Source organism: Devosia sp. FJ2-5-3 (assembly GCF_029201545.1).
In the GTDB taxonomy this organism is placed as follows: Bacteria; Pseudomonadota; Alphaproteobacteria; order Rhizobiales; family Devosiaceae; genus Devosia.
This window is the reverse complement of sequence record NZ_CP104007.1, coordinates 3,041,121-3,156,463: the sequence shown is the minus strand read 5'-3', so window position 1 is coordinate 3,156,463 and position 115,343 is coordinate 3,041,121. Positions and strand designations below refer to the sequence as shown.

General features: G+C 61.8%; 97 protein-coding genes, 1 tRNA gene and 1 riboswitch (2 of these 99 cut by a window edge). Of the genes, 49 read left to right on the top strand and 49 right to left on the bottom strand.

Features of this window, described 5'->3' with window-relative positions:
- The 10 genes from cysS to N0P34_RS15130 form a co-directional block, all read left to right on the top strand.
- Positions 1-1,288: the 3' portion of a cysteine--tRNA ligase gene (gene cysS, locus N0P34_RS15175; protein ID WP_275604062.1), read on the top strand. Its footprint begins 128 nt before the window's first position; only the last 1,288 of its 1,416 coding nucleotides appear in the window; its start codon lies beyond the left edge, outside the window; the stop codon is at positions 1,286-1,288.
- 206 nt (positions 1,289-1,494) lie between these two features.
- Positions 1,495-1,935: a DUF559 domain-containing protein gene (locus N0P34_RS15170; RefSeq protein ID WP_275604061.1), complete on the top strand. Its 441-nt coding sequence runs from the start codon at positions 1,495-1,497 to the stop codon at positions 1,933-1,935.
- A complete protein-coding gene (locus N0P34_RS15165; RefSeq protein WP_275604060.1) occupies positions 1,928-2,311 on the top strand; it encodes a VOC family protein in 384 nt (127 codons plus the stop codon). The genes N0P34_RS15170 and N0P34_RS15165 overlap by 8 nt, the downstream gene beginning before the upstream one ends.
- A complete protein-coding gene (locus N0P34_RS15160) occupies positions 2,298-2,774 on the top strand; it encodes a GFA family protein (protein WP_275604059.1) in 477 nt (158 codons plus the stop codon). The genes N0P34_RS15165 and N0P34_RS15160 overlap by 14 nt, the downstream gene beginning before the upstream one ends.
- Positions 2,771-3,271, top strand: coding sequence for a GFA family protein (locus N0P34_RS15155; protein ID WP_275604058.1), 501 nt, complete (start codon positions 2,771-2,773; stop codon positions 3,269-3,271). Before N0P34_RS15160 ends, N0P34_RS15155 begins: the two co-directional genes overlap by 4 nt.
- 17 nt (positions 3,272-3,288) lie before the next feature.
- Complete coding sequence (gene cimA / locus N0P34_RS15150) at positions 3,289-4,929, top strand: citramalate synthase (RefSeq protein ID WP_275604057.1); 1,641 nt, start codon at positions 3,289-3,291, stop codon at positions 4,927-4,929.
- A gap of 101 nt (positions 4,930-5,030) precedes the next feature.
- The gene (locus N0P34_RS15145; RefSeq protein ID WP_275604056.1) at positions 5,031-7,037 is read left to right on the top strand and encodes a LysM peptidoglycan-binding domain-containing protein; all 2,007 of its coding nucleotides are present in this window, start codon (positions 5,031-5,033) and stop codon (positions 7,035-7,037) included.
- Positions 6,931-7,479 carry a metalloregulator ArsR/SmtB family transcription factor gene (locus N0P34_RS20160; RefSeq protein WP_345774436.1) on the top strand — a complete coding sequence of 183 codons (549 nt, stop codon included), beginning with the start codon at positions 6,931-6,933 and terminating at the stop codon, positions 7,477-7,479. The genes N0P34_RS15145 and N0P34_RS20160 overlap by 107 nt, the downstream gene beginning before the upstream one ends.
- Positions 7,479-9,374 (top strand): ABC transporter ATP-binding protein/permease, encoded by a 1,896-nt coding sequence (locus tag N0P34_RS15135; protein ID WP_275604054.1) that lies wholly within the window; start codon positions 7,479-7,481, stop codon positions 9,372-9,374. The genes N0P34_RS20160 and N0P34_RS15135 overlap by 1 nt, the downstream gene beginning before the upstream one ends.
- A 274-nt stretch (positions 9,375-9,648) precedes the next feature.
- Entirely contained in the window at positions 9,649-10,122 is a 474-nt protein-coding gene (locus N0P34_RS15130; protein WP_275604053.1) for a GNAT family N-acetyltransferase, read from the top strand.
- A 55-nt stretch (positions 10,123-10,177) separates the two neighbouring features.
- Here the strand turns inward: N0P34_RS15130 and N0P34_RS15125 are convergent, their stop codons facing one another.
- The 14 genes from N0P34_RS15125 to N0P34_RS15060 all read right to left on the bottom strand — a co-directional run bounded on the left by N0P34_RS15125 (position 10,178) and on the right by N0P34_RS15060 (position 28,039).
- Complete coding sequence (locus tag N0P34_RS15125) at positions 10,178-13,519, bottom strand: efflux RND transporter permease subunit (protein WP_275604052.1); 3,342 nt, start codon at positions 13,517-13,519, stop codon at positions 10,178-10,180.
- 11 nt (positions 13,520-13,530) lie between these two features.
- Positions 13,531-14,796: an efflux RND transporter periplasmic adaptor subunit gene (locus N0P34_RS15120; RefSeq protein WP_275604051.1), complete on the bottom strand. Its 1,266-nt coding sequence runs from the start codon at positions 14,794-14,796 to the stop codon at positions 13,531-13,533.
- A 15-nt stretch (positions 14,797-14,811) separates the two neighbouring features.
- Positions 14,812-15,360, bottom strand: coding sequence for a PadR family transcriptional regulator (locus N0P34_RS15115; protein ID WP_275604050.1), 549 nt, complete (start codon positions 15,358-15,360; stop codon positions 14,812-14,814).
- Positions 15,361-15,479: 119 nt separating this feature from the next.
- Positions 15,480-16,307, bottom strand: a complete 828-nt coding sequence (gene cysQ / locus N0P34_RS15110) for a 3'(2'),5'-bisphosphate nucleotidase CysQ (protein ID WP_275604049.1) — start codon at positions 16,305-16,307, stop codon at positions 15,480-15,482.
- Positions 16,304-17,173, bottom strand: coding sequence for a carboxylating nicotinate-nucleotide diphosphorylase (gene nadC / locus N0P34_RS15105; protein WP_275604048.1), 870 nt, complete (start codon positions 17,171-17,173; stop codon positions 16,304-16,306). The genes cysQ and nadC overlap by 4 nt, the downstream gene beginning before the upstream one ends.
- A gap of 71 nt (positions 17,174-17,244) precedes the next feature.
- Positions 17,245-18,030: an SDR family NAD(P)-dependent oxidoreductase gene (locus N0P34_RS15100; protein WP_275604047.1), complete on the bottom strand. Its 786-nt coding sequence runs from the start codon at positions 18,028-18,030 to the stop codon at positions 17,245-17,247.
- Positions 18,031-18,108: 78 nt separating this feature from the next.
- On the bottom strand, positions 18,109-19,383 hold the full coding sequence (locus tag N0P34_RS15095; protein ID WP_275604046.1) for an AGE family epimerase/isomerase: 1,275 nt from the start codon (positions 19,381-19,383) through the stop codon (positions 18,109-18,111).
- Between the two features lie 244 nt (positions 19,384-19,627).
- Positions 19,628-20,584, bottom strand: coding sequence for a class 1 fructose-bisphosphatase (locus N0P34_RS15090; RefSeq protein WP_275604045.1), 957 nt, complete (start codon positions 20,582-20,584; stop codon positions 19,628-19,630).
- Between the two features lie 94 nt (positions 20,585-20,678).
- Positions 20,679-20,966 carry a type II toxin-antitoxin system RelE/ParE family toxin gene (locus N0P34_RS15085; protein ID WP_275604044.1) on the bottom strand — a complete coding sequence of 96 codons (288 nt, stop codon included), beginning with the start codon at positions 20,964-20,966 and terminating at the stop codon, positions 20,679-20,681.
- Positions 20,966-21,202 (bottom strand): transcriptional regulator, encoded by a 237-nt coding sequence (locus N0P34_RS15080; protein ID WP_275604043.1) that lies wholly within the window; start codon positions 21,200-21,202, stop codon positions 20,966-20,968. Before N0P34_RS15080 ends, N0P34_RS15085 begins: the two co-directional genes overlap by 1 nt.
- 48 nt (positions 21,203-21,250) lie before the next feature.
- Entirely contained in the window at positions 21,251-25,930 is a 4,680-nt protein-coding gene (locus N0P34_RS15075; RefSeq protein ID WP_275604042.1) for an NAD-glutamate dehydrogenase, read from the bottom strand.
- 400 nt (positions 25,931-26,330) lie between these two features.
- A complete protein-coding gene (locus N0P34_RS15070; RefSeq protein WP_275604041.1) occupies positions 26,331-26,609 on the bottom strand; it encodes a hypothetical protein in 279 nt (92 codons plus the stop codon).
- 120 nt (positions 26,610-26,729) lie between these two features.
- Complete coding sequence (locus N0P34_RS15065; RefSeq protein ID WP_275606997.1) at positions 26,730-27,281, bottom strand: flavin reductase family protein; 552 nt, start codon at positions 27,279-27,281, stop codon at positions 26,730-26,732.
- A 155-nt stretch (positions 27,282-27,436) separates the two neighbouring features.
- Positions 27,437-28,039 carry a superoxide dismutase gene (locus tag N0P34_RS15060; protein ID WP_275604040.1) on the bottom strand — a complete coding sequence of 201 codons (603 nt, stop codon included), beginning with the start codon at positions 28,037-28,039 and terminating at the stop codon, positions 27,437-27,439.
- A gap of 169 nt (positions 28,040-28,208) precedes the next feature.
- On the opposite strand from N0P34_RS15060, the gene N0P34_RS15055 reads away from it, so the two are divergent.
- Positions 28,209-28,814, top strand: coding sequence for a metalloregulator ArsR/SmtB family transcription factor (locus N0P34_RS15055; protein WP_275604039.1), 606 nt, complete (start codon positions 28,209-28,211; stop codon positions 28,812-28,814).
- Entirely contained in the window at positions 28,811-29,305 is a 495-nt protein-coding gene (locus N0P34_RS15050; RefSeq protein WP_275604038.1) for a group III truncated hemoglobin, read from the top strand. Before N0P34_RS15055 ends, N0P34_RS15050 begins: the two co-directional genes overlap by 4 nt.
- On the opposite strand, the gene N0P34_RS15045 is transcribed toward N0P34_RS15050, so the two are convergent.
- From N0P34_RS15045 to N0P34_RS15000, 10 genes are all read right to left on the bottom strand, one after another.
- Complete coding sequence (locus N0P34_RS15045) at positions 29,302-30,252, bottom strand: family 43 glycosylhydrolase (protein ID WP_275604037.1); 951 nt, start codon at positions 30,250-30,252, stop codon at positions 29,302-29,304. The genes N0P34_RS15050 and N0P34_RS15045 overlap by 4 nt on opposite strands.
- 230 nt (positions 30,253-30,482) lie before the next feature.
- Positions 30,483-31,403: an ABC transporter ATP-binding protein gene (locus tag N0P34_RS15040; protein ID WP_275604036.1), complete on the bottom strand. Its 921-nt coding sequence runs from the start codon at positions 31,401-31,403 to the stop codon at positions 30,483-30,485.
- Complete coding sequence (locus tag N0P34_RS15035; RefSeq protein ID WP_275604035.1) at positions 31,400-32,440, bottom strand: ABC transporter ATP-binding protein; 1,041 nt, start codon at positions 32,438-32,440, stop codon at positions 31,400-31,402. Before N0P34_RS15035 ends, N0P34_RS15040 begins: the two co-directional genes overlap by 4 nt.
- 94 nt (positions 32,441-32,534) lie before the next feature.
- Positions 32,535-33,392 carry an ABC transporter permease gene (locus tag N0P34_RS15030; protein WP_275604034.1) on the bottom strand — a complete coding sequence of 286 codons (858 nt, stop codon included), beginning with the start codon at positions 33,390-33,392 and terminating at the stop codon, positions 32,535-32,537.
- Positions 33,393-33,395: 3 nt separating this feature from the next.
- Positions 33,396-34,400 carry an ABC transporter permease gene (locus N0P34_RS15025; protein WP_275604033.1) on the bottom strand — a complete coding sequence of 335 codons (1,005 nt, stop codon included), beginning with the start codon at positions 34,398-34,400 and terminating at the stop codon, positions 33,396-33,398.
- Positions 34,401-34,616: 216 nt separating this feature from the next.
- Entirely contained in the window at positions 34,617-36,536 is a 1,920-nt protein-coding gene (locus N0P34_RS15020) for an ABC transporter substrate-binding protein (protein ID WP_275604032.1), read from the bottom strand.
- A 351-nt stretch (positions 36,537-36,887) separates the two neighbouring features.
- The gene (locus tag N0P34_RS15015; protein WP_275604031.1) at positions 36,888-38,399 is read right to left on the bottom strand and encodes an alpha-N-arabinofuranosidase; all 1,512 of its coding nucleotides are present in this window, start codon (positions 38,397-38,399) and stop codon (positions 36,888-36,890) included.
- Between the two features lie 348 nt (positions 38,400-38,747).
- Positions 38,748-39,677: a helix-turn-helix domain-containing protein gene (locus N0P34_RS15010; RefSeq protein WP_275604030.1), complete on the bottom strand. Its 930-nt coding sequence runs from the start codon at positions 39,675-39,677 to the stop codon at positions 38,748-38,750.
- 167 nt (positions 39,678-39,844) lie between these two features.
- The gene (locus tag N0P34_RS15005; protein ID WP_275604029.1) at positions 39,845-42,391 is read right to left on the bottom strand and encodes an FtsX-like permease family protein; all 2,547 of its coding nucleotides are present in this window, start codon (positions 42,389-42,391) and stop codon (positions 39,845-39,847) included.
- Complete coding sequence (locus N0P34_RS15000) at positions 42,391-43,071, bottom strand: ABC transporter ATP-binding protein (RefSeq protein ID WP_275604028.1); 681 nt, start codon at positions 43,069-43,071, stop codon at positions 42,391-42,393. Before N0P34_RS15000 ends, N0P34_RS15005 begins: the two co-directional genes overlap by 1 nt.
- Positions 43,072-43,334: 263 nt before the next feature.
- Between N0P34_RS15000 and N0P34_RS14995 the strand changes: the two genes are divergently transcribed.
- Positions 43,335-43,838 (top strand): heme-binding beta-barrel domain-containing protein, encoded by a 504-nt coding sequence (locus N0P34_RS14995; RefSeq protein WP_275604027.1) that lies wholly within the window; start codon positions 43,335-43,337, stop codon positions 43,836-43,838.
- A gap of 3 nt (positions 43,839-43,841) precedes the next feature.
- Here the strand turns inward: N0P34_RS14995 and N0P34_RS14990 are convergent, their stop codons facing one another.
- Positions 43,842-44,597, bottom strand: a complete 756-nt coding sequence (locus tag N0P34_RS14990; RefSeq protein WP_275604026.1) for a sugar transferase — start codon at positions 44,595-44,597, stop codon at positions 43,842-43,844.
- 297 nt (positions 44,598-44,894) lie between these two features.
- Here N0P34_RS14990 and N0P34_RS14985 point away from each other — a divergent pair, with 297 nt between their 5' ends.
- The 13 genes from N0P34_RS14985 (at position 44,895) to N0P34_RS14925 (ending at position 61,487) form a co-directional block, all read left to right on the top strand.
- On the top strand, positions 44,895-47,045 hold the full coding sequence (locus N0P34_RS14985; protein WP_275604025.1) for a polysaccharide biosynthesis tyrosine autokinase: 2,151 nt from the start codon (positions 44,895-44,897) through the stop codon (positions 47,043-47,045).
- Positions 47,046-47,124: 79 nt separating this feature from the next.
- Positions 47,125-47,339: riboswitch (cobalamin riboswitch) on the top strand.
- 105 nt (positions 47,340-47,444) lie between these two features.
- Positions 47,445-48,287, top strand: coding sequence for an ABC transporter ATP-binding protein (locus N0P34_RS14980; RefSeq protein WP_275604024.1), 843 nt, complete (start codon positions 47,445-47,447; stop codon positions 48,285-48,287).
- Complete coding sequence (locus N0P34_RS14975) at positions 48,287-49,231, top strand: ABC transporter substrate-binding protein (RefSeq protein ID WP_275606996.1); 945 nt, start codon at positions 48,287-48,289, stop codon at positions 49,229-49,231. The genes N0P34_RS14980 and N0P34_RS14975 overlap by 1 nt, the downstream gene beginning before the upstream one ends.
- Positions 49,232-49,268: 37 nt before the next feature.
- Entirely contained in the window at positions 49,269-50,327 is a 1,059-nt protein-coding gene (locus N0P34_RS14970; RefSeq protein ID WP_275604023.1) for an iron ABC transporter permease, read from the top strand.
- 203 nt (positions 50,328-50,530) lie between these two features.
- Complete coding sequence (locus N0P34_RS14965) at positions 50,531-51,712, top strand: enolase C-terminal domain-like protein (RefSeq protein WP_275604022.1); 1,182 nt, start codon at positions 50,531-50,533, stop codon at positions 51,710-51,712.
- Between the two features lie 10 nt (positions 51,713-51,722).
- The gene (locus N0P34_RS14960) at positions 51,723-52,907 is read left to right on the top strand and encodes an enolase C-terminal domain-like protein (RefSeq protein ID WP_275604021.1); all 1,185 of its coding nucleotides are present in this window, start codon (positions 51,723-51,725) and stop codon (positions 52,905-52,907) included.
- Between the two features lie 52 nt (positions 52,908-52,959).
- Positions 52,960-54,534 carry an ABC transporter substrate-binding protein gene (locus N0P34_RS14955; protein ID WP_275604020.1) on the top strand — a complete coding sequence of 525 codons (1,575 nt, stop codon included), beginning with the start codon at positions 52,960-52,962 and terminating at the stop codon, positions 54,532-54,534.
- A 64-nt stretch (positions 54,535-54,598) separates the two neighbouring features.
- On the top strand, positions 54,599-55,531 hold the full coding sequence (locus tag N0P34_RS14950; RefSeq protein WP_275604019.1) for an ABC transporter permease: 933 nt from the start codon (positions 54,599-54,601) through the stop codon (positions 55,529-55,531).
- Positions 55,531-56,343: an ABC transporter permease gene (locus N0P34_RS14945; RefSeq protein WP_275604018.1), complete on the top strand. Its 813-nt coding sequence runs from the start codon at positions 55,531-55,533 to the stop codon at positions 56,341-56,343. Before N0P34_RS14950 ends, N0P34_RS14945 begins: the two co-directional genes overlap by 1 nt.
- Positions 56,340-57,329 carry an ABC transporter ATP-binding protein gene (locus N0P34_RS14940; RefSeq protein WP_275604017.1) on the top strand — a complete coding sequence of 330 codons (990 nt, stop codon included), beginning with the start codon at positions 56,340-56,342 and terminating at the stop codon, positions 57,327-57,329. The genes N0P34_RS14945 and N0P34_RS14940 overlap by 4 nt, the downstream gene beginning before the upstream one ends.
- Positions 57,313-58,323: an oligopeptide/dipeptide ABC transporter ATP-binding protein gene (locus N0P34_RS14935; protein ID WP_275604016.1), complete on the top strand. Its 1,011-nt coding sequence runs from the start codon at positions 57,313-57,315 to the stop codon at positions 58,321-58,323. The genes N0P34_RS14940 and N0P34_RS14935 overlap by 17 nt, the downstream gene beginning before the upstream one ends.
- A 282-nt stretch (positions 58,324-58,605) precedes the next feature.
- Positions 58,606-59,649, top strand: coding sequence for a Gfo/Idh/MocA family oxidoreductase (locus N0P34_RS14930; protein WP_275604015.1), 1,044 nt, complete (start codon positions 58,606-58,608; stop codon positions 59,647-59,649).
- Between the two features lie 290 nt (positions 59,650-59,939).
- On the top strand, positions 59,940-61,487 hold the full coding sequence (locus N0P34_RS14925) for an ABC transporter substrate-binding protein (protein WP_275604014.1): 1,548 nt from the start codon (positions 59,940-59,942) through the stop codon (positions 61,485-61,487).
- Between the two features lie 69 nt (positions 61,488-61,556).
- On the opposite strand, the gene N0P34_RS14920 is transcribed toward N0P34_RS14925, so the two are convergent.
- The gene (locus N0P34_RS14920) at positions 61,557-63,233 is read right to left on the bottom strand and encodes a M14 family metallopeptidase (RefSeq protein WP_275604013.1); all 1,677 of its coding nucleotides are present in this window, start codon (positions 63,231-63,233) and stop codon (positions 61,557-61,559) included.
- A 1,163-nt stretch (positions 63,234-64,396) separates the two neighbouring features.
- On the opposite strand from N0P34_RS14920, the gene N0P34_RS14915 reads away from it, so the two are divergent.
- From N0P34_RS14915 to N0P34_RS14900, 4 genes are all read left to right on the top strand, one after another.
- Entirely contained in the window at positions 64,397-67,837 is a 3,441-nt protein-coding gene (locus N0P34_RS14915) for a serine/threonine-protein kinase (RefSeq protein WP_275604012.1), read from the top strand.
- The gene (locus N0P34_RS14910; RefSeq protein WP_275604011.1) at positions 67,827-69,266 is read left to right on the top strand and encodes a hypothetical protein; all 1,440 of its coding nucleotides are present in this window, start codon (positions 67,827-67,829) and stop codon (positions 69,264-69,266) included. Before N0P34_RS14915 ends, N0P34_RS14910 begins: the two co-directional genes overlap by 11 nt.
- Positions 69,267-69,273: 7 nt before the next feature.
- A complete protein-coding gene (locus N0P34_RS14905) occupies positions 69,274-70,002 on the top strand; it encodes a protein phosphatase 2C domain-containing protein (RefSeq protein ID WP_275604010.1) in 729 nt (242 codons plus the stop codon).
- 304 nt (positions 70,003-70,306) lie between these two features.
- The gene (locus N0P34_RS14900; protein ID WP_275604009.1) at positions 70,307-70,585 is read left to right on the top strand and encodes a hypothetical protein; all 279 of its coding nucleotides are present in this window, start codon (positions 70,307-70,309) and stop codon (positions 70,583-70,585) included.
- 463 nt (positions 70,586-71,048) lie between these two features.
- Here N0P34_RS14900 and N0P34_RS14895 read toward each other — a convergent pair whose 3' ends face one another.
- Positions 71,049-71,408 (bottom strand): hypothetical protein, encoded by a 360-nt coding sequence (locus N0P34_RS14895; RefSeq protein ID WP_275604008.1) that lies wholly within the window; start codon positions 71,406-71,408, stop codon positions 71,049-71,051.
- Here N0P34_RS14895 and N0P34_RS14890 point away from each other — a divergent pair.
- The 5 genes from N0P34_RS14890 to dcm all read left to right on the top strand — a co-directional run bounded on the left by N0P34_RS14890 (position 71,407) and on the right by dcm (position 77,039).
- A complete protein-coding gene (locus tag N0P34_RS14890; RefSeq protein WP_275604007.1) occupies positions 71,407-71,682 on the top strand; it encodes a hypothetical protein in 276 nt (91 codons plus the stop codon). The two genes, N0P34_RS14895 and N0P34_RS14890, sit on opposite strands and share 2 nt — an antisense overlap.
- A 38-nt stretch (positions 71,683-71,720) precedes the next feature.
- Positions 71,721-72,350, top strand: a complete 630-nt coding sequence (locus N0P34_RS14885) for a hypothetical protein (RefSeq protein WP_275604006.1) — start codon at positions 71,721-71,723, stop codon at positions 72,348-72,350.
- Positions 72,351-73,385: 1,035 nt separating this feature from the next.
- Positions 73,386-74,528 carry a hypothetical protein gene (locus tag N0P34_RS14880; protein WP_275604005.1) on the top strand — a complete coding sequence of 381 codons (1,143 nt, stop codon included), beginning with the start codon at positions 73,386-73,388 and terminating at the stop codon, positions 74,526-74,528.
- A gap of 26 nt (positions 74,529-74,554) precedes the next feature.
- On the top strand, positions 74,555-75,136 hold the full coding sequence (locus N0P34_RS14875; protein WP_275604004.1) for a recombinase family protein: 582 nt from the start codon (positions 74,555-74,557) through the stop codon (positions 75,134-75,136).
- A gap of 277 nt (positions 75,137-75,413) precedes the next feature.
- Positions 75,414-77,039 (top strand): DNA (cytosine-5-)-methyltransferase, encoded by a 1,626-nt coding sequence (gene dcm, locus N0P34_RS14870; RefSeq protein ID WP_275604003.1) that lies wholly within the window; start codon positions 75,414-75,416, stop codon positions 77,037-77,039.
- Here dcm and N0P34_RS14865 read toward each other — a convergent pair whose 3' ends face one another.
- The 6 genes from N0P34_RS14865 to N0P34_RS14840 all read right to left on the bottom strand — a co-directional run bounded on the left by N0P34_RS14865 (position 77,040) and on the right by N0P34_RS14840 (position 83,545).
- Positions 77,040-77,897, bottom strand: a complete 858-nt coding sequence (locus N0P34_RS14865; RefSeq protein WP_275604002.1) for a DUF3883 domain-containing protein — start codon at positions 77,895-77,897, stop codon at positions 77,040-77,042. It abuts the gene before it with no gap.
- Positions 77,897-79,759, bottom strand: coding sequence for a DEAD/DEAH box helicase (locus N0P34_RS14860; protein WP_275604001.1), 1,863 nt, complete (start codon positions 79,757-79,759; stop codon positions 77,897-77,899). The genes N0P34_RS14865 and N0P34_RS14860 overlap by 1 nt, the downstream gene beginning before the upstream one ends.
- Entirely contained in the window at positions 79,719-81,026 is a 1,308-nt protein-coding gene (locus N0P34_RS14855) for a hypothetical protein (RefSeq protein WP_275604000.1), read from the bottom strand. Before N0P34_RS14855 ends, N0P34_RS14860 begins: the two co-directional genes overlap by 41 nt.
- A 2-nt stretch (positions 81,027-81,028) precedes the next feature.
- Positions 81,029-81,484, bottom strand: a complete 456-nt coding sequence (locus tag N0P34_RS14850) for a BglII/BstYI family type II restriction endonuclease (RefSeq protein WP_275603999.1) — start codon at positions 81,482-81,484, stop codon at positions 81,029-81,031.
- A gap of 74 nt (positions 81,485-81,558) precedes the next feature.
- Positions 81,559-83,364: a site-specific integrase gene (locus N0P34_RS14845; protein ID WP_275603998.1), complete on the bottom strand. Its 1,806-nt coding sequence runs from the start codon at positions 83,362-83,364 to the stop codon at positions 81,559-81,561.
- A gap of 107 nt (positions 83,365-83,471) precedes the next feature.
- A tRNA-Gln gene (locus N0P34_RS14840) sits at positions 83,472-83,545 on the bottom strand.
- A gap of 239 nt (positions 83,546-83,784) precedes the next feature.
- Here N0P34_RS14840 and N0P34_RS14835 point away from each other — a divergent pair.
- Positions 83,785-84,966 (top strand): Ppx/GppA phosphatase family protein, encoded by a 1,182-nt coding sequence (locus N0P34_RS14835; protein WP_275603997.1) that lies wholly within the window; start codon positions 83,785-83,787, stop codon positions 84,964-84,966.
- A complete protein-coding gene (locus tag N0P34_RS14830; protein WP_275603996.1) occupies positions 84,956-85,684 on the top strand; it encodes an RlmE family RNA methyltransferase in 729 nt (242 codons plus the stop codon). The genes N0P34_RS14835 and N0P34_RS14830 overlap by 11 nt, the downstream gene beginning before the upstream one ends.
- A gap of 144 nt (positions 85,685-85,828) precedes the next feature.
- Here the strand turns inward: N0P34_RS14830 and N0P34_RS14825 are convergent, their stop codons facing one another.
- The gene (locus N0P34_RS14825; RefSeq protein ID WP_275603995.1) at positions 85,829-87,214 is read right to left on the bottom strand and encodes an MDR family MFS transporter; all 1,386 of its coding nucleotides are present in this window, start codon (positions 87,212-87,214) and stop codon (positions 85,829-85,831) included.
- 27 nt (positions 87,215-87,241) lie between these two features.
- Positions 87,242-88,612 (bottom strand): MFS transporter, encoded by a 1,371-nt coding sequence (locus N0P34_RS14820; RefSeq protein ID WP_275606995.1) that lies wholly within the window; start codon positions 88,610-88,612, stop codon positions 87,242-87,244.
- A 324-nt stretch (positions 88,613-88,936) separates the two neighbouring features.
- Here N0P34_RS14820 and guaB point away from each other — a divergent pair, with 324 nt between their 5' ends.
- The 5 genes from guaB (at position 88,937) to guaA (ending at position 94,458) form a co-directional block, all read left to right on the top strand.
- Positions 88,937-90,439 (top strand): IMP dehydrogenase, encoded by a 1,503-nt coding sequence (gene guaB, locus N0P34_RS14815; RefSeq protein WP_275603994.1) that lies wholly within the window; start codon positions 88,937-88,939, stop codon positions 90,437-90,439.
- A gap of 29 nt (positions 90,440-90,468) precedes the next feature.
- Complete coding sequence (locus tag N0P34_RS14810) at positions 90,469-90,840, top strand: hypothetical protein (protein ID WP_275603993.1); 372 nt, start codon at positions 90,469-90,471, stop codon at positions 90,838-90,840.
- A gap of 193 nt (positions 90,841-91,033) precedes the next feature.
- Positions 91,034-91,468 (top strand): MAPEG family protein, encoded by a 435-nt coding sequence (locus N0P34_RS14805; protein WP_275603992.1) that lies wholly within the window; start codon positions 91,034-91,036, stop codon positions 91,466-91,468.
- Between the two features lie 3 nt (positions 91,469-91,471).
- A complete protein-coding gene (locus N0P34_RS14800) occupies positions 91,472-92,761 on the top strand; it encodes an RsmB/NOP family class I SAM-dependent RNA methyltransferase (protein WP_275603991.1) in 1,290 nt (429 codons plus the stop codon).
- 125 nt (positions 92,762-92,886) lie between these two features.
- A complete protein-coding gene (gene guaA / locus N0P34_RS14795; RefSeq protein ID WP_275603990.1) occupies positions 92,887-94,458 on the top strand; it encodes a glutamine-hydrolyzing GMP synthase in 1,572 nt (523 codons plus the stop codon).
- 94 nt (positions 94,459-94,552) lie between these two features.
- On the opposite strand, the gene N0P34_RS14790 is transcribed toward guaA, so the two are convergent.
- A complete protein-coding gene (locus tag N0P34_RS14790) occupies positions 94,553-94,783 on the bottom strand; it encodes a hypothetical protein (RefSeq protein WP_275603989.1) in 231 nt (76 codons plus the stop codon).
- Positions 94,784-95,187: 404 nt separating this feature from the next.
- Between N0P34_RS14790 and N0P34_RS14785 the strand changes: the two genes are divergently transcribed.
- The 3 genes from N0P34_RS14785 (at position 95,188) to N0P34_RS14775 (ending at position 98,872) form a co-directional block, all read left to right on the top strand.
- Positions 95,188-95,901, top strand: coding sequence for a tetratricopeptide repeat protein (locus N0P34_RS14785; RefSeq protein ID WP_275603988.1), 714 nt, complete (start codon positions 95,188-95,190; stop codon positions 95,899-95,901).
- A 23-nt stretch (positions 95,902-95,924) separates the two neighbouring features.
- Positions 95,925-97,379: a ribosome biogenesis GTPase Der gene (der, locus tag N0P34_RS14780; protein ID WP_275603987.1), complete on the top strand. Its 1,455-nt coding sequence runs from the start codon at positions 95,925-95,927 to the stop codon at positions 97,377-97,379.
- 209 nt (positions 97,380-97,588) lie between these two features.
- Complete coding sequence (locus N0P34_RS14775; RefSeq protein WP_275603986.1) at positions 97,589-98,872, top strand: hemolysin family protein; 1,284 nt, start codon at positions 97,589-97,591, stop codon at positions 98,870-98,872.
- A 34-nt stretch (positions 98,873-98,906) separates the two neighbouring features.
- Here N0P34_RS14775 and N0P34_RS14770 read toward each other — a convergent pair whose 3' ends face one another.
- The 13 genes from N0P34_RS14770 to N0P34_RS14710 all read right to left on the bottom strand — a co-directional run bounded on the left by N0P34_RS14770 (position 98,907) and on the right by N0P34_RS14710 (position 111,847).
- Positions 98,907-100,043: a GGDEF domain-containing protein gene (locus N0P34_RS14770; protein ID WP_275603985.1), complete on the bottom strand. Its 1,137-nt coding sequence runs from the start codon at positions 100,041-100,043 to the stop codon at positions 98,907-98,909.
- Positions 100,044-100,175: 132 nt separating this feature from the next.
- A complete protein-coding gene (locus N0P34_RS14765) occupies positions 100,176-100,775 on the bottom strand; it encodes a GNAT family N-acetyltransferase (RefSeq protein ID WP_275603984.1) in 600 nt (199 codons plus the stop codon).
- 3 nt (positions 100,776-100,778) lie between these two features.
- A complete protein-coding gene (locus N0P34_RS14760) occupies positions 100,779-101,513 on the bottom strand; it encodes an SDR family NAD(P)-dependent oxidoreductase (RefSeq protein WP_275603983.1) in 735 nt (244 codons plus the stop codon).
- Positions 101,513-103,015, bottom strand: a complete 1,503-nt coding sequence (purF, locus tag N0P34_RS14755; protein ID WP_275603982.1) for an amidophosphoribosyltransferase — start codon at positions 103,013-103,015, stop codon at positions 101,513-101,515. The genes N0P34_RS14760 and purF overlap by 1 nt, the downstream gene beginning before the upstream one ends.
- Before the next feature lie 143 nt (positions 103,016-103,158).
- On the bottom strand, positions 103,159-103,779 hold the full coding sequence (locus N0P34_RS14750; RefSeq protein WP_275603981.1) for a CvpA family protein: 621 nt from the start codon (positions 103,777-103,779) through the stop codon (positions 103,159-103,161).
- Between the two features lie 174 nt (positions 103,780-103,953).
- Positions 103,954-105,354, bottom strand: coding sequence for a DNA repair protein RadA (gene radA, locus N0P34_RS14745; protein ID WP_275603980.1), 1,401 nt, complete (start codon positions 105,352-105,354; stop codon positions 103,954-103,956).
- A complete protein-coding gene (locus N0P34_RS14740; RefSeq protein WP_275603979.1) occupies positions 105,355-105,906 on the bottom strand; it encodes a DUF1697 domain-containing protein in 552 nt (183 codons plus the stop codon).
- Between the two features lie 67 nt (positions 105,907-105,973).
- Entirely contained in the window at positions 105,974-107,101 is a 1,128-nt protein-coding gene (gene alr / locus N0P34_RS14735) for an alanine racemase (RefSeq protein WP_275603978.1), read from the bottom strand.
- Positions 107,102-107,103: 2 nt separating this feature from the next.
- Positions 107,104-108,588 carry a replicative DNA helicase gene (locus tag N0P34_RS14730; protein ID WP_275603977.1) on the bottom strand — a complete coding sequence of 495 codons (1,485 nt, stop codon included), beginning with the start codon at positions 108,586-108,588 and terminating at the stop codon, positions 107,104-107,106.
- 287 nt (positions 108,589-108,875) lie between these two features.
- Positions 108,876-109,442 carry a 50S ribosomal protein L9 gene (gene rplI / locus N0P34_RS14725; protein ID WP_275603976.1) on the bottom strand — a complete coding sequence of 189 codons (567 nt, stop codon included), beginning with the start codon at positions 109,440-109,442 and terminating at the stop codon, positions 108,876-108,878.
- A 91-nt stretch (positions 109,443-109,533) separates the two neighbouring features.
- Positions 109,534-109,782, bottom strand: coding sequence for a 30S ribosomal protein S18 (rpsR, locus tag N0P34_RS14720; protein ID WP_275606994.1), 249 nt, complete (start codon positions 109,780-109,782; stop codon positions 109,534-109,536).
- Between the two features lie 24 nt (positions 109,783-109,806).
- Positions 109,807-110,205 (bottom strand): 30S ribosomal protein S6, encoded by a 399-nt coding sequence (gene rpsF / locus N0P34_RS14715; protein ID WP_275603975.1) that lies wholly within the window; start codon positions 110,203-110,205, stop codon positions 109,807-109,809.
- Between the two features lie 229 nt (positions 110,206-110,434).
- Positions 110,435-111,847 carry a GGDEF domain-containing protein gene (locus tag N0P34_RS14710; protein ID WP_275603974.1) on the bottom strand — a complete coding sequence of 471 codons (1,413 nt, stop codon included), beginning with the start codon at positions 111,845-111,847 and terminating at the stop codon, positions 110,435-110,437.
- Positions 111,848-112,038: 191 nt separating this feature from the next.
- Here N0P34_RS14710 and fabD point away from each other — a divergent pair, with 191 nt between their 5' ends.
- The 4 genes from fabD to fabF all read left to right on the top strand — a co-directional run.
- A complete protein-coding gene (fabD, locus tag N0P34_RS14705) occupies positions 112,039-112,995 on the top strand; it encodes an ACP S-malonyltransferase (RefSeq protein ID WP_275603973.1) in 957 nt (318 codons plus the stop codon).
- Between the two features lie 40 nt (positions 112,996-113,035).
- On the top strand, positions 113,036-113,773 hold the full coding sequence (gene fabG, locus N0P34_RS14700; RefSeq protein ID WP_275603972.1) for a 3-oxoacyl-[acyl-carrier-protein] reductase: 738 nt from the start codon (positions 113,036-113,038) through the stop codon (positions 113,771-113,773).
- A 212-nt stretch (positions 113,774-113,985) separates the two neighbouring features.
- The gene (locus N0P34_RS14695; RefSeq protein ID WP_169196701.1) at positions 113,986-114,222 is read left to right on the top strand and encodes an acyl carrier protein; all 237 of its coding nucleotides are present in this window, start codon (positions 113,986-113,988) and stop codon (positions 114,220-114,222) included.
- Positions 114,223-114,244: 22 nt separating this feature from the next.
- Positions 114,245-115,343: the 5' portion of a beta-ketoacyl-ACP synthase II gene (gene fabF, locus N0P34_RS14690; protein WP_275603971.1), read on the top strand. The gene runs 170 nt beyond the window's last position; the window shows 1,099 of its 1,269 coding nt (coding positions 1-1,099); it begins with the start codon at positions 114,245-114,247; its stop codon lies off the right edge, out of view.

Below are 115,343 nucleotides of genomic sequence, written 5' to 3'. Positions count from 1 at the left end.
TATCGGCAATGCGCGCCCGGTCATCGTCTTCGATCTGCTGTTCCGCCTGCTGCGCCATGTCTATGGCGAGAGCCATGTCACCTATGTGCGCAACATCACCGACGTCGATGACAAGATCAACGCGCGCGCCCTGCGCGATTTCCCCGATCTGCCGCTCAACGACGCCATCCGCAAGGTCACCGAAAAGACCGAGACGCAGTTTCTCGCCGACGTGAAGGCGCTGGGCACGCTCGATCCCACCCATCAGCCTCGCGCCACCGAGAACATCGTCGAGATGCAGGTCCTGATTTCGGCCCTGCTCGAGCGCGGCCACGCCTATGCAACCTCGGGCGAAGTCCTGTTCGACACCCAGTCCATGCCTGATTACGGCCAGCTTTCCGGGCGTAATCTCGAGGACAATTTGGCCGGCGCGCGCATCGCCGTCGAGGCTCACAAGAAAAACCCTGCCGATTTCGTGCTCTGGAAACTCTCCTCCGACAATGAGCCGGGCTGGGACAGCCCCTGGGGCCGTGGCCGTCCCGGCTGGCACATCGAATGCTCGGCCATGTCCGAGCGCTATCTCGGCAAGACCTTTGATATCCACGGCGGCGGGCTCGACCTTATCTTCCCGCACCACGAAAACGAGATCGCCCAGTCCCGTTGCGCCCATGGCAGCCACTCCATGGCCAATGTTTGGATGCACAACGGGTTCCTGCAGGTCGAAGGTCAGAAAATGTCCAAGAGCCTGGGCAATTTCGTCACCATCAACGATCTGCTCCAGACCGGTGCCCTTGGCGGCCACGCCTGGCCCGGCGAAGTCCTGCGCCTCGCCATGCTGATGACCCATTACCGCGAGCCCATCGACTTCTCGTCCCGTCGTCTGGAGGAAGCCGAAGCCAAGCTGCGCGACTGGCAGCGCGCCGCCCGCAATGCGGACGCCCCGGCCTCCGAACCCGACGCCGACGTGATCACCGCGCTCGCCGACGATCTCGGTTTTCACCGCGCCAGCGTCGCGCTCGATGCTCTCGCCCGCCGTGCCAATCGCGGCGAGGCCGATGCCGCTGGGGCGCTCTCGGCGTCCCTCGTTTTCCTCGGCTTCACCCTCGATTCCGTCATCGGCTCCGATGAGAGTTGGGAGCCGCCCCAGCACATCGCCACCGCCATCGCCGAACGCCTTGACGCCCTCAACGCCAAGGATTTCTCCCGCGCCGACGCCATCCGCACCGACCTCGCCGCCCAGGGCATTGCCCTGCTCGATTACAAGGACGAAGCTGGCCAGCGCCAGACAAAGTGGGAAGTGAAGCGGTAATGACACCTGCCTCCACCCCTCACCCGTCTTGGCCTCCGGCCAATCCGCCCTCTCCCTCAAGGGGAGAGGGAAAGACGGTGCGTGGTGTGCATGCAGTGCTCCCTTCTCACTATGCTGCAAAAAATCGTAGTGTCCTCGCCACACACTCGGTGCCCCCTTCTCCCCTCGAGGGAGAAGGTGCCCGAAGGGCGGATGAGGGGGCTCTTATGGCTGATCGTAATCCATTCCGAACGCCAAAAACAAACGTGCTTCGCAAGTTCGCCAAGAGCATGCGCCATGCCCCAACGGAAGCTGAGGCCAGACTATGGTCCCTTCTCAGAGGCCGCCGATTTGCCAGCTACAAGTTCCGCCGGCAGATGCCATGTGGCCCCTACATAGCCGACTTCGTCTGCCTCTCTGCCAAGCTGATCATTGAAGCCGATGGCAGTCAGCACGCAGACGATGTCCGCGATCTGACCCGCGATGGCTATTTCAAGACCCAAGGTTTTCGGGTCCTCCGTTGCTGGAACAACGACATCCTCGCCCAGCCAGATCCGGTTATGGAGACGATCTGGGCCGCACTGCAGAACCCAAGCCTCCTGACAACTCCTGACGCTTCGGCAAACTCCTGTGGTGCTTCCATCACCAGAGGAGACCACCATGCTTGATCACGTCGGAATTCTTGTCGCGGACTGGAACAAGGCCAAGGCCTTTTACGATGCGGCCTTGGCCCCGCTGGGCGTCACCCTGCTCAATCAGGTGCCGGAGGAATATACCGGCGGCCTCAAGGTCGGAGGCTATGGCCGGGACAAGCCCGATTTCTGGCTGACCGAGAGCCGTGAGCCCGGCCCCGGTCGCCACTATGCCTTCTCTGCCAAGACCCGCGCCGAAGTCGACGCCTTCTATGCCGCTGCCATGGCCAATGGCGGGCGCGACAATGGCGGCCCGGGCCTGCGCCCCGACTACCATCCCAATTACTACGCGGCCTTCGTGATCGACCCCGATGGAAACAATGTGGAGGCGGTGTGCCATGCCCCAGGCTGAGGAGCATACAGGCGGCTGCCAATGCGGCGCCGTGCGTTTCAGGGTGACCCGTCTGGGTCGCCCGTCCATCTGCCATTGCCGCATGTGCCAGAAGGCATTCGGCGGCTTTTTCGGCCCGCTGGTCACCGCCCACAACGCCACATGGACCCGCGGCCAGCCCAAATGGTTCCAGAGCTCAAACGCTGCCCGCCGCGCCTTCTGCGGAGAATGCGGCACGCCGCTCGCCTATGAAACGCGTTTCGGGCTGGAACTGGCCATCGGCACGTTCGATGACCCCACCGTCGCTGCGCCGGAAATCCAGGTGAACCCCACCGACAAGCTGCCCTTTTTCGACAGCCTCACCAGCCTGCCTGTCCGGACCGAGGTCGGCGACGAGTGGCGCGATTTCATGGCCGGCATTCACTCCAACCAGCATCCGGACCACGACACCGAGGACTGGCCGCCGCGCGAGGAGCATCAATGAGACGCTATGCCATCGAGGTCAGCGGCGGCTGCCAGTGCGGCGCCGTGCGCTACCACGCCACCGAAATGCTCGACAATGCCCACATCTGCCACTGCCGAATGTGCCAGAAGGCGGTGGGCAACATCTTTGCCGCCCTCGTTGCCGCCCCCCGCGAGGCCATCAGTTGGACCCGCGGCGAGCCCGCCCGTTTCCGCAGTTCCGACCATGTCGATCGCGGCTTTTGCCGGGATTGCGGCACGCCGCTCTTTTACGAAGACCTCTCCGGCGACCGGGTCAATTTCACCATCGGCTCGCTCGACCACCCGGAAAACTTCCCGCCCGGCGCCAACACGGGCAATGAGGCGCGCGTGCCTTGGTTCTCGACGCTCCTGAGCATCGAGGATGGCGGGATCACCGAACAGCCCGACGACCGGGATTGGTGGAGCGCCATCCAGTCCACCAACAACCAGCATCCGGACCACGACACCACTGTCTGGCCCCCGCACAAGCAAGACTAGACCGACAAGGCCCGAAAATGTCCCGAGAACGCCTCTATCTTTTCGACACGACCCTGCGCGACGGTGCGCAGACGGCCGGCATCGAATTCTCGCTCGAGGACAAGATCGCCATTATTGACCTGCTCGAACAATTGGGCGTCGACTATATCGAAGGCGGCTATCCCGGCGCCAATCCGGTCGATACCGCCTTCTTTGAAAGCCGCCGCACCCGCAAGGCGACCTTCACCGCTTTTGGCATGACCAAGCGGGCAGGGCGCTCCGCCGCCAATGACCCGGGCGTGCAGGGCCTCGTCAACTCCGCCGCCGACGCCACCTGCTTTGTGGCCAAGGCCTGGGACTATCAGGTCGAGCTCGCGCTTGGCTCCACCACCGAAGAGCATATCGAGGGCATCGCCGATACCGTCCGCACTGCCGCCGCCGCCGGCAAGGAGGTCCTGATCGACCTCGAGCATTTCTTCGACGGGTTCAAGGCCAATCCCGAATATGCGCTGACCTGCATCACCACGGCCCTCGACGCCGGTGCCCGCTGGGTCGTGCTCTGCGACACCAATGGGGGCACCATGCCCTCCGAAGTCCGCGAGATCGTCGGGAAAGTGCTCAAATTCGCCCCCGGCGACCGCCTCGGCATCCACCCGCATGACGATACCGGCCAGGCTGTCGCCAATGCACTCGCCGCCATCGAGGCAGGCGTCCGCCAGGTCCAGGGCACGCTCAATGGTCTCGGCGAACGCTGCGGCAATGCCAATCTCATCACCCTGATCCCGACGCTGGCCTTAAAACCCTTCTATGCCGAGCGTTTCGAAACCGGCATCACCGCTGACCATCTCGAGCGCCTCACCCATATTTCTCGCGCTTTCGACGATCGCCTCAACCGCGCTCCCGCCCGCCAGGCGCCCTATGTCGGCGCCTCGGCCTTCGCCACCAAGGCGGGCATCCACGCCTCGGCGCTGCTCAAGGATTTTTCCACCTATGAGCATGTGCCGCCGGAAAGCGTCGGCAATGAACGCTCCATCATGGTCAGCCAGCAGGCCGGCAAGTCCAATCTGCTGACGGCCCTGGCCCGCCACAACATCGCCCTCGAAAAGGACGATCCGCGCCTCGAAAAGCTCCTCGCCACCGTCAAGGAACGCGAAGCCCGCGGCTATTCCTATGATGGCGCCGATGCGTCCTTCGCCGTTCTGGCCCGCCGCGTCCTCGGCACGCTGCCGAGCTTTTTCGACGTCGAGCATTATCGCGCCATGGTCGAGCGCCGCCACAATGCCCAGGGCGAGGAAGTCACCGTCACCGAGGCGGTCGTAAAACTCCGCGTCCAGGGCGAGCTGCTCATGTCCGTGGCCGAAGGCAATGGCCCGGTCAACGCGCTCGATCTCGCCTTGCGGAAGGATCTGGGCGTCTATTCCGCGCGCATCGAGGATCTCGAACTGGTCGATTTCAAGGTGCGTATCCTGGACGGCGGCACGGGCGCGGTCACCCGTGTACTGGTTGAAAGTCGCGATGGCAGCGGCGAACGCTGGGTCACCATCGGCGTTTCGCCCAATATCATTGATGCCTCCTTTGAAGCTCTGTATGAATCAATCACATACAAGCTGTTGAAGACTGATGCGGCGCAGGATTCGACACGAGGGGAACTGCATCAGCCGGCGCGGATAGCCGGCTGACAAAAGTCCGGGAGGACAAACTGGCCGAAACCACTCCGAAGCGACCTCTTGCTCTGACGATCGGGGCAGCAGCTGTCACTATTATTGCCGTCGTCGGCGTGTTGACCGGTCCCACGGTCATCAATTGCTTTTCGAGCGCCGACGGGTTTGGCCAGTGCGTCCAGACCCGCCTCGCCGATGCTGGCCTGTTGCCGCGCCCCGCAACCCCGCCTGTTGTTGCCGGCAGCGAAGAGGCAGTCGCCGCCATTTCGGAGGAAGCGGCCGAACCGGAAGAGGCCATTGCCGAGCCGGCGCTGGACGTGACCCCGGCCGAAGAGCCGATCGCCGTCCCCGACAATCTGATCGCCGCGACCTTCGGCCTTCTCCGTGCCGAGCCCGATGGCTCTGTGGTCATCGCGGGCAGCGGCACGCCCGGCAGCGAGATCGAAGTCTACGCCAATGGCTCGCTCCTTGGTCGCGCCACGGTCGAAACCAGCGGCGACTGGGTCCTCGTGCCCGACGCGCCGCTGCCGCCGGGTCCGCTCGAAATCACCCTTGGTGAAAAGGGCAAGACTGGCCAGGCCGGGCAGTCTTTCGTCGTCGTCATCAACGAAGACAAGAAGAGCCAGCCGCTGGTCGTCGCCAGCACGCCGGGAGAGGCCAGCGATATCCTACAGGGTCTCGAACGCCCGCAGGTCGCCGAAGTGGCGCAAGTCCCGGCTACCGACCCGGTCCAGCCGCCTTCTACAGCGGTTCCCTCCACCCAACCGCAGCCGCCTGCAGAAACCACGGTCCCGGCCGAGGCTCCGGCCGCTGCAATAGCTGAAACACCGCAGGCGGAAGCACCCGCAAGCGCCGCGCCGTCTTCGGCACCCGCCGCTCCGGACAGCACGCCGACCCCCGCGGAAACGGCTGCTACGCCGCAAGCCACTGTCCCGGCAACACCGGCAGCGCCGGACGCCCCTGTCGCCACCGCCCAGACGACGGAGCCGGCCGCCGCCATTGAGGCCCCGGCCGCACCGGTCGAAACGGCGCAGCCTGAAATTTCTCCCCCGGCCGAGCCGGTCACGCGCCCCGAGCTGCCTGCCGCAACGGCACCGGCGACGGAAGAAACCGCCATCGGCGACGAACCCCAACCCGGCACTGAACAATTGGCGGCCCCTGAACCGCAGACCCAGATCGCGGCCGTCGAACAGCCGTCCGAGCCCAGCACAGCCCCATCGCAGCCCTCGGCCCCGGCCAGCATTCCGCCCACTATCGACGCCATCGAGATCGAAGGCGGCAAGACTTTCTTTGCCGGTGCCGGACCCGATGGCGCCACCGTTCGGCTCTATGTCGACAACAGCTTCGTTGCCGACACCCAGGTCGAGGGCGGCCGCTGGCTGGTCGAAGCGGGTTCGGTGCTGAGCAAGCCAAGCCAGCGCATTCGCGTCGATCTGCTCCAGCCCGGCTCGGCCACTGTCATTGGCCGCGCCGAGGTCGATTTCCTGGTCGAGCTACCCCCGGGCGAGGAGCAGACGGCCATTGCCACGGCAGAACCCGCGCCCCAGGCAATTCAGCCTGAGGCGAGCCCGGAAACCGCATCCCCGGCAGCAGAGCCGGCGCTGCCCGCTACCGCCCAGGTCACTCCCCCGGCTGCAACGGCACCATCGGCTCAGCCCGCTGCGCCGGCGGACAATACCGCGCCCAACCCGGCGCCCGCAGCGCCGGCGGGGTCCACCTCCACTGCCGTCACCGAGACCCCCGCGGCCCCGGCCGCACAACCGGCAACAGCCGATGCTCCGGTCGCCCAAACCCCGGGCAACCAGCCCGCGCAGGCGGTGCCGTCCGCCGCAACGGCAAATGCCGCAATGCCGGAAACCCCGGCTGTGGCGCAGGCTCCGGCCACCAGCGCCGAAGCCACGCCGGACATCCCCACCATGGTGGCCGTCTCCATCGGTGGCGCCGATGCCCAGCGCTTTGCCGCCGGCAAGGCCATCATCCGGCGCGGCGACAACCTCTGGACCATTGCCCGCCGCGTCTATGGCACGGGCATCAAGTTCTCGACCATCTACGAGGCCAATGCCGGCCAGATCCGCGATCCGGATCGCATCTATCCCGGTCAGGTCTTCAACCTGCCCACCCAATAGCGGAAAATCTCTGCAAAACGGCGCCGCAAGGCGCCGTTTTCGTCTAGGGAGGGTGTTGGGGATTGACCTCGGCGGCGATCCTCACCATGTTCATCGCAATTCACCGATTAATTGTTCTGGCCCCATGCGCGACGACGACATAGCGACAATCATGAGAGCCATGGGCCATCCGGTCCGGCTCAACATTCTGCGCATCCTTGCGGCCCAGCAGGGTAACTGCTGCTGTGGCGATGTCACGGAATCACTGCCGCTCGCTCAGTCGACCGTGTCCCAACACATCAAGGTTCTGCTCGACGCAGGCCTTATCGAGCGCAAGCCGTACGGAACGCGAAATCGCTACACCATCCGGCACGACCGCCTGTCTGAAGTCGGTGATGCCTTCGGAGGACTTTTGGGCTGCCTCGCGCCTGTCCCCGTCCAACAGGAAACGGAACTGGCCTGATGCCCCCTGTAACCAATGAAAAGAAGCCGTCCGTTAGCGCGGACGAAGGTTCTGTCTTTGCCACCGTTCGCAATTTGTGGGCCTATATGTGGCCCGCCAATCGCCCCGATCTGCGCCTGCGCGTCATTCTGGCCATCGGCGCCCTGCTGCTGAGCAAGGTGGCCACCACGCTCATTCCCTTCGCCTACAAGGGCATTATCGATAGCCTCGATGGCAATACGCCCGACACCACCCTGGTGTTGGGGCTCGCCATTCCGGTCGTGCTGGTCATCGCCTATGCGCTGGGCAACGTCATCGATGCCGGCTTCCAGCAATTGCGCGACGTGCTGTTTGCCAGCGTCGGCCAGAACGCGGTGCGCAAGCTGGCGCTCGAAACTTTCCACCACATGCATGCGCTCTCGCTGCGCTTTCATCTGGCGCGTCGCACCGGCGGGCTCAGCCGCGTCATCGAGCGCGGCACCAAGGGCATCGAGACGGTCGTCCGTTTCGCCATGCTCAATATTGCCCCCACCATCGTCGAATTCGTCGTGGTGGCTATCATCTTCGTCTGGCTGTTCGGGCTGAGCTATCTCGGCGTGCTGGTGGTGATGATCTGGGGCTATCTCTATTTCACCATCAAGGCTTCCAACTGGCGCATCACCATTCGCCGTCAGATGAATGACAGCGACACCGATGCCAATGGCAAGGCCATCGACAGCCTGCTCAATTATGAGACGGTGAAATATTTCGCCAATGAGCAGATGGAAGCCGAGCGCTTCGACCGCTCCATGGCCGGCTATGAGCGCTCCGCCATCCGCATCTGGACCTCGCTGGGTTTCCTCAACTTCGGCCAGGCAGTCATCTTCTATGCCGGCTTCCTGATCATCTCGATCATGGCCATTCTCGGCGTCATGGATGGCACGCTGACGCTGGGCGATTTCGTCCTCCTCAACACCTTCCTGATGCAGATCTATCGTCCGCTCAACTTTATCGGCTTCGTCTATCGCGAGCTGCGCCAGGGCCTCACCGATATCGAGGAGATGTTCAAGCTCCTCGACAAGGACCCGGAAATCACTGACAAGCCCGACGCCAAGCCGCTTGCCGTCACCGGTCCGACCCTGCGCTTCGAGGATGTCACCTTCCACTACGATGCCGATCGTCCGATCCTCAAGGGCGTCAGCTTCGAGGTGCCCGCCGGCAAGACCGTCGCCATTGTCGGCCCCACCGGCGCTGGCAAATCCACCATTTCCCGGCTGCTCTACCGTTTTTATGACGTCACCGGCGGCCGCATCACCATCGATGGGCAGGATCTGCGCGACGTCACCCAGAAGAGCCTGCGGTCCACCATCGGCATGGTCCCGCAGGACACGGTGCTGTTCAACGACACCATCGGCTACAACATCGAATATGGCCGCCCCGGCGCGAGCCGCGCGGAAGTCGAAGAAGCCGCTCGCATGGCCCAGGTCGGCGCTTTCATCGCCTCCCTTCCCAAAGGCTACGACACCCCTGTCGGCGAACGCGGCCTGAAGCTTTCCGGCGGCGAAAAGCAGCGCGTGGCCATTGCCCGCACCATTTTGAAGGCCCCGTCCATCCTCATTCTTGATGAGGCGACCTCCGCCCTCGATACCAAGACCGAGCGCGACATCCAGGCCGCCCTCGACGTCGTCTCGCGCAACCGCACCACCGTCGTCATCGCCCACCGCCTCTCCACCGTGGTCAATGCCGACGAGATCCTCGTGCTCCGCGAGGGCCAGGTCGCCGAACGCGGCAACCACGCCGCGCTCCTCGCCCAGAACGGCCTCTACGCCCAGATGTGGAACCGCCAGCGCGAAGCCACCGAGGCCGAGGAAGCACTGGCCCGAACCCAGGAAGACCCAGACGGCTTCGTCAAACGCGGCATGCCTGCGGCAGAGTAAAGTCTCGCCAGACGCACCTCTTCTCCTCCCCCTTTCCAGGGGGAGGCCGGGTGGGGGGCGAGAGCCCCGATTTCACGCGCTTCCCTCGGCCCAAACCCAAGGGGAAGCTCCGCGCCTAGCACCAAGCCGCACCCAATCACCGGCCCACTGCTCCCCCTTTCCAGGGGGAGGCCGGGTGGGGGTACGCGAGCCCCGATATCCGGCCCTGATGCGACTATAACTCTCCCGGACGTCAGTAGGCTGCACAAACCCCTGTTGGCCGCTATGCTCCGGCATGACCCAAATCCACCTCGTCCCCGCAACGCCATCGCAAAAGCCGGTCATCGCCAATCTGATCCAGCTTTACCTGCACGACATGACCGAGTTCATGCCGTTCCCGGTCGGCGCCGACGGCCGGTTCAAATACGATTTCCTCGACCGCTTCTGGCGCCATCCCTATCTCATCCTGTCGGGCGAAGAGATCGCCGGTTTCGCGCTGGTCATCGACGAATGCCCGCTGACCGGTACGCAGCCGTGCTGGTTCATGGCGGAGTTCTTTGTGCTCAAAGCCCACCGGGGCAGGGGAGCGGGACGCGCCGCGCTCGACCTGGCACTCGCGGCCCACCCCGGCCCTTGGCACATCGGCGTTCCCCACGCCAATAGCGCCGCTCAGGCGTTCTGGTCGACTTCCCTCGCCACCCGCTCTCCCCAGGTCCGCGACCTCCATTTCGATGGCGACGACTGGCGGCTCCACTCATTCAGTGCCTGAACGGATAAAAAAGGCCCGCATTGCTGCGGGCCTGTTGCTTTCGCTCGGGACTGACCTATTCCGCCGCATCCCTGCGGCTGACGACCGTAACGCCATTTGACTCGTGCTCGACCAGCCCCGCCTCCTTAGAGACGATGAACCGCTTGGCGCCGTCGGCATCCTCGGGGATTTCGACGGCCATGCCGTCAAATCCGGCTGGAGCCGCGACTGACGCCTTCGGACGGAAAGGCGAGGCAATCGCCTGGCCGACACTGGCCACCCAGGCGCCGACGCCCTTGATCTGCTTCCACATCACGCTCGGGGCCGTCACCATCACCGGCACCATCACCAGGGTGAGTGCGGTGGAGAAGAACAGGCCCGAGACCAGCGCTGCCGACAGGTGGATGAACCACGACCCAGCCAGCCCGCCGATGACGATCTCGCGGCGGATGAAGTCGAACTCGACATTCGCCCACATCGGGATCACGCCCAGCGCGGTGAGGAACGCGGTCAGCAACACCGGTCGCACACGCTGGCTGACGGTCAGCAGCATGGCCTTGACCGGTTCGACACCCTGGTGGCGGTTATAGTCATTATAGGTGTCGATCAGCACGATGCCGTTCTTCACCACAATGCCCGCCAGCGCCACGATCCCGAGCCCGGTCATGATCGCCGAGAAACTCATCCCCGTCGCCAGCATGCCGAGCAGCACGCCGGCCACCGACATGATCACCGTCGAGAGCGTCACCATCACCTGGTAGAAGCTGTTATATTCGAGCAGGAGGATGAAGAAGATCAGCGCCATCGCCATGCCGAAGGCCTGGACGATGAAGGCATTGGCGTCGCCCATCTGCTCTTCCGCACCGCCAAAGGCCACGGTGACCCGGTCAGGGAAGCCCTGCTGGTCGATCCAGCTCTGCAGCTCCCGCACCTTGTCGGCGGTGTAGACGCCCTCTGGCATGTTGGAGAGGCCGGCGGCCACGTTCATCGCATAGACCTGGTTGCGCCGCTGGATATTGGCGACCTTGGGAACCGGGGTCCGCTCGATGAAATTGGCCACTGGGACCATGCCCTGTGCGGTGGCGATCCGCATCGAGTCGAGCGCATCGAATGTACGTTCCTCCTGCGGCAGCCGCACGCGGATATCGAGTTCATCACCCGTTTCCGCATCGCGATAGGTACCCAGCTTCACCCCGGAGGTGATGAGCTGCACATAGGGCACCAGTTCGCGCACGCCGATCCCGTATTTGCCGGCCTCGGCGCGGTCCACAGTGATCTGCCAGTCAATGCCCGGCGAGGGCCGGCCGTCTTCGAGATCCACCACTTCCGGCCAGCTGGCCAGATGGTCGCGGATCGCCGTTACGGTGGGCACCAGATCGTCATAGTCGCTGCTTTCGACCCGCAGATTGATGTCCTTGCCCGCTGGCGGCCCGTTTTCCGCAGCCAGGACCTGAATATCCAGTCCGGCAATATTGCCGACGCGCTGGCGGATTTCGCCGAAGATTTCCTCGGCGGGAACGCGGTTGTTCCAGTTGACCAGCTGCAGCTGGAAATTGCCGATCGTGTCGGGGGGCATGGTGCCGAAGGCGCCGGTCGTGCCGAACTGCATGACCACGTCCTGGATGCCGCGCACCTCGAGCAGCTGGTCCTCGACCTCGATCAGCATGTCGCGGATTTCTTCAGGGGAGTAATTGCCCTTCCCGACGACGGCCACGGTGGCATATTCCGGCTCCGATGCCGGGAAGGCCTCGGTGCCCGTCGGGTTCATCGCATAGGTCACGAAAATGGTCGCGATGATGCCGAAGCCAACCGCCAGCGTCGGCAGGGGCCAGTGCAGCAGATGCTCCATCGTGCGGACATAGACCCCGGTGATCCCGCCGACCTTTTTGGGGTCGAACTTGTCGGGGTACATGACGATGTCGGCTTTTTCCTTTTCCTTCTCGTCCACATGGGTGGAGGCGATCACCGAGCCGATCACCGGCATGAAGATCAGGGCGGAAATCAGCGAGGCGATCATGACGATGATCACGATCGTGGGCAGATAGCTCATGAACTTGCCGATAATGCCCGGCCAGAACAGCAGCGGCACGAAGGCGCCCAGCGTGGTGAAGGTCGCGCCCAGCACCGGCACGAACATCTTGCGCACGGCCAGGATGAAGGCTTCCTTCTTGGAAACCCCTTCCTGCAGCTTTCGCTCGGCATATTCGACGACCACCACCGGGTCGTCCACCAAGACGCCCACGGCGATCACCAGCCCGAACATCACCATCATGTTGATGGTCATGCCCAGCATTTCGGCGACGAGGAACGCCATCATGAACGACAGCGGAATGGAGAGCCCGATCATGAGGGCAGGGCGCACGCCCAGCGTGGCGATACAGGTGATGAGCACCAGCGCCACGGCGGTCAGAACCGCCGCTTCCAGCGAGCGGAAAAGGCTTGTCGTCGTCTCGGCCTGGTCGAGGAAGAAGCTATAGCTCACCCCGCCCGGCCAGTCCTTGGCGGCCTCTTCCGTCACCGCCCGGACCTTGTCCGAAACGTCGATGATATTGGTGCCCAGCTTCTTGGAAACGCCGAGGATCAGCGCGGGCGATCCATTGACCTGGGTATATTCGGTGGCGTCCGCCAGCGTGCGGGTGATGGTCGCGACTTCGCCGAAGGTGACTACAGTGTTGCCGTCGGTCTTGATCGGCAGGCTGTAGACGTCCTCGGCGGTCGTGATCAGGCCGGGCACTTCGATGTTGAACGAGCCCTGTCCGGTGTTGAGCGTGCCGCCCGGAACCACCATATTGTTGCGCGACAGCGCATCGAACAGCTGGCTGGCGGTCAGCCCATAGGCTTCGAGACGCAGCAGGTCGATGCGAACTTCGAGCTGCTCCTTGCGGGCGCCCGAGAGCTTGGCTTCGCGCACCTCGCCGATGCCTTCGATGGCGTCCTGCAGCAGCTCGGCGCGGCGGACCAGTTCCTTTTCCGGCGCCGTGCCATAGACAGCGACCGAGATGATCGGCTGGCCGACAATGTCGATTTCGTTGACGGTCGGGTCCGTTGCGTCATCGGGCAGCTTGGACTTGATGGCGTCGATCTTGGCCCGCGTGTCCGAAAGCGCCTGGTCCTTGTCCGTGTTGATGTCGAACTCGAGGAAGACCGAGGCGTGGCCCGTGGTGGAGGTGGAGCTGATATTGATCAGCCCCGGTAAATTCGCCAGTTCTTCCTCGGCCGGCTTGGCCAGGAGGTTTTCCGCGTCGCGCGGAGAAACGCCCGTCTGCGATATCGAGACGTAGAGATAGGGCACGTCGATCGCCGGAAAGCTCTCCTTGGGCATGGAGAGATAGGCGCCGGTGCCTGCCACCAGCACGATGGCCATGACGGTGAGGACGACCCGCGGCATCCTCAGCACTTTTTCGATGAAGTCGAGCATGTGAGCTGTCCTCAGCTGGCTTGCGCTTGGGCCGGCACGTCGGCCGGGCTGGCTTTAACAGCTTGTCCGGCGGTCACACTTTCCTGGCCAACGGTGATCACGTTGGAAACCAGCGGTAGCCCGGTCACCCAGACACCCTGGCGGGTATCGCTGACGATGGTGACGGGGTGGAAGGCCACGACGCCGTCTTCGACGGTGCGCACCCCCAGCATGCCATCGTCGTCCAGCGTCAGGACAGATTGTGGCAGCAGATGCCCCGGTGCCGTCCCCAGATTGACGACGGCTTCGGCGGTCACGCCGTCACGTATGGCGTAATCGCTATTGGCGATCTCGATCTCGACGGGGAAGGCGCGGGTGGCGTTGTCGGCGCGCGAGGCGATATAGGTCACCTTGCCTTCCGTGCTCTGGCCGGTCACGGTCTTGATCGTCGCCTCGAGCCCGAGCTTGGCAAGCCCGATATGGGCTTCGGGAACCATGCCGGTGAAGACGATGGGGTCGAGCTGGATAATGGTCGCGCATGGGCTGCCCGCAGCCAGCATCGAGCCGGCCTGGGCCAGCGGATCCTGGACGAGGCCCGGCACCTTGGCCCGGATTTCCGTGCGCGCCAGTTCCGCCTTGGCATTGTCGACGGCCGCCTGCGACGAGGTCACCGCAGCCTTTGCCCCGCTCAGCGCCACCTCGACCGCATTGGCGGTATTGGCTGCAGCCACGCCACGCGAGCGCAAATCGATATTGGTGTCATAGTTGAGCTGTGCCTGGGCAAGGCCGGCCTCGGCCTGTGCCAGCCCGGCTTCGGCCTGGGTCACCGCAGCGGCGCGCGTGCCCTGGTCGAGCGTGCACAATTGATCGCCGATCTCGACGCGCTGACCCTTGCTGACATGCACCTGGTCGACAGTGCCTGCAGTCTCTGCCACGGCGGTGACGGCGGCCTTGGCCTGGGTGCGCCCGCGCAACGGCACTTCGAGCGGCATCGGCTGGGCGGTGAAGGTCTGGACGCGGACATTGGGCAGGGGCGCATTGGCGCCGGTCGTCGACACATTGCGTTCGGCGATGGAAAGCTTCGGATCGGTCGCCGGTTCGGGGTGCTCGGCCAGCACGCCGGCGTCCGCCAGCGCATTGTGCAGCGGCCCATGGTCCTCGCCCTCGATGACGGAGATGATGGGCTTTTCACCATTGCCCGGGCCATTCCCGCCCACAACGAGCGTTCCGGTTGCCAGCCAGGCGCCCGCGCCGGCGAGGATCAGAAAGGCAAGGCCATAGGATAACAGTGCACGCATCGAGTAGTCGCCCCTCTATTCCGCCGCATCTTTGCGCGGATCGGCTTTCGCTAGTTTTGTTAGTTCGTGCATATGGGTGCGCAAATAGTCCTCTGCAACGCCCAATACTGCACGTCCGTAATTGATTACCCATTGGTCTGCTGGGCTGCAGCTGCCTTCACCGGCCAGGTCCGTCAATTTTCGAGTGCTGGCGGACAGGCGCTCCAGATGTTCCTTGGCCCGCTGTTCCACCAGTTCTGCCGGCAAGATCCTGGCGAACCGGGCCAGAAGCAGGAATGGGCTTCGGAAAACGTCATCGCCCAGCGGCCCCAGCAATTCTTCGGCGAAGGCGTCGCGTCCGGCATCGGTGATGGAATAGACTTTTCGGGCCGGCTTGCCCGCCTGGGGAACGGTGCGGCTCGTCACCAGCCCGTCCACCTCGAGCTTTGCCAGGGCAGGGTAGATCGAGCCAAAGCTGGCTTCGACGAAATAGGCAAACTCGCCCTCGACGCTCAGGCGGCGTATGTCATATCCCGTAGCCTCGCCCTCGTAGAGGATCGACAGGCACAGCGTCCTGACATTCATTGCGCTTATCCCGGCATATTGTCGTTCGATATATGCTCGGGCTATATATCCCTCGCGGGCATGGCGCAAGCTGCGGGCCGAAAACGTGTTCGCAGGTCAGTTAAGCGTTCGTTGCATGACTAGCCCAGAAGGCCACGCATTTCCTCTGCGGCCCGCTGCGCCAGCGCCATGCTGGTGGCGGCCACGAAATAGGGGTTGAGAAACCCCAGCTCGTGCTTGCCATAGCGCATGGGCGCGCCATCCAGCGTTACCACGCTTCCCCCCGCCGCTTCCAGTACCGCCTGGCCTGCTGCCGTGTCCCATTCGCAAGTTGGGGTAAAGCGAGGGTAAAGCTGCGCATCGCCGCGCGCCAGGAGGCAGAATTTCAGCGACGAGCCGACCGACACGTCCGTCTCGACATCGAGCGTGCGGCAAAGCTGTTCCAGCGCCGCGTGACCGTGGGACCGGCTGGCCACGATCCGCAGCCCCGCCGTCCAGCTCACCGAGATCGGGCGCCGTTCCGTGACGATGCCGTTCTTGACCAATCCCGCCCAGGCGCTATCTCCGTCACCGACGAACACTTCCCCCGTCACCGGCGCCAGCACGACACCCATCACCGGGGCGCCATTTTCGATCAGCGCGATATTGACCGTGAATTCGCCGTTCCGCTTGATGAATTCCTTGGTGCCATCCAGCGGATCGACCACGAAATAGCGCTCGCCCAGCACCGGCACGATCCCGGCGGCAACGCTTTCCTCTCCAAGTATCGGCAGGCCCGTCGCGCGCAGATGCTCGATGATGATCGCCTCTGCCGCCGCATCGGCCTCCGTCACCGGCGATCCGTCCGATTTTGCCACGGCATGGATCGGTCGCGCATAGACAGCCATGATCAAATCCGCTGCGGCGATTGCCGCCTCGACGGCGATCTCGGTCAGCGTGCGCGCCACCGGGCTCAGGGATACGCTCATTCGACACCGCCAATGGTCACGTCGAGCCCGAGATCGAGTGGCTTGGAGCCCATGGTGATCTGGCTGGTGGAGATGAAATCCACCCCCGTCTCGGCGATCGAGCGCACCCGGTCGAGCTGCACCCCACCGGAAGCCTCGAGCTTGGCGCGCCCGGCATTGATCGCCACGGCCTGGCGCAACAGATCATTGTCCATATTGTCGAGCAGCACGATCCTGGCGCCCGCCGCCAGGGCCTCTTCCAGTTCGGCCAGCGTCTGCACCTCGATCTCGATGCTGACGAGGTGCCCGGCGAAGGCCTCGGCTGCCTTGTAGGCCGCCGTCACGCTGCCGGCCACGGCAATATGATTGTCCTTGATCAGGATGGCGTCGTTGAGCGCAAAGCGGTGGTTGGCGCCGCCGCCACAGCGCACGGCGTATTTCTCGAACGCCCGCAGCCCCGGCGTGGTTTTCCGCGTGTCGCAGATTTTTGCGTGGGTTCCCGCCACTTCATCGGCATAGCGCCTTGTGAGGGTGGCAATGCCGCTGAGGTGATTGACGAAATTGAGCGCCACGCGCTCCGCCGACATCACCAGCCGGGCGGGACCTGAAACCAGTGCCACGACACCCCCTGCCTCGACGCGGTGTCCATCCGTGATCTGGGGCTCGAAACTGACCCCGTCGCCCACCAGCCGAAACGCCGCCGCGGCCAGGTCGAGCCCGGCAATAATCCCCACTTCCCGGGCCGAAAGGCTCGCCACTGCCCAGGCGTCAGGCGACAACACCGCCTGGCTGGTCAAGTCCCCCGCCTGTCCCAGATCTTCGGCCAGGGCATTGAGAATTGCACTCTCGACAAGATGGCGCGGAAGCTGGGCGGGCTGGGCAAGCATGGCACATCACAAGCAGAAGAAATCCTCCGCGTGCTTTACGCTTCCGCCCGTCCGCTGGCAATGTTTGAGGCTTAGCGCAGGAGGCTCTGCGCCCCATCGATCCAGATCGGCGAGCCGGTGATATGGCGCGACGCATCCGAGGCGAGAAACAGCACGAGATCGGCCACATCTTCGGCCTTGCCCGGCTCGCCGCCGGTCAGGGGAATGTCCCCCTCTGGAAACTCCACCGGCACTTCAGCCTTTTCGGCGTTCCGCGTCTCTGTGTTGTCCGAAATCTCGGATTCGATCGCCCCCGGGCAGATCGCATTGACCCGGATCCGGTGCTCGCCCAGTTCCACCGCCAATTGCTGCGCCATCGCCACCTGACCGGCCTTGGTCACCGAATAGGCCGTCGCGCCGGGATTGGTAAAGGTCCGAGTGCCATTGATGGAGGAAACGATGATGATCGAGCCGCCGCCCGCCTTCTTGAGGTGGGGGACGGTGTGGTGAATGGTCAGGTAAGTCCCGCGCAGATTGACCGATATGGTCTTATCCCATTCATCGGGTTTGAGGTCGTCGATCGGCGCCCACATGCCGTTGATCCCGGCATTGGCGACCACGATGTCGAGCCGCCCGAGTTCTTTCACCAGCGTGCCGACCAGTTCCTTCATCGCCGCGTCATCGGAGGTGTCGGCGGTCATCGCCTTGGCGCGCCCACCGGCCGCTTCAATCTCCTGGGCGGTCTTTTCCACTTCTTCTGCGGTGCGGCTCATCACCACCACGCTGGCGCCGGCCTTGCCCAGCGCCAATGCCGCTGCCATGCCGATGCCCGACCCCGCGCCGGTCACCAGCGCCACCTTGCCCTCGAGAGAATGCATGCTGTGCCTCCATGTGATGAGGGCACAACGCAAAAGGGGCGCCCGATCGTTCCGGACGCCTGAAGAGTAAAACCCCTGCTAACGGACCGGCCGTTCGGTGTGGTCCGCCTCGATGATCGCGTGGGTGAGGCTCCCTGTCGACGGATAGAGCGGAATGAGGCAGGCCTGGAGCGCGTGATAAATGTCCGGCTTGCCCACGAAGAGGCGCGCGCCCGGCGTCAGGTCTTCCTGGAGTTCGCTGAGCCAGCCGCCGCGCTCATGATCGATCACATGGTTCTCGGCAAAATCCCAGAGCTTGCGATACCAGCTCTGGAAATAGTCCTCGTGGTCATGGGCCGAGATGAACGCCGCCGCGCCGATCGCCTCGGACACCGGCCACCACAGCTTTTCGCGCATGGCCGGCTGGTCGTTCCAGTCGAGCGTATAAAAGAACCCGCCATGGACCTTGTCCCACCCCAAATCGATCGAGCTGCGGAACAGGTTCCGCGCGGCGTCGGTCATCCAGCCATGCTGCTTCCGTCCCAGAACCCAGAGCTGATAGAGCAGGCGCGACCATTCCAGCCAGTGCCCCGGCGTCGTCCCGGACGGGCGGAACATCTCATTCTCGTGCTTGTAGGTCTTGTCGAGACCCCAGTTCTCGTCGAAATGCTCAGCCACCCGATGCCCCAGAGGCACCGCATTGTCGCGAATGATGCGCTGGGCGATGCGCTCGGCCTTGATGAGATAATCTTCCTTGCCCGTGGCCTCATAGGCCGCCATCAGCGCTTCGGTCAGGTGCATGTTCGAGTTCTGGCCGCGATAGCTGCTGATCGGCGACCAGTCCGTATCAAACTCCTCGCGCACCGCCCCGGCTTCCTCATCCCAGAAGCGGGTATTGATGACCTGCGTGATGTCTTCAATCAGCTGATCGGCGAGCGGGTGACCAACCAGCTTGGCGCTCGATCCGGCCAACAGCACAAAGGCATGGCCATAGGCCTGCTTGAGCCCATCGACCACACCGGTGTCATCCAGCGACCAGAAATAGCCACCGTTCCTGACGTCGCGGTGATGGTTCCAGAGATAGTCCATCCCGTGATCGATGATCTCGTCCGACCCCGGCCGCCCGATCAGGCTGCCGATGACAGCGCAATGGATCATGCGGGTGGTCGAATGAATCTGGCGCACCGCATTGTCGGTCTGCACCGGCCTGCCATTGTCATCGAGATCGAAGAACCCACCCTTGGGATTGAGCGAATTCGCCTCGAAGAAATCGAACAGATTATTGGTCTGCCGCATCAGATACTGCCGATGGAAGGGACGCTTCTGCCAGGGGCCGGCATTGGTCTTGGGCAGGGTAAAATGTGTCTCGGTCATGCTCGCTCCCATCCGGCTCTCCGCCGCAACCGCTTCTATCGCCAAGACGCCCGCCCTGCAACGTTGCAAACATTTGGGACTTTAAGGAGCGCGGATTGTATTTGGCCCCCATCTCCCCACACACCGCACCCACCCTCCCTCTTGAGGGGAGGGCAGGGGGGGGGGCTTCGGCAAGATCGCCGGGCCCCGCTTCACCGCGCCCGCCCAAAACGCGATCCGACCCTCCCCCTTCTTCAGGGGAAGGTTAGGTGGGGGTATTCTCCCTATAAAACCCCTCCACCCGCCGCACTTCCTCCACTGACCCCAAGATCACCGGAACGCGCTGATGGATTCCCGTCGGCGCCACCTCCAGAATCCCTTGCATCCCCGTGGTCGAAGCGCCCCCGGCGCCCTCCACCAGCCACGCCATTGGGTTGGCCTCATAGAGCAGCCGCAGCCGCCCGCCCTTGCTCACTGTCTCGCTGTCGAGCGGATAGAGAAAAATCCCCCCGCGCATGAGGATGCGGTGGATGTCGGCCACCATCGAGCCCACCCAGCGCATATTGTAGCGCTTGCCCGCCGGCCCGGTTTCCCCCGCCACGCTTTCGCTGACATAGCCCCGCGTCGCATCATCCCAGAACCGCTCGCGCGCCGTATTGATGGCAAATTCGCCCGAGGCCTCCGGCACCTTCGCGGCCGCCACCGTCAACACCCACTCTCCCGTGCCATCCAGCGTAAACACCGCCACCGGCCCGTTGATCCGCACGACGAGGCTGGTCGCCGGCCCATAGGCGACATAGCCGGCAGCCAGCTGGGCCGTGCCTTTCTGCAACATCCCGCCCGCCGCCGGCAGCACCGAAAAAATCGTGCCCACAGTGACGTTTACGTCGAGGTTTGAAGATCCATCGAGCGGATCGGTGGCGACGATGAACCGCCCCTGATTCTCCATCTGAACGGCTTCATCTAGCTCCTCGGAGATCAGAATCGAAACCGCCGCATTCTGCTCTATGTGCTTGAGAACAATATCGTTTGAGATGATATCGAGGGCCTTTTGCGCCTCGCCCTGCACATTGGTCGCCCCGGCCAGTCCGGTCTGCCCTTCGATGGGCGCCGCACGCAGAACATCAGCGATTTCCGCCCCGGATTGAGCCATGCTGACAAGCACGCTGGCCAGCTCCCGGTCATCGGTCTGCGTTTCGAGCCATTGGGCAAGACTGGTCATGGGCAACTCCTCTGCGTCCCCACCAGTCTCCCCAACCACCCCTCCGGCACAAGAAAGACTTTTGGGTGAGGGGGAGGGGCGAGAGACGTAACCGCTAGGCGAAATCGTCAGGCCAGATACGGGCGCCATGCATTACAGCGAGCACTTCGACCATGTTTGTGACGCGATAGACGACGATATAGGGCAAGTCAGGGAAAACGAGTTCGCGGGTGCCTTGCGCCCGTCCCAATCGTCCGGCCATCGGAGCTGCGCCCAACGTATCTGTGGTGCGTTGCACCAATCCCTGTGCAAGCTGGTAGGCGGCCCGTGGACTATCCTGAGCGACATAATCCTGGATGGCATCGATGTCCCTCAGGGCAACGCGCGTCCAGGCAATCTTCATCAGCTTGGTCGGTATTTTCCAACGACGCGTGCCAATTCGTCGTCATTGGCGAAGTTTCCCTTGTCGGCGTCATCGCGGCCGGCATCGACTCGGGCGAGAAAGCGTTCCTGCCACTCAAGCGAATGACCGTGCTGCAAGGCGTCCGAAATGACCTGCGAGGGGGTCAAATTCGACCGCTTCGCAATCGCCTCCACGCGATCGCGGAGGATGTCGGGTATGTCCAGAACGATGCTCATGGCATCACTATGTCCCAAATATCTGCACTTTGAAACCGGTTCATCTCTTCACCCCTCCCGCGCCAGATCCGCCAGCAGTCCCGCCGCCACGCTGAGCCGCGATACCGTCGCGGTCCCGTGCACCAGATCTCCGACGGCCCCGACAGTCCGCGCAATCGCCGCCTGATGCTGATCGCGCCAATTGTCCAACCCGCCTGCCGCCAGCACGTCCGATGTCAAATCGCGCAGCGCCCGGTTGAGATTGGCCAGAGCCCGGTCGAGCGCCATGCGCTCATAGCGGTCCGCCAGCACCATGCCGCGCCCAGCGTCCATGATGCTGAATATATCGAACAGCCCGGCCACGCCGAAATAGGCCCGCCCCGCTGCTTCGATCGCAACACCCGCCCGCTCGGCCACCAGCACGATATCGCTGCCATTGCCGATCACCGGCAATTCGGCGATCCGCAGGGCCAGTGCCTCGGGCACGCCATGGGTCACCATGCCTCTTGCCCGTGCCGCGATGGCATCGGAAACACCCGCTCCGGCAACCTGATCCCGCACGGCGCGCAATTGATCGACGCCGGCCCGATGCCGCGCTACCAGAGCCTCGATGTCGGTGGTGACATTGCCATTGCGCAGGAACCACAGGGTCTCGCGCTTGAGCAGGGCCGCAATCTGCCCGTAAAGCGCCAATTGCACTGCGCCCGGCACCACACCGTCCAACGCGTCGACCTCCGCATTGAGCGCCGTCAGCCCATAGACGTCTCGCACCGCCGCATAGGCCAGCGCCACTTCGCCCGCGCTGGCGCTGGTCGCCGCCGTCATCTCGGTGACAAAGGCCGGCCCGCCGCGATTGATGATGGCATTGGCCAGCACGGTCGCAATCACTTCCCGCTTCAGCCTGTGCCCGGCCACGGCCTCCGGATAGGTCCGGTTCAGCGTTTCGGGGAAATAGCGGTAGAGCTCGCCCGCCAGATAGGGCGCGTCGATGGCGCTGCCTGCGAGGAGATCATCGAACAGCGTCAACTTGGCATAGGCGAGGATCACCGCCAGTTCCGGCCGTACCAGCCCCTTGCCCTGTTCGGCGCGCGCATTCAGCGTGGCATCGCTGGGCAGATATTCCACCGCCCGGTCGAGCAGCCCCCGCGCCTCCAGCGTTTCGATGAGGGCGCGGTGGTCCGGCAACTCGCCCACGCCCGCCTGCTGGGCCAGCGACAGGGCCAACGTCTGCAGGTAATTATTGCGCAGACACAGCGCCGCCACCTCGTCGGTCATGCTGGCGAGGAATTCTCGTCTCGCCTCCGCGTCGAGTGTGCCCGCGGCCACCACCGACGCCAGCGCGATCTTGATATTGACCTCGAGGTCCGAGGAGTTCACCCCGGCCGAATTGTCGATCGCGTCGGTTTCGATGCGCCCGCCCTTCAGCGCAAAGTCGATGCGCCCCTTTTGCGTCACGCCCAGATTGGCGCCTTCGCCAACCACTTTGGCGCGCACTTCGGCCCCGGTGACGCGAATGGCGTCATTGGCCCGGTCCCCCACGCTCGCATTGTCTTCGTCCGCGCCGCGAATATAGGTGCCGATGCCACCGAACCAGAGCAGATCCACCTGCGCCTTCAATATGGCGCGGATCACTTCGGCCGGCGTCGCGTGCTCCTGATCCAGCTTGAGCAGCGCCTTTATTTCGGCGCTGAGTGGGATGGATTTGAGGCTGCGCGAGAACACCCCGCCACCCCTCGAAATCAGTCCCTTGTCATAGTCCTGCCAGCTCGACCGGGGCAGGGCGAAGAGCCGCTGGCGCTCCGCAAAACTGCGCGCCGCATCCGGCTCGGGGTCGATGAAGATATCGCGGTGGTCGAATGCCGCCTGCAGCCGGATCTGTTGGCTGAGCAGCATGCCATTGCCGAACACGTCCCCGCTCATGTCTCCGACACCCGCCACGGTGAAGGGTTCGCGCTGGATATCGCGGTTCATCTCGCGGAAATGCCGCTTCACCGCCTCCCAGCCGCCGCGCGCGGTAATGCCCATGCCCTTGTGGTCATAGCCCGCCGATCCGCCCGAAGCGAAGGCATCCCCCAGCCAGAACCCGCGCTCGATGGCAATGGCATTGGCAGTGTCCGAAAAGCTCGCCGTGCCCTTGTCGGCCGCCACCACCAGATAGGGATCGTCCCCATCCCGCCGCACGATTTGATCCGGCGGCACGAGATGACCGTCGATGAGATTGTCGGTCACATCCAGCAGCGAGCCGATGAAGATGCGATAGCTTTCCGTCCCCTCGGCCATATAGGCCTCGCGGCTCATCCCCGGCACCAGCCGCTTGGGCACGAACCCACCCTTGGCGCCCACCGGAACAATGACGGCATTCTTCACCTGCTGCGCCTTCACCAGCCCCAGCACCTCGGTGCGGAAATCCTCCGGCCGGTCCGACCAGCGCAATCCGCCGCGCGCAATGGCGCCAAAGCGCAAATGCACGCCTTCGACCCGCGGCGAATAGACCGAAATCTCCCGATAGGGCCGGGGCGCCGCCATCCCCTCGATTTTTGAGCTGTCGAATTTGAGCGCCAGCGCCGGCCGGCGGTTGCCTTCTGCGTCCCGCTGGAACGCATTGGTGCGCAGCACTGCCTCGATCAGGTTCTGGAACCGCCGGATGATCGTGTCTTCGTCGAGCGAGGAAATCGTCTCGAGCTGGGCCGCAATCTCCGACCGCGCTGCTTCGGCCGCGGCCTCCCGGTCTCTGACAGCCGGATCATGCAGCGCGTTGAACAGCGCCACCAGCGCCCGCGCCGAAGCCGCCTGGTTGACCATCACCTGGGCGATATAGCGCTGCGAATAGGAGGTCCCCACCTGCCGCAGGTAACGCGACAACGCCCGCAGCAGCGCCGCGTCGGTCCAGCCCAACCCTGCCAGGGTCACGAGGCTGTTCAGCTGATCGCTCTCCGCCGCCCCGGTCCATACCGCCATCAGCCCGCTCTCGATGGCGTCCGCCCGCGCGTCCACATCGAGCACTGCGCCATTGGCCGTTTCCATCACCATGTCGTGCAGATACCGCTCCACCCCGTCGCGCGGCACCAGCGTATAGGTGCGCTCGTCGATCACCCGGAAGCCGAAATGTTCAAGCATGGGCACGCGCTCGCTGAGCGGAATGGCCCCGGCCTGCTTGTAGAATTTGATCCCCAGCGCGCCCTCGGCGCCATTCCGGGCCCGCAACTGGATGGCGATGCCGCCGCGCTCCTGCAGCGCACGGAAAACCGAAATATCCTCCAGTGCCTCGCCCACGCTTTTCCGCGACTGGTAGGCCGCCGAGAAGGCCGAGCGATAATCGCTGATCGCACCTGGGTCGGGCGCCTCCGCCACAAGGAGATCGGAGAAATCGCGCGTCAGCGCCTCGATCCGCGCCTCCAGCTCTGCCCGCGACGGGTTCGGCGTCTTGCCGTGAATGCGCCCGATGATCACATGCAGCCGGACCAGTTCGCCTTCCGGGAAATTGGGATAATAGGCCGAAACCCGCCCCTCGTAGATCTGCGCAAGGCTGCGCGTGATGCGCGAGCGCACGGCGCTGTCGTAGCGATCGCGCGGCACGAAGACGAGCACCGAGACGAAATTGTCGAACCGGTCGATGCGCGGCAGAACCCGCACTTTCGGCCGGTCATAGAGCGCCGCAATGGCCTCGGCAAATTCGGCCAGCTGCTCGACCTCGATCTGGAAAAGCTCATCCCGCGGATAGCTGTCGAGCGCGCTGAGCAGCGTCCGCCCCGCATGGCCGCGCGGGTCGAGGCCCGATTTGCGCATCACTTCGGCAATCTTGCGCCGGATCAGCGGCACGTCGGTATGCGGCGTCGCCAGCGCCTGGGCCGTAAACAGCCCGACCACGCGCAGCTCCCCGATAACCTTGCCATCGTCGCCATAGCGCTTGATGCCGAGATAATCCATGTGCACCCGCCGATGCACCCGGCTGCGCACATTGGCCTTGGTCACCAGCAGCGGCTCTGCCGTCTTGAGGAAGGCCACCAGTTCGGGCGTACTGTCGACATAGTCGCTGCCAAGCCGCAGCACCTTCATTCCCGGGTCGCGCAAGACGCCCAGCCCGCTCTCGGGCAGCGGCACGAGGCTCTCGCCGTCGAGGCGATATTCGCACGTGCCCAGGAAGGTAAAATTGTGCTCGGTCAGCCATTCGAGAAACCGCATCGGCTCGTCGCGCAGGGCAGGGCGCAGGCCCTCAAGCCCGCTCATCGCGCTGCGCACCGTCTCGAGCATGGGCCGCCAGTCGCCCACCGCGCGGGCCACATCGCGCAGCGTCGTGGCGATTTCGGCGCGCAGCGCCTCGATATCGGCAATGGGGTCGCTGTGAATATGCAGCACGCTGAGCGGCGCGCCGCCATTGTCGACCAGGCCCTCCGGACCCAGATGCACCACCGGGTGCGCCATCAGCCGGATCACGCCACCCATGGCGCGCAATGCCGCCAGAACGCTGTCGACGATGAACGGCATGTCCGGGGAAATCACGTCCAGAACCAGCGGCGCCCCGGGTGTTTCCGGCGGCGTTGCATAAATGCGCGTCTCGTCCGAACCCCCGCTGATCAGGCGGGCATGGCTCTGCTGCAGCACCGCGAGAAAACGCGCGCCGTCCTGACGGGCAAGATCATCGGGATCGGTGGCGCGAAGCGCCGCGTCCAGGAAAAGCGCTAGGCTCTCATCCTGTCCGGCAAACATGTTCGCCTTCTCGATAAATCCCTGCATGTATTTGTCCGCCATACCCGACCCCTTAGACTCGCCCCTCACCTTAACAGGCAAAACCGGCCTGTCTTCCTTTCTGTGCGGGCCGCCTGGCTTAGACTAAAGGAGCACGCAATTTCACAATATCGTCGCAATTGGGCAAACCGTTTCCCGCCGCCCCGACCCGGCTGTTCGTTTACCTCTTGTTAAACTCGATTGATCTGGTAGTCTTTCAGCAGATCAATCTCCGGGGTTCCCGATGCCGAAGATCTCACTGATGGTTTCCTATGCGGCTCTGGCCGCCGCCCTCATTCTGGGCTTCGTGGTCACCACCCATGCCGGTGCTTTTTACTAGAAGCCCGAACGCGCCTGTCCATTGCCAATCCGCCCGCCGCATATCGCCCACGAGGGGTGTGTGCGCCAGCGCTCTATCTTTGGCTTAATGGACGCTGGCGGGTGTAATGGGCGTGCCGGGCACGGAGCCGATCCTGGGGCCTACCCAGAACACGACATAGAGCAAGTCATGGCCCTCGGCATCGGTGATCTCGATGCTGCGCGGCATGCCGGTTTCCCCGCCTTCGCCCGCGAGTTTGTCCATGATCGCCTTGCCGATTTCGGCGGCATTATGCTCGGCGGCTTCGAGATCAGCATGCTCGCTGCCTGCCTCGTCGCGGATCAGCCCGTCATCGGTACGATAATGAAAGAAAAAGCGCGGCACCTTCGCCTCCTGGTCACTCTGGAAACGAAACCCCGAGCGTGCGGTTGCAGATTACCAGTGTGACCGTCATTGCGGCATTACTCTGGCAGGTCTGGCCGTTTCCGTCGACCCGCCAGTGCTTTATTCGCCGTCCCGGGCGCTGAGCCCATGATATCCGTGCCTCTGCCACACCAGCGGCATCCGCTCCGTGCTGGTCTCCGCCTCGACAATGGCGCCGGCGAACAGCACATGCGTCCCCGTTTCCATCGAACCGATGACATCGCAATCGAGCGTCGTCACCGCGCCCACCAATTTGGGGTGTCCCGATGGCCATTTGCCCCACCGGCCGAGGCCAAATCGGTGCTCCGGCTCGATCTTGCCCGCAAAGGCGTCGGCAATCTCGGTCTGTCCGCTCGCCAGCATGGCCAGTGAAAAGCCACCGGTCTTGGCGATCAGATCGGCAAGACGGCTGACGATGTCTATGGACACCAGAAGAGCCGGCGGCGTCGCCGATAGCGACAATACCGAGGTCACCGTGCGGCCAACCATCTCGTCGCCGCGTCTTGCGGCAACCACGCAGACCGTCGAGGCCATTCCGGCCATCACGGCGCGGAACTCGCTCCTGCCCACGGGCGGGCGCCGGCTGGGGCGCAGGGCCATGGTGTCGGGAAGGTCGAAATCAGCCATTGTCATACTCACGACCCCACTCCCGTCATGTCGGGACATGCATGGTCAAATTCAATCACCCAGCATCGCCTGGAAGCGCGGCCAAATGCAATCATCGGGGGGTGGCCCGGCCCCGAAAGGCCGGGCGCAAGCGGCAGGCGCCAGACCTGCCGCACGAATGGTTAAGCCAGATTGGCTTCGGCAAACTCATAGTTCGCCAGCTTGTCGAGGAAATTGCTCACATAGTCCGGCCGACGATTGCGGAAATCGACGTAATAGCTGTGCTCCCACACGTCGAGACCCAGCAGCGCCTTGCCTTCGCCTGTTGCCAGCGGGTTCGAGCCATTGGCGGTCTTGGTGGTCTTGAGCTTGCCATCGGTGCCCAGCACCAGCCAGGCCCAACCCGATCCGAACTGGGTGGTGGCGGCGGTCTTGAAGCTCTCCTTGAAGGCGTCCACCGAACCGAAATCTTCCACGATCTTGGCTTCGAGCTTGCCCGGCAGCTTGCCGCCATTGGGCGACAGCGCGTTCCAGAAATGGATGTGGTTCCAGTGCTGGCCGGCATTGTTGAACACCGGGGCCATGTCGGCCTTATCCTTGGCGAACAGCACGATTTCTTCGAGCGACTTGCCCGCGAGCTCGGGATATTTTTCCACGAATCCGTTGAGCGCCGTCACATAGGCTTGGTGATGCTTGCCATGGTGCAGCTCGAGCGTCTCCTGGCTCATGCCGGCATCGGCCAGAGCAGAAACGGAATAGGGTAGGGCGGGTAGCGTAAAGCTCATCTCAAACTTCCTTTCGCGGCGCTCCGGCTTGCCATTCGGCGCAGTCCGGTCTAATTTCCAAGCAACGACTTTGAAAACCCTTCGCCTCATTAAGTCAAGGTCCAACTTGGAAAACCATTCGGCACAGTCCCAGTCCTGGTCGCCCCGCAACCCGGCGGAGCGCATCCTCATGCGTCTCAAGATGCATGGCACCCTGTCGGCCGCCGCGTTGGGCCAGCATCTGGGCACGACCGGCGAAGCTGCCCGCCAGCAATTGCTGCGCCTGGCCGAAGAAGGCCTCGTCGAAGCGCGCAGCCTCTCGGCCGGGGTCGGTCGTCCAACCCAGCAATGGAGTTTGACCGCCGCGGCCCAGGCCCGCTTCCCGGACACTCATGCGGCGCTCACCGTGCAATTGCTCGATATCGTGCGCAGCCAATTGGGGGAGGGCGCCCTCGATACCATCATTGCCACCCGCGAGGCCGAAACCCGCCAGGCCTATGAAGGGGCGGTGGCCAATGCCACCGATCTCAAGGACCGTGTCGCCGCCCTGGCCGATCTGCGCAGCCGCGAAGGCTATATGGCCGAGTGGTCCGAACAGCCCGATGGCACACTGCTACTGATCGAAAATCACTGCCCCATCTGCGCCGCCGCCACGGCCTGCCAGGGCTTCTGCCGGGCCGAACTCGAAGTTTTCCGCGCCGTCATCGGGCCCGGCGCCACGGTGGAGCGCAGCGAGCACATCGTCAGCGGTGGGCGCCGCTGCACCTACACCATTACCGAAGAGCCAGCATCATGAGCGTCCCCGACCGTCCCCCATTGGGCACGCGCCTCACCCGCATCGGCTGGGAAACACCTGAAGGCCTCGACCAGCCCATGGTCCGCGCCGTCGTCGATGAATTCTATGGCCGCGCCCGCCGCGATCCCCTGATCGGCCCCGTGTTCAACCGCGTCATTCCCGAAGCGCACTGGCCGGCCCATCTCGACACCATCACCGAATTCTGGAATTCCATGCTGCTCGGCACCGGCACCTATAATGGCCGCCCCATGCCCAAGCACATGGCCATACCCGAGCTCGACGACGCCCATTTCATGCGCTGGCTGCGCCTCTTTCGCGAAACGGTGGAAGAACTCTGCCCGCCCGATATTGCCGCGCTCTTCATCGAGCGCTCGGAGCGCATCGGCAATTCCTTCCGCATGAACATCGCCATGCGCCGCGGCGACGACATCACCCTGATGGGCCCGCTCAAGCGCGAGCGCAATCCCGGCTGGACACCGACTAAGACTTAGCCGCCCGCCAGAACCGGCTGCCCCAAGGGGATATTCCGGTCGCATTTGAGCACGCCGTCTTCGACCCATAGCCTTGCCTGATGCACCGCGGTGGCACGCGAGCGCGCATCCGGCGGCCCGGCCGATGGGTTCTTGGTCTCGTCCCATTCGGCATGGGTGAAGTAATACATCACCGCGCTCTCGCCGGTGACCACCACATCGGCATGCCGCGCAAACTTCTGGTCCAGCGGGTCCTCTCCGGGCTCCCCGGCGATAGTCCCCTGTCGTGTCCATTTGAGCGTGTCATCCGACCGGTAGACCGCCTGGCCCCGCCATTCGTCCGTGATCAGCCAATAGAAGCCGCCCATTTCGAAGACGTTCGGCCCTTCATGCGGCGGCGCCTCAGGCGATCCCGGCAGCACTTCGCCTTCCAGCGTCCACGTCATCATGTCCGGGCTGGTGGCGCTCCAGGTGCTCGAGCCCTGGCCTTCATCCTTGTACCACATCCGCCAGATCCCCTCCGGCGAACGGAACACACAGGCATCGATGCAATTGCTGCTCGACAATTTCAGCGGTCCCACCCGCTCCCAGTTTTCGAGATCGTCGCTGACGAAATGGGTGATGGTGCGCGGCACTTTCCAATGCGTCGGCACCCCTTTGATATAGCTGAGGAACATGTGATAGCGCCCCTCGGCGAAAATCACCTCCGGCGCCCAATGCGTATTGAGCCCGTCATTCCCCGGCGCATCGAGCCCCTTCACCGTGCCCTTGTAGGTCCAGCTCGCCCCGTCATCACTCGAAACCGCGACCCCGATCGGCGAGCCATGGATCCACGAAAACCCCTCGCCCCCGGCATTGGCCCGGCGATTGGTATAAAACATCCACCACTCATTGGTGCCTTCCCGCCGGATCACCGTCGGATCCGCCGCCCCATCCTCAATCGGATCCCGATATACCGGCGCACTCATATTTTTGGTCCCTCATTGTCGACCCCCACCCAACCTCCCCCTGACCAGGGGGAGGCTAGGAGGGGGTTCTGTCGACAAAACCACCAGCCTCGTCCCGCTCTCGATCTGCACCCTCCCCTTGAGGGGAGGGATGGGGAGGGGGTTCTCGTTAGGCAAAATCCCCGTCCTGACCCCAACCCCGATCCGTCCCTCCCCCTACCAGGGGGAGGTTAGGTGGGTGTCTTCTCCCCTCAAGCCGCCTCGTAAACCCGCACCGCGCGCCCATCCGCCCGCGTCACCAATTTCCCCGGCCGCGCCACCAGCTCGGTCGCCAGCCGCACCATTTCCGGGTCCGTAATAAGCTTGCCGTCTCCGGCATCGTCGGTCGACAGCACCGACGCCTTCAGCAGCCGCGAATACGGGTGCTCGGGATTGTCTAGCACGGTCCGCGCATCGCCCATTTCCACGATCCGCCCCCGCTGCATGATGATGAGCCGGTTGGAGATATAATAGGCCGTCGCCAGATCGTGCGTGATGTAGATCACCGAGACTTTGAGATCATCCCGCAGGCTTTTCAGCAGATTGACGATGCTCATGCGCAGCGAGGCGTCCACCATCGACACCGGCTCGTCCGCGATCAGCAGCGGTGGATTGGGGATCAGCGCCCGCGCAATGGCCGCGCGCTGCAATTGCCCGCCGCTCATCTCATGCGGAAAGCGTCCGCGCACCTCGACAAGGCTCAGCCCCACCTTCTGCAGCGCCTCATCCATCGCCCGGTCGATCGCCGCCTTGTCGGTCGTTTTCAAGAACTGCCGCGCCGTGCTCTCGAGATAGCGCTCGATCTTCTTCAGCGGATTGAATGCCTCAAACGGGTTCTGAAACACCGGCTGCACATGGCTCATGAAGTCGAGCCGCTTGTCCTTGCCGGCGTGCCGATCCACCTTCTCGCCGCGGAAGAGGATTTCCCCATCGCTCACATCTTCGAGCCCCAGGATCATCCGGGCAAGCGTCGTCTTGCCTGAGCCACTCTCGCCGATAATGGTGAAAATCTCGGGCTTTTCCGCGGACAGCGAAAAGCTCGCATCCTGCACCGCGGGCACGATCTTGCGGCCGAACAGCCCGCCCATGGTGAAATTCTTGGAAACCCCGCGCACATCGAGAAGTGTCGTCATGCCATCACTCCATGCGGTGCCGCCGCCTTGACCAGCGGCTCCACATCGCGCCAGCGCCAGCAGGCGGTGCGATGCTCCGGCCCCACTGTTTCCATGGGCGGCACGTCCTTCTTGCACTTGTCCACGGCCAGCGGGCAGCGCGGATGGAACCGGCACCCGGCCGGCGGATCGGAAAGGTTCGGCGGCCGTCCTTCGAGGGCAGGGCGCTGGGTGGTATCACCAATGCGCGGCAGGCTCGCCACGAGATGGGCGGTATAGGGATGCTTTGGCGCAAAGAACATCTCGCGCGTCGGCCCTTCCTCCACCAGCCGCCCGGCATAGATGATGCCCACGCGATCGGCGACATTGGCATGCACGCTCATGTCGTGGGTAACGAAGATCACCGAGGCGCCCATCTCCTTCTGAATGTCGCGAATGAGGTTGAGCACCTCCTTCTGCACCACCACGTCGAGCGCCGTCGTCGGCTCGTCGGCAATGATGAATTCGGGGTGGCACACCGTCGCCAGCCCGATGGTCACGCGCTGCCGCATGCCGCCCGATAGCTCGTGCGGATAGGCTCGCAAGACCTCAGGCGGCAGCTTGAGCCGCGCCAGATGCGCGATCACCCGGTCCTCGAACGCCTTGCCTGACAGCCCCAGCGGCTTGGCCGCAAAGTCATGGAACGTCTTGCCGATGCGCCGCACCGGATTGAGCACGCTCATCGACCCCTGCATGATGTAGGAGAGATGGCTCCAGCGAATGGCCTCGATCTCTTTTTCGCTGGCCTTGGCGATGTCGACCTTGCGGTCCTTGAACTGATATTTCACCGATCCGTCGACGATGCGCAGCGGTGGCCGCATGGCGGCCGCCAGCACCTTGATGAAGCTGGTCTTGCCCGAGGAGCTTTCCCCGGCAATGCCATAGACCTCGTTGCGCTTGATGGTCATGGTGATGTCGTCGACGGCCCGCACTTCGCGGTTCACGCCGAAATAGCTCATCTGGTAATAGGCCTTGAGCCCCTCGACGGTCAGCAGGTCATTCTTGGTGTCGTGGGTCATGCGCTGATCCCTCCACGGGCAGTGAGTGACTCCCTCCCCCTTGCGGGGAGGGTTGGGGTGGGGGTTCGAGAGGCAAGAGAGGTGGACCGCATCATCATGCCCCCATCCTCCGCAGGCGGCTGCGCGGGTCGATATATTCGTTCATGGAGACCGCCAGCAGGAACAGCCCCAGGAAGGTCATCACGATCAGCACCACCGGGATGAAGATCCACCACCACACGCCCACCACCATGGCGGAGTGCGAATTGGCCCAGTACAGCACCGTGCCGATGGTGGGGTTGTTGAGGTTGGTGAAGCCGAGCACGGCCAGCGTCACCTCGAGCCCGATCGACCACAACATGTTGTTCATGAAGGTCGCGAACACGATCGGCATCACATAGGGCAGGTGCTCTTCGAGCAGCACTTTTCGCGTCGACATGCCCGAGAACACCGCATGCCGGGTAAATTCGCGATGCTTGAGCCCCACCGCCACCGAGCGGATGAGGCGCGCGTCGAACGGCCACCCGAAACACGCCATGATCAGCGCCAGGGTAAAACTGTCCATATTGTTGCGCAGCACGAAATAGAACAGCACTAGGATCGGGAAGATCGGCACGGCGACGAAGATGTCGTTGATGAACATCAGCACCCGGTCGACCCAGCCCCCGATATAGCCTGAGGCGAGGCCCACCGCGATCGAGATGATGCGGCTCAGCACCGCCACGGTAATGCCGAAGATCAGGCTGTTCCGGAACGCCGCGGAAAGTTGCCAGAACAGATCCTGGCCGCGCGAATTGGTGCCGAACCAATATTGCGCCGACGGCGGCTGGTCCGGAACGGCCATGTAGATCAGCGTCGGATCGACCGGCGAAACGAAGCTGAGCGCTGCAAACACCACGACGAATGTGACCAGCACCATGCCGACGGCGAATTCGAGATTATAGCGGATGAGGTCGCGAAAGACGGAAAACATGGCCTACTCCGCACGCACACGAGGATCGAGCAGCGGATGGAGGAGGTCGACGATGAAAATCGCGCCCGCAACCGCCGTGATGGAGACGGTCGACACCGCCAGGACGAGCGAATAATCGCCCCAGTTCACCGCATCGACGAGAAGCGAGCCGATGCCGGGATAGTTGAACACCTGCTCGGTGATGATCGTGCCGGAAAATACCCCGCCCAGCGCCATGGCCAGCGCCGTCAGTTGTGGCACCATGGCATTGCGGATCACATAGCCACCGACGATGGTGTCGCGCTTGACCCCGGCCAGTTCGGCATAAGTGACATAGTCGTCATTGACCACATTGCTCACCAGCGCCCGCATGCCGAGGAACCAGCCGCCGAACCCGACCAGCACCAGCGAGGTCGCCGGCAGGATCGAGTGCTGCAACACCGAGCTGATGAAGGGCCAGGTGAAGCCGGGCCGCACATCCATGGCAAAGCCGCCATTGATCGGCAGGATGGGCAGGAAATAGCCGAAGATGATGAGCAGGATGAAAGCGACGACGTAATAGGGGATGGGCTGGATGCCCATGGAAATCAGCCCGAACGCCTTGAAGAACTTGTTGTCGGGATTATAGCCCGCCAGTGCCCCGAGCAGATTGCCGACGACGAAGGTGATCAGCGTCGACGTCACCAGCAGGCCCAGCGTCCAGGGCATGGCCCGGCCAACCAGTTCCATGGCCGGGGTAGGGAAGGCCAGCAGCGACGGCCCGAGATCGCCGCGCACGAGGCGCAGCCAGAAATTGATATATTGCTGTAGGATGGGTTCGTTGGTGCCATACATCTCGGTCAGCGCGACGCGTGTCGCCTCGATAGCCGCCGGTGGCAGATTGGAGCGGCCCGATAGCCGGCCGAGCACTTGCTCCACCGGGTCGATCGGCGACAAATGGGTGACGAGGAATGTCGCGGATATTCCGCAGAAGATAACGGCAAGCAATTGCAGCAGGCGCTTGCTCACGAACCACAGATAACCCTGCATCAGAGCTCCTTGCGCGTGTCACTCTCGTTGACGGTCCGGCGAGAGCATGAACCGGCCAGTCAGGGATCCGATGGGGGTGCGAGGCCCCGACCTTGACTGTGCCTGCATCCCCCTGAAGGAGCGTGGGCTCCGCACGCGGCTGGGCGGGAGCAGGCTTGGATGGACGCCATCTCCCAGCGGCCCGACCCGAAGGCCGGACCACCAGGGGAGGAAGGATCAGCTCGCGACTGGCGTGATCTGGGTGAAGATGTACCGGCCGTTCGACCAGTTCGTCACCGGGTTCGCATAGGGGTTGTCCGCATTCGGCCAACCGGTCCAGTAGCGGTTCGATTGCACCGAGAACACGTTGTAGGCCATGATCGGGATGTTCGGCATTTCTTCGAGGTGAAGCTTGACGAACTCGTGGCCGTACTCGATGCCGACGGGATCGTTGAAGTCGCTGGCGCGAACCTTCTCGATGATCGCGTCAAGCCGCGGATCTTCCCAGCGCATCCAGTTGCGATCCGGCTGGCTTTCGCCCAGCGGCCGGATGTACTCGGAGTGGTAGCTGTCGAGGAAGAAGCTGAGGTCGGGGTGACCGCCCCAGGATTCCACGGCCCAGGAGATGTTGACGTCGTAATTGCCGACGCGCTGGCGATCCCATGTGTCCGATGCCGCTTCCAGTTCCGCGCCGATACCGTTCTGCGCCCATTGCTGGGCGATGATCGAGCCGAGACGGTTGACCACGCCATCGGTCGGCACCATCACGCTGAAGCGGAACGGCTGGCCGTCCGGCATCATCCACTGATTGCCGTTCTTGGTGAAACCGGCCGAGGTGAGCAGTTCTTCTGCTGCCTGGGCGTCCTGTTTCCACCAGCCATAGCCGAAGGCGTTGCGCACTGCGGTTTCGTCGGTCGGCGCATCCGGGAACTGCCCGCGCACCATGTCGGCGATCTGCATGCCCACATTGGGGTCGTATGGCTTGATCTTGCGGCTGCCGGTGTCGACCTCGTAATTGATGAGGAAGTCCTGCAGCGGCCCGTGATAGTCGCGCGGATGGGTGCCGGTCGGCGGCACGGAGATGGCCGAGAGCGTTGCCGCACCGCGATAGGACGCCATCGACATGGCCCGTGCGTCGAGCATGAGGGCCAGGGCCCAGCGGACGCGCTTGTCGGTGAACAGATCCTTCTTGAGGTTGAAGATCGCCATGACCAGCGTCGGATCGGGATGGGCATAGGGGAAGCCCGGGAACCAGCCCTGAACCTGCGGATCCTGCTGGACGATCGAGAAGGTCGCCTCGGGCGACAGATCGTGCACCATGTCCAGATTGCCGTTGCGCATTTCGATGAGGCGCGCGTCGGGCGAGATATTGTTGCGGTAGATGATGAATTTGGGCTTGGGCTCGCCGATCATGCCCATTGCCGTGCGCTGCCAGTCTTCGCGGCGCTGCCAGATGAACCAGGTGCCGTTCGGATCATATGAGTGCAGCGTATAGGGCCCCAGGCTCACCGGGGGATCGTTGTTGAACGCGAGAATGTCGTCCACGCCCTCGAAATGGGCCTTCGACATGATCCAGGCGCCGCCCCAGCGGATCGAGAACAGCGTGTGGAAGCGCGAGTTCGGACCCTTGAGCGTGAAGTGGACGGTATAGGGGTCGACCGCTTCGACGGTCTCGACCTGGGCATTATAGGCGCCGTTCTGGGCGAGACCCGGCGTTGCCTTGTGCTTTTCGACCGTGAACACCACGTCGTCGGCGGTAAATTCGTTGCCGTCGCTCCAGTAGATGCCCTTCTTGAGCTTCACGGTCATTTCCGTGAAGTCTTCATTATACTGCCAGAGCTCGTCGGCCAGCGAATTGTAGATGGCATTTTCGCTGGCGCCCGGGATACCGGCATCGGGGTCGATGAACCAGAACGTGTCGGTGGTCAGCTGGTGCAGGCCGTTGGACAGGCCTGCGCCCGAGCCGATGACCCAGTTGTTGAACCAGGCAGGATTACGGATAACCCCTTCAGGGTTATGGATGATCAGGGTCTCGTTGCGCGGGAACTGGGCCAGGTCGGGCGCCGATCCCGCGTCCTGGGCAAAGACCATGCCATTGCCTGCGGCAAGGATGGCGCCGACGGCCGTCGATCCTATTAGAAAGCTGCGTCTATCCATAAATATAGTCCTCCCTATGCGAAGCGCCTCCCGCACTCCGCTCCTCGACGCTTTACAGCGCCCATAAGTAATACTTAGCGGGGCCGCATCTGTTGTCAATGCACATCGTGATGTAAATCGGAAAGCATGATACAGAATGCACAGGGGCACGCAATTGCCGACGCGCCCCCATTTTCGCAGTTACGCGATCTCAATGCTAACAGTCTGCTAACCAACTCGGCCCACATGCTAACGAGTGCGCACACCCTCCAGTGAGCCACCGAACCAGTCCCTCCCCCTATCAGGGGGAGCCCCGAACCAGTCCCTCCCCCTGTCAGGGGGAGGTTAGGTGGGGGTATCCGAGGGCGCAGTTTAAACCTTCACCCGCACCATCTGGTACGAATAGGGCGGCAGGGTCACGCTGAGTTTATCGCCGTCGATCTTGGCGCCGTCACCCTTGCGCGGCTTGACCTCATCCTGCTTGCCGGCCGTGTTGGTGGCCTTGAGATCGGGATGGGTCATGATCTGGTGGTCGATGATCGACCCCTGCCCAAAGCCCTGCAGGCTTACTTCCGTCTCGAGGCTGTCCGTCGTGTGCCGGTTGACGAGGAAGAAGGTCAGCGTGCCCTCGTCTTCATTGTGCACACCCGACACGTCGACAAATGGCGTGTCCTTGGCGTGCGTCGTCTCATAACCCGGCGAATTGGTCACCAGCTGCAGCGCCGTGCCGCGGCCGTAGACCGACGCGAAATAGTACGGATAATAGATTGTCTGGGCCCAGGCGGGGCCGCCCTTTTCGGTCATGATCGGCGCGATCACGTTCACCAGCTGGGCGATACAGGCGATCTTCACCACATCCGAGCGGCGGATGAAGGTGTTGAGGATCAGCCCCACCATCAGCACGTCTTCGAAATTGTAGATGTCCTCAAGCAGACCCGGCGCATGCGGCCAGCCGCTGCCACCGTCCAGGATCTCGCGATCCTTCTTGTTGGAATGGTACCAGACGTTCCATTCGTCGAAGGAGATATAGACGTCCTTCTTTGAGCGCTTCTTGTGCTTGACCTGCTTGATGGTCGACGCAACGGTCTCGATATAGCGATCGAGCTTGTGGCTCAGGCCCAGATAGTTCGGCGTGTCATTGTCGCGATTGGCGAAATACATGTGCAGGCTAATATGATCGACGTGATCATATGTGTGCTCCAGCACGATGCGCTCCCAGTCGGGGAAGCTCGGCATTTCCGAATGCGACGAGCCACAGACGATCAGCTCGAGGTTCTTGTCGAACATGCGCATGGCGCGGGCGGTGTTGGCGGCCAGCTTGCCATATTCGTCCGCGTCCTTATGGCCGACCTGCCAGGGGCCGTCCATCTCGTTGCCGAGGCACCACATCTTGACGTTCCACGGCTCCTTGCGGCCGTTCTTGATGCGCAGATCGCTCCAGTAGGAGCCGCCCGGATGGTTCACATATTCAAGGAAATTGCGCGCATCATCGACGCCGCGCGAGCCGAGGTTGACGGCCAGCATCATCTCGGTGCCGACGGTGGTGCACCAGTCAGCGAATTCGTGGATGCCGACGGCATTGCTTTCCGACGTGTGCCAGGCCAGGTCCAGACGGGTCGGGCGCTCCTCACGCGGGCCGATGCCGTCTTCCCAGTTATAGGCAGACACGAAGTTACCCCCGGGGTAGCGAACCACCGGTACATTGAGGTCCTTGACCAGCTTGGCCACGTCGCCGCGCATGCCATCGGCGTCTGCGGTCGGATGGTCCGGCTCGTAGATGCCCTCATAGATGGCGCGGCCCAGATGCTCGAGAAAAGCCCCGTAGACACGATCATCGATTTGCGAGATCGTAAAATCCTTATTTGCGATAACAGACGCCTTCACCGGGCCCTCCCATGCATTCCGATATTCTGATTTGTATCAGTAAATCGGTTGTATATGGGAAAGCGTCCCCCTTGCAAGCCGCCTACGCCCCTTTTGTATGATTTTTGACAGAAGGGGTCGAGTGGTCGCGGTCACCGGGCCATGAAACCCGTCAAGACGTCATCGTCTCAGCTCTGGCTGGGAAAGGGTGCGAAGTCACAACGGGGACCAAGGTTTGCCTCCGTCCCTCAATCGCCCCCCAGCTTCCCTCGGGCTCGACCCGAGGGCCAGCCCGCGAGCCCCGATGGCTTGAGATCATCAGTCAAAGCCCGACGGCAGCTCCGCCGCCGCGCCGGTCGCGAAAAAAATTCAGCGGGCGGTCTGCAGGCGCAGCACGATTTCCTGGTCGTAATTACCAAAGCCGCGCCCGAAAATATTGATGCCGCCGGGGTGTTTGGCATCCGGCTTCACCGCAATGCGCAGCCGGATCGAATGATGGTTCGCAAGGTCCAGGTCGACAAGCGAGACCGGCGAGATCTTCATTCCGTCGACATAGGTGCCGTCATTGGTCACCCGCCAGCTCTTGAGCTTGCCATACTGGCTGCCCTTCAGCTTCCACCAGCTCGGCGTATAGACCCCGCGCTTGTCGCCGAAATCGCCTGGGCTGGTCCAGGTGCCGATTTCCGTCCCGTTCACCGAAAGCGTAATGTCGCTCGGCCAATCCGCCGAAGTCCCGGGCACTTCCGAACTCAGTTCCATGGAAAACTCCATGACCTCGATCGTGTTCTGCGCCAGCTTGGCATTGTTCGGGAATTGATATTCCAGATACCCTTGGGTGAACCAGATCAGTCCCGCCTTCATCCGCTCGGGGTCGAGGAAAGTATTGGGCACGTCCAGCAGCCCGATAATGCCGTCCACCGAGCACAGCCCACACGGCGCCGATACTTCACAACTGGTGTAGAGCCCCAAAGGCATCGACACTTCTATGGCGTTGGAATTGACCGGCGAGATGTCTTCCTTGAACATCACCAGCACTTCATCGAAGGTCGAATGGCAGATCTTCTGATTGCCCTTGCGCGCCTTCTGCGTTTCCGTCCGGATCAGGCCCGCGCCCTCGAGGATCTGTATGTTGGTCGAGACTGTCGACTGGGGCAGGGAGAGCTTTTCGGCAATGTCATTGCCGTTGAGTGGCCCCTCGATATGCAGCAGCTTGAGGATTTTCACCCGAATGGCAGACGCCAGGCCCTTGAGCACTTCGAGGTCTTCTTCTGGGTCGACGACCAGGAAATTGCGGCTCATAGGACGATGGCTTCGCTTCGGGTGATAGGGGGAACATGTCTATCACGAAGCGTGAAGCATTCAAGCCTCACCACGGGCGGCAGTCTCCAGCAGCCCGCCTTGCCGCGTTTTTCGGGTCATCCGATCTGGTGATGTGGTGCGCGTGCACCACATCAGAGGCACCAGGCTCAGAGATCCCTGAGCAGCCGGGCAGGGCGAACCGAAACGGCCCGCAAAATGGTGACGCAGCCAAGAAGGGCCGTCATCAACACGGCCACCCCAAGCACGACGGCCAGCCCCGAAGCATCGATCGAGAACTGCACATTGAGCAGCATCATGCTGGCCAGCCATCCAAGCCCGAGCCCCAGCCCCAGCGCCGGCAGGGCCGCAGCCAGCGACAGGATGAGGAACTGGATGAAGTCGGCACCCAGCAATTGCCGGCGTGTCGCTCCCAGGACCTTGGTGATTACGGCATCGGCCTGCCGTTGCCGTCGACCGGCGGCGAGGCTCCCGATCAGCACCAGAAGCCCATTGCCCACCGCCAGGCTGCCGACCAGCAGCACCGCCAGTGTCAATTGCGACAGGGCCTCAGTGACCTGCTTGAGCGTGTCGCCGATCTTGATGAAGCGGATATCGGGCAGGCTGGTGGCCAGCAGGCGCTCCACCTCCGTTTCGCGCCCCGGTGCCGCAGTGACCGCGGCAAACAGCGTGGAGGGATAATCCTCCAGCATGCCCGGCGAGAACGTCGCGAGGAAATCCGTTCCACCCTGCCAGGAATAGTCCCGGAAATTGGAGATGGTCGCTTCAAACTTCTCGCCGAAGGCGTCGAAAGTGAGGGTGTCGCCGATATTGACGCCAAGACCGTTCCGGAGGCTCTGGTGCAACGAAACAAGGCCAGGCCCAGTATAATCGCTGGGCCACCATTGCCCCCCGGTCACCCGCGAGGAGCTGGGCAGGATCGAGCGATAGGTGATCGGAACCTCGCCGCCGAGGAGGAAGCTGGCCTCCGGGCCCTGCGTGCGGATTTGGGCGATGTCTGTGCCGTTCACCGCGCTCAGCGTGGCCCGCAACATGGGCGTCACCACCAGTTTCGTCATCCCCGATCCGGCGGTCGCCTTGCTTTCGAGATCGGCCACTTCGTCATCGAAAAGATCCGAGGCCACCAGGGTCGGGGCATCGAAGACGGAGGCGCCCAGATATTCCTGGCGCAGATTGTTCTGCAGCACGATGATGACGACGAGCATGCTCAGCGCCAGTCCGATGGAGACGACCACCGCCATCGTTGCGCTCTTCGAGCCGGTAATGGCCCGGATTGATCGGCGCAGGGTCTGCAAGGGGATATCGGGCAATCGCTTGAACACGAACTGCATCAGCTGGATAACCAGCTCGAACAAAACGGTAGCCAGTGCGGCAGCGCAGACAAAAAGCGCCACAAGCCCCGCATCGCTGGTCATTACATAGGCCAGCAGGAAGAAGACGATCGCCGCCAATGCGAGGGGCAGGGCGCGCCAGGAGAGCAGGACCGCCCGCCAGTCCACCGGGGGCAGGGCCTGGCGTTGCGAGCGGAAGAGTTCGGCGGGGCGGATGGTCTGCGCCTGGAGGAGAGGCAGATAGGCAAAGGAAAGCGCGATGATCACCCCGGCGCTCGCGGCAACCAGCAAAGCGCGCGCGTCGAGGGTCGGCGCAAGGGCGATGCCGACGGCATCGCCAATGGTGGGCAGGATCACCAGGGCAATAGCCCCGCCCGTGGCAACGCCAATGCCGACACCCACGGCGCTCAGCGCCATGACCTGCACGAAGAAATGGGTGAAGACGCGCCCCGTCGTCGCTCCAAGGCTCCGCAGCACGGCGATCACGCCGGAGCGCTCGCCCACATAGGCGTTCATGCCGCTCCACACGCTGACGCCGCCGATCAGCAGCGAGCCCAGCCCGACAATGAGCAGGAAGCGCATGAAGAGATCGTAATAGCGAACCATCTCGCCAAGCCCCTCGCGGGACGTGCGAATTGTCCAGACGCTACCGGCCAGCTCTTCGGTCAGTCTCTCTTTCGCATCCTCGGCCGACATGCCGTCGAGAAGGATCTTGTAGCGGAACCACGTGCCCAGGCCGGGCAGGGGGGACGTCCGATCCGAAACGGTGGCAAAGCCTTCCGTCGTGATCAGCGCCGGCAGGCCCAGCCGGAAACCCCGAACCTGATCGTCTGGAATGCCGTCGAGGGGACCGCGCACCACAAAGGCAGTGCCGCCGAGCTCGAAAATATCGCCGACACCGATCCCCAATTGGTCGAGCATGAGCGGCGCCACCAGCGCCCCATGTCCATCCTCGGTTTCGGCCAGGAATTCCGTGATATCGGTTCCCGCAGGCATTTGGGGGCTTCTGACCTGCCCCAGCAGCGGATAGCCCGGTCCGACGACGCTCAGATCGACGAAGGCGTCATTCTCGCCCGCTTGTGCCCGCAGATTGGTGTCGACGGTCTCGACTATTGTTCCATATCCGGAAAAGAGCACCCGGTCCGCGTCGGTCGCGGCGCGATCGGCCCGCGACAGCTCAATATCGCCGCCCATCAATTGCGCAGCCTCGCGCAGGATGGCTTTGTCGATGACGGCGCCGACAGAGCTGACACCCGCAATCAGCGCCGTGCCAACAGCGAGCGTCACCACCAGCAGCACGAAGCGGCGGAGATCGCCGCGCATGTCGAGTAAGCCGATGCGCAGCTTGGGCCAGATATTACCCATCAACTGGCCACCAGGTTTTCGCTGAGTTCGCCCTGGCTCATGGTCAGCATGCGGTCGGCGCGGGCGGCCAGCTGCGGATCATGGGTAATCATGACCAGTGCCGTTCCGAGGTCTCTGGTGATGCTGAACATGAGATCGGCAATCGCCTTGCCGGTCTTCTGGTCCAGATTGCCTGTCGGTTCGTCCGCCAGCAGCAGCGGCGGTTCGGCCACGATGGCCCGCGCGAGACCCACTCTCTGCTGCTCACCACCCGATAGTGCCGTCGGACGATGGTCGAGCCGACCGCCCAGACCCACCGCATCAAGCGCCTTGGCCGCGCGTTCCCGCACCTGTGCCATGCTCAGCTCAGGTCGTGCGATTTCGAGGGCAAGCCCCACATTGTCGAGCGCCGTCAGTGAGGGGATCAGGTGAAAGCTCTGGAACACGATCCCCAGCGTTTTGCGGCGGAACCGGGCCAGATCGTCCTCGCCCAGCTTGCCGAGGTCATGCCTGTTGACCTCGATGCGTCCGCCGGTGGCCTGCTCGAGCCCGGCCAGCAACATCAGGAGCGAGGTCTTGCCGCTGCCCGATGGGCCCACAATGGCAACCACCTCGGAGGGGGCAACCTCGAGCGAAACCTTGCGCAATATGTTGAGGGGCCGCCCGGCGACATCCAGGGTATAGTCGACTTGGTCTGCCAAAATCAGTGGCGATCGAGCCTCGCGCACGTCACCCATCCCTTCAAAACAGTGGTTTTCCCAACGCCGCCGTCGAGTCCTGCCATGCTGGCACGTCTGACAAAGTTATGAAGTCTGTTTCCTTCGCCAAGGCTGGATAATCACCGATTATTTTGTAATTCGGGGGTATCGTTGCGTGTAATCGCTGCTATGCCACTAGTCTGTTGGGTGGGATGTGCCCGTTTGTGCGGCTTGGGAGGTAGACTTTGAAGTTCGCTTTGAGAAAAATGATTCTGGTTACGCTGCTGGCATTCGCGCCTCAGGTAGTGACCGCGCCTGCGCAGGCTGGTGAGGTCGAACTGGCGCTGCTCAGCAATTATATCGGCCAGTGGCGCGGCGAGGGAGCTCTGGTCGGCGGCGACAAGCCGGAAGCGTTCCGGTGCCGCCTCAACGTCGCCAAGGGCAATCAGCAGCGCATCAACTACACCGGGCGCTGCACCCTGGTGGACACCACGCTCTCGATCAGCGGCACGATCGCCTATAACGATTCCACCCGCCGCTATGAGGCCGCGATGAGCTCCAATGCGGGCTTTACCGGCATGGCGATCGGCCAGAATCGCGGCAAGTCGATCAGCTTCGACCTCAGCGAAAACCAGCGCGACCGTGGCGGCAGCGATGTCCGCATCGGGTCCAACATCGTGCTGGCCGACAACAACATAGTGGTCAATTTCGAGGTCGAGTTTAACAATTCCGGCGACGTCCTCACCGCCAAGGTGCCCTTCGCCCGCTAGACCTCAATTGGGCCATTGCCTGAGCGCCGCGAGGACATGGAACACTGTCCTCGCCATGATTTTCAGGTCGAACCCGATCGAAAACCGCTGCAGATAGACGAGGTCGTGATCAAGGCGCGCCTCGGCTTCCTGCTGCGTCCTGACCGGTCCATTGAGGCCATTGCACTGCGCCCATCCCGTCAACCCCGGCACCATCTCGGTGCGACGGTCATAGAGCGGAACCAGGCTGCCATAGTCCTGCCCGTCGACAATCATGTGTGGCACATGCGGGCGCGGGCCGACCAGCGACATGTCTCCGCGCAGGATATTGACCAGCTGCGGCAATTCATCCAGCCGACTTGCCCTCATGAAACTGCCCAGCGGTAGAAGCCTGGCATCCTCTCGCCCGAATATTGTGCGGCCGGTGGGGTCGTTATATTGAGCGCGGACAGTTCTGAATTTGTAGATGACAAAGAATTTTCCGTGGAGGCCCAGGCGCTCCTGGCGGAATATTGGCTGGCCGCCGTCAACCGCACTGATCCAGAGGACCGCAAGAACAAGCACTGGACTGAAAACGATCAGTCCCAGGACTGCGCCGGCCACATCGACGATCCTCTTGAGAAAAAGTGTGCGGTGGCGTGTGTGCCCCGTTGCTCGCGATGGATTAGGAGTGGCGCGCGGATCTGTCGAGAGTTGGGAGGTGTCCTGTGCCCTTCCCAGTGCCGATCCACCGACGCCGAGCCTGTGGCTCGACGCATCCAAGGGTGTACTCGCGCTCATAACTCGCCCCGGGCCCAATGTGATTAACACTTAGTTAACCACTTGTTCTGGGCCCCCGCCAGAGCTTTCAGACTATATTTATTTCGTCCCGGCAGTCGTTCTGACCGAAAATATGGGTCAGTACTTGTGTCTTAGTCGCAATGAGGGTGGTGTGTTTATGGGGATTTTGTTCCTCCCATGTAACGCGCCGCAGAAAAATATCATGACAATCAGGCATGTAGCTGCTGCGCCTGATTTTTCTTGTCCAATTGGATTTCATAATATTAAATGCATGAGGAACGTCGTGTCGGGGTTCTCATGGATGATCACGAAATTGATCTTCGCTATTTTGTAGCACTGCTCAAAAGACAAGCGCGCATCATCGCTCTGTCACTGTGCATGTGCTTGCTGGCCGGCCTGTTTGTTGGCCTCTCCTCTCCGCCGGAATATTCGGCCACGGCGCTGATCAGGGTCGATCCCGTTCAGAACGAATTGCTTCTGATCGAGGCGCCGCGCACGAACACCATCGCCATGGACAACCCCCGAATTGCCAGCGAGGTGGAGATCATGCGGTCCGCGCCCACATTCGTCAGGGTTATCGAAAGCGGCAAGCTCGACCTCGGCACGGTTTTCACCGAGCGGCCGGGAATAGCCGATCAGGTTCTCGCCTTCATTGGCTGGGGCCAACCGGAAGGCGCGGGCGAGGACAAACGCCAGTCAGATCACCTGCTGCGATTGCAGGAAGCGGTCGACATTCAGAGACGGGGCGAAACCTACATCATCGCCGTCACTGCGAAGGCCGAAACTCCTGAGGGCGCCGCACTGCTCGCCAACACTATCGTTGAGGCCTATATCGAACTCCAAAAGGAAACCAAGACGGCCACCCTTGTTGCCGCGGTCGAAACCTTGTCGCCCCAGGTTGCCAGCGCGTCTGCCGCGCTTGTGGCCCGGCGCGAGGCGATCAGTGCGTTTCTCGACGAAAACCTCTCACTCTTCGCCGCCCTGCCTGGCAATGAAGCATTGTCCGATCAGGTCAGCGTGCATGGGCAATCAGTGAATGCCGCCCGCGATCTGCGCGCCAGGATTACACGGGCGTCGCTGGAACTCGAGCAGTGGGATCTGGCGGGGCTGGCCCAAACCCTTGGCTCTGAAGTCACCGATGCCCTGGTTCGAGAGCGCAATGAATTGCTGTCCCGCGCCGCGCTGGTCCCGTTGGCCGGCGCGCAGTCTTTCGCGCTGGAGCAGGAGTTGAGCAATCTCAAGAGCCATAGTGAGGATGCCGTACGCTACGAGATTTCGCTGTTGCGGGTCCAGCTCCTGGCGCTCGAGGCGCAAATTGCGGCATTGCGCGATCAGATGTTGAAAAATCTGGACGAAGAGGCGCTCCCACAGGACGTCCAGACGCGCCTCCAGCAAATGCAGCGCTATAGCGATCTGTCGCATCGGCAATATGATCAATTGCTCGCCCGCCTCGAGGAATTGCGTCTCCAGGTCGACCTTCAGCAGGCCGATAGCCGTGTCGTCGCGGCGGCAACCCTGCCGCTCCATTCGTCCTCACGTGGCCTCCCGTTCATTATGTCCCTTGCCGCCCTTCTCGGTACCGGCCTCGGCGTGGGCGCGGCGATGTTCCGTGAAAACTATGTTGGCGGCGTCGTATCCCAGGAGCAGTTGGCGTTTTTGACTGGGAAAGAGGTGGAAACGTCCATTCCGGCGATAAGTCGATCCCGTTCCCGCAACGAGCTGGCCACATCGAGCTTGGCCGATGCGGTCATCAACACGCCTCTTTCCAGCTTTGCCGAAAGCATGCGGCGGCTCAGGCTGGGTGTCGATTTGCGTCTTCCGGCCCGAAATCCTGGGCGCGGTGGGGGCAGGGGAAGGGTCATCCTCGTCAGCTCTGCCGTGGCCGGGGAGGGCAAGACAACCACCGCCCTCGGTCTCGCGCGCACCTATGGCCTGTCCGGCCAGCGAGTGTTGCTGATCGATGGCGATCTGCGCCGCCCATCCCTGTTCATCCATTTGAATGCTGCCCCTGTGGCCGGGCTCGTCGATTATCTGACAGGCAAGCTGGCGCCCGAACGTTTTCCATCGGCAATCAAGACCGATCCGCTCAGCTCCGTGTCGGCGGTCGTCAATACCCAACCCAGTTCGGGGCCGACCGAACATCTTATCGTTGCTGAGGGTTTCCGCAGCTTGGTCTCGGCGGCGCGGGACACATTCGATGTCATCATCATCGACACACCGCCACTGACCGAGGTGGTGGACGGGGCCTATTTGATGCAGTGCGCAGACGCGGCCATCCTGCTCACGCGCTATGCCTCGACGCGCCAGCGCGACGTGCTGCGCGCACTCAGCGTGCTTGAAAATGCCCGGCCAGACATGCCGCCCGTTCTTCTCGCCATGACGCAGCATCCCGAAAGATCGGTCGTCATCAACGATCGCTACGTTTCACATTACGTCATTGTGCAATGATCCGACGGCGAGCTTTGCGCTACGCCATTGATCGGTCAGCGGCGTGCCTTTGTGCTTGACGGAGTGCACGCTGATCAATAGTTCCTCAACTGTCGTAGGTTCCCCCGCGGTGAATAGCCAACGGGGATTAAAAGGGAACACGGTGCGACGTATCCATCAGGACGCAATACCGTGGCTGCCCCCGCAACTGTAGACGGCGAGTTCTTCCGAATAAGCCACTGACCCTTGGGTCGGGAAGGTCGGAAGCGCGTTGACCCGTGAGCCAGGAGACCTGCCATCGACGCTCCTTTCAACCCGGCCGGGGTGTGCCGCGGGGAATGATGATGGCGCTTGAAGTCTATTTGAAAAAGCTCGACCTGATTCTGCCCGCATTGCGTCCCGCATATGCGGAGCAAGACGATGAGCCACGCCGCCTTTAACGCGCGACTGGAGCAATTTGGCCAGTTTCGCCGGCCTGTCCGCCCGGCAGCCTTGCACGTCGAAGGCCTCTGCTGGGGCCCCAAGGGGCATGGCGGTCTTGTCACCGACATCTCTTTCGAGCTCGCCCCCGGACGGATGCTGGCGATTGTCGGGCCCAATGGGGCCGGAAAATCCTCGCTCCTGCGCTGCCTCTACCGCTATCACCGCCCCACCTCCGGTTTGGTGCGGCTCGATGGTGAGGATATCTGGTCCATTCCGCCCCGCGATTATGCACGGCGCATAGCAACCGTGCTGCAGGAGCCGGCGGTCGATTTCGGTCTCTCCGTCGCCGAGATCGTCGAACTCGGTCTCACCCCTCATCTCGGGCGCTTTGCCAGGCCCGATTTCAGTCGGGTTGTCGACGCGCTGGCGCTGATGGGCCTCTCCGATTTTGCCTCCCGCGATTTCGCGACGCTTTCGGGCGGCGAAAAACAGCGGGTGATGATTGCCCGCGCCCTGTTGCAGGACCCGGATCTGCTCATCCTCGACGAACCGACCAATCACCTCGACATCCGCCATCAGCTCGAAGTGCTCGAGCTCTTGTCGCGGCTTGGTATCACCGTCGTCGTCTCCCTCCACGATCTCGCACTGGCCTCGTCCCATGCCGACACCGTTCTGGTGCTCGATCACGGTCGCCAGGTGCAATTGGGCGCGCCGACCGAGGCGCTGACCCCTCAATCGGTCAACCAGACCTTCGCGGTGGGTGTGGCTATCGACACCCATCCGGTGACCGGCCGCCCCCGATTTTCCTTCCACCTCGACGATGACAACGAGAACACATGATGAAACGCGCCTCCACCCTCATTGCACCGCTTCTGCTCGCCGCCACTGCGGCATCGGTCGCGGCCCATCCCGTCACCGTGACCAGCTGCGATCGCGAGGTCACCTTCGATGCCCCGCCATCGCGGGCCATTTCCAACGACGTCAATCTCACCGAGATGATGCTGGCCCTGGGGCTGTCCGATCGCATGGTCGGCTATACCGGCGTGTCCGAATGGAAGACGCTGGACGAGACCCTGCGTGCCAATGTCGATCAATTGCCGGAACTCTCCCCCGACTATCCGACGCGTGAAGTGCTGCTCGGCGCCGACGCCGACTTCTACTTCGCCGGCTGGAATTACGGGATGCGCGTTGGCGGCGAAGTCACGCCCCAATCGCTCGCCTCGTTCGGCATCGCCGTCTACGAGCTTACCGAGAGCTGCATCCACGTCATGAAGCGGCCCAAATCCTCTATCGAGGACATGTATGCCGATCTGCTCAATCTCGGCCTGATCTTTGGCGTCGAGGACAAGGCCGAAGCTTTGGTCGAGGGCTATCGCCAGGAATTGGCCGATTTCAGCGCCAATCTGTCCCATGGCGAGGCGCCTGGCGTCTTTATCTACGACTCCGGCGAGAACAAGCCCTTTACGGCTGGCCGCTACGCCATGCCCACCGCCCTGGTCGAGGCAGCCGGGGGCGTCAACATCATGGACGACGTGGAATCGAGCTGGGTCGAAATCGGCTGGGAAGCCGTCATTGAGCGCAATCCGGAGATCGTGGTCATCGTCAATTATGGCGAAGTGTCAGCGGATCAGAAGATCGCCTTCATGAAGGACAATCCCGCCTTCAAGGATATTCCGGCCGTCCGCAACGATCGTTTCGTTGTCCTTGAATATGTCGAGGCCACGCCGGGACCGCGCAATATCGCGGCCATAAAGCGGCTTGCCGCCGAATTCAACGCCAACTGAGAGAAGGGCCGGTCCCAGGCGGCCGGCCCGCTTCGTCATGTCCCATCACCATCTCGTCGCCGGCCCCCGGCATGCCATATTGCACCAGCTTCCGCTCATCCTGGCGGCGCTGGCTTTCCTGCTGGTCGCAACCATGGTGGCCGCGGTCAGCCTCGGCTCGGTGGCCATTCCGCCCGAGACGGTGTGGGGCGTTATTGCCAACCATCTCTTCCCGGGCAGCGTCGAGGTTACCTGGTCGGGTGGCCGGGACAATATTGTCTGGGAAGTGCGCCTGCCGCGCGTGATCCTCGGCGCGACCATCGGTGCCAGCCTGGCTCTCGTCGGTGCGGCGCTGCAGGCCATCACCCGCAATCAACTGGCCGATCCGCACCTTCTGGGCATTTCCTCCGGAGCAGCGCTGGGTGCCGTTATCGTCCTGCTGCACACCGGCATGTTCCTGGGCCTGGCCACCGTGCCGCTCTTCGCCTTCGGCGGGGCGCTCCTCACCACGGCCCTCGTGGTCTTCGTTGCCAATTTTTCCGACGCCACCGATGCCAGCCGCCTGGTGTTGACCGGCGTTGCCATTTCTTTCGTCGTCACCTCGCTCGGAAGCCTGGGCATATTCTTGGGGGATCCGCGGGCGGCCCACACCGTCATCTTCTGGATGCTGGGTGGATTGGGCCTCTCCCAATGGGCCCAGCTGCCATACCCGCTTTTAGCATTGCTGTGCTGCGGATGTTACCTTCTGGCTAACGCCAGGCACCTCAATGCTATGACTTTGGGCGATGAGTCGGCGACCACGCTCGGCATTCCGGTCCGCCGTTTTCGCATGGTCGTCTTCGTCGTCTGCGCCCTTCTTACCGGCGCCGCCGTTGCTTTCGCTGGCGTCATCTCCTTCGTTGGCCTCATGATTCCGCACATCGTGCGGCTGGTCGTCGGTGGCGATTATCGCCGGGTGCTTCCACTCTCGGCCCTTGTCGGCGCAATCTTCCTCGTCCTCGCCGACATCGCCGCCCGCACCATCATTCCGCCTCAGGACATCCCCATCGGCGTCATCACCGGCCTTGTCGGCGGCGTGTTCTTCGTCGCCCTGACCCGAAAACGCAAACCCCGCTAACGGTTTGCGATAGTTACCCCCGCCACCGCCCCGCAGGCTAAAATGTGGGGCGGTTGAATAGTCCTGCTCCACGCCAATGGGCGAAAATTCTATCCGCCCAACGCCTGGAGGCGGCGACCCTCATTACAGTTTGACAGCACGAAAAAACTGCTTCTATATCCTTCCAACAATAATCCTATAGGATACACGGGAGGATATCGGATATGGTGGAGGCGGCCTCACGCGACGTTGCGGCATCGAAGGCGACTGAGATCAGTCGCATCGATCTGCGTCTCTTTAGCTACCCGATGGATGGGGTAGGGCCCGGAGGCATCGACCTTCCGGGGGCCAAGGGGAGCCGAGCACGCCTCGCGGTCCGCATTGAAACCAAGGACGGTGCCGTTGGCGCCTATGTGGGCGGACAGGCCAATTCTCTCGCCCAGGCCGCCACCTGCGCTAAGGCCGTGATTGGCAAGGATTGTTTTGCCAGGGAGCAGGCCTACGAAGACATCCGCCGCCACCTTCGCAAGGAAGACCGGATGGGCGCTGGTGTCATCGATTGCGCGTTGTGGGATCTGGCGGGCCAGCGGCTCGGAGTATCGGTGGCCCAATTGCTCGGCGGCGCGCGCCGTTCGGTCAAGGCCTATGCATCCACCTGGTTCGGTGGCGATGGCGGTGGCCTGGCGACACCCGAAGCCTACGCTGACTTTGCCGAAGAATGCTACGCGATGGGGTATCGCGCCTTCAAGATGCACGGCTGGTCGGATGGCGGCATCGAGAAGGATATCGGCGCCGTTCTCGCCCTGGGCAGACGCGTTGGTGGCCGCATGGCGCTGATGCACGATAGCGCCTGCAGCTTCAAGACTTTCGCCGATGCCCTGGCGGTCGGTCGAGCCTGCGACGAGGCGGGTTTCTACTGGTACGAAGACCCGTACAGCGATGGCGGGCTCTCGGCCCATGCTCATCGCCGACTGCGCGAGCTGATCAAGACGCCGATCCTCCTGGGCGAACATGTCCGAGGGCTGGAATCCCTGGCGACACTGGTTCTGGCCGATGGCACCGATTTCGTGCGCGCCGATCCCGATTTCGACATGGGCATTACCGGCACGATGAAGATCGCCCATTTCGCCGAGGCCTTGGGGCTCGACGTGGAGCTGCACGCGCCTGGCCCAGCGCATCGGCACTGCATGGCGGCGATCCGCAACACCAATTTCTACGAGCTTTCAATGGTGGGGCCGTCGCGCGGCAATTTCAACGCGCCGGTCTATACCTGCGGCTATTCCGACGCCCTCGACGACGTGAGCGCCGACGGCACTTTCCCTGTCCCGGAGGGTCCCGGACTTGGTGTGACTTATGACTGGGCGGCCATCGAGAAGATGACCACCCAGCATGTGACCATTCAGTAAGGGGGCGGCGATGGCGCATCAATTCAACGACAGCAGCCGCGGGTCAGCGATCAAGAAGGTCGAACTGTTCCTGTTCAAGCAGGACGTGGTCAATGCCGCATTCGACGTCAATCCGGGCGGCATAGATATGCCGGGCGTCCGCACTACGCGCACCCGTCTGGGGGTGGCGGTGGAAACCGTCGACGGGTCGCGCGGTGAATATATTGGCGGTCGATCGGACACCTATTTGCACGCCAAATTCCTCGCCAAGTGGATCCTTGGCATGGACGCCTTCGGCCGCGAGCAGATTTATGAGATCGCGCGCCGCTATCTGCGCAAGGAAGACCGCATCGGCGCCTGCCAGATCGACAATGCCCTCTGGGATCTGGCGGGAAAAAGATCCGGCGCCTCTGTAACGCAGATGCTCGGAGGCAAGCCGCGGCGACTGCCCGCTTATGCCTCGACCTGGTTTGCCGGGCCCGGTGGGGGGCTGGCAAGCCCTGGCGCTTTCGCCGATTTTGCCGATGAGTGCTACGACCTCGGATACCGGGCGTTCAAGATGCACGGCTGGACCGATGGGGGCATCGACAACGATATCGGCGCCATTCTGGCTCTGGGCAAGCGTGTCGGCGGCCGCATGGCGCTGATGCATGACAGCGCGTGCCATCTCAAGACCTTTGGCGACGCCGTGCTGGTGGGCAAGGCCTGCGATGAAGCAGGGTTCTTCTGGTACGAAGACCCCTATAGCGACGGCGGCCTTGCCGGCCACGCCCATCGCCGCCTGCGCGAAATGATCAGGACGCCGATCCTGCTGGGCGAGCACGTCCGTGGCGTCGAGGCCATGGCAAATCTGGTCCTGCTCGATGGCACTGATTTTGTACGGGCCGACCCTGATCTCGACATCGGCATCACCGGTACGATGAAGATCGCGCATTTCGCCGAGGCAATGGGTCTCGATGTGGAACTTCATGGCAATGGCCCGGCGCACCGGCACTGCATGGCGGCAATCCGCAACACCAATTTCTACGAACTGGCGATGGTCGGCCCATCAAGAGGCCAGGCCGCCAATTCCATCTACGCCTCGGACTATTCCGACACGCTCGATGCCGTGGGTGCGGATGGGTGTTTCGCCGTGCCGGAGGGACCGGGGCTCGGCGTCGAATACGATTGGGATTTCGTGAAGAAAAACCTGGTCGATCACATCGTCATTCAATGAGCCCGTAGAGGAGGAGACTACGACCATGAGAATCTGGGGAAGAAAACTATTGTTGGCGACTGCCGCCGCCGTCGCCATGACCACCACGGCGATGACCGGCCTGTCGCTCGCGCAGGAAACGCTCAATGTCCGCCTCGGTGCGCGCGATATTGGCTCACTCGATCCCGCGCTCACCAAGACCGGCGATGACGAAACCGTTGCATTGCAGGTGTTTAATTCTCTGGTGGCGCCACCGCGTGGCACGCTGGACCTCACGCTCGAAAACCTTCAGCCGCAACTGGCCGAGCGGTGGGAAATCTCTGAAGATCGCACGGAATGGACCTTCTATCTCCGGCCCGGCGTCAAATGGCACAAGGGCTATGGCGAAGTGTCGGCGGAGGACGTCAAGTTCTCCTATGAACGACAGATGGATCCCGCCCTCGGCGGCGTTCACGGTGCCAGCTTCAAGGATATCAAGTCCATCGAGGTCATCGACCCCCTGACGGTGAAGTTCGTCCTGCACGGCGCCAATGCCTTTTTCCACGGCCAGGCGCTCACACCCGGATTTGGACGGTTCATCGTTCCCAAGAAGGCCGTTGAAGAACTGGGAGACAAGTTCGGGTTTGCCCCGGTCGGGAGCGGCGCGTTTGAATTTGCAGAATATCGCCCGCAAGACCGGGTGATCCTCAAGGCCTTTGATGATTATTTCCTCGGCCGCCCGCCGATGGACGAACTCCATCTGCGCTACATTCCGGATAATAATGCTGGCACGATCGCCTTTATTGCTGGCGAACTTGATACCACCGGCGGCGACCGCACACCCGAATGGGTGGCCTCGATCCAGTCAGCAGTGCCTGACGCCAAGATCATCACCCTGCAGCCTGGCTCTCTGCAATTCCTGCACTTCAACATGAAGGTCAAGCCGCTGGACGACGTTCGGGTGCGCCAGGCCATTGCCTATGCAATTGACCAGAGTGTGTGGAGCGAAGTCTTTGGCGTTCTGAGTGGACCGCTCCCGGCTATCGTGCCGGCAAGTTTCTTCGGAGCGCTGCAAGCCGAGGACATCCCTGAAGACCTCCGCTACGAATACAACCCAGAGCGTGCCAGGGAATTACTGACCGAGGCCGGCTTTCCTGATGGGTTTGCGATCGATGTCATCATTTCCGAGCGCGACGACTATCTGACCAATATGCTGATGGTTCAGGACATGTTGCGCCAGGTCGGGATCAACGTGAATTTGCAGGTACAGGACCACGCTTCCTACCATGCCAACATTCGCGAAGATAAGGGCTCGATCGCCGAACTCTCGACCGCCATCGCACCCAGCGCGCCTGCTGTGATCAATGAGTTTCTCAGCGAGGCTGCCGCCGTCGGCAAGCCCTCGGCCCTGCGAAATTTCTCTCACTACGGCGAGTTGGGCGGCAATGTCGATGACCTGGTGACTCGGGCCGTGGCGGAAACCGATACGGAAAAGCAGATGGAACTGCTGCGCGAAGCGCAATTGCAGATCCTGCGCGACGTCCCGGTCTATCCGCTCCAGACCGCGCCACTGCTTTCGGTCATGCAGGGCGATATCGACCTCGGCTATGAGCCGGTTGGTGGTTTCGGCCAGCACGAATTCGCTACCGCGCGCCGCGTGAGCGAGTAGGGCCCCAAGGGACCCGGATCGGCACCTCCCTGCGATCCGGGTCCTGCCTTCCCAGGAGATCACTATGCTTCGCTTCGTGCTGAAACGATCGGCCGATGCGATCCTGACGGCCTTTCTGGTCTTCAGTTTCGTTTTTTTCGCCATGCGGCTTTTGCCGGGCGATCCGGTTATTGCCATGCTGGGCGATCAGGCCAGCGCCGAGACCATCGAAAATGTCCGTCGATCGCTGGGATTGGATAAGCCCATCTTCGTCCAATATGGCGAATTCCTCTGGGGCCTGGTGAATTTCGACCTCGGGACCAGCCTGATCAATCGCGCCTCGGTCACCGAGACAATGATGCGCAATCTGCCCTATACCATCGCGCTGACCATTGCCTCGACGATCATCGGCATCCTGATCGGTATCCCGCTTGGCGTTCTCTCGGCGATGAAGGCCGGCAAGGCCGCCGACCATGTAACCCGGATCACCTCGTTCTTCGGCTCTGCACTGCCCGACTTCTACCTGGGCGTACTTTTCCTTTTGCTGTTCGGCCTCACCCTCCGCTGGTTCCCACTGCTTGGCGGCGGCGACAACGCCTTCGACCTGCGTTACCTCGCCATGCCGGCAATGACCCTTGGCCTGCTCAAGGGATTTGGCATGATGCGGCTCACTCGCACTGCGGTCCTGGATGTGTCGGGTCGTGATTATGTGCGCACCGCCGAGGCTCTGGGAATGACACGCCAGAACGTTATCTGGCGACATATCTTCCGCAACGCGATGCTTCCCGTGACCACGCATCTGTCGTTGTCGATCATCGCGACGCTGGGCGGCACCATCGCCATCGAACTTGTTTTCAACCGTCCTGGCGTCGGTCAATTGCTGGTCGGCGCCGTCACCTCGCGCGACTACACATTGATCCAGGGGGGCATCGTCATCCTCTCGGTGCTGGTCGTGATCATCAATTTCCTGACCGACCTGCTTTACGCGGTGATCGACCCTCGAGTGAGGACGGCCTGATGCTCGACCGGATTTTCATAACATTTTCGATCATCTTTCTCAGCGCCCTGGCAATCCTCGTGGTCTTTGGAGATTTCATTCAGCCGCACGATCCGCTGCTGCAGAATTTCCGCGCGCGCGACCAGGGCCCCAGTGCAATCTACTGGCTCGGCACAGACGATTTCGGTCGTGACGTGTTTTCCCGCATTCTTGAAGGATCGCGCCTCTCGATGACCATCGGGCTCGTCTCGCCGCTGATTGCTGCGGTGGTCGGGATTACCATGGGCACCACTGCCGCTTATTTCGGTGGCTGGACGGAGCGTGTCGTCACTCGCGTCACCGACATGATGATGTCGTTCGATCCGCTGCTGCTCGGCGTGCTGGTTGTGGCCTTGCTAGGGCCCGGCATCGTCAACTTGTCGATCGCCATTTCCTTCGCCCTCATTCCGAGTTTCATTCGCCTCTCGCGCGCCTCGGCACTGTCGGTCCGGCAGGAAGGCTATGTAGATGCGGCAATTGCCATGGGCAGGCCGTCATACTCGACAATTCTGAGGCACGTCTTGCCTAATATCTCGGGGCCACTCGTGGTCATGACCACGATCTGGATCGGTGCCGCCATTCGCATGGAAGCGACGCTGAGCTTCATCGGCCTCGGTGCTCAACCGCCTGCACCGTCCTGGGGCAATATCGTTCGCTATGGCGTGCAGAACATCTTCGGCTCGCCATTGCCCGCCCTGTTCGCCGGCCTGGCCATCACGCTGACGGTGCTTTCCTTCAACATTCTCGGCGACGCCCTGCGTGATCGTCTCGACCCTGATCGGACCGCGCGATGAGCGAACCCCTCCTCACCATCAACGATCTCAAAGTTGCGTTCGGTCCTGAAGACGCCCCGATCGAAGCACTGCGAGGTGTCACACTCAGCGTCAATCGCGGGGAATGCCTGGGCCTTGTCGGCGAGTCCGGTTCGGGAAAGAGCCTGAGCGCGCTCGCTGCAATGCGCCTCCTGCCCACCTCTGCACGCATCACTGGAGGGTCGGTGCGTTTCAGGGGACGAGAAATGACAAGCGCCTCGCGCAAGGATCTGGAAGGTCTGCGCGGCAACGAAATCTCGATGATCTTCCAGGAGCCGATGACGGCACTCAACCCGGTGATGCGGGTAGGTGAACAGATTGCGGCGCCCATGCGAAAGCACCTCGGCCTGTCCAGAACGGCCGCGCGCGCCCGGGCCATCGAACAATTGGAGTCGGTCGGTATTCCGGATCCCCACCGGCGCATCGACAATTTCCCCCATGAAATGAGCGGGGGCATGCGCCAACGCGTGATGATCGCCATGGCTCTCGCCTGCGAGCCGAAGCTCCTGATCGCCGATGAGCCGACAACAGCGCTCGACGTGACCATCCAGGCGCAGATCCTCGACCTCTTGCGGGCCAAGCAAAAGGAGTTGGACCTAGCCATAATCATCATCACCCATGATTTTGGCGTGGTGGCCGAAATTGCTGACCGGGTGAACGTCATGTATGGCGGCCGCGTGGTTGAAGAGGCCGGCGTCGGCGCGTTGTTCGACAACACGCAGCATCCCTATTCACTCGGGCTGCTCAACGCCACGCCGACCGTCGAAACGGCACAGCAACACCGGCTGCCGACCATAGGCGGAGCGGTGCCGCACATCTCCGAAATGCCGAAAGGCTGTGCATTTCATCCGCGCTGCCCGGAGCGGCGCGACGAGTGCGACCGCCTCGTCCCCACACTTGAACCTGTCGCTCCCGCTCAGCGGGTGGCCTGCTGGGCTAGGAGCAAATCCGATGAACAAGCTGCTTGAGGTCACGGATCTCAAAAAGATCTTCGGCGGATCGGTGCGCGCCGTTGACGGGCTGAGTTTTTCCCTGGCGGAGCGCGAGACCCTGGCACTGGTCGGAGAGTCGGGCTGTGGCAAGTCGACCGTGTCTCGCCTCATCCTGCGCCTGACCGACGCCACCGAGGGCACAATCCGTTTCGAGGGTCAGGACATCACCCATATGTCCCAGGGAGCGCTCAAGGATATCCGCCGCGAGATCCAATTTGTCTTCCAGGACCCTTTTTCGTCGCTCGATCCGCGGATGACGGCAGGCGAACTCGTCACCGAGCCCCTTGCTGTGCACGGCATGGTGCGCGGAAAGGCAGAACGGCGGAGCACGGCGGAAGGCCTGCTCAAGGCTGTGGGGCTCAGCGCCAAACATGTCGACAGCTGGCCGCGGCAGTTTTCTGGCGGCCAGCGCCAGCGCCTCGGGATTATTCGCGCTTTTGCGCTGGGCCCGCGTCTTATCGTGGCAGACGAACCCGTATCGGCCCTCGACGTGTCCGTGCGCTCGCAGGTCATAAATATCCTGCAGGACATGCAGGAAGAAAAAGGCACGGCTTATCTCTTCATCTCGCACGATATGGCCACAGTGAAGCACATGGCTGATCGTGTGGCCGTGATGTATCTGGGCAAGATCGTAGAGCTCGCGCCCAAAGCCGCTTTCTTTGCTGGTCCGTACCATCCATACGCCGAGTCCCTGCTATCAGCCGTACCGGCCTCCCATCCCAGCAAGCGCAGGAAGCGTATCCTTCTCGCTGGCGATCCGCCCAGCCCGATCAGCATACCGGGCGGCTGCCGGTTCCATACGCGCTGTCCGATCGCTCAGGACATCTGCAAGAGCCAGGAGCCGCCGCTTCAGTCCGTAGGCGAGGGCCATTTGGCAGCGTGCCATTTCGCCAAGGCCTGGCCCATTGCTTCCCACCTTGGTGGCAGATTCCGGACACCGGAGCCATCGGCGGCGCTGGCGACGGACTGAAACCGGGCATCAATGCCGAGAGGATTGGGGTTTGGCCAAGACGATCGGCGCCGGCTGAAATCGGGCCGAGGTTCGGGCCCACCCTCCTCGGCAAACGATCATTCGAGCAAACCGGCTCAACGAGACAATCCGCGCCCGATCGAACAGTTGGGCGTGGACCTCGTGATTGCCGCTCGGACTATTGTTGCGATCCGCTCACAAATGCCATCCAGGAGTTAATTGTCGACAATCTGACAAAAGCGCAGTAGTCGCCATATAGAAAGTTTTGGAGGGAATTTTTCTATGACGTTTCGCGTACTGCAATTGGGGGCAGGGACCCGCGGCCGGATGTGGGGCAAGGTCGCCAAGATGTCAGACGATGTTCTGACCGCTGCCATCGTTGACCCCAGCCAGGCGTCACTTGATCTCTACAGCGCCGAAAATCCGGAAACTCCTGCCTTTACCGACTTGGAAAGCGCGCTCTCCTCGGGGCAGTTCGATGCCGCCATACTGGTGACACCGCCAGACGGGCATCTCCAGCAGATGCGGCGCCTTTTCGATGCCGGCCTGCCGATCTTGGCCGAAAAGCCCCTGGCCACGACCCTGAAGGATGCTGCCGCCATTGTCGAAATGGCCGATGCGGCCCGTTTGCCAATGAGCGTCGGTCTCAATTTCCGCTATCTGCCTGTAAATCAGACCATGCGTCAGTGGCTGACGGGCGAAAAGCTGGGGCAGGTGGGTTTCGGTCAGTTCAACTACCGCACCAATCGCAACGGTAAACGTCCGGGTATCAATCGCTATCCATTGGTCATGGAGCATCCGATGATGCTCGAGCAGACCATTCATCACCTCGACCTCATCCGCTTCGTTCACGGTCGCGAGGTGGAGACCATTGCCTGTCGCGAATGGAACCCGCCTTGGAGCATGTATGCGCACGAGGCTAATGTGAACTGCCTGTTGGGTCTCGAAGGCGGCGTCGAAGTCAACTATCACGGCACCTGGTCGGGCGGATGGAACGTCTACAATTTCGAATGGCGGGTCGATTGCGCTGACGGCATTCTCGTACAGCGCAAACTCCATTCTGACCTCGCCTATGCCAGGAGCGTCGATCCAGAGCTTATCGACATCGCGACGCCGGACGCAGCCCCCTATTACGACGATAGCGTTTCACTGCTGGCCGAGTTCATCTCGTCGGTCCGCAATGGCTCACCCGCCCCATGCGACGGCCGCGATCATCTGCGCTCGCTCAGCCTCTGTTTCGCCGGCATCGAAAGCAGCCAGAAGGGGGTGGCGGTGAGCATGTCGGAATTCTACGAGAAAAACGACCTGTCGCGAGTGCTTGTCTAGGGAATAGCGCATCCGCTGCCCTGAAATTACGCAACTGTCCGTTGCTGCCTATCTTGACAGCGTTCTGAACTCGACCTCAATATCGTCTTACATTGGCAAATTATAAATGTATTACAATTTGCGCGATGGTGACTGTTTCGGGGGAGGCAGGAATGCAGTTCAAAGGATCTTCCATTCGGGGCATTTCGTTGCCGGACAAGGGCGTTAGCGCTCCGAAGCACCAGATCATCCTTCATCCCTTCATATCGGCCGGACCTTTGTCCGGCCGTTTTTTTTGGAAAGGACTACCAATGCTGAAGCACGTGAGTGCGGCCGCACTTCTCTTGGCGGCCAGCTGCCTGCCTGCCCTGGCCCAGGCCGACGCAAATACTCTGGTCATCGCTCAATCGGTCGACATTGAATCGCTCGAGCCTGACATGCTCAATGTCACAGCCTCGATAAATGTCGCTAGTCACGTCTGGGGTACGCTGCTCAGCGTGACGCCAGAGGGTGAAATTGTCCCGAATTTCGCGGAGAGCTATGAGTGGAACGACGAGGGCACGGAAATTTCCTTCAAGATCCGCGAAGGCCTTCTGTGCGAGGATGGTGAAGTGCTCGATGCGGAGGATGTGGCCTATACACTGACCCGCGCTGCCGATCCGGAGAACAAATTCATCGGCCATGCGCCAGGCTTTGTTTATTCCTCGATCGGTTATGTCGGTGCTCGCGCCGAGGGGAGTGATACCGCCGTCCTCCAGGTGAAGGGCTACTCCTCCACCGTGCCGGGCATGGTCGCCAAGATCTTCATTCACTGCAAGGACAGCTACGAAAAGATGAGCCTCGAAGAGGCCGCATCAACCCCCGTCGCCTCCGGTCCTTATAAAGTGGTAGAATGGGTCCGCGCTGACCGCGTCGTCCTTGAGAAAAACGACAACTGGACCCTGTCCGAGGTGCCGTTCGAGCGCGTCGTCTTCCGTGTCATCCCGGAATCCAGCACCCGAACCGCTGAATTGCTTGCCGGCAATGTCGATATTGCCGTCAACATCCCGCCCGATCAGTCAGAGACTGTGAATGCCAGCGGCCGCGCGAAGGTGGTCGCGGTTGCAGGTACCCGCCGCATCTTTGCCGGCTTCAATTTCTCCGGCAATTTCGACGGGACGCCGGGCGGTGATGCCATCAAGAATGTCGAGGTTCGTCGCGCCCTCAACATGGCCGTGGATGTGCCGACGATCTGCCAGCAATTGCTCGGAACGGCCTGTGAGCGTGCCACGGGCCCGGCCAACCAGGCTAATCCTGATGTAAAAGCCTACCCTTATGACCCGGAACAGGCCGAAGCCATGCTCGATGCTGCCGGTTTCCCGCGCGGCGAAGACGGCATCCGATTTGAGTTGACCATGCAGGGTCCGCAGGGTCGCTACCTCAATGACGGCGCCGTCCAGCAGGCGATCGCTCAATATCTGAGCGATGTCGGCGTCAAGACCACCAATGACCTCATGGACATGACGGTTTATTCCCCCATGGCCCGCGAACATCGGGCAGGGCCGCTTTATTTCATCGGCCAGGGTGGCGCGACCTGGAGTGCCATCTATGACATGTCGCTCTTCCCCTCCCGGGATGCACCGGTCAATAATGGCATGTGGTTCAACCAGGAGTGGCAGACCCGCTGGGATAGTTTGCAGGGTGTTCGCGACACCGCCGAGGAAAGCCGGATCGTCAACGAAATGCTGCAGATCTTCGCTGATGACGCCCCCTGGATTTTCCTTTATTTCCAGCCCGATTTCTACGGTGTGTCGGATCGCATCAATTTCGAGCCGCGCCGCGACGAGGCCATCGAGGGCTGGACGGCGACGCTGAAATAGGAAGATCATTCTCTTAACAATTGAAAGGGCCGGCGCTGGCCGGCCCTTTCTGCTTGATAGCGCGGCGCCTTAGGCAAGCGCTTCGGTGATCCGGTGCGTACCGCCCTTCTCCGAAACGGAGACGGCCGTTACCTTGGCGCCTGGCCCCTTTGCTCTCACCAGCCATTCCGCGCGCTTCTTGGTGGGTGACCATTGCGGCAGCCAGTTGGAGAACTCGGCTTTGCGTTCATTGCGTCCGGCCAGATTGCCCAGAACCTGCTTTTGCGAGTTGATGATCACCTCGGCATTTTCGAGCGCGAGCTCGATGGTCACCGGCTTTGCCACTTTGTTCTCAATAGCGACGTCAGAGAGATTGGTGGGCAGGTAGCCGTGATTGGCGACAACGGCCGAGACCTTGTAGAGGTCCGACCCGAGGGCCTCGACCTCGAACTGGTTGATTTTGACCTGCGGCGCTGCTGCAGCGTGGCGAAGGTTGAACATGGTGTTGTTGTGGCAGATCTCTTCGAGCAGCTTGCCAGGAGGATTGCGGTAGCTCCAGATATAGACCATGCCACCGACCTCGACCGGTCCCAACTGCGGATGGTCGAACTTTTCCCACTCGCGAAAACCCTTTTCGCCGACGTTTTCGAGCACCCAGCTGAAAATCTTTTGTTGGGCATCGGCATCACGCGGTCCGAAGTTCAGATAGCCCTTCTTCTCGACGCCTGCCTCGCGTTCCAGATCCCACAGCTCCGTCGAGAAGCAGATGATACCCATCTCTTCATAGACCCAGTCCTTGAGGCTGCCGTGGCGCGCCATGGACTTGTTGGGGGTGAAATCCTCGTAGGTGGAAATGGTCGGATAACCGGTGATGCGGGTGCCGACATTGCCGAGGTCCTTGTAGAGCGCCAGGTCGCGCGGGCTCATGTCGGCATCGTACTTCATCATCGAGGGCCGCAGAATGATGCCGCCATGGGTGTGGTACGCACACATGCCGCAGATATTGGGATGGTCGAGCACCAGCCGGCCCATAGCCATCGCCTCAGGCTCGGAGAACGGGTATTCGCCCGCGCCATATTCCTGCGGCGACCAATTGGTCGGGAAATTGCGGTTCATGTTCCCGTCTTGCTGCTTTTCGATCGGGACATGGACGCCGTCGTAATTGCGGATCAGCCCCTCGGGATAGATGCGGTAATAGTCCCCGCCTTCCTCTCCCGGCTCGCGCTGCACCATCAGGCGTGGATCGGCTTCCGATTTCTTCCACTCGCCCAGCGGATCGGGCACGCGCATGTTGACGATATAACCGTCGCCATTGATATCCTGCGGGATAAGGCCTTCGAGACGGTCTTCGCCCGGCAGGAAGCGGCCATTGCCGCACCAGGGGTGATAGGGTTCGATCAGCGAGAGTTCGGCACCGTCGGGGTTGATGCGCGGCAACACATAGAAGACCTGGCTGTCGACGAGGCGTGTCACCTCTTCATCGCTGCCGTAATTGGTCAGCAGATACCAGACGCCATACAGCGCCGTTGCGCTGGTCGCATGCTCCTCGGCATGAATCTGCGCATCGATGTAGAAGCCGGGCTTTTCGAGCCCCGGGCCGGTATCGGGATTGGTAATTTCCATCAGCCAGACGTCGCGCCCGCGATGCGACTTGGCCACGGAGGTCAGCTTGGCGAGCTTGGGATAAGCAGCCGCCAGCGCCTTGAGATGCTCTGTCATCTCTTCATAAGTGTAATATCTGTCGAACGCGATATCGACCTTGCCCATGAGGACTTCCAATCAGCTGAAACGAAACGAGCCAGCGAGGACCTCCCCCCGCCTTGGATGGAAAGTTTGTAATACATTCAGCCAATATACAATCCGAATTTGGCTGTGATTGTGCGGGTCAGGCGGATGCATTCGCGTAAGCAGCCGCCCGGAATGGGATGCCGGGGATCTTCACGCCCTGATGATCAGGAAATAACACCTCAGAGTGACGCGCCGACCAGACCAGGCGGGGACAGACGCACCAAACCGGTCCAGTGCATCGGCCATGTCCAGGCATCCCCAGATACTGCATTTCTGTCCCAATGATCCCTCGTCCCTGATCGGCGGGAAAGAACCGGAGATGGTGCAAGTGCAGGGAAGTGACTCGCGCTCAGGTTTGGAAGCTACCGATTCTTTCTCGCCATGAAGGCCAGTGCAATTCGATGTGCGAGAGGAGTTAGGGTAGCTGCCTAGATTGCCGACTGCCGGGCAGGATTTGGCTTGGCGCGACCAAGAGGTCGCTGGCCGACACTACGTGCGGCTATGAGCGCAGGCTACTGGGATAGAGGAATATAGCCGAAATGCACCGGCAGCCCTTTCACAGGGCCGTATCGAGATTATTCGGCTTGAACCGAAAGATTGGCTGGGGAACCTGGATTCCCACATCCATTTTAGAAGTTGCCGGAACCCCAAGAATCCTTGGCTTTAGAGCGATAGGTCGCGAGGGTGAGTGGACCAGTCTGGTGGACCAGTGGCAAGGGCAGTCGGCGACCTTCCACAACAGCAATATACTCTTTGTGGAAATCGACGGGCCGGCTGGAGACTGCCGCGGCGCTAAGACACTTGCGGGTGGCTGCGCGCTCACGCCTGCATCGAGGCTCGGCAAGCATGGGCAAGAGCTGTCTCTCTGAAGTCCAAACGCCGCTGCGAGACAATTTGCGTAGGTTTCACCGGTCATGCCTCAATAGCAGACCATGGACACGCCAACGAGAATTTGTAGCGGGGCCCGAAGAGGAGCCGAAGCAGTCTGCCGAGTATAGACCCACAGAACGGGCGCATTATTTCTTCAGCGGATGGTGGTTTGCTATCGACGGTGGAGATTTTATCACGACATTATACAGGTCTCGAGCCGAAACGTGCCGGGGAATCGTCCCGAAACGGCTCGACACCGCCGTGGGGGAGCTATGGATTTGAAGGATATTGGCGAAGCCGTCACCGAGACATTGGTGGGGGATCGATTCTTGCTGCTCGGCGGCGAGCCGCGCGTCGGCGGCATGGCTTCGGTCCACAAGGCGGTAGACAAGCATGGCGGGGACGAGTTCTGTGCCGTCAAGAGGCTCCATGCCGGGGCGGACGAGATGCTGATGAGGGAGAGCTTCGATCGCGAGTATCGCGGATTGGAGCTGGCTCAGCACCGCAGCGTCGTGAAGTTGATCGATTACGGTCTCGATTCGGACCACCAGCCGTACATCGCCATGGAATGGCTTGAGGGCAATCTCGACGACTTGATATCTCGGAACGGTCCGATGGGTTGGACGAAGTTCTGGCGTTCGATCGGCAAGCCGATACTCGGCGCGATTTGCTGGGCGCAGACGAAACATCTGGCGCACCGCGACATCAAGCCCAAGAACGTGCTCATGACGGAAAGCGGTGAGCCCAAGATTGCCGATTTCGGCATTAGCAAGAGTTACCAGCACAACGAGCCGTTGCACCAGAACGGCAGAACGTTCAGGCAGCACGGAAGTCCCCCCTACACTCCTCCTGAAGTCGACGATGGAGTTCACTCGTTCACGCGGGATGGCTATTCGTGGGCAGTGATGGCGTTGAGCTGCCTGTCGGGGACCCTGCCGCAAAACCCCAAGGACGTCAGGTCACTTCTTGCTAGCGCTGCGGACGGCCCCGTCGAAGTGCTCGCCAGGGCAATCAGCGACGACCCGGCAGAGCGACCGCGCTTCGCTCATCTCCTGCTTGCCGACATTGAGCAATGGCTGGAGGCTCGAGGTGCGCCTTCAGAACGACCGCGGCTGACCTGCCACGTGCTCTTCGGTGACGCCTGCTCGTTCAGTCTCGAGCGCAGCTTCGGCGACGGGGTGGCCGATCCGCATGCCGCTCTGCTGGAGGATTTCACCACCATAGCTCGGGTAAGGGCTTCCGCTGACGGCGAAGATCGCGTCCGCATCATCGGCGAGCAGTGGATGCTGACAGCCCAGAGGCAGCCGTCGCGGCCGGGACGCCTTCTCGTCGAGAAGGCGATCAAGATCGGGTCGGCTGCGGCCGAGAAGCAGCGGGAGAACACCGACGACACGAACCTTGAGCTGCGCGAGGCAGCTCCGGGCGATGTGGCGGTAGCGGAGGCAGCCATCGATGAGATATTCGCTCTGGCCGCGCATTCCGAAGTGGCTCGTAGCGAAAGACGAGTATCCGAACGCGATCGAGTCTATAGACTCTGGCAGGCCTATCTCCGGGCCCGGTCGGACTTCGAGACAGGACGGGCCAGCGCCCTTAAGTACTCCGACCGCACGGTTAACAACAATCAGGTGACCGTCACGCTGTCCTCGCCTCCGCCTTCGGATCTTCTGGGGCAGGATCGTCTGGTGAATTCCAACGGCACCGCCATTGCCATGGAGGTCGTTGCTGTCCTCGGCGATCAGGTGACCATGCGGGTCACGTTCGGCGAAGCCAACCGCGTCCCCACCCACGGCATATTGGAGGTCAATACGAGGCGCGCCTTGAGCGCGGTTGAGAAGCAGCGCCGTGCATTGGACGACCTCGCGTACGATAGGGCAATAAATCCGGAACTGGGCGAGATTGTCCTCAACGGCAAAGGTGCGAGAGCGCCGCTCGCCAACGTCCCTTGGACCAAGCCACGCGACAAGTTCGATGACGACAAGGTGGCGGTGTTGCGCAAGGCCTTGGGCGTCAGAGATTTGATGGTCGTGGAGGGCCCCCCGGGAACGGGCAAGACCCGGCTGATCGAGGAGATCATCGCGCAATACCTCGATGCGAACCCGCGGCATCGCGTTCTGCTGTCCTCGCAGACGCATGCTGCCTTGGACAATGTGCTGGAGCGCCTGGCCAAGCGCAGTTCGGACGTGAATCTCGTCCGGGTCGGGCGGCTGGAGAACGAACGCATCGCGCCTGCCGCGGCTGATTTCCTGCTTGAGCGCAAAGCGGAGACTTGGGCGGCGGGTGTGCGCAAGGTCGCCAGACCGTGGTTGGCCGAACGCGCCGCCGAAAAGGGTTTGGACCCCGACGAGCTGCGCGCCGGAGCGCTGGCCATAAAGCTTGCCCTGCTGATCCGGGACCGGCAGCAGGCTAAGGATTTGGAGTTCGCGGTCGAGGAGGCGGCGAAGGCGCGCGCGCAAGCCGCGTCGAATCCGGATCCGTCTGATGTCACCCAAGAGGTGGAAACGCGTCGAAGGACCGAGGCCGCCCTAGACGACGCAGTGGACATTAAGACGAGGTTGAGTTCGCTACTGCACGATGAGGAGGCCACCAGAGCCGAATTGGCCGTCCTTCCAGGCATCGCCAACGAACTTTCCACGTCTATCGATCCGGACGAACTCGAACAATACGCCTCGTTACTCGTCGGAGACGGCGAGGAAGGGAAGGAGCATCTTCGGCTTATGCATCTACAGGAGGAGTGGCTGGAGCGGGTCGGACGATCGTCGGACTTCCACTCCGCCATGCTCGCCTCTGCAAAAGTTGTCGCGTCCACCTGCGTCGCGCTGGCCGGCGTTCGCGGCGTCAACGAGGTGGCGTTTGACCTCTGCATCGTCGACGAAGCGTCCAAAGCGACAGCAACCGAGGTGCTGATTCCAATGACGCGAAGCCGTCGCACCATCCTAGTGGGGGACCCCAAGCAGCTTCCTCCGTTCTTCGAGCGGCAAATCCTAAACGCAAACGTGCTCGCCGAGTACGCGGAGGAAGAAATTCGGGAGAACGTGTTCGATCGACTTTTGAGGACGCTGCCGCAGGAGTCGAAGGTAAAGTTGTTCCATCAGTACAGGATGGCCAGACCGATCGGCGATCTGGTTAGTGACGTGTTCTATGGTGGCGAACTCAAGAGCCCGATCGTCAAGCCCGAGATCGTGTTCCCAACGTTCCCAAAGCTCGTCACATGGCTCGACACATCTCGCCTGACAGCCGCAGAACCAGAGAAGAAGGAAGGCACGAGTTGGGCGTCGCCGCTGGAATGTCGCGTAGTGAAGAACCATCTTGCCCAGCTCGACTTCGTCGCGAGGAACCGACGGAAGAGCTACGAGGTGGCGGTGATCGCCGGTTACGCCGCGCAAGTGCGATATCTGGAGGACGCCATAAGGGATTATCGCGCAACCTGGCCGAACCTCACCATCCGGGTCAACACGGTCGACGCCTTTCAAGGGTCGGAGGCGGACATCTGCATCTACAGCGTCGTTCGGTCGAACGAGCGTGGAGATGCTGGCTTCCTCAGCGAGCCTCCTCGCCTTAACGTCGCCCTTTCCCGAGCTAGAAGCCTCCTCCTTATCGTCGGCGACCACACATTCTGCACGCGCCTGCCCACCACCCATCCGATGTACGACGTCGTGAACTACATCGAACGCACTCCCGCGGACTGCGAAGTAAGGACCCTCGATGACGCCTGATCAGATTGCCCGTCGCTACGAGGAGCTGTCCGGCTTCGAGCTGCTCGACTATGCGGAAGCGGCGGTGCCGCTGTGGCAGCTTAATGTCGAAGCCGTGAGCGTCGTTCGCAAAGGGCTACAGCCGATCCGTGAATTCGTGCTCCGGAGCTTGGTCGAGGGCCTTTCAGCTGACGATCTCGTGGGTTTTCTCGGACTTGAGGACTCTATAGTGCGCGGTGCCCTGGCCGACCTCGCTTCCGACAAGTTCATCGCCTATGGCGACGAGGTCGCGATTACGGACCTAGGCCGCAAGGCGCTGGCGGAAGGCGTTTCGACGCCCGCCGAGGAGGTGCTCACCATCCTCTTCGACGGTATCACGCGCAAACCGGTCGGGTCCCTCGGTCTGGACCTTGCTTTTACCAAGGAGGTGGAGGACGGCGCGCTGGCAGAGATTCCGGCTACTCCACCAACGCAACCGACTATCAATGACCTGAGCCTGCCGGAGATCGACCAAGTCCTCTCGGACCAGCCGGGGCGTCAGGATGCAAGCCGCGATCTCTTGCGTGTCAAACGCATTGCTCGCTACAGGCGCGTTTTTCGCAGGGTCGTTGCGTTGGTATTCAGATCCAGGAAAGGCGAGATCAGAACGCGCTTCATAGTGAACGGCGTCCCGGACGAGAACCTCGAGCAGCGCTTCGCCGAGCATAGCGGCAACATCCGCAAGGGATTGGTCAAGGCCTTTTCGGATGGGTACATCAAATCTAACGTTCGCGCGCACCTTGGCCAGGACGTGGCGCGAATGGTGCTCGATCAGGAGGACTATCTCGTAAGGCAGAGGGCCGTGTCGCTCGCCGCGTTGAAGGTGGCAGCCGTCCAGCGCCGGATCGACGCCGTCGACCGCGGCGAGAACTCCGAGGATCAACGACCGGCTCCGAGCGAGATCGAGGCCGCATTGGCGGCGGAAACGGAAGCGCGACGGTCGCTGACGCAATCGCCGGCGCGCCCCGCTGCGGTCTACGAAGTGTCCGAATTCCTGCGCCGCGCTCTGTCGGAGGCGAGAAGCTCGATCTCCATCAGCACCAGAGGGCTCGCTCCCCATATAGTCGATCGCGATTTCATCGGTGCGCTCGAGCAACTGCTGAAGCGCGGGGTGCAGGTGAACATCCTGCTGAACGAAGAAGCGAACCAATGGCGTTCACGTGGTAAGGATTGGGCTCAGGCGTTCGACGGGCTGGCCAAGCTCAGCACCAGGTTTCCCGCAGCGCTCCAGGTCAGGGACACCAAGGAGAGAAGGTACTACCATCTTTCCTGGGACAACCGGGTCGCGCTCGTGGCGAACCGGCCGATGCTGAGCAATCACGGTCGCATTAGATCGTTCGAACAGTTCGCGGGCTTCGTCATGAATGAGCCCGAGAGCGTCGCCGCCTATCTCACGAGAGTTGCGAGGTGAGCGCGTCATGTGGCGAATAGCTTCAGCGACGTCGACCGGTTCGGTCCGCGATACGAACGAGGATCGAATTTCGATCTGCGGTCGGAGGACCGTGGAAGGCCCTGCGATCGGGTTGGAGAGCAAAGCGCCAAATCAATACGTGTTGATCGCGGACGGCATGGGCGGGCATGCCAAGGGTGAAGTCGCAAGCCATATGGCGCTGACCAAACTGGAGGCACTGCATCGGCAGCTCCTGACCGAGGATGGTGTCGCAGTGGCTTTGCGGGCAGCCAATCGGGCAATCTACGAAGCTGCCATGGCCAACGGCGAGTTCTTGGGTATGGGAACCACGATCGTGGGTGTCGCCATCGAGCAACGGCGATGCCGATGGTTCAACGTAGGTGACTCGAGAGCGTACCTTTCAAGAGATCGCAACCTGACCCAAATTTCTAAAGACCATGTCCCAGCGGTACTGGCAGGGGGTCGACGCGACCATTCGATCACGCAGTCGCTTGGCGGGGGCCGGTTCTTCACCGAGATATTGCCTTCGCAGGGGGAATTCGAGGTGCAGGAGGGCGATCGCATTCTGCTGTGCACCGATGGTCTTACCGATGTGGTCGGCGATGTCGAAATTGAACGCATTCTCGGCAGAGACGATCCCGCCCCGACGCTCGAACGACTAATCGCTCGTTGCTTCGAGCTCGGGGCGCCCGACAACATCAGTCTCGCGCTCATGGAGTTCGAGAGCGCTCCCTGACCCTCTAGACGTTTGGGGCCCAGTACCGGCTTGGAGCAGCCGTTCGGTCGGACGGACGAGCAACTACATCCAAAAGCGAGCCGTAGGCTGTCCGCTATGTGAGGGCTCCCCGCCTTCGTCTCTCCGGCAGGCTGGCCTGCCGAATGGTATGCTAGCGCACATGTCATTTTGGTCCGTACACGGCAGTTGCAATATGGAAGTTCGCACCTGAACCTATTGGAACGCTGGTTCATAGGGAGCCAGCCATGATGCCGGACCGGCATCAGCTAGGCAGGGGGACCCCCCGTGCACCCCCAGAAAGGTGATGAACATGCCCTCTTGCGACAAACGCCTCGAAATCCGCCTTCCCTCCCGCGATAAGAGAGCTGCTGAGCATGCTGCCGAGGAGAAGGGCATCACCGTTTCCGAACTGATCCGGCGTAGCCTCCGTGGTCATCTGGGGATGCAGGAGCCTCTTAACGTTGAGGATCGCACCACCTTGGCCGCGCTCCGCCGCCGCATCAACGCGATCGAGGCGCGCTATGGCCGCTCCGACGACTTGGCACAGGCCCGTGCCGACGCCCAGACAATGCTGGGCCGCTGACATGTTGATCAAAGCCACGCGCGTCAGGACCTCGACAGGCGCTGGGGCGTTGGCTCGGCACCTGACCAGTGCAGACGACAACGAGGCAGTCGAGATCGTGCAGGGCACACTCGCCGACCTTAAGGATGCCGTGGCCGATGCTCGCCAGTTCGGTCGCAGCTATGCGGTGAGGCATTTCATCGTCGCGCCGCAGGTGAACATGGACCGCCGGCAGTTCCACGAGGTAGTCGATATGCTTGGGGCTGAGTTCGGGTTCGATCCAGCCTCAACCCTAATAGTGCAGCATACCAAGGCCCGCGCCGTGTCGGAGGTGGCTGGCCAGCACTGGCACGTGGTGGTTCCTGAAACGAATCCTGCAACAGGCCGGGTATTGTCCTCAAAGTTTGATCATGCGCGGCATGAAAAAATCGCCCGCCAAGTCGAACTCCTGTTCAACCATCCCATCATCGCGGGGGCGCACGATCTATCGGTCCTTGCTGCCCTGCGAGCGGAAGGTAAGGCCGATATAGCTGACCAGCTTACCGCTCATCTGGGTCGAGGCGAGCGCCCGGCTGCTGCCTTTACCAGCGTCCAGCATCAGACGGCAAAGCGGGCCGGGATCGACCTCGCCATTGTCCGTAACAATATGCGTGTGGCCTGGGCCGATAGCCCCACGGGCGCTGAACTCCACCGGCGGCTCACCGCCCATGGCCTCGCCCTCGCTCAGGGTGAAAAGGCCGGAACATGGGTGGTGTTGGGGCCGGACGGTCAGTTTCTTGGTGCCGCCCACCGCCTCGCTCGCCAGCGCAAGGCCGAATTCAACACCCTCATGGAGAACGATCATGACTACTACGAGCAGCTCGAACAACGCAGCGCAGTTGATCCACGCAGACACGCAGGCCCTTCGGCAGGACGTGGCGACGATCCTGCAATTAGCGCGGGTCACCGCGCTGCCGATGAAGGGGGAGAGTATGTCCGTGCTGGACGCGATGCTGGGCCTGCTACAAACCATCGTTACGCGCATGGAGCAGGTGGATCAGAGCCTCGAGGCGCTTCACCAGAAGCTGGACCAACCGGGAATAGCCAACATCTTGCGGCGAATGATCGACAGCGACTGACCGCTGCCATCGACAGTTTCGCTGCCGGGGTGATGGTGTTGTCGAAGTCCTGCTCCGACCAATCGTCCGCTCAGCGCGTCCAGCAGCTTCTGGCGGTGCAGGAGCAGCAGGCGCGGGCGCGAATTGCAGCCGCCGAGGCCAGGGCCACGATCAGGGTATCCCACCGGCTACACGCGGCACGACTCTATAAGGACGCTACCGACGCCAAGCATGCCGAAGTGCTCTCGGCCTATCGCGAAGCGCAGGAGCGGGAAGCGGCAATGGCCCCGCCGCCCCGCACGGTTCTGGACCGGCTCCTCGGACGGCAGGCCGAGAGCACGGGTACGGAATCCATCGAGTGTGAAATTGCCGCCCTTCGTGCTGACCTCATTGCTGCCGAACGCGCTGCATCAGGCGCCAGCAGCAACCTGGCGCGGGTGGAGAAGGCCGAGGCTGCCGACCGCATGAGCCAGATGGGCCAGATGGAGGCCGAGCGCCGCAATGCCATGGAGGCATTGGCAGAAGTCGTCATGGCGCGGCGGTTGGTACAGGTATTCCCGGCCATCGCATACTGCGGCGCTCCCTTCATCGCATGGGCCGGCAGCAAGGTGGAGCGGAACCGGCGGAGCTATGGTCCAAGGAACCCGCAGGCGCGGAACATTTGGGGACTGCCGTTGGACTTCGGGTAATACGGGCACCCTCGAATGGGTCAGCGGCAGCTCGTCCATTTGCCTTGAAGTGCATTTCCTCGCCGGCGCAACGCCGGATATGCACTCCATCATGCCGATTGTACGGAATCTCTTTTGAGTGTTGCCGTAGCGACACGGCCCTGTGAGACGCCTGGAATGATCTGTAAGCCCCTCGGCGGGGAGTAACTGTAGGAACACGGACAACCATAGCGGAGGGGCCCACAGGGGCAACCTGACGCGGCACAGATACGGTTTCAAGCTTTACGCCCAACCCTGCTTCCGGACGCCTGGCAGGGCCTAACCCCTTGTATCTGTACACTTTCCGGCTCTTGCCAGACCATCTTTCCAACGCAGCGAATTCTCGTTGCATGGAGACGGCCCGTGTATCAGACCGACCTGGAAGACCTCATAGACGAGTATAACCTTGCCCTCGGCCTATTGCCAGCAAAACGTAACCCTCCGCCCCAAGGCGCGGAACTCAGCGGCTTGGCGCCGAAGGCCAAGAAGACCCGTCGGCCTCGTGCGCCGCGCATGGTGCAGATCGACCTTGAGGAGGTAATCGCGGCCTCTAAGGCAGCGGAAGCGGCCAGCGAGCCCCCTGATGCCCCGCCCGCGGCAACCATCGAAACCCCTGCACCGAGCGAGACAATGGGTTCCAGCGATAACGAGCAGCCCGCTCATGAGGAGGCCGTGGGGGACGTAGTCATTAAGTTCCTCAGGGAGGCCGTCCATATCCCCAAGACGGAAACTCAAAAGCCGCAACATGACTACCGGCACCTGGTTCGGCCCATTCAGGACATGCTCGCCCCTCCAACGGGGAAGGGACCGGCGGTATGTGTTTGCGGCCATGCACGCAGCAAGAACGTCAACGTGCACCTCGTGGAGCGGGGGAACGGTACCCAGCGGGCATCTGCGGCTGGCATCTACCGCTGCGGCAATGGCGAGGCGTGTCCCATGTGCGCCCGTCGGATCGCAGCTCTTCGTGCGAAACGGTATCGACTCGCTCATGAGGCCGCCACCGCCATGGGCGGGACGATGATCACATTCGTCTTTACCATCGAGCACGACCGCGACGACAGGCTCGCCCCCTTGCTGGCCGCCCTAAAGTCGGCATCTACTGGGGCGCGCTCCGACCGATATTGGAACGAGAAGATCAAGCCGCTGATGCAGGCGGTTGGTGCGATGACTGATGCACATGTGCGCTGGAGCGGTCGCGGTGGCTGGCACCCGCATCTGCATGTGACACTGCCATGCCTCACCGCCGACTTGGAAGCCTTGCGGGCGGGATCGGCCATGCTGATCGACCGCTTCGTGGAGCGCCTGGCGCAGTCAGGATACCACGCCAGCACGGCACAGCAATCGGCCACCATCCTCGATGCCAGGCCCAATGCTTACCCCGCTCATCATCACCGTCGCGCCGACGTTGAGGGCAAGCTGGCTGACGCCGTAAACGAAGACACCAGCCTGTCACCTTTTGACATTGCCGAACTCGCAGCTGCCGGCGACGCCGAGATGGAGGGCCGGTTCGTTGAATTCTTCGAGGCCCTGCGTGGTACGAAGTCAGGCGTAATCACCGCCAAGATGGCGAAGAAGCTGGGTATAGAGGCCGGCACGGATCCTGGCCCAAGTTTCGATGAGACTACCCTCGTCGGTTCCATCCCCTCTCCGGTCTGGATGAAGCTGCTCGACCTCAATCTTACGGGTACCTTCCTCTCCCATGTCGAGACCTTCGGTCGCGATGGATGGCAGCGCTCCCGCTGGTGGGCCCTGCATCAGACTGGGTTCGCCCCGCCCGTCGATCTTGTCATTGCCGACCAGATTATGTTGGCGATCAAGGCCATGGCCCTTCTGTCCGATCCGGAGGCACAGGCGATAGGTAAGAGCGTTCTCGCCAACCAAGTGGACCGCTGGTCGGCCCGGTATGGCCGCGACCTGGTTGCCGCTACGCTCAGCTATGCCGAAGCCCATGCAGCCTTGAACGCCCATGGCAATGCCGAAGCCGAAGCGATGGCCGACGTGCTCGACACATGGGCCGACAAGGCCTTTCGCCGTCGCCGCGATGCCGCATCCCACAAGACCCTGCTCAAGAGCGACAGCCCGCACTCGGCGGAAACTGTCTCCCAAGGGTCCTACAACGACCATGTGGGACAGTTCGGCCGAAATTCTCAGCATGCCTAGATCCTATTGAAACAAGGGACCAAACTATGACCAAGACCCCAGCCGGCCAGATTATCGGCTATGCACGCACGTCCACCGTTGACCAAGTTGCTGGACTTGAGGCCCAGCTCGCAGACCTCACCGCCATTGGTGCCGATCGCATATACAGCGAGCAGGTCAGCAGCGTTGCCGAGCGCGCCCAACTCGACATCGCCATGGCCTATGTCCGCCAGGGCGACACCTTCGTTGTCACCAAGATCGACCGGCTCGCCCGCTCCGTCTCCGGCCTGGTGGCCATTGCTGAGGACCTCAAGCACAAGGGCGTTACGCTTCGCATCCTCAACCCCGATATCGACACCAGCACACCCATGGGCCAACTGCTCTTGAACTTACTCGGGTCCATCGCGCAATTCGAGCGGGAGATCATGTTGGAGCGGCAGCGCGAAGGCATAGACAAGGCCAAGCGAGAGGGCCGCTATACTGGGCGGCAGAAGACCGCACAACGTCATGCTAAGAAGGTCAAGGAAATGGCCGCCGGCGGCGCCAAACCGGTTACGATCGCAAAGGAACTCGGCATCAGCCGGGCCAGCGTTTACCGCTTGTTAAGCTCTTCGGAACAGTCCAGGTGACCATCAACTCTGCGACGGGGCGTTGAAGAAGGCGACATCCGTGGAACCGAAAGCTTTGGTGAGGCCCTGTTGGTGCATGCTCCTGCGTCGAAGCTCAACAACGCAGCATGCGGTAGCACCCAATGAACGGACCTTTGAAGACCTAGGACAGCGACAAGCGGCAGCTCATAGTCGGCTACATTGCAGGAATCTAAGCTTGGATCTTGCACTTCGCCGCTGGTTAGCTAAACTGTTGGGCCTTGGAACATGTGCGCGAATCGCGCTTGGGTGATTATTGGTGCGTGCAATTGATCTCTATGCTGGCGTTGGCGGATGGAGCTTAGGGCTGCGTCTGGCCGGCGTCGAGGTGGTCGCCTCCTATGAGTGGTGGCAGCCTGCGGTCGATACCCACAACGGCAATCACGGGGGTTCCCTGAAGCCCACCGATGTCCGGCAGTTGCAACTAGAAAACCTCCCGTCGAATATCGACCTTGTCGTCGGCAGCCCACCTTGCACGGAGTTCTCCTATTCGAACCGGGGAGGCGGAGGCGATCTCGACGAGGGGCTCAAGGACCTTGTGCGGTTTCTTGAGGTCGTGGAGCATTTGAAACCCAAATTCTGGGCGCTCGAGAATGTGCCGCGAGTAGCGCAGGTGCTTGAGCGGGGCATGGCTGATGCTAAGCATCCGTTATATCGCTTCCGCGAGCTCGGCATGCAGATCGAGATCATCGACTTTTCCGATTACGGGACGCCTCAGTCGCGTCGGCGATGCATTGCAGGCAATATTCCCTTCGATCTGATCAAGACCTACCAGCCGCGTCTGCCGCGGCGGACCCTGGGCGATGTTGTCGAGGCGATCGCTGCGGACGACAATGTCATCGATCCCGTCTGGGGCTGCGCGCTGCCTGCGGAAATGGTGACGGAACGGGAGGTGGAACGCGCTCTAAATGCGGAGGAACTCCGCATGAATCGCGAGGCCAAGACCTATCATCCGGTTTACAACAATATGGCCTTCCCGGATGTAATGGATGTGCCGGCCCGGACCGTCACGGCCACGTGCACGCGCGTTTCGCGCGAGAGCATCGTGATCGGCGATAGTTCCGGCGGTTTCCGGCGGTTGAATATTCGGGAGCGCGCCTGCCTCCAAGGCTTCCCAATTACCTACCAATTTTATGCACGCTCTTTCCCTGAGAAGGCGAAGATGGTCGGCAACGCCATTCCGCCGACCTTCACCTATCTGGTCGCTCAAGCAGCCCAGGACGTATCGGCTGACGATCTCGTTCCCTACGCGCAAGCCGGTTTGAGATTACGTCTGCCTGAGGCTGCGGCGCCGGTGACGCCGCCGACGACGGAAGGCCGTATATACCCGGCGGGTCGCAGTTTCCGGGCCGCCTTGCCGGGGTTGCGTTTCAAGAGCGGCATGAGGTTTGAGCTCGCTAACGGACGGGGGCGGGAGCAGGATTGGCAGGTCCGCTTCTTCTTCGGCCCTTCCATCGATATCCGCGAGATCACCCTCGATGGCGACCTGCTTTGCAAGCTCCGTAAGTCACCGTTGCTGCGGTCCCTGATGATGGCTCTGGGTGTCGAGTTCGCCAATGCTACCCAGGTGCTGCAGGCGAGCACTCCGAACGATCTCCAGGCCGCATGGTCACACCGCGCTGGCGGTCTTCGCCCCTATCAGATCGCGGACCTCTTGGGCGAGTTGGCTGGCAAGGTTCACCAGCAGTTGCTCTCCGCCGCAACCGATGAGCAGCACGCGGTCATTGGCTATGTGATGGAGGCTGCGGCAGCAGGCGAGGAAGGCGACAGTATTCCGGGATCCAAGAAGCTGACCACCCATGCGTTGCCTATTCTGAGTGGGCTGCTTGTGGGGGCTTGGTTTAATACCCTGCCCTGGCATCGTCTCCAGAAGTCAGCGGCCTGATCAGGGCAAGGCCGGGCCAAAGAGGCTCTCGAATGCCTTGAAGGGAACCTCGACACCTTCCCAACCGCCAGCACCCGCATCGGTCGGGATATGGACCGCCATTTCATCCATTGTAACGGTTGCTAGCCTAGGCAGCGCGCACGACAAGTCCCAAAGATGAAACACGTGGAGGGGGCGATCGAGCGCGATCTCCCATTCGTGCCTGGTGAGATGCAGCGCTCCACCCATCCCACCTTGGCTGGCCTTAACCTCGATAGAGAGAAAGGCGCGGTCGTCCGCAGCCCTGATCGAAAGTACGTCATAACCGTCCTGGTTGCTCTCGATCGCGATCCAGCGGGCCGGGGTTCCCGTGCGAGCTTCTTCGTGGGCTAGCGTTAGTCGCTCGCCTTCGCGCCCGATGGCGAGAAGATGATCATTCTGTAAACCTCGGGCGATGCCGGCGAGCCAATCCCAGAAGTTTACAACTTCGTCGTCGGGTGCGCCGGCCAGGCCGGCTTCAACGAAGACCTGACGGATTCCCACAGGGCAGAAGTTCAGAACTCGGGAGCGGCCATAGACGGCATTCTGGAGCCAGTCGGGTCTCTGGGTCTCGACATAGTGAAACAGGATGCAGCGCAGTGCCGCTTCATAGCAGTCGGCGGAGTGGACCTTGAGACCAGCAGCTGAGACCTGCAGCTGACCGGCTTCATTTATGTCCAGCCAAGCCATAGCTTCCGCCAACGAGAAAGCGGCGGTCGACGACATCCCGCCGACTTTGGGAAGTCCGGAAAGCAGTTCCGGCACAGACAAAGGGCGTCTTTGCAGAAGGTCGAGCAGGGCGATGCCTGCTTGAGCGAGGCCGGGGGACAGAAGGAGCATCACTTCGGCTGCCCCAGTTCAGCGGCGATCGCTTGTATGTCCTCCAACTGAAGCCCGGTAACATAGTCCTCGACATCTGCGGTTCCGACCTGGACCGGGTCGATCGGGATGGGGTCCGGCGCTAAGGATGAGTCTTCCAACGCCTTAGCCATTTCGCCGATCTTGAAGCCGAGCCGGTTGCGAACTGTTTCATCGACGGTATCGACGCATTCGACAATCTCGATGACCGTCTCCTGATCCTCCGGCAGGCCGAAGCGGTGTATCCGATCCTCCGACTGAAGGTAATGAGCGGCGTTGAAGGTGCGGTCTAGATAGATCGCATGATGACAGACGCGGTGCAGGCTGATGCCCTCGCTGGCAGCGGCAGGATTGGCCACCATCACCCGGACGTTGTGGTCATCATGGAAGGCCTTGATCTTGCCCTCTCGGGTGTCGGCGTCATCCTCTTCGCCGGCGTCCACCCCGCCGTGAATGTAGACTGCGCCCAAATCAGACAGCCGTGAGGCTATATATTCGACGTTGCGGACAAAGGACGACCAGATCAGCACCTTGTGGCCCTGGTGCGAAAGCTGGCGGGCCCGCTTGAGGACGTATTCCAGCTTGGGACCTTCGCCCTCGGCAAGCACGGATGCAAGAAGGTCGTGGTGAGCAAAGCCGATCTGGGCGGCGAGGAGCGAGGGGTTGGAAACGAACTGAAGAAGGCGGGAGACGGAGCGCCCCAAAGCGCGGAAGGTCTGCCGACCACGGGCGTCTAGCACGGCGGAGGCCTCCCGAGCGACTTCCAGGCGCATAAGTTCGTACAGCTCCCGCTGGACCGGAGCCATCGGCAAGGACACCAGATGTCGGGTGACCGCAGGAAGACCGAGTTGCTTCTTGTTGGTGCGGACATAAATTGGCCGCACCAGATCGACAACCGTCTGCTCCTCGACGCGAACTTCCGGATAAAGGAACTGGAACTGCGGAACGAGATCGCTGACCGACTGGGGCATTGGCGTTCCGCTCATGATCAGTTTACCGATCGGGAGGTGCGACAGTTCGATGACTGAACGTCCGCTGGCTCCGTTCACGCCTGACTTGATCCGGTGGCTTTCGTCCAGAAAAACGAAGGTCCGGTGTTGGGCAAGGTGCTGCGTGATCAAGTCTTGGACCCTTGGCAGCTGCTGATAGGTCATCAGCATCAGTGGTGGGTCCGCCGCCAGGGCAGCACGAATGCGGTCGTAACCGCCGCGTAGGCGCAAAAAGGTGGACGAAGCTTTTGGCAGACACTCCAGGATTTGTTCGTCCCAAGCTGCAAAGGCGTTCTTTGGGGCGATCACCAGAAGGCGATCGCCAGGCTGAGCGCGAAGCGTGAAGAAGGCGAGCGCTTCGGTTGTCTTGCCGGCGCCCGGAACCGAGAAGGTTGCCGCTGCCGGGAGAGCGGCGAGGCGGGCCACATTGGGAGCCTGGTGTTCGGACAGGCTCCGGGCGAAGCCTGAAGCGTCAAGCGAGGACCTCAGCTCATCAAGAGACAGGGGCGACGCACCTGACGCTGCCCAATAGCTCTCTGCGGCCCGCTGCGACGACCGCAGAAGGTCCTTGGCTTCGGGAGTGATGGAAAGGCCTGAGCCGAACTTCAATCCGTTGGCGCGGAACACCTGCAGGAACTGGTCGCGAGCGCCGACGAACGCCCACCACGGCAGGGAAAACCCTGCCACGCCTTCCAGCGTGGTGTCCGGGCTGGCGTCATAGGCGACCCGGGTGAGCATGGCCGACCAATTGCTAGCGCCATCCCCGGCGTCCCAGGTGAAAGCGGCCCTGCCGTCCTTGGCCCGGTAGGCCAGGCTAAGCATGTTCGGCCAGGTAGGCGCGAATGGCGGCGACACGTGTCTCGATCTCATCGAGCTGCTTGGTTACGCCCGTCAGCTTGGACTCTGGTCTCAGGCCGTCCTTTGCCGCGGCCGTGAGGAAGCTGTTCGCCTTTGCACACTGGTCCAGCAGATAGCCGGCCTTCTTCACATCCTTTTTGACCTGCCGCTCGGTCTCCAGAACCTCCCCGATCGCTTCGCGGGCCTGCGCGCGTTGGGCGGGGTCCTTCAGCGCCTGCATCAGCCCAGCTTGTTGGGCGTCGCTTTCCACGTCCTGACCGCCCCCGAACAGATCGTCCAAGCCGTCATCTGGAGTGGTTGTATCCAGTTCTAGTTCACTGGCGAGCCGTTCAACGACCTTGTCCAGGTTGGCCGCCAGTTCTGGGAGGGCAATGTAGAGACGCCCGACAGCGGCGGGATCGTCGATCAGGGCGAAGGCAGCTTCCTTGAAGATTTCCTTTCGTCCCACACCCGAGAGCTTGGACCGGCTCTGGACGAGACGCTGAAAGGTGTGCTCCTGGCCGGACACCTCTGACCACCTGTTTGCCTTGTCGCGTGACCGGAGATATTCGTCAGCGTAGGCATGCATATCAAGCAGCTGGGCGAAATCGCTGTCCTTCATCTTATAGAGCTTGCACAACTCCTCAGCTTTGAGGTCATCGCGCTTCATCTTGGCGATCATCATGTTGGCCTGAGCATCCCAGCTGTAGTCTGCCCGGATGTCCTTCTCGATCTGGAGCTGCGCCTCCAGTCGGTTGATGTCCTTTTCGGTTGCATGGGGTAGCACTACCACTTCGATGTGCTCGAAATGGCCGTACTTTTGGGGGTCGTCGTGCAGGAGCTGGCGCCACATTGACAGGCGCCGGTTGCCGTTGACGACGAAGCCTTCCTCATCGAGCAACAGCGGGTTGACCTGCTTGTGGGCCGCGTCTTCGAAATAGCCGTCCAGCTCGGACAGGCGACCCAGCTTGAGCAGAAGCTCGTGCTGGACCTCCTGAGCGTCCCACATCTCTGGATCGCCGCTGAAGAGGTCTGGACGAAGGTCCGTATTGAGGGCGAGATGCTCGACCTGGAGAGAGGCTGTCCGTCCGTTGACCAAACGGTATTTGGGGAGATCGATCGGAACGCGGATGATCGGCAGGTCTTGGTTGAGACCCTGAAAAACCACACGGTCTGTGGGCAGGTCTTTTGCCTGTAGTCGTGTCTTGAACTCTTCCAGTCTGGCAGGGCGAGGCCAGCCGAACCGAGAGCCTTTCGGGGTGTCGGGTAGATCGATGTCCGGCATATTCACTCCAGTGCGACGATCAGCGTCGGAACATAGAAGGCCTTGCGAAAAATCTCGAGCTCGCGCTCAAGCCGCGTAGCCTGGGCTATATTGTCGCCGATTGCCAACGCGACGGGTTGGGATGGCAACACAAACACCGCGCCTTTGATGGCGTCATTGAGATACAGCGTCTGAAGCTTCATCAAGTCGGCGTACATTCGGGCCATATTGCCAGTCTGCAGGCATAGGCCAATGTCCTCACGCATTGAGGTGATGCTCATGTCAGAATCGCGAGAAACAGTTACTTCGCTTGACCAGCCTTTTGACCGAAGGGCCGCAACGAAATGATCACGAATGCGTGGCGCCGCGCCTCGCTCCAAGCGAACGTCAATGGCATCGGCGGCTGCAAGGACATCATCCAATATGTGGGACGGCACTCGTTCCGAACCCGCACAATGACTATGCAACGAAACCTTCATAATAACGTCCGACTGGAAAGAGCCTCCAAGAGTATGGCTTGAGGCGTTTAGATAGCAGTGATCGTCTTCAAGCTCTAACGGGTATCGGATCGATTTGGAAGCGTGAGGCCATAGTCAAGCTTGTCAATTGCAGCCTTTAAGTTCTCGACCAGCGCTTCTTTAGTATAACGCTTGATTTCAAGCTGCCGTGCCTCGTCTTCATGACCGGTTATTTCCTCTACGAACGGCATGTAAACTTCCGCATTCCGTAGAGCGGTAGCCACTGTGTGCCGGAACGAATGGAAAACAACTTCGGGCCGATAGATGCCGAGCTTGCGCCGCAGCGGCGTAAACCATTTTCCAAAAGGCTCGCCTCGTCGTCGCGCAACAGCACTGGGCTTCAAATCTGGGAATAACCATTCCTTTGCGTCTCGTCCATGGACAAGATCGCCGAGAATGCCCCATGCAATGAGGTGATCGTGGATGGGGACGTAGCGAGGCGATCCCGGCGTCTTGAGCCGCTTCTTCGCCTTCCGCAGATTGATGATCCAGATGCCGCGCACCTGCTCGAAATCTGCTACCGTCAGGGCGCAGATTTCCTCGCGACGCATCCCTGTGTAGGCACCCAGGAGTGGCACCCAGTATTTCCAGTCACGGATAATCATGGGTCCCGGAATTTGTCGGCGCCCTTTCGACCGGCAACCGGTCCAGACAGGGGCCGCGAACAAGATGCAGATTTCCTCAAGGGTGAACTGGTCGCGCTCCTCAATGATGATGTGCGTGGTCTTCCGGACGGGTGTGTGCAGTGAATTGAATGGGTTTGCCAATTCGGCGGGCGCTAGGCGAAGCTGGACGAACTTCTCCCAGGTCGTCTTGAGCACCGAAATGTGCCTGTTCACTGTTTTCGGGCTAACCCGCCTTATTTTTTGGTAGTTTCCAGGATTGTCTTTTTCACCACGCGCGTCCTCTAAGTCCGCATCGGCGATGATGTCGGCAACGGGCCAGTCGCGCCACTTCTTCTCGCGATGATAGAGCGCCGGAAGGCGCGCAGCAGTTCTGCGAAACGTGATTGCAAGCTCAGGCGTTGTCTTGGACAGCGCCGCATGGCCGTGGATGGCCGTCCATAAGTTGAGCGTGCTGCCGGCGTGTGCCACTTTGCCTTCATCCCACTTCACATCGGCGTCGTCGCTGCTCGACGTGGCGAGATTATCGGCCATAGCTTCGGACCACGCCTCGCTGAACGTCATGCTGGCGAAGCCTTGTATATGTGCAGGCGCCGGCGCGGCTGCTGGAGCTGGCGGCTCCTCAGTTGCTTCTGGTTCTTCGATGGGCTGCAGGTCGCCCATTTCGCCGCTTGTATAAGGATAGAATTCGGTCCGCAGCCGCGTTGCCTGCGTGTCGCTGCTCTTAGCCAATGCAGCAAGCAGCGCCCGACCAAGAAGCTTTTCGTCCACCTGCGTCAAAGAGGGACCAAGGTCAAGCTTCAACGTGTTGATGTACTTCTGAACATAGGAGGTATCGTTATGAGCCAGGGCAGCCCGTAGCTCCTCTGCATCGGTTTCGCGGATCAACGCGTCTGCATCGTGCGGCGCATCGCCGTGGTGGTCATAAAGGGCACCATCGGCAGCCAACCGGATTTCATCTGCCCATTCCACCTTTTGGATGAAGCGAGCGACTGCAGCATCAACCTGAGCCTTCGTCAGTGTCGGATTCTTGTCCACCCAGTCGAACACCTTTTGAGTTGCCAGCCAGAGAAACCGTGATCGCTGGCGAGCCAACCTATAGTCTGAAGTTTCAAGCGACCGGACGACTTCATACTGTCCCAGACGTTGCCGCAGTTTGACCGGAAGCTTCTTACGAAAATGGTAGCGCGCGCCGCGCAGCCGCAGATTCCCCGCCATTAGTGTTTCCCGTCCTGAAACTGGTGGACCAGCCCGGTGGACCAAATGGGAATCCACCAGACGCGCTATCGCAAGAACGCTAGGAAATGCGGGGTTTCGGGAATTTTTGGCTGGGGAACCTGGATTCGAACCAAGATCGACGGAGTCAGAGTCCGCTGTTCTACCATTGAACTATTCCCCAGCAGAGGCCCTGCTGGCCGGGCGGCGGCTCGGTGAAGCGGGTTCACTGTGCGGCGCGGGGTCTGCATAGACAATGGCTGAGAGGATTGCAAGTGCCCCTGTGGATTGTTCCGCAATGATCGTGTGCATTGCGCCAAACCCAGCCTTGCTCTACCCTCCTTTTCGACAATGCAACACCAATGCTGTCTCTGGGCGCGGCCGGCCGGTCCGACCTGCGACGGGGCAGCCAAGGAGATCGAAGTGACCGATTCTATTCGGTCCGCCGCTGCGCCGGTCCCTCGGGCCGACACGGCGCTCCGCACCCCTGCCGATGGCAATCGGAAGGGAAGGGCAGGGGCTGCGCCCCCGCCAGTGGCGGAGCTGCGGACGGGGCATTCCCCGCCTCCAAGACGCCAGCGCGGGCCGCTCTACGCGGCTCTCGACCTGGGAACGAATAATTGCCGCCTGCTCATTGCCCGACCGCACGATCATGGTTTTCGCGTGCTCGACGGTTTTACGCGCATCGTTCGCCTCGGCGAGGGCGTGTCGGTGACCGGGCGCCTGGGCGACGCAGCCATGGATCGAACCATGGATGCCCTGCGCCAGTGCCGCAACAAGCTGCGCGATCACCAGCCCACGCGCATGCGCCTCATTGCCACCGAAGCCTGCCGTGCCGCTGAAAATGGCCCGGCCTTTCTCGAACGGGTCAAGGGCGAGCTCGGCATCGAGCTGGAGATCGTCGATCGCCGCACCGAGGCCGAACTGGCCGTCACCGGCTGCGCCGACCTCATCGACAGCTCCGCCCAGGGCGCCTTGATGTTCGACATCGGCGGCGGCTCGTCCGAACTGGCCTGGCTCGATTTCCGGGGTGGCCGTCCGCGCTCGCAAGGGCGTATGTCGGCCTCGATTCGCTCCTGGCAGTCCTTGCCGGTGGGCGTCGTCTCCATCGCCGAGCGTTTTGGCGGCGTGAACGTGACCCCCGAGATTTTCGAATCAATGGTGTCTTTCGTTTCAGACCATTTGCGCCAGTTCCGCGGCCGCGAGAAATTGCGCCAGATGATCGGCACGCATCCGGTCCACCTCATCGGCACCTCGGGAACTGTAACCACGCTCGCGGGATTGCATCTCGGTCTCGAACGCTATGAGCGCCAGAAGGTCGATGGATTGTGGATGCGCCGCGATCAAGTCGATGAGACAATGCGCATCCTGCTCAATATGCCTTTCGAGCGGCGCGTGGCCCATGCTTGTATCGGCAAGGACAGGGCGGATCTCGTGCTCCCGGGCTGTGCAATATTTGAAGCCATTCGTCGCGAATGGCCAACCGAGCGCGTACGCGTGGCCGATCGCGGGCTCAGGGAAGGCATTCTGATTTCCCTGATGGACGCAGATCGGGCCCATGCGCGCCCCTATCGCGCAAAGAAGAGGAATGGTCATGGTGGATAAGGCTCTCGGAACAGGCGGTCGCAAGTCCGACAAAGACCTCAAAATTCGCCTGAAAACGGCAAAGGGACGGACGACATCCTCGACGAAATGGCTGCAGCGCCAGCTTAACGATCCCTATGTGGCGCGGGCGCGCTCGGAGGGATATCGCTCGCGCGCGGCCTTCAAGATCAAGGAACTCGACGAAAAGCACAAATTCTTCAGGAAGGGCATGCACGTCGTCGATCTGGGCGCAGCGCCCGGCGGCTGGTCGCAGGTTGCGGCCAAGGCGGTAGGCTCGACCACAGAAAACCCGCTGATCGTTGGCATCGACTATCTGGAGATGGATCCCATCCCCGGCGTCATCCTGCTGCAGAAGGATTTTACCGATGAGGACGCGCCCGAAGCGCTGATTGCCGCCATGGGTGGCCACAAGGCAGACGTTGTCATGAGTGACATGGCCTGGCCGACGACCGGCCACCGCCCCACCGACCACCTGCGCATCGTGCACCTCATCGAAATTGCCGCCGACTTTGCCATCCAGGTCCTCGCACCCGGCGGCACATTTGTCGCAAAAGTGTTCCAGGGCGGCACCGAGCATGAGCTTCTTCACATGCTCAAGCGCAACTTCAAGACCACGTTCCACGCCAAGCCCCCCTCCAGCCGTTCTGGCTCCGCGGAAGCTTACCTCGTCGCGAAGGGTTTCAAGGGCTCGGACGCTAAAATCACTCCTGAGGAGTGATTTTAGCGTCCGAGGCCATGAGAGCTAGGCTCGAATGGCGGGGTCTGGCCCGCCGAAGGCAAAATCACTCCTGAGGACGGATCTTAGCTTCCCACTGGATTCGCTGGCGGATGATGGCTCCCGCGGAGCCATTCAAAGCCAGGCTCAATGCATGCCCGGGCCGCCAAGCAATTGGTGGCCCGCATTTTTTGGCAGGCGCAAGAACAGGAGCGACCCCAAGGCGCCCACGGCTGCCACCACGAAGAAGGCGATGTGGAAATCGACCAGGGCCAGGCTGTCGCCGCCCCGCAGCCGGTGCGCCAGTTCCAGCGTGCCGCCGCCCAGCGCGACGCCCATGGCAAACATCAACTGCCCCCAGACCTGGCTGATCACGTTGGCCTGGCCGGCGTCCTTGTCCTCTATGTCTGCAAAGGTGAAGGCGTTCGAACCCGTCCAGAAGGTCGACTGCCAGAAGCCGGTGAAGACCAGGATTGCGAGCATCAGCGGGATGGGCGTACCGGGTACATAAAAGCCCATCACCAAAATGCCCGCGGCCGAAATCGCGGTTGAGATCACCAGCGGATATTTGAACCCCCAATGGGCAAAGATCCAGTTGGCGACGAATTTGGCGACCAGCGCCCCTACCGCGCCGGCAAAGGTGACCATGCCGCTCTCGAAGGGCGTCAGACCGAAACTGAGCTGCAGCATCAGCGGAAACAGGAAGGGCACCGCGCCTTGTCCCAGCCGGAAAAATGTCCCGGCGACCAAGGTGATGCGGAAATTGGGCACCCGTAGCAGCCGCAGATCGAGCAGCGGATATTCCGTCGCCAGCGCATGGCGGACGTAGAAATAGCCAATGCCGATGCCCAGCGATGCGGAGACGATCCCATACATCGGGGGCAGCGCGGGCAGGCTCATCACCGAACATCCAAAAGCAAAAAGCGCAAACGCCAGGCCGGCCATCACAAAGCCGGGGCCATCGATATTGCGGGGCCGGTTGCGCTGCTCATTGGGCAGGGCGAACCCCACCAGTACGATCCCCAGCACGCCGATGGGGATGTTGATAATGAAGATCCAGTGCCACGAAAAATATGTGGTGAGGAATCCGCCGAAAGGCGGCCCCACGATCGGTCCGATCAGCCCCGGAATGGTCAGCCACGCCATCGCGTCTACCAATTGGTGCCGCGGCGTCGCGCGCACCAGCACCAGCCGGGCCACCGGGCCCATCATCGCGCCGCCCATCCCCTGAAGGAACCGCGCGCCGACGAACTGGGCCAGAGAACTCGACATGGCGCAGCAAATCGAGCCGATCATGAACACGAGCATGGCCAGGCGAAACACCCGCCTGGCGCCGAAACGGTCCGCCATCCAACTCGAAATGGGGATGAAGATGGCGAGCGCCACGAGATAGGCGGTGAGCGCCAGCTTGAGCGAAATCGGGTCGGTGCCAATATCGCTGGCAATGGCAGCCAGCGAAGTTGCGATCACCGTTGAATCCATGTTCTCCATGAATACGGCAGTGGCGAGAATGAGCGGTACTGAGCGGGACACGGCACTTTGCCGGCGGTTCGCCGCCGGTCACTCCTTGTTGTGGGCTATGTGGCCCGAAACATTGCTCCCGGCATGGGCCGGCAAGCGGAAATAGACAAGGCTGGCCAGGACACTGAGGCCACCCACTGCAAGGAAAGCGATCTTGAAGTTGAGGAGGCCAAGATGTCCGCCGCTGAACACGCTGGTCAGCTCGAGGATGGCGCCTGCCACGGCCACGCCGAATGCGATGGACAATTGCTGGCAGACGGCCACCATGGCAGTGGCCTGGCTGGCCTCCTCATCGGAAACATCGGCATAGCCAAGCGCGTTGGAGCCGGTGAAGAATACCGAACGCATGACACCCCCGGCGAGAAGGATTGCCATCATCACCGGCACAGGCGTATCGACCGAAAACGTCCCCTGCGCCGCGATCAACACGCCACCGATCACTGCGGCAAAGCCTAATACGCGCGGAAAACCGAAGCGCGAATAGAGCCACTCGCTGACGAATTTGCTCATGATGGCGCCAATGGCCGAAACGAAGGTGATGGCTCCCGATTGGAACGGGTTGAGCCCAAACCCCAGCTGCAGCATCAGCGGCAACAGGAACGGCATCGCACCAACGCCGATGCGGAACACCGAACCGCCCGTAATAGTTGATCGGAAATAGCGGTGCCGGAGCAGTTTCGGATCGAGCAGCGGATAAGGCACACGCTGCGCATGCAGCAGATAGAGGATGCAGGCTGTCACGCCCACGGCGATGGTCAGATAGCCATAGATGATCGGAAGCGCCGGCAAGCTGATGACCGAGAGCCCGAACACCGTGCCGGAAAACGCGACGGCCAGGATCACAAAGCCCACCAGATCGATCGGACGCGGCGTACGCTCATCGGGCACCTTGAGATAAAGGCCGGCGCAGATGATGCCGATGATGCCGATGGGAATGTTGATCCAAAAGATCCAGTGCCAGGAGAGATAGGTCGTGAGGAACCCGCCGATCAGCGGGCCGCTCACTGGCGCGATCAGCGCCGGCATGGTCAGCCAAGCCATGGCGGATACCAGTTCGTTGCGGGGCGTCGAGCGCACCAGCAGCAGCCGCCCCACTGGCGTCATCATTGATGAGCCGATGCCCTGGAAGAAGCGCGACAGCACAAAAGTCTCGAGGGAAAAGGCGAAGGAGCAGGCAAGCGAGCCAAGCATGAAAACGAAAATCGCAAGCCGGAAAACGTTCTTGGCGCCGAACCGGTCTGCCATCCATCCACTGATGGGAATGAAAATCGCCAGTGATACGAAATACGCCGTCAGCGCCAGTTTGAGCGAAATGGCATCCGTACCGATATCCGCGGCGATGGCGGGCAGGGACGTCGCGATGACGGTCGAGTCCATCTGTTCCATGAACAGGGCGACCGCGAGAATCAGCGGAGTGATGCGAATGACGGGCATTTTCGACAGGGAATCGGCGGCCAGAACCGAACCGCATCAACACTATGGAGGGCTTTGCCGCCGCTGGCCATAGGCCTTTCGCCTGTCACGACAGGCCAAACCCCACTCTTATGCCACGCGTTAAATGCGATGTCTTCCCGGAAAAATTGCAATGGCGCCGTGCATGCGAACAAGGGCCAACCCCTATGCAAGCTGCGCCCCCGATGCTATTCACCCTCGCCAACCTGAACCCGCGACATCATCTGCGCCGGTTCATATTCCAACATCTCTGTTCATTCAGAAGGCAGGAAGGGTCTGGCCTTGGCGAAGATTATTACCACTGTTACTGGCGATGCAGCTCTGACGTTCGACGACGTCCTGCTTCAGCCGGCGCGTTCGGATATCCTGCCCACCGAGACGGATATTTCGACCTACGTCACCAAGGACATTGCGCTCAATCTGCCGATCCTGTCCTCCGCCATGGATACAGTCACCGAAGCCAATATGGCCATCGCCATGGCTCAGGCCGGCGGCATGGGGGTCATTCACAAGAACCTGACAGCCTCCGAACAGGCCGAGCAGGTGCGGATGGTCAAGTCGTTCGAAAGCGGCATGGTGGTCAATCCCATCACCATCGGCCCCAACGCGACCCTGGCTGACGCCTTCGCGCTCATGCAGAAGAGCCGCATCTCGGGCATTCCCGTCGTGGAAAATGGCGGCGCTGGTGGCCGGGCCATCGGCAAGCTCGTCGGCATCCTGACCAATCGCGACGTCCGCTTCGCCTCCAATCCCAATCAGCCCATTTCTGAGCTGATGACACACCAGAACCTCATCACCGTGCGTGAAGGCGTATCCAAGGAAGAGGCCAAGGTCCTCCTCCATCGTCACCGCATCGAAAAGCTGCTGGTGGTCGACGAAGACTATCGCTGCATCGGTCTCATCACCGTCAAGGACATTGAAAAGGCCCAGCTCCATCCCAACGCCGTCAAGGACGAACAGGGACGACTCCGCGTCGCCGCCGCCTCCACCGTGGGTGATCAGGGTTATGAGCGCTCCCAGGCACTGATCGACGCCGGCGTCGATTTGTTGGTCATCGACACCGCCCACGGCCACTCCGTCCGCGTCGCCGAAGCTGTCGAGCGCATCAAGCGCGAAAACAACGCCGTGCGCATCGTCGCTGGCAATGTCGCGACCGCCGAAGCAACTCGCGCGCTCATCGATGCCGGCGCCGACGCCGTCAAAGTCGGTATTGGTCCGGGCTCTATCTGCACCACCCGCATCGTGGCTGGTGTCGGCGTTCCGCAGCTCGCGGCCGTCATGGCCTGCGCCGAAGAAGGCGCCAAGTCCGGCGTGCCCGTCATCGCCGATGGCGGCATCAAGTTCTCCGGCGACATGGCGAAGGCTCTGGCGGGCGGCGCATCCTGCGTCATGGTCGGCTCTCTGCTCGCCGGTACCGATGAAAGCCCGGGAGAGGTCTATCTCTACCAGGGGCGTTCCTACAAATCCTACCGCGGCATGGGCTCGGTCGGCGCCATGGGTGCAGGCTCTGCCGATCGCTACTTCCAGCAGGATGTGCGCGATCAGATGAAGCTTGTTCCCGAGGGCATCGAGGGCCAGGTCCCTTACAAGGGTTCGGCTGGCGCGGTGCTCCACCAGCTCGCTGGCGGCCTGCGAGCCTCCATGGGCTATACCGGTGCCCACAACCTCAAGGATTTCCGCGAAAATTCGGTTTTCGTGAAAATCTCCGGCGCAGCCCTCAGTGAAAGCCACGTTCACGACGTGACCATCACCCGCGAGGCCCCCAACTATCGCAGCGGGCGCTGATCGGTTAGGCTGCAGCCGGCAGAGGGGGCATGGCCATGGGACACGTTTCGCGTATCGATACGATTTTCCTGCCGGCCCTCGATACCGGCGCTGCTGCGGCCTGGTACACATCCATGTTCGGCATGGTCGAGATTTTTCGCTCTGCCGGACATATTGGCCTGCGCTTCGAAGGCGCATCGGCAAAAACCACGGCGCTGACACTGGTGCCGGTGGATGTGATGCCCGAAACGGCCTTTGTGTCGTTCAACTTCTTTACCGCCGACCCCAACGCCTTGCATGCGGCCTTGGTTGAAGATGGGCGCACTGTCACCCCGATCAACTACAATTCCGGCATGAGCTGGTTCGATTTCACCGACATCGCCGGCAACCGCGTCAATGTCTGCCATTTCCCTGAAGCCTGACTGCTGACAGGGCCGGCCTACCTGCCTGAACGCCCATCGTCTGACTTTCTCAGGAAAGCGGATCGTCTCAGAGCGCTGCAGATTCCTCGTTCACCCGGAGGCCGCTGCGCCGGCCCCGCATTTCGCATTCATCTCAAAACGGAATCCCTTTTAGCGCGTTACTGCTCCATCAGCCCTGCACCGGAACCGCCAGATGACCCTCGTCACAAAGTTTCTCGTTTTCGCCATGGCCGCCCAGGTGCTGTTGACCCTTTTCATCCTCGTCTGGATGGGCAGGGAGCGCGTTCCGCGGGTCATGAGCGGCGAGATTGCCATGGCTGACATCGCGGTGGAACGAACGGCCTATCCGCTCAAGGCGCGCCTGCTCTCCAACAATTTTGAAAACCAGTTCCAGCTGCCTGTCCTGTTTCTTGTCGCCGCGCTTCTCGCGCTTGCGCTTGGCATTGTGGGCTGGGTTGAAGTGGTGCTCGCGTGGCTCTTCGTCGCAGCGCGCTATCTTCACGCCGCTATTCATGTGACAAGCAACCACGTTCTGAGCCGCTTTGCCGCCTACAGTGTCGGACTTGCCGTCCTCGCTCTTCTGTGGCTATGGCTCGTCCTCCGTATTTTCCTTGCCCCGAGTATCTGAACCATGCGCTTTCCCGGCCGTCTCGCTGCCGCCATCGAAGTCCTCACCGATGTGGAACAGCGCAAGCGCCCAGTTTCCGAGGCGCTGAAGTCCTGGGGACTCAACAATCGCTTTGCCGGGGCAGGGGACCGCGCCGCCATCGGCAATCTGGTCTATGACGCCCTGCGCCGCCGCGCCTCCCATGCCGCGGCCATGGGCAGTGATACGCCACGCGCCCTGGTCCTCGCAGTTGCCCTGCGTGACTGGAACGAGACGCCGGAAACCCTGGCCGCGGCGTTTGCCGGCGACAGCCACGCCCCCGAGGCGCTGAGCGACGACGAGATCGCTGCCCTATCTGCCGATATCGCCGACGCCTCCGACGCTGTTCGTGCCGACATGCCCGAATGGCTTGTTCCCTCGCTCGAGCGAGCGTTCGGTGCCAATTGGGTCGCCGAAGGCGAGGCCATGGCCCGCCGCCCGTCTCTGGATATCAGGGTCAATTCGCTCAAGGCGGTTCCTGAACGCGTCATCAAATCCCTGGCCCGCTTTGCGCCGGAGGCGACGCCGATTGCGCCCTTCGGCCTCACGCTTCCCGCCGGCAAACGCGATGCGCGTACGCCCAATGTCACGACCGATGAGGCCTATCTCAAGGGCTGGTTCGAGATACAGGACCAGGGCAGCCAGATCGTTGCGGCACTCTGCGGGGCCCAGCCTGCCGATCAGGTCCTCGACCTCTGCGCTGGCGGTGGCGGCAAGACGCTCGCTCTTGCAGCAGCCATGGGCAATAAGGGCCAGATCTTCGCCTATGACAGCGACCGTTCGCGCCTCGCCCCGATTTACGATCGCCTCAAGCGCAATGGTGTGCACAACGTCCAGGTCCGCGCTCCTAACCCGGGTGCCCTCGACGATCTCGTGGGCAAGCTCGATCGTGTCGTCGTTGACGCGCCCTGCACCGGCACGGGCACCTGGCGCCGTCGACCCGACACCAAGTGGAAGCTAAGCCCCGAGCTCCTCGCCCAGCGCCAGAGCGAACAGGCAGCGCTGCTCGAGGAGGCCCTGCGCTTTCTCAAGCCCGGGGGCACGCTGGCCTACATCACCTGCTCCATCCTGCCCGAGGAAAACGACGACCAGATCACTGCCTTGCTGGCCGCCCATGCCGAGCTCGAAACCATTGACATGGCACAGGCCTGGCGAAAGGCCCTCATCACGGAAATTCCGGATGGTCTCGTGACGGATGGCGGTGGCATCTGCCTCACCCCGTTGCGCACCAATACCGACGGCTTCTACCTTCATCTCCTGCGCAAGAAATCCTGAAGCACAGGCGCCACCTGAACTGTCCTCCGGCCAAGGCGCCGGAGGACCTATCCATCCAATTCCGCATCGGGCCCTTGCGCATCTAGCACCTTGCACAAACGGCGCTTGGCCGCTAAAGCCTCGCCATGCTGCACCCAGACACCGCCCCCGCAAACGACACCATCCTCATCGTGGACTTCGGTTCGCAAGTCACGCAATTGATCGCGCGACGCATCCGTGAAACCGGCGTTTATTGCGAGATCCACCCCTTCCAGTCCGCCGGCGCCGCCATGGTGGCGCTGCGACCAAGAGGCGTTGTTCTCTCGGGAAGTCCCGCGTCGACGCTCGATGAGAACGCTCCAACCATCGATCCCGCCATTCTGGCTGCAAATGTCCCGATTCTCGGCATTTGCTACGGCCAGCAGGCACTCTGCGTGGCGCTGGGTGGCAAGGTCGAAGCTGGTCATCACCGCGAATTCGGCCGTGCGGAACTGACCGTGCAACAGCCAAGCTCGCTCTCCGATGGCGTCTGGGATATCGGAACGGCACATCAGGTCTGGATGAGCCACGGCGACCGTGTCGTGGCCTTGCCCGAAGGCTTCGAGGTGGTGGGCACCTCGCCCAACGCACCCTTCGCAATGATCGCCAACGAAGAGCGCCGCATTTGGGCCGTGCAGTTCCACCCCGAAGTGGTGCACACGCCGGATGGCGCGAAGCTCTACGCCAATTTCGTCCACAATATTTGCGGCATTCAGTCCAACTGGACCATGTCGGCCTACCGCGAGAAGATGATCGAGAAGATCCGCGCCCAGGTCGGCAGCGGCAAGGTCATCTGCGGTCTCTCCGGCGGCGTCGATTCTTCTGTTGCTGCGGTTCTGATCCACGAAGCCATCGGCGACCAGCTCACCTGCATTTACGTTGACCACGGCCTTATGCGCATGAACGAGAGCGAACAGGTCGTGACCATGTTCCGCGATCAGTTCAACATCCCGCTGGTCCATGTCGATGCTGCCGACAAGTTCATCGGTGAACTGGAAGGGCAGACCGACCCGGAAACCAAGCGCAAGATCATTGGTCGCCTCTTCATTGAAACCTTCGAAGAAGAGGCCAAAAAACTCGGCGGGGCAGAGTTCCTCGCACAGGGCACGCTCTACCCGGACGTCATCGAATCCGTGTCGTTCACCGGCGGCCCCTCGGTCACCATCAAGTCGCATCACAATGTGGGCGGCCTGCCGGAACGCATGAACATGCAGTTGGTCGAGCCGCTGCGTGAACTGTTCAAGGACGAAGTCCGCGCGCTCGGCCGCGAACTCGGCATTCCCGATAGCTTCATTGGCCGGCATCCCTTCCCAGGGCCTGGCCTGGCCATTCGTTGCCCAGGTGGCATCACCCGTGAAAAGCTCGACATTCTCCGTCAGGCCGATGCGATCTATCTCGACGAAATTCGTAAATCTGGCCAATACGACAAGATCTGGCAGGCTTTCGCGGTGCTGCTGCCGGTCCAGACCGTTGGCGTCATGGGCGATGGTCGCACCTACGAGTTCGTCTGTGCCCTGCGTGCCGTAACCTCCGTGGATGGCATGACGGCTGATTTCTATCAGTTCGACATGAACTTCCTCGGCAAGACCGCCACTCGTATCATTAACGAAGTCCGGGGCATCAACCGCGTCGTTTACGACGTGACCTCCAAGCCCCCCGGCACCATCGAGTGGGAGTAACCACCGGCGCCCCCTCGCACCGCAAGATCGCGCCTATGGAGCGATCACGGCGAGCTACGCCCGAAGAGCCATGCTCATAGGGCAGGGGGCCACGTCAGGCGGCCTGGCCGTTGACATCAACTCGCATCCGAACCTTGGCTTCAATTTCAGCCAGGGTGGCTTGCAGCCGGTTCAACTGCGACAGCATGGTCGCATCGGGAGCATATCGGCTGACCAGATATTCCCGATTGGCGGAAATATCGCTGAGATGGGTACGGGTCTTCACCTTGAGGACGAGTTTGTACTTGTCCAGCAGGGCCAGGCGTGCAGCTAGATTGTGCTGCATCCCGCGAATAGCAGGAGCAGGCTCGCCGCAGTGCAGCAGGAATGCATTGAGGTAAAGCTCGATGGCGTGGATGCAGAGGAGCCGGAAGGGCGCGGCTGATGTGTGTTGTCCGCGCTGCCATATCTTGATCGCCTAGCCGGCGGCTCTCTGGAACTGCGCTGCCAGCGCCATCAATTCTGCTGGCCGCGCCGTCTCGCCCGGATAGCAGCCTGCGGCACCTTCAATAGTCACCGCCATGACTTGGAGCCTCCCAAACCCTCACCAAAGAACATTGGGTTGGATCAGGCCGTGAACAAGCTGGTGATTGGGATACGGTTAATAGCTGTATTAACGCGCCGATAATTTGCATTCGTGGGGCAGCATGCTACACGTGCCGCCAAATCCGAACGACCCAGAGCCAGCCGATGTCCGAAGAAAATATCTTCCGCGAAGTTGATGAGGAACTCCGCTCCGAGCGCATGCGTGCCCTCTGGCGCCGTATCGCCCCATTTGTCATCGGCGCGGCTATTGCCATAGTTGCCTTGGTGGCCGTCAATGAAGGCTGGAGCTGGTACACCAATAGCCAGGCGGCGCGCTCTTCCGAAGAGCTCTATGCTTCGCTTGAAGTGGGCGACGACCTCGCTGCGGCCCAGGCCCGTCTTGACCAGCTCGCCGCAGACGGCTCTGGTGGTTACCCGGTTCTGGCCGAGTTCCGCAAGGCGAGCCTGCTAGCCGAAGCTGGTGACACGGCTGGCGCTGTTGCCGCTTATGATGCCTTGGCCAACAGCCAGTCCAATGTGCGCTTGCGCGAACTGGCCCTGCTCCAGGCCGCCCAGATTCTCGTCGATACAGGTACCCTCGGCGATGTCGAGGCCCGCATCGGCACGATCGCCAGCGATGATAATCCGATGCGCCGTGTGGCGCGCGAACTGATTGGCCTCGCCCAGTACAAGGCCGGTGACGCTGCTGCCGCACAGGCCAGCTTCGAAGCCGTCCTCAATGACCCGCTCGTTCAAGGGCCGATGCGCAATCGCATGGCCTATTATCTGGCTCAGCTTCTGTCCGAGGGCGCTATTTCGGCCGAAAGTGCCGAAAGCGCTCCGGAGCAGACAGAGGAAGCCGCGCCTGCCGCCGAATAGGCTGCGCGCAACAAGGAGAGACCATGACGGTCACCGTAGCAATTGTAGGGCGTCCCAATGTCGGCAAATCGACATTGTTCAACCGTCTGGTCGGGCGCAAGATCGCGCTGGTCGACGACACGCCTGGTGTCACGCGTGACCGCCGCGAGGCGGAGGGTCGCATTGCCGACCTGACGTTCCGGGTTCTCGACACGGCAGGTTATGAAGACGTAACCGATGGAAGCCTCGAAGATCGCATGCGCCAGCAGACCGAACTGGCCATTCGCGAAGCCGACGTCATCCTTTTCATGATCGACGCCCGCGCCGGCGTTGTGCCGCTCGACCAGCGTTTCGCGCAGGTTTTGCGCAAGGCCGGCAAGGATGTGCATCTGGTCGGCAACAAGGCCGAGAGCCGCGCGGCCGAAGATGGCCTCGTCGAAGCTTTTAAGCTTGGATTCGGCGAGCCTATCGCGCTGTCCGCCGAGCACGGGCTTGGCTTGTCCGAACTCTATTCCATCGTCTCCGCCGCCATCGATAAGGCAATCGCCGAAAAGGCAGCGTCAGACGCCGAAGAACTGAGCGACCTCGACTTCCTGCCGGAGGTCGACGTGGATATCACGCCCGACATGCTGGAAGGCGAGGGGGACGAGGCAACGCTGCGCTGGAATCCGCGCCGCTACCTGAACGTCGCTATCGTCGGCCGCCCGAACGCCGGTAAGTCCACATTGGTCAATCGCATGGTAGGCGAAGACCGCGTGCTGGTCGGTCCTGAGGCCGGCATCACTCGAGACAGCATTCTCGTTCCCTGGGAATGGGAAGGCCGCACGATCAATCTGGTCGATACGGCGGGCATCCGTCGCCGCTCGCGCGTTCATGAAAAGCTGGAAAAGCTCGCCGTCGGCGACAGCCTGCGTTCCCTGCAATATGCCGAAGTGGTTGTGCTCCTGCTCGACGCCACGGTTCCGTTCGAAAAACAGGATCTGGCCCTTGCCGATCTTGTCGAGCGTGAGGGCCGGGCCATGGTCATCGCGCTTAACAAATGGGACCTGGTCGAGGACAAGAATGCCGCGCTCGCCGAACTGCGCGAGGAGTGCGAACGCCTCCTGCCGCAGGTGCGTGGCGTGCCGCTGGTCACCCTGTCGGGCCTCACCGGGCGCAATATCGACAAGCTCATGGAAGCCATCTTCTCCATCGAGCGGACCTGGAACTCGCACATCTCCACGTCACGTCTCAATCGTTGGCTGGGCGGCATGGTAGAGAGCCATCCGCCTCCGGCAGTCTCCGGTCGCCGTCTGAAGCTGCGCTACATGACCCAGGCCAAGACGCGGCCGCCAAGCTTCATCGTCTTCGCCTCCCGGCCAGACGCGCTGCCCATGTCCTATCAGCGCTACCTGGTAAACGGGCTGCGCGAAGCTTTCGATTTGCCCGGTACGCCTATCCGCCTCTGGGTACGCGCTGGCAGCAAGTCCAATCCCTACGACGACAAGACAAAGCGCTAGCCGTTTATATCCGAAACTCTAATGCCATGCCCCGAAAGCGGGCATGGCATTTCGTTTCGGGCGGCGCACAATCCCTCCGCCACACGCATCTTATCCCCAAATGCCATTCTTCTGGCCGTGCCAGCTATTCACCTTGGCCGCGTTTGCCCTATAGTGCGCCGCGTCGTAGCACCCCGCCATTGGTCGCGGCGTGCCAACATTGCACTCTGTTGCTTACAGAAATTCTCATCGTCGTCGTTCTTGTTCTGGTGAACGGCGCCTTGGCCATGTCTGAGCTGGCCGTCGTTTCCTCCCGTTCCGCGCGTCTCAAGGTCCTGGCCGACCAAGGCAACAAAGGCGCGGCCATGGCCATGAAACTGGCCGAAGACCCTGGCAAATTTCTGTCTTCCGTCCAGATCGGCATCACTCTGGTCGGCGTCTTGTCCGGTGCCTTCTCCGGCGCGACCCTTGGCTTGCGCCTCAGCGAGTGGCTCAAGCAGGTCGGTGTGCCTGCCAATATCGCCGATATCGGCGGCACCGGTCTCGTTGTCGTGCTCATTACATACGGCACGCTGATTCTCGGCGAACTCGTTCCCAAGCAGATTGCCCTGCGCAATCCGGAGGCCATGGCTGCGCGCGTCGCACCGCCCATGACCTTGCTGGCGCGGGTCGGCACGCCAATCGTCTGGTTGCTCGATATTTCCGGTAAAGCCGTGCTGCGCCTTCTGGGGCAGGGAGGGCAAGCCGAGGAATCGGTGACCGAGGAAGAGGTGCGCACCATTATCGCCGAAGCCACCTCGGCCGGCGTGCTCGAAACCGAAGAGCACTCGATGATTTCGGGTGTGATGCGCCTGGCGGACAGGTCTGCCCGGGGCATCATGACGCCGCGCCTCGATGTGGTCGTGGTCGATCTCGAAGATAGTTTCGAGCAGAACCTGCAGACCATCCTTGGAAGCAGCCATAGCCGGGTGCTGGTCCAGGAAGGCGATGCCGATTCCATCCTCGGCGTCCTCAACCTCGCCGACCTCCTGCCGGCCCTTGCGAATGGCCAACAGCCCGATCTGCGCAGGCTCACCAAGTCCGTGCCTGTCATCATGGAACATGCGGACGCACTCGACGTCGTTGAGGCCATCCGCCAATCCAAGGTGCAGATGGTTCTCGTCGTGGATGAATACGGCCACTTCGAAGGCATTGTCACCTTTGGGGACGTGCTTGAGGTCATTACGGGCGTCTACCAGGAAGAGGCAGGTGACGATCCCGCCCTCGTCGAACGTGAAGACGGCTCATGGCTTGTCGCCGGATGGATGCCGGTCGACGATTTTGCCGAACGCTTCCGGATCGCCGTCCCCAAGGATGCGCGTTACGAGACCGTGGCGGGCTTCATCCTTGCCTGCCTCAACCATCTTCCTCGGACGGGTGAGGCCTTCGAGCGCGAGGGCTGGCGTTTTGAAGTGGTGGATCTCGATGGCCATCGCATCGACAAGGTGCTGATGGCCCCTGTCATCGAGGGTTAGACAAAAAAGAGGCTGCCTTCGGGGGCAGCCTTTTTTACCTGTCTGCAATCACGACCCGATTGCGACCGTCTTCCTTGGCCCTATAGAGAGCCTCGTCGGCCCGGCTGAGTAGCCGATCGAGTGTTTCGCCGCTCCTTTTGAAGGCGATGCCGACGCTGACACTCGTCTGGACAAGTCCAGCATCACTTTCCACCCCACCGGCCGCAAACTCTGCCCTGATACTCTCTGCGACCGCAGAGGCCCTGTCGGGTGTGGCATTGGCGAGTATGACGACAAATTCCTCGCCGCCGAGGCGTGCAGCCACACCGTTGGTGCCCAGGCTTTGACGGACCACAGTAGCGAAGTGCCGGAGCACCTCGTCGCCCATATGGTGCCCATGTCGGTCGTTGATAGCCTTGAAATGGTCGAGGTCCATGATCAGCGCTGCCGCCGGTTCCCCGCTATGCCCCGCGACAAAGCGCTCGAAGAGCGCGCGTCGGTTCAACAACCCCGTTAGCTGGTCCGTATAGGCCTCCTCGCGATGCCGTCGGGCCGTACGGGCCTGATTGAGCGCCAGCGACATCGCACCGATACTGGTGATGGCGACAAGTCCCACGATGGAATTGAGGTCTTCTGCCCAGCCGCTCGGCGCCGCCGACAGCACGAGCGGCCCCTTGAGATAGATCATCACCGCGCAGGGAATGAAGGATAGCGCGGTAATGGAATAAAGCGCGGAGATACCGCCCACCCAGACGGGGGCTTCGGCGCGGCCGCTCCAGAATTTGCGCGCCGCAAAGATCAGCAACACGGCATTGGCGATATTGCCGAGCATCGCACCGAGCGCGTCCAGGCCCAATGCGAAGGGCAGCGAAATAAGGCTCAGAGCGACGAGGGCAATGTTTCCGACCCTCTGACGCGGCAGTCGTCCTTCGGTGAACAGGGCGGTCGCCCCATAGAAAACCACGAAACCACCTGTCAGCAGCATGTTGGACAGCCACAACAGGGCAGGCCGGTGGTCGACGGCATTGACCGAAAAAGCCGCGAAGGCCAGCATCATTATGCCGGCGCCAGCGGCCCAGGTCAGGAGATAATGATCACTACGCGACGAAAGCCAGCTTATGAACAGCGTCGTCGACAGCGCAAAGGCAGCAAAGCCAAGTGCCAGCAGGAGGGATGTTTGGTCGACGTACAATAAGGGCCTCGATTGTCGCTGGCCGGTGCGTAATTGCCAGTCTCGGTCAGAACTGGAAGGTAAATTTGTATCCGGCAATCTGTCGTTGGTATGACGCAACCGATCGATGCGCCCAACGCCCAAAAGTGCCGCCTATTCGCTCAGGTGCATGCCGAACCACACAGTTGAGCCGAGCGTCATTTGAGGAACGAAGCCACTCTTCGTCCAGAAGGCGACGCCGCCAGCGTTGCTGGCGCTGGCGCCAAGGTGAATGCCTTTCACCTCACTGATCCGCGCCTGGTCGCGCCATGCGGACAACAGGCCTGTGCCTACACCCTGTCCGCGAAGGCGGGCCAGCAGGTTCATGTGAATATGAGCTGGGTACGCCGCCACCAGCTCTGCCGGCGAGACGTGCGGCCGCATGATCGCCTCGACCCGAAGCCGATCCGCCTGTGTCAGCCCGGCCGGGTCAGCATAGCGTTGCCTCAGGGCGGGCCACCACTCGGCCTCAAGCTTTTCGGCGAAAGCCAAGGTGTCATAGGTGCCCACGATATAGCCTGCTACGCCCCCTGCGTCCTCGGCGACAAGAACGTTGTCGGGCTCGATTACCGCGTAGGGTGCCGAATAGAGATGCCCGATCAGCTGCGGATCATTGTGCAGGGCACTGGCATCTTTTCCTGCGTCCCCGGTAACCAGACAAATCTCGTAAAGCGCGTCGAGATCGCTGTCTTGATAGGGACGAAGGGTCACCATGGGTCAGAGTTCGCCGAACTTGCCGGTGGTGACATCGAACAGCTTGCCGTTCTCCGTCAGTCCTGGACTCAAGAGGTCGATCAGCGCCGGCGCAATCTCGCTCGGCTGAGGCAGGGTCTTTGGGTCCTCTCCCGGCATAGCCTTGGCGCGCATAGCCGTGCGCACGGCGCCGGGGTAGAAGATGTTTGCCTTCACACTGGATTGGCTCAATTCGCCCGCATAGGACTTTACCATGGCGTCGAGTGCTGCCTTGGTTGCGGCATAGAGCCCCCAGAATGGCTTTGCAGACCGGGCTGCGCCCGATGAGACGAACACCGCCCGCCCGGCCTCGGATTGCCGCAGCAGCAGATCCAGGGAACGCAGCAGGCGATAATTGGCCGTGACATTCACGGCCAGAACCTTGTCAAATTCATCGGGCTTGATATGCGCCACCGGGCTCAGGACACCGAGCAGCCCAGCATTCGCCACCAGGCCATCCAGATGGCCCCAGCGCTCGAAAATGGCCGCACCGAGTCGGTCGATGGCATCGCCGTCACGCAGATCGAGCGGCACCAGCGTGGAAGATGCGCCGACCCCCTGGATCTCGTCGTCAAGCTCTTCGAGGCCGCCAACGGTGCGTGCCACGGCAATCACGTGCGCGCCGCGTCGGGCTGCTTCCAGCGCGGCTTGGTAGCCAATGCCGCGCGATGCTCCGGTGACCAGAACGACCTTGCCGGAAAGTTCTTTGCTGTCAGTCATTAACCGGCTTCCTTGAGAAGAGAGATCTGCTTGGGGTCGTTCATTGTCCGGCCTCCCAGATCAGTCAACTGCGTCGGATAGTCGCCAGTGAAATAGTGGTCGGTAAATTGCGGCGCGCGTGGATTGCGAGTCTCGCCGCCCACGGCCTGATAAAGACCATCGATGGAGAGGAACTGCAGTGAGTCCGCCCCGATGAACCGGCACATCGCATCGAGGTCGGCATACTGGTTTGCCAGCAGCTTGTCCGGATCAGGCGTGTCGATGCCATAATAATCCGAATGGAAGATCATCGGGCTGGCCACGCGGATATGCACCTCTGTGGCCCCGGCATCGCGCATCATCTGGATGATCTTCACCGAAGTCGTCCCGCGCACGATGGAATCATCGATCAAGACGACGCGCTTGCCTTCGATTTCGGCGCGGTTGGCCGAGTGTTTGAGCTTGACGCCAAAGGCGCGGATTTGCTGGGTCGGCTCGATAAAGGTCCGGCCCACATAGTGGTTCCGGATGATCCCGAGTTCAAAAGGGATACCGCTCTGTTGGGCATAACCAATTGCCGCCGGCGTTCCGCCATCGGGCACGGGAACCACGACATCGGCCTCGACCGGCGCTTCCTTGGCGAGATTGATGCCCATGTTCTTGCGCGCTGTGTAGACACTGCGACCCGAGACCATGCTGTCTGGGCGGGCGAAATAGACGTATTCGAACAGGCACGGGCGCTCGGGCACTTGTCGCGCCGGCTTGCGGGCGTCGATGGAGATGGAGCCATCCGGCTGAATCTCGCAGATGATCACTTCGCCATTTTCGACATCGCGTACATATTTGGCGCCGATGATGTCGAGCGCGCATGTCTCCGAGCAGAAGATCGGCTTGCCGTCGAGATCGCCCATGACCAGCGGGCGAATGCCCACGGGGTCTCGCGCGGCGATCAGTTTGGTGCGGGTCATCGCCAACATGGCATAGCCGCCTTCCATCTGCCGGATGGCATCGATGAAGCGGTCGGTGGTCGACGCATGGCGCGACCGTGCGATCAGATGCAGCACCACTTCCGTATCGGAAGTGGACTGGCAGATCGCCCCGGTGGCGATGATCTGCTTGCGCAGCGTCAGCCCGTTCGTGAAATTGCCGTTGTGGGCAATGGCAATGCCGCCATCTTCCAGTTCGGCAAAGAGCGGCTGGACATTGCGCAGTGCCACTTCGCCCGTGGTCGAATAGCGGGTGTGACCGATGGCCATTGAACCGGCCAGCTTGGCCAACAGGACCGGGTCGGTATAGTGATCCCCAACCAGCCCCATACGCTTTTCCTGGTGGAACTGGCGGCCATCGAACGAGACGATACCGGCCGCTTCCTGGCCGCGGTGCTGCAAGGCATGCAGACCCAGCGCCGTCAGTGCCGAGGCATCGGGGTGCCCCAAAATGCCAAACACGCCGCATTCTTCATGCAGCGTGTCGCCGTTGAGATCGAAATCATCGTCGCTCGGGTGGTTCACCGTGCTCTCCATGCACTTGGCGCGAATACTGGCTTCGAATAGGAAGCGGATCGCCCTGCCGGTCGATCACTCTGCCCGCCAATATCGCATTTCCTGCTCTGCCACCAATGACACTTTCAGGCAGCAGCCTTGCTGCGGGCAGAGCCCGCAGAAAACTAGTTGGTCGCAGCTCCTTCAAGCGGCGCTTCAGTCGGGTCCACTGTGCCGTCAAGCGTGGCATCAGCGGGGCCGCCCTCGACCGGCTGCGGATCGGCGGTCAGATCGGCACCGCCTCCCTTGATAATATCGGTGACCTGCTGCTCCAGTCCCTCGGGCAGCATGGAAATAAGCGTGTCGCCCATGTTCTGGAGATAGGGCAGCGACTGCGAATTGCGCGCCCATTCCGGCAGATTGGTGCCGAGTAGCCAGACACCGAAAATGGTGATGACGATGGCGATCAGCACACCGCGCAAGACGCCGAAGACAAAGCCCAGAGTGCGGTCGATCGGCCCTATCCGGCTGTCGACCACGAAATCGGCAATGCGCATGGTGAGCAGGTGCAGCACGATCAGCGCCACAATGAAGCTGACCACCACAGTGGCGATATTAGCCACGATCTCCTCGGCGATATACTGCTGGGCGATGTCGGGGTGGTAGAGATACATGTAGACCGCGATAGCGGCTGAACCGGCCCAGGTGGCCAGCGACAGCACTTCTCGGGTCAATCCGCGCGCTGTGGCCAGGATTGCCGAGATCAGCACCAGCACACCAACACCAACGTCGAACGCAGTCAGCATATGTTCTCGCCCAGTTCCGTTTTCAGGATCGGCAACGCACCGGATGCAAGAACCGCTGCGTGCGGCCCGAATTTGCAGGCTCGGTCCGCCCTATGGGCGACCTTTAGCCGCTTTAAATCCGGCTGCCAAGGGTAAGCGAAGCCAACGACGCCGTTCTTCCCATAAACCAATTGTTTACCAGCTGTCTTCCTCAGCCACCGGCATCTTGCCATTGGCCGCGATGCGGCTGACCATGTCGGCGAGCTGGGAATATTCGGTTATCTCCAGGCCTGGGCTCTTGTCGGCCCCGCCAACCCGCCCCGTCGTGACCGATTTGAACCCCAGCTTCTGGGCTTCCCGCAACCGCAGCGCGCTGTGCGACACCGGCCTGATGCCGCCTGCCAGCGAAATCTCGCCGAAAAACACTGCCTCTGGCGGAAGGGCCGCCCCGGTGAGCGACGAGATGAGTGCCGCCGCCACCGCCAGATCGGCTGCTGGCTCGTTGATCTTCAGCCCGCCGGCGACATTGAGATAGATATCATTGGCCCCGATCCGCACGCCGCAGCGGGTCTCGAGCACCGCCAGCACCATCGAGAGCCTTGATGAATCCCAGCCCACCACAGCCCGGCGCGGATTGCCGAGCGGGGAGGGGGCCACCAGCGCCTGGATCTCGATAAGGATCGGGCGCGTGCCTTCGACACCCGCAAACACCGCCGAACCGGCCGCGTCCCGGTCGCGTTGGTCGAGGAACAGGGCAGATGGATTGGCGACCTGCTCCAGGCCCCGCTCGGTCATGGCGAAAACGCCTATCTCGTCGGTCGCGCCATACCGGTTCTTTACCCCCCGCAGAATGCGAAACGTGTGGCTGCTGTCACCCTCGAAGTAAAGTACGGCGTCGACCATGTGCTCGACCACGCGCGGTCCGGCGATCTGCCCGTCCTTGGTCACGTGTCCTACCAGGACCACCGCTGCGCCGCTCTTTTTTGCGAACCGCGTCAGCGCCTGGGCCGAGGTGCGGACCTGGGTCACCGTGCCCGGCGCGCTGTCCACGCGATCCGTCCATAATGTCTGGATGGAATCGATGATCACGAGGTCAGGCGGCGGACCATTTTCGAGGGTGGCGAGAATGATTTCCACATTGGTTTCGGCCGCCAGCAGCACATCGGCATCGCCCAGGCCCAGCCGCTGCGCTCTTAGGCGCACCTGCGCCACCGCTTCTTCGCCCGATACATAGATGACCCGCTTGCCTTGACCTGCAAGGGCTGCGGCCGACTGCAGGAGAAGCGTGGACTTGCCGATCCCCGGATCCCCGCCGACCAGCAGTGCTGACCCTTTGACAAAACCGCCACCGGTCACCCGATCCAGTTCGACCATGCCGGTAACGACGCGGGCCGCGCTTTCCGTCTCGCCCGCCAGCGGCACCAGATTGGCCGGCCGGCCATTCGATTTCGCAGCTTTGGGTCCAGCTCCGACGCCCGAATCGGCTATCTCCTCGACAATGGTGTTCCACTCGCCGCAGGCATCGCAGCGTCCCTGCCATCGGGTCGAAACCGCACCGCAGGACTGGCAGACGAAGTTTGTGCGGATCTTGGCCACTTAGTTCATTTTCCCTTGCGCCGCGGCCAGCTTGGCCAGCCCGCGCACTGTATTCCAGTTTCGCGCCGTGGAGACGCCGCAGTTCTTTTCTATCTGCCGGATCAACCGGCCCGACTTGTTGGCGTCCCGGGTGAAATCGACAACGAGGTGTTCGTTTACTATCCGGATGCGCTCGGGCCCATCATGGTCCTTCAGCCAGGAAAAATCTGGCTGGGCGGTCGCAAAAAAATACACCGCCGCCTGACTGGGGTCGGCAACGTCCGCGTCGAGTGCCTCGGCGAGCATCGTCAGGACCGATATCGGCCGCACGATGGGAACGACATTTTCGCCCAGCCCAAAACCACGCAGCACTTTGATCATCGCTTCGGCTGCCGCGCCTTCCGATCCCTGAAAATCGGCGAGCATGTTGCCCGTGTTCCCGAACGTTGCCGCGCCTTGAAATTCCGCCTTCTCGGCAGCGTCGCACCACCCCGCCATCGACATCAGCCGATGCGTCACCGGCCCGATCGCCCGCAACAGGATGACATAGCGCCGATGCCCCGAACCACTCATTGAGGAACGCTAGCAGGGCAGGGGAGGTGGTGCAAGAACAAATAGAGAACTGGCGCGGCCAGAGCGATTACTCCGGCAGATACCCGTCTCCGACATAGTTCCGCGTATATCGCCCCTTGAGCGCCGTGAGCAGTTCATAGCCGATCGTGCCAGCTGCATCGGCCTGGTCGTCGACACTGATATTGGGGCCGATGACCTCGGCACCTTCACCCGGCTTTGGCAGGTTCGGCCCGAGTTCGGTAATGTCGACGATCGAAAGATCCATAGAGATCTTGCCGACGATGGGACAGAGCTTGCCGCGTAAGAACACCTTTCCACCGGGCCGCTGGTTGGTCGCGGACAGCGAGCGGAAGAACCCGTCGGCATAGCCATGTCCGAGGATCGCCAGACGGCTGTCGCGCGACAGCGAATAGCTTGCGCCATAGCCCACCGACTCTCCGGTCCGCGCTTCTTTCACCTGCAGGACCGGCACATGCAGCGTCACCACATTGGCCATGGGATTCTTGCGCCCGTTGACGGCTCGCCCGCCATAGAGGGCAATCCCGGGTCGGACCATCTGGAAGTGATAGTCGCGGCCCGTCATCATGCCGGCGGAATTGGCCAGCGAAGCGGGTATGCCGGGGAACTGGTTGAGCACCGAGCCGAACAGGGCAAGCTGCGTGCGGTTTTTCTCGTGGTTCGGAATGTCAGAACACGCCAGATGGCTCATGACCATCTGCGGCGCATAACCCAGGCGCTCGATGCGTTCGCGAACCAGTACGGCCTCGTTGAGACGGAATCCCAGCCGGTTCATGCCGGTGTCGAAGTGAAAGGCGCTAGGATAGGCCTCGTTGCGTTCCACGCATTTGGCCAGCCATTCTTCCAGCATGTCCATCGAGCCGATCACAGGCATCAGGCTCTGGCGGATATAGAGATTGGCCGCGCCTGGATAGAGCCCGCCGAGCACGAAGATATGGGCATCGGGCAGGGTCGTGCGCACGGCAATTCCCTCGTCGGGCGTCGCCACGAAGAAGAACCGTGCGCCGGCCGCGTAAAGTGCCTTGCTGGCCATTTCGATGCCTGTGCCATAGGCGTCGGCCTTGACCACGCTGGCTGTGAGCGCCCCTGCACTCACCTTGTCGAGGGCGCGCCAATTCTTGGCCAGCGCACCCAGATCTACGGTCAACTGGCCACCAAGCCCAGAGGTCAGCTTCATTCTTATTCCATGCGTTCTGGCAGATAGTCTGCCCTGGCCAGATTGCCGAAGCGGGTATACTGCGCCTCGAAGCTCAATTGCACCGTACCCGTGGGGCCGTGGCGCTGCTTGGCGATGATGACCTCGGCCTTGCCGTGCACCTGTTCCATTTCCCCTTGCCAGGTGATGTGTTCTGGCGTGCCCTCTTTGGGCTCCTTGTTCTTGAGGTAGTATTCCTCGCGATACACGAACATCACCACGTCGGCGTCCTGCTCGATAGAACCCGATTCGCGCAAATCCGCCAGTTGCGGATGCTTGTCGTCGCGCTGCTCGACCTGGCGGGAGAGCTGGGAGAGCGCAATCACCGGCACTTCCAGTTCCTTGGCCAGCGCCTTGAGCGTCGTGGTGATTTCGGTCAGTTCCTGCACGCGGTTCTGGCTCGAGGCTTTCGACGAGCCCGAAAGCAGTTGCAAATAGTCCACGATGAGCAGATCGAGCCCCTTCTGGCGCTTGAGGCGCCGCGCTCGAGCCGCCAGCTGGGCGACGCTCAGGCCGCCGGTGTCATCGATATACAGCGGGACCTTGCTCATCATGTTGGAGACGTCGACCAGCTTGGCAAATTGGCTGTCGTGGATGCGGCCGCGGCGGATATCGGAAGACGAAACCTCGGCCTGTTCCGCCAGAATACGTGTCGCCAGCTGCTCGGAGCTCATTTCAAGGCTGAAAAAGCCCACGATCCCGCCATCGACGGTCTTGTTGTGTCCGTCCGGCGTTACCTCGCCCTTCCAGGCGCTGGCAACGTTGTAGGCGATATTGGTCACGAGTGAGGTCTTGCCCATGGCCGGGCGGCCGGCGAGCACGATCAAGTCCGAGCGCTGCAGCCCGCCCATCTGGCGGTCGAGGTCGTGCAGCGCCGTCGCCACGCCTGAGAGGCCGCCATCGCGCTGGAAGGCTTCCCCTGCCATCTTGATCGAAGCGTTGAGCGCCGTGCCGAAGCTGAGGAAGCCGCCGTCATAACGGCCCTTCTCGGCGAGTTGGAAGAGTTCGCCCTCGACCTTTTCGATCTGCTTGTTCGGCGTCATTTCGACGTCCGAATCATAGGCGACCGTCACCATCTCTTCGCCTACGAGGATCAGGTTCCGCCGGATGGCCAGGTCGTAGATCGCCTGACCATAGTCGGCGGCGTTGATGACGGTCGTGGCCTCGGCGGCCAGACGCGCCAGATATTGCGCCATCGTCATTTCCGGCAGCAGCTGGTCCGGCAAATGCGTCTTGATGGTGGTAGGGTCGGCGGATTTGCCGGCGCGGATGATCTTGCCCGTGATCTCGTAGATGTTCCGGTGCACCGGCTCGTAGAAGTGCTCGGGCTCGAGAAAGTCCGCTACGCGGTAAAACGCTTCATTGTTGATCAGTATGGCGCCCAGCAGAGCCTGTTCTGCCTCCACATTGTGGGGAGCGACGCGGAAGGATTTGTCTTCGGCAGGGTGGAGCCGTGCGATCTCAGCCATCGGGGTCCTCGGGAGCTCTGTTAACCTTTCTAACCACGCCATGGCGGCCAGAGTCTCACGCCCTAGCCTACGAGGGGTTAATAGCTTGCTTGTTGCGCGTTAACTCTGTGATCAACGGGGATTAATCATGCCCACTCTTGCACCCCAAACATGGCGTGCCAATGGCTGAGTCGCCCTCGGGTCATCCCAGGGGAGCGCCGTCCGCTATTTGTCTTCGCTCGGGATGGCGCCGAAAAAAAAGGCCGGACAAATGTCCGGCCTTTTCAATCTCAGGACAGAAACGAAGACTACTCTTCGAAGCGGTCTTCGGCAGCAGCGTCCTTCTGGCCGGCGGCGAAATCGCCGTCTTCGTCGGCTTCGAACGTGTGCACGCTCACGTCTTCACCGGCAGCCTGGCGACTGGCTTCGTCGGCCGATCGAGCGACGTTGACGGTGATCGAGACTGCGACTTCCGGGTGCAGGGACAGGGCAATAGCGTGCACGCCGACCGTCTTGATCGGGTCGGCAAGGTCGACCTGGTTGCGCTGCACGGTGTAGCCGTCAGCTGCGAGGGCTTCCACGATGTCGCGGGCTGCGACCGAACCATAGAGCTGGCCGGTTTCACCTGCCTGGCGGATGATCATGACGGTGCGGCCATTGAGGCCTTCCGCAATGCCGGCAGCGGTGTTGCGACGCTCTTCGTTGCGCTGTTCGATATGAGCGCGTTCCGATTCGAACCGCTTGCGGTTGGCTTCGGTGGCGCGCAGGGCCTTGCCCTGTGGCAGCAGATAGTTACGGGCAAAGCCGTCCTTGACGGTGACTTCGTCGCCGATGGTACCGGTGCGGCCGATGCGCTCGAGCAGAATGACTTTCATGTCTTTTTCCTTTGGGCTGTCCCGTCCTCTGGGAACGGTTAGGAGCCGCGAACGATTTCGCGACCCCAACGATGCTTCGCTATTGCGGAGCTTACTTTACGGCGTAGGGCATCACGCCGATGAAGCGGGCGCGCTTGATGGCACGAGCCAGTTCACGCTGCTTCTTTGCAGAAACGGCAGTGATGCGGCTCGGCACGATCTTGCCGCGCTCGGAGACGTAGCGCGACAGCAGGCGCACGTCCTTGTAGTCGATCTTTGGCGCGCCTTCACCCGAGAACGGGCAGGTCTTGCGACGGCGCTGGAACGGGCGGCGGGCCTGGGAAGTGGTAAGGTCTTTGATAGCCATGGCTTTTCGTTCCTTATCTTAGAAGCGGCGGGGACGACGGTCGCCCGACGGGCCACCACGATCACCACGGCCACCACCATCGCGGTCATCGCGATCGCGCTTTTGCATCATGGCCGATGGGCCTTCTTCAAGCTCGTCGACGCGAACGGTCATGAAGCGCAGAATGTCTTCATTGATGCGCATCTGGCGTTCCATCTCGGCAACGGCAGTCGCCGGAGCGTCGAGATTGAGCAGCGTGTAGTGCGCCTTGCGATTCTTGCGAATGCGGTAGGAGAGGCCCTTGAGGCCCCAATATTCGTTCTTGGTGACCTTGCCGCCGCCCTGGGCGAGGATCTCGGTCAGGGCAGTGGTCAGTTCTTCGACCTGCTGCTGGGAAACGTCCTGGCGCGCCAGGAAGATGTGTTCGTAGAGGGCCATGAATGCGCCTTCCTTGTGGTTTCGATACGCAATGCCTGGCGCGGAGCCTCCTTGAAGCCGGAAAGGCGTCAAAGCAGTCTTGCAAAGAGCGGGAACACGGGAGGCCGGATCAGAAAATCCTGTCTTTGCCAAAGCAAAAACCCTCCGTTCAGCCCCCGGCCAAACGAATTGCTGGGCGCGCTATAGAGCAGAATGCCAGCCAAGGCAAGTTTGCTGTTCTCTTGCGCAATCACACAAGAGCAGGGGCCGCGTTTGCGACAGCCACCCGGTTTCGCCCGCCATGCTTGGCTGAATAAAGCGCCTTGTCGCTTTCCACCAGCAATTGATCCACGCTGGTGTGGGCCGCGCTGTCTCCGACCCCGATGCTCAGGGTGGCCTGGATGACATACCCATCGTCCAGTTGGGTTGTCATCTGCCGTGCAGCACTCTGGATGCGGTCGGCCACGGCCAGGCCCTCGCTCTTTGCGGTGCCGCTCACGATCAGTGCGAACTCCTCTCCGCCCACGCGACCGCATATGTCGCCATCACGAAGATTGTCGGTCAGCAACCGCGCCATCGTGCGCAGCACTGCGTCGCCGGCCGGATGGCCATGGGTTTCATTGATCGCCTTGAAGTGGTCGACATCGACCATCAGCACGGCGAATGGCGCCTGCGCGCGCCTCGAAAAAGCGAGATCAAGTCGCTCCATGAAGGCGCCCCGGTTGAGGAGCCCGGTGAGGGCATCACGCGAGGCGACAGCCAGCAGCGCGGCGTGTGCGGCCCGCCATGCGCTGTTGATTATCGACACTGCAAGTGTTCCCCCGGCGATCATCCCTACGCCCAGCCGGAAGGAAGAGGCGTCGGTGGCATTGTAGAAATCGATGTTGAGCGGCATCAGCCCCAACGGCCCGGCGATGAGCAGCCACACGCAAATCAGCATGGTCAGAATGGCGCAGGCGAATGGCCGGAAGCACACTGCGCACCAGATCAGGGCAGGGATCATATAGGAGGTCGCCCCAGGGCCGCCCGCCCAGTGCATGACCACGACGGACAATGCCAGCGAACTCAGCGCCGCCAGCTGGTGTCGACGCTGGTTGGCGTTGCGCGAGAAAAAGCGCAGCGCCTGCCTGTCCCTCCGTAGCAATGCCAGCAGGGGCGGCAGGAAAATCGTGTAATTGACCAGTTCCGCCGAAAACCAGAGCCCCAGGCTCTCGACCCAATTCATGCCGAAGAGGATCGGCCCGATCGCGCCGCCAGCCGTGCCCGTTGCCGCGGAGGCGAGCATTATCACCCCGATAGTGGCGACGGCATCGAGCGGCCGGGTAAGGAACTGCGCACTTCGGCTCAGCCGATCCATCACCGCCACGCCAATGCTGACGCCGAGAAGATTGGTGCCATTGAGCAGCAGCGCATTTTCAAGCGGGCTCTGGGCAATCAGGTCCGCGCCGACATATCCGAGCCCGGAGAGAATCCAGGTCGCACCATTATTCGTCGACGGTCGCAGGATAAGCACGCCGAACAACAGGGCATTGGCCGGCCAGATACTGGCGAGGGAGAACAGCAGGCGCGTCTGGATCCCGACAATGCAGGCCGCAAAGACCAGGGCGCCGATTGCCAGCGATTCGACCAGCACGAGGCGCGCTGGCTGGCTATTCATAGTCATGGCACTCTCTGCTCGATGCGGTATTCACCGCGGCGAAGCCCCCATTTGTAACAATGATCATTCCCGGTTAAAAAAGTCGGCATGCGATCTGCGGCATTGTTCCTATGCCTTGACTCTGCCTCATACTGCTTGCAAAGCCCCCTGAACCGGTCTCGGACAAGCGTGAGACCATCTCAAAAGGGGGTTGGACGATGTCGACCATAGCGTTCACGTTTCCGGGCCAGGGCAGTCAGTTCGTGGGCATGGGCAAGGATCTTGCCACGGCTTTTCCGGAAGCGCGTGCCGTCTTCCACGAAGTCGACGAAGCCCTGGGCGAGCGCCTGTCTGCAATTCTCTTCGAAGGCCCGGAAGATATTCTGCGCCTGACCGAAAATGCTCAGCCCGCCCTCATGGCCGTCAGCATGGCCATCATGCGCGTGCTGGAAACCCGCGGCATTCGCCTTGTTGATCATGCCGCCTTTGTCGCCGGGCATTCGCTCGGTGAATATTCCGCACTTTGTGCCGCCGGCACTTTCACATTGGCGGATACGGCGCGCCTGCTGCGCACGCGCGGCCTGGCGATGCAAAAGGCCGTGCCCGTTGGCCATGGTGCCATGGCGGCGCTGCTCGGCCTGGATCTTGAAACCGCGCGCTCAGTTGCATCTGAAGCTGGCCAGGGCGAGGTCTGTGAAGTCGCCAATGACAATGCTCCTGGCCAGGTTGTGATCTCCGGCGCCGTCGGCGCCGTCGAGCGCGCCATTGAAATCGCCAAGGCCCGGGGTGCAAAGCGTGCTATGCAGCTGCCGGTCAGTGCCCCGTTCCATTGCTCGCTCATGCAGCCGGCTGCCGATGCGATGGCCGCAGCTCTGAGCGAAGTGGAAATGAAGAGCCCAGTGGTGCCCCTCGTTGCCAATGTGCTTGCCGCACCCATCACCGACGCGGGCGAAATCCGCCAGCGCCTCATCGAGCAGGTCACTGGCGTTGTGCGCTGGACCGAGAGCGTCACCTGGCTGGCTGGTCAGGGCGGCGTCACCAATCTGGTCGAGATCGGTGCGGGGAAGGTGCTGACCGGCCTTGCCAAGCGGATCGCACCTGATGTCGCCGCCCAGGCCATCGGCGCACCGGCCGACATCGACGCCCTTGTGGCCCAACTCAATCCCCAGGCGTAAGCTTTCGCCAGGGGCCCTCTTACTCCACCAAGGAGCAGACATGTTTGATCTCACCGGAAAACGGGCCCTCGTCACGGGCGCCAGCGGCGGTATTGGTCGCGAGATCGCCAAGGCCCTCGCTGCCGCCGGCGCCACAGTGGCGCTTTCGGGTACCCGCACGGGCGCCCTCGAGGACACGGCCAAGGAAATCGGCAAGGATTGCCCGATCCTGCCATGCAACCTCTCCAAGCTCGACGAGGTCGACAAGCTGGTCCCTGCCGCCGAGGCGGCCATGGGTGGCCTCGATATTCTCATCAACAATGCGGGCGTCACCCGCGACAATCTTTTCATGCGCATGAAGGATGAGGAATGGGATGAGGTGATCGCCATCAACCTCACCGCAGCCTTCCACCTCAACCGCGCCGTCCTTCGGGGCATGATGAAGCAGCGCTGGGGGCGCATCATCGGCATTTCCTCTGTCGTCGGTGTCACCGGAAATCCGGGGCAGGGCAATTACGCTGCCTCCAAGGCCGGCCTGATCGGCATGAACAAGGCGCTTGCTCATGAAGTGGCCAGCCGCAACATCACCGTCAATTCCATTGCTCCGGGCTTCATTGCCTCGGCGATGACCGATGAGTTGAATGACAAACAGCGCGAGTCGATCCTCTCCAACGTCCCTGCCGGCCGTCTTGGGACGGCTCAGGAAGTGGCTGCATGCGCTGTGTTTCTGGCCAGCGATGCGGCCGCTTATGTCACCGGACATACGCTGAACGTTAACGGCGGAATGGCAATGATCTAGCCTTTTCGAGGCGAAAGCCTTGGAAAGCGGGCCTTCTGGCGCTGGCAAAGGCGATGGAAACATGTTAATCGCCGCCGCGTTAACCCCTTGCTCTGTGCCTTGCGAGCGCCAAGAAGGCCGCTTACATTGCCGGACAAGCCAACACAGCTTGAAGATTTGGCTACGCGCCAATAAGAAGCGAACGAACTAGATTTCGAAAAGGGAAGTCAAATATGAGCGATGTCGCTGATCGGGTCCGCAAGATCGTTGTGGAACACCTCAATGTGGACGCCGAGAAGGTTGTCGAAAAGGCCAGCTTCATCGACGATCTGGGTGCAGACTCCCTTGATCAGGTCGAACTGGTTATGGCTTTCGAAGAAGAATTCTCGGTCGAGATTCCCGACGATGCCGCCGAGTCCATCCAGACCTTCGGCGATGCGGTAGCCTTTTTGACCAAGGCCACCAGCTAAGCTGGACGGATCAGGTCGAGACATGGAATTACGCCGAGTCGTCGTCACCGGAATGGGACTTGTCACGCCCCTTGGTTGCGGAGTGGAGGCCACGTGGGCCAACATTCTTGCGGGCAAGAGTGGGGCCAGGCGTATCGACGAATTTCAAGTCGATGATATCGCCTGTCAGATTGCTCACCGTCTGCCCTTGGGAGACTATGCCGATGGCAAGTACAATCCCGACGAGTGGATGGAGAGCAAGGAGCAGCGCAAGGTAGACGATTTCATCGTCTACGCCATGGCTGCTGCTACACAGGCCATTCAGGACGCAGGCGTCGAGCCCAAGACCCAGGAAGAGCAGGAACGCACCGGCGTCCTGATCGGCTCTGGCATTGGCGGCATTGGCGGCATCTACGATGCCTCCGTAACGCTGCATGAAAAGGGCCCGCGCCGCATCAGTCCGTTCTTCATTCCTGGACGGCTGATCAATCTGGCGTCCGGCTATGTATCGATTCGTTTCGGCCTCAAGGGGCCGAACCACTCGGTGGTCACCGCCTGCTCGACAGGCGCGCATGCCATTGGCGATGCGGCACGTCTCATTGCCTTGGGCGATGCGGACGTGATGGTGGCCGGTGGAACCGAAAGCTGCGTCAATCGTCTGGCTCTCGCTGGCTTTGCCGCTGCACGCGCGCTTTCGACCGGATTCAACGACAATCCTGCCGCTGCCTCGCGCCCCTATGATCGGGATCGCGACGGTTTCGTGATGGGCGAGGGTGCCGGTATCGTCGTTCTCGAAGATTACGAGCGCGCCAAGGCGCGTGGCGCCAAGATCTATGGCGAAATCATCGGTTATGGCCTGTCGGGCGATGCTTACCACATCACCGCTCCGGCTCCCGATGGGGACGGTGGCTTCCGTGCGATGAGCGCGGCCATCAAGCGCGCCGGCATTGCGCCGGGCGAGGTCGATTACATCAACGCCCACGGCACCTCTACGCCTTTGGGCGACGAGATCGAACTGGGCGCAGTGACCCGTGTTCTCGGCGATTCCGCCGGGCGTGCGGTGATGAGCTCGACAAAGTCTGCAATTGGTCACCTTCTGGGTGCGGCCGGCTCCGTCGAGGCCATTTTCTGCCTCCTGGCTA

Excerpts from the sequence above, each read along its gene's own strand:
- N0P34_RS15170 (WP_275604061.1), top strand. The coding sequence starts at position 1,495 with ATGGCTGATCGTAATCCATTCCGAACGCCAAAAACAAACGTGCTTCGC.
- N0P34_RS15165 (WP_275604060.1), top strand. The coding sequence starts at position 1,928 with ATGCTTGATCACGTCGGAATTCTTGTCGCGGACTGGAACAAGGCCAAG.
- N0P34_RS15160 (WP_275604059.1), top strand. The coding sequence starts at position 2,298 with ATGCCCCAGGCTGAGGAGCATACAGGCGGCTGCCAATGCGGCGCCGTG.
- N0P34_RS15155 (WP_275604058.1), top strand. The coding sequence starts at position 2,771 with ATGAGACGCTATGCCATCGAGGTCAGCGGCGGCTGCCAGTGCGGCGCC.
- cimA (WP_275604057.1), top strand. The coding sequence starts at position 3,289 with ATGTCCCGAGAACGCCTCTATCTTTTCGACACGACCCTGCGCGACGGT.
- N0P34_RS20160 (WP_345774436.1), top strand. The coding sequence starts at position 6,931 with ATGGCACGGGCATCAAGTTCTCGACCATCTACGAGGCCAATGCCGGCC.
- N0P34_RS15135 (WP_275604054.1), top strand. The coding sequence starts at position 7,479 with ATGCCCCCTGTAACCAATGAAAAGAAGCCGTCCGTTAGCGCGGACGAA.
- N0P34_RS15130 (WP_275604053.1), top strand. The coding sequence starts at position 9,649 with ATGACCCAAATCCACCTCGTCCCCGCAACGCCATCGCAAAAGCCGGTC.
- N0P34_RS15125 (WP_275604052.1), bottom strand. The coding sequence starts at position 13,519 with ATGCTCGACTTCATCGAAAAAGTGCTGAGGATGCCGCGGGTCGTCCTC.
- N0P34_RS15120 (WP_275604051.1), bottom strand. The coding sequence starts at position 14,796 with ATGCGTGCACTGTTATCCTATGGCCTTGCCTTTCTGATCCTCGCCGGC.
- N0P34_RS15115 (WP_275604050.1), bottom strand. The coding sequence starts at position 15,360 with ATGAATGTCAGGACGCTGTGCCTGTCGATCCTCTACGAGGGCGAGGCT.
- cysQ (WP_275604049.1), bottom strand. The coding sequence starts at position 16,307 with ATGAGCGTATCCCTGAGCCCGGTGGCGCGCACGCTGACCGAGATCGCC.
- nadC (WP_275604048.1), bottom strand. The coding sequence starts at position 17,173 with ATGCTTGCCCAGCCCGCCCAGCTTCCGCGCCATCTTGTCGAGAGTGCA.
- N0P34_RS15100 (WP_275604047.1), bottom strand. The coding sequence starts at position 18,030 with ATGCATTCTCTCGAGGGCAAGGTGGCGCTGGTGACCGGCGCGGGGTCG.
- N0P34_RS15095 (WP_275604046.1), bottom strand. The coding sequence starts at position 19,383 with ATGACCGAGACACATTTTACCCTGCCCAAGACCAATGCCGGCCCCTGG.
- N0P34_RS15090 (WP_275604045.1), bottom strand. The coding sequence starts at position 20,584 with ATGACCAGTCTTGCCCAATGGCTCGAAACGCAGACCGATGACCGGGAG.
- N0P34_RS15085 (WP_275604044.1), bottom strand. The coding sequence starts at position 20,966 with ATGAAGATTGCCTGGACGCGCGTTGCCCTGAGGGACATCGATGCCATC.
- N0P34_RS15080 (WP_275604043.1), bottom strand. The coding sequence starts at position 21,202 with ATGAGCATCGTTCTGGACATACCCGACATCCTCCGCGATCGCGTGGAG.
- N0P34_RS15075 (WP_275604042.1), bottom strand. The coding sequence starts at position 25,930 with ATGGCGGACAAATACATGCAGGGATTTATCGAGAAGGCGAACATGTTT.
- N0P34_RS15065 (WP_275606997.1), bottom strand. The coding sequence starts at position 27,281 with ATGACAATGGCTGATTTCGACCTTCCCGACACCATGGCCCTGCGCCCC.
- N0P34_RS15060 (WP_275604040.1), bottom strand. The coding sequence starts at position 28,039 with ATGAGCTTTACGCTACCCGCCCTACCCTATTCCGTTTCTGCTCTGGCC.
- N0P34_RS15055 (WP_275604039.1), top strand. The coding sequence starts at position 28,209 with ATGCGTCTCAAGATGCATGGCACCCTGTCGGCCGCCGCGTTGGGCCAG.
- N0P34_RS15050 (WP_275604038.1), top strand. The coding sequence starts at position 28,811 with ATGAGCGTCCCCGACCGTCCCCCATTGGGCACGCGCCTCACCCGCATC.
- N0P34_RS15045 (WP_275604037.1), bottom strand. The coding sequence starts at position 30,252 with ATGAGTGCGCCGGTATATCGGGATCCGATTGAGGATGGGGCGGCGGAT.
- N0P34_RS15040 (WP_275604036.1), bottom strand. The coding sequence starts at position 31,403 with ATGACGACACTTCTCGATGTGCGCGGGGTTTCCAAGAATTTCACCATG.
- N0P34_RS15035 (WP_275604035.1), bottom strand. The coding sequence starts at position 32,440 with ATGACCCACGACACCAAGAATGACCTGCTGACCGTCGAGGGGCTCAAG.
- N0P34_RS15030 (WP_275604034.1), bottom strand. The coding sequence starts at position 33,392 with ATGTTTTCCGTCTTTCGCGACCTCATCCGCTATAATCTCGAATTCGCC.
- N0P34_RS15025 (WP_275604033.1), bottom strand. The coding sequence starts at position 34,400 with ATGCAGGGTTATCTGTGGTTCGTGAGCAAGCGCCTGCTGCAATTGCTT.
- N0P34_RS15020 (WP_275604032.1), bottom strand. The coding sequence starts at position 36,536 with ATGGATAGACGCAGCTTTCTAATAGGATCGACGGCCGTCGGCGCCATC.
- N0P34_RS15010 (WP_275604030.1), bottom strand. The coding sequence starts at position 39,677 with ATGAGCCGCAATTTCCTGGTCGTCGACCCAGAAGAAGACCTCGAAGTG.
- N0P34_RS15005 (WP_275604029.1), bottom strand. The coding sequence starts at position 42,391 with ATGGGTAATATCTGGCCCAAGCTGCGCATCGGCTTACTCGACATGCGC.
- N0P34_RS14995 (WP_275604027.1), top strand. The coding sequence starts at position 43,335 with ATGATTCTGGTTACGCTGCTGGCATTCGCGCCTCAGGTAGTGACCGCG.
- N0P34_RS14990 (WP_275604026.1), bottom strand. The coding sequence starts at position 44,597 with ATGAGCGCGAGTACACCCTTGGATGCGTCGAGCCACAGGCTCGGCGTC.
- N0P34_RS14985 (WP_275604025.1), top strand. The coding sequence starts at position 44,895 with ATGGATGATCACGAAATTGATCTTCGCTATTTTGTAGCACTGCTCAAA.
- N0P34_RS14980 (WP_275604024.1), top strand. The coding sequence starts at position 47,445 with ATGAGCCACGCCGCCTTTAACGCGCGACTGGAGCAATTTGGCCAGTTT.
- N0P34_RS14975 (WP_275606996.1), top strand. The coding sequence starts at position 48,287 with ATGAAACGCGCCTCCACCCTCATTGCACCGCTTCTGCTCGCCGCCACT.
- N0P34_RS14970 (WP_275604023.1), top strand. The coding sequence starts at position 49,269 with ATGTCCCATCACCATCTCGTCGCCGGCCCCCGGCATGCCATATTGCAC.
- N0P34_RS14965 (WP_275604022.1), top strand. The coding sequence starts at position 50,531 with ATGGTGGAGGCGGCCTCACGCGACGTTGCGGCATCGAAGGCGACTGAG.
- N0P34_RS14960 (WP_275604021.1), top strand. The coding sequence starts at position 51,723 with ATGGCGCATCAATTCAACGACAGCAGCCGCGGGTCAGCGATCAAGAAG.
- N0P34_RS14950 (WP_275604019.1), top strand. The coding sequence starts at position 54,599 with ATGCTTCGCTTCGTGCTGAAACGATCGGCCGATGCGATCCTGACGGCC.
- N0P34_RS14945 (WP_275604018.1), top strand. The coding sequence starts at position 55,531 with ATGCTCGACCGGATTTTCATAACATTTTCGATCATCTTTCTCAGCGCC.
- N0P34_RS14940 (WP_275604017.1), top strand. The coding sequence starts at position 56,340 with ATGAGCGAACCCCTCCTCACCATCAACGATCTCAAAGTTGCGTTCGGT.
- N0P34_RS14935 (WP_275604016.1), top strand. The coding sequence starts at position 57,313 with ATGAACAAGCTGCTTGAGGTCACGGATCTCAAAAAGATCTTCGGCGGA.
- N0P34_RS14930 (WP_275604015.1), top strand. The coding sequence starts at position 58,606 with ATGACGTTTCGCGTACTGCAATTGGGGGCAGGGACCCGCGGCCGGATG.
- N0P34_RS14925 (WP_275604014.1), top strand. The coding sequence starts at position 59,940 with ATGCTGAAGCACGTGAGTGCGGCCGCACTTCTCTTGGCGGCCAGCTGC.
- N0P34_RS14920 (WP_275604013.1), bottom strand. The coding sequence starts at position 63,233 with ATGGGCAAGGTCGATATCGCGTTCGACAGATATTACACTTATGAAGAG.
- N0P34_RS14915 (WP_275604012.1), top strand. The coding sequence starts at position 64,397 with ATGGATTTGAAGGATATTGGCGAAGCCGTCACCGAGACATTGGTGGGG.
- N0P34_RS14910 (WP_275604011.1), top strand. The coding sequence starts at position 67,827 with ATGACGCCTGATCAGATTGCCCGTCGCTACGAGGAGCTGTCCGGCTTC.
- N0P34_RS14905 (WP_275604010.1), top strand. The coding sequence starts at position 69,274 with ATGTGGCGAATAGCTTCAGCGACGTCGACCGGTTCGGTCCGCGATACG.
- N0P34_RS14900 (WP_275604009.1), top strand. The coding sequence starts at position 70,307 with ATGAACATGCCCTCTTGCGACAAACGCCTCGAAATCCGCCTTCCCTCC.
- N0P34_RS14890 (WP_275604007.1), top strand. The coding sequence starts at position 71,407 with ATGACTACTACGAGCAGCTCGAACAACGCAGCGCAGTTGATCCACGCA.
- N0P34_RS14895 (WP_275604008.1), bottom strand. The coding sequence starts at position 71,408 with ATGATCGTTCTCCATGAGGGTGTTGAATTCGGCCTTGCGCTGGCGAGC.
- N0P34_RS14880 (WP_275604005.1), top strand. The coding sequence starts at position 73,386 with ATGATCACATTCGTCTTTACCATCGAGCACGACCGCGACGACAGGCTC.
- N0P34_RS14875 (WP_275604004.1), top strand. The coding sequence starts at position 74,555 with ATGACCAAGACCCCAGCCGGCCAGATTATCGGCTATGCACGCACGTCC.
- N0P34_RS14865 (WP_275604002.1), bottom strand. The coding sequence starts at position 77,897 with ATGCTCCTTCTGTCCCCCGGCCTCGCTCAAGCAGGCATCGCCCTGCTC.
- N0P34_RS14855 (WP_275604000.1), bottom strand. The coding sequence starts at position 81,026 with ATGCCGGACATCGATCTACCCGACACCCCGAAAGGCTCTCGGTTCGGC.
- N0P34_RS14850 (WP_275603999.1), bottom strand. The coding sequence starts at position 81,484 with ATGAAGGTTTCGTTGCATAGTCATTGTGCGGGTTCGGAACGAGTGCCG.
- N0P34_RS14845 (WP_275603998.1), bottom strand. The coding sequence starts at position 83,364 with ATGGCGGGGAATCTGCGGCTGCGCGGCGCGCGCTACCATTTTCGTAAG.
- N0P34_RS14830 (WP_275603996.1), top strand. The coding sequence starts at position 84,956 with ATGGTGGATAAGGCTCTCGGAACAGGCGGTCGCAAGTCCGACAAAGAC.
- N0P34_RS14810 (WP_275603993.1), top strand. The coding sequence starts at position 90,469 with ATGGCCATGGGACACGTTTCGCGTATCGATACGATTTTCCTGCCGGCC.
- N0P34_RS14805 (WP_275603992.1), top strand. The coding sequence starts at position 91,034 with ATGACCCTCGTCACAAAGTTTCTCGTTTTCGCCATGGCCGCCCAGGTG.
- N0P34_RS14800 (WP_275603991.1), top strand. The coding sequence starts at position 91,472 with ATGCGCTTTCCCGGCCGTCTCGCTGCCGCCATCGAAGTCCTCACCGAT.
- guaA (WP_275603990.1), top strand. The coding sequence starts at position 92,887 with ATGCTGCACCCAGACACCGCCCCCGCAAACGACACCATCCTCATCGTG.
- N0P34_RS14790 (WP_275603989.1), bottom strand. The coding sequence starts at position 94,783 with ATGCAGCACAATCTAGCTGCACGCCTGGCCCTGCTGGACAAGTACAAA.
- N0P34_RS14785 (WP_275603988.1), top strand. The coding sequence starts at position 95,188 with ATGTCCGAAGAAAATATCTTCCGCGAAGTTGATGAGGAACTCCGCTCC.
- der (WP_275603987.1), top strand. The coding sequence starts at position 95,925 with ATGACGGTCACCGTAGCAATTGTAGGGCGTCCCAATGTCGGCAAATCG.
- N0P34_RS14765 (WP_275603984.1), bottom strand. The coding sequence starts at position 100,775 with ATGGTGACCCTTCGTCCCTATCAAGACAGCGATCTCGACGCGCTTTAC.
- N0P34_RS14760 (WP_275603983.1), bottom strand. The coding sequence starts at position 101,513 with ATGACTGACAGCAAAGAACTTTCCGGCAAGGTCGTTCTGGTCACCGGA.
- purF (WP_275603982.1), bottom strand. The coding sequence starts at position 103,015 with ATGGAGAGCACGGTGAACCACCCGAGCGACGATGATTTCGATCTCAAC.
- N0P34_RS14750 (WP_275603981.1), bottom strand. The coding sequence starts at position 103,779 with ATGCTGACTGCGTTCGACGTTGGTGTTGGTGTGCTGGTGCTGATCTCG.
- N0P34_RS14740 (WP_275603979.1), bottom strand. The coding sequence starts at position 105,906 with ATGAGTGGTTCGGGGCATCGGCGCTATGTCATCCTGTTGCGGGCGATC.
- alr (WP_275603978.1), bottom strand. The coding sequence starts at position 107,101 with ATGAAGCTGACCTCTGGGCTTGGTGGCCAGTTGACCGTAGATCTGGGT.
- N0P34_RS14730 (WP_275603977.1), bottom strand. The coding sequence starts at position 108,588 with ATGGCTGAGATCGCACGGCTCCACCCTGCCGAAGACAAATCCTTCCGC.
- rplI (WP_275603976.1), bottom strand. The coding sequence starts at position 109,442 with ATGAAAGTCATTCTGCTCGAGCGCATCGGCCGCACCGGTACCATCGGC.
- rpsF (WP_275603975.1), bottom strand. The coding sequence starts at position 110,205 with ATGGCCCTCTACGAACACATCTTCCTGGCGCGCCAGGACGTTTCCCAG.
- N0P34_RS14710 (WP_275603974.1), bottom strand. The coding sequence starts at position 111,847 with ATGACTATGAATAGCCAGCCAGCGCGCCTCGTGCTGGTCGAATCGCTG.
- fabD (WP_275603973.1), top strand. The coding sequence starts at position 112,039 with ATGTCGACCATAGCGTTCACGTTTCCGGGCCAGGGCAGTCAGTTCGTG.
- fabG (WP_275603972.1), top strand. The coding sequence starts at position 113,036 with ATGTTTGATCTCACCGGAAAACGGGCCCTCGTCACGGGCGCCAGCGGC.
- N0P34_RS14695 (WP_169196701.1), top strand. The coding sequence starts at position 113,986 with ATGAGCGATGTCGCTGATCGGGTCCGCAAGATCGTTGTGGAACACCTC.